This window comes from Flavobacterium sp. EDS (genome assembly GCF_020991525.1).
GTDB lineage: Bacteria > Bacteroidota > Bacteroidia > Flavobacteriales > Flavobacteriaceae > Flavobacterium.
Genome location: NZ_JAJMOZ010000014.1, coordinates 1 through 99,830, shown reverse-complemented (window position 1 = coordinate 99,830; position 99,830 = coordinate 1). Strand labels below are relative to the sequence as shown.

Below are 99,830 nucleotides of genomic sequence, written 5' to 3'. Positions count from 1 at the left end.
ATAGCCGACCCTTGTTATTATTGTCCTGATGAAGAAGAACCAACTGGTGGTAGTGGTGGTTATCCAATACCGCTTAGAGAGATTATAATAACTACACCTCCTAAATCAACACCACCATCGTTTCCTCCTATGACTTTTATCCCGCGTGGCCCCGCATACGGTGCGGTTGATCCACCTGAATATACAAATCCGCCTCGAGGAGGAGGGGGTGGTGGTTCAAGTTCAATAGGGAATACTGAAAACCCTTGCGATACAGCCAAATCTACAACAGCGAATGCCAAAAGCCCTGCTTATATATCTGCTAAAAGCAACATTATTAAAGCTAGTGCAGATGGACTTGAACATAGTATCACACTAGGTAAAGATGCTAATGGCAATATAACTCAGGCACCAATGAGTAATGGTTCATCGGAAAAAGTAAAAGTAAATACAACTTGGGCTGGTGCTTTTGGAGCTATGCATAACCATCCAAATCAGACCCCAGTATCTGGGGGAGATATATATGCTGCCGTAACATTGAACACAGGAAACAGTAATTTTACAACTTCTTTTATTCTAACAAAAGGAGAGACTTATGCAATTGTGGTTACAGATCTAGCAGCAGCACAAGTATTTACAGCAAGTTATCCTGCAGATATATCTCCTATTTATCCGCCTGAATTTCCAGAATTTATATTTGATCAAATATCATTTATTAGATCTAAATTAGGAGAATCAAATGAAGTCAGAACAATGGCAATAGCATCTGTTTTAGATAAATATAATGCTGGCATTACCTTAATGAGGCAAGACAGCGATGGTCAGTTTAACCCCATAAAAGTACAAGAAACAACCCAACCCGATGGTACTAAAACATATACCAAAATACCTTGCAACAAATAAATTTAAAAAAAATGAAAAATACAATAAAAACATTCGCTATTCTATTCTTGCTTCTAAGTTATGGTTGCAAAGCACAACAAATGGTACAGACACCTAACGAGGCATATAAATTAAAGGAAAATGAGCAACAGTTCCTTAACTACCCTTTAAAAAATCTGTTGAAAGAAATAAAGCCTGAAATAAAATTTGTCATAGGTACAGTCGATTACCCATCTTATTTTTCTTTTAGATTTATAACTCGTGAAGAATTGAGTCGCAAATCAATAGATGATAAAATATTAGGGTTATATGTATATGTAAAAGAACCTTTAGACTGGAATTTTGATAAAAGACCTAAAGGAGAAGAATATCAATGGACAAAAGAAGATGTGAAAAAATATGGTAATCTTACAGTAATTCGAATCAAAGTTATTGGTAAAAATTAAATAGAAAACCTTTTAATACTAAAATTTATATACTTTCAAAATTCTTTGTTTATAAATGAAAAACATATTAAAAACATTCGCAATTATATTTTTACTGGTAACCTATAGTTGTAAAGCACAGCAAATGGTACAGACACCTAATGACATATATAAATTAAAGACAAATGAACAGCTGTTTCTCAACAAACCTTTAAAAAACTTATTAAAAGAAATAAAACCAGAAATTAAAACGGCATACGGAACATTAGGTTATCCATCTTACTTTTCTTTTAGATTTATAAGCCCTGAAGAAATTAAGCATAAGCCTTCAGATTCAAGTATATTAGGTTTATATGTGTATGTAAAAGAAGATGTTGAAGAATGGAGTCATGGCGCAAGGCCAAAAGAAAAAGAATTCCTATGGACAAAAGAAGATATAGAAAAATATGGAAATTTTACTGTAATCCGAATTAGGGTTAGTGGTAAAGAGTAAATAACTAGCGCTTTAAACATTTGTTTATAAATGAAAAATACAATAAAAATATTTGCAATTCTATTCTTGCTTCTAAGTTATAGCTGTAAAGCCCAGCAATTAGTACAAGCACCCCAAGACCTTTATACAATAAAAGCAAAAGAACAGTTATTCCTTAATAAGCCGTTGAAAAATCTGCTTAAGGAGATAAAACCAGAGATAAAAACGGCTTTTGGAACGTTGAGTCCTCTAGGTACCCCATCATATTTTTCTTTTATGTTTTTAAGCCCACAAGAACTAAAACAACACGTAAAAGGAAGAAAACATATAAATTTATTTGTATATGTGAAAGAGCCTGTGGATGAATGGAATCTTGGTAAAAGATCAAAAGAAATAGAGTTTCAATGGAGAAAAGAAGACCTTGAAAAATATGGCAACTTTACTGTAGTTAGAATCAAAGTTATTGAAAGAATAGAAGACTAGATATATAAGATTCTCAAGATCGTAAAAATTTGGGGACTTTAATGGTTTTAAAAACTTTGTTTATAAATGAAAAATACAATAAAGACCTTTGCAATTCTATTCTTGCTTCTAAGTTATAGCTGCAAAGCGCAACAAATGGTTCAAACGACAAAAGATGTTTCTAAACTAAAAACAAATGAGCAACAATTTATTAATAAACCTTTAAAAAATCTTCTTAAGGAAATAAAACCAGAAATTAAAACTGCAGATGCTACTAATGATAATCCCTACTATTTTAGTTTTAAATTTAGAACATTGGAACAACGAAAAAAAAATGAGGGAAGTAAAGAAGATGCTGTATCTCTTTTTGTCTACGTAAAAACTCCAATTGATTGGAAATACGAAAATAGACCTCCTGGCAAAGAACTACTATGGACAAAAGATGATATTCAAAAATATGGTGATCTTACAGTAACTAGAATTAGAGTTATTGGAAAAGAGTAAATAAGTAACGTTTTTAAAAAACTTTATTTACAAATGAAAAATACAATAAAAATATTCGTACTGCTATTATCTATAGTACATTATAGCTGCAAAGCGCAACAAATGGTTCAAACTACAAAAGATGTTTCTAAACTAAAAACAAATGAGCAACAATTTATTAATAAACCTTTAAAAAATCTTCTTAAGGAAATAAAACCAGAAATTAAAACTGCAGATGCTACTAATGATAATCCCTACTATTTTAGTTTTAAATTTAGAACATTGGAACAACGAAAAAAAAAATGAGGGAAGTAAAGAAGATGCCGTATCTCTTTTTGTCTACGTAAAAACTCCAATTGATTGGAAATATGAAGAAAGACCTAAAGGTAAAGAGTTAATGTGGACAAAAGAAGACGTAGAGAAATATGGTAACCTTACTGTAGTTGCAATCAAAGTTATTGAGCATTGAACGAATAGAAGATTAAAAAAAAAACATTTAAGTCCCCGATTCATAAAGATTTATGGATTTGAAATATTCTTATAAATGGTTGTTTGCAAATGAAAAAAATACTGATTTTAACATTCTTCATAGGAATTACATTTTCCTGTCAAGCACAAATTTTACCCATAGAAAAGAGAATTGATTATATATCTTCTAGGGATGGTATTCCTGAAAGTGTTACTTATTTTAAAGATATCAATAATGTATTGGACAAATTTGTTGGCACTTGGAAAGGAATTTATGATGGTAAAAACTATGAATTTAGAGTTTCAAAAATTACAACCAAACCTAGGAGAGTTACAGAAGATAAGCTTGTAATGCGTTATCTTATAACAAATAGTAATGGGATTGTAATTGAAGATACTAGGGCGTTACCAGATTCTAGTCCCTATGTAATCAAAGGAAACTATATTGAAAAGAATACTTATTTTTTAACTTATATTGGTAAAAATGCAAAGTGTGGACAAAAAGGTACTCTCATGATTGATTTCTTAAAAGATAATAGTAATACAAAAATGAATTTGTTTTTCTCACCTTCAAGGGAAATAATTTATGAAAACGATTGTAGCGGATTTAAGCAAATTATGCCTTTAAAAGAAATCATTTTAACTAAGTAGAAACAAATTAAACATTCAATCCCCGAGTCATAAAGATTTGGGGATTTCTATTAAAAAGATCATAGAATGAAAAGAAAGATAATATACTCAATTTTGTTGCTACTGCTTATTTCTAACAATGCAAAATCACAAATTTTGAAGGATAGTTTATATGGGAATGTGAAAAGGTTAAGTGAAAAAGTAATTTTTTTAACTAAAAAAGAAAATCCGCAATTAATGTATTATGACGATTACGGGCATTACGGTTTTATGGGACCTCAATCAACTATTTATAATTTTCGTAACCTTTGGTTTTCTTCACCATTGTGCTATTATTTAAATTACAAACGAGATTTTGACAAAAAAAGAAGAGTAGTAAATGAGATATGGTTTGATAAAAAAAATGATTTTATAAATTCTTATCGATATGTTTATGATAAAAAAGAGAGATTGATAAGTGCAATTGATTCCTCTAAATATTCAACAGCAACAGAGAATTATTATTATACAGATAATGGGGATGAAAATATCATTAGAGAGAATTTAAGTTATAACTCGTTTTCTCATACCTATAAAAAAAATAAAGACGGGAAAATTATGCTTTTAAAAAAATATGATGAGAATGGTGTAATTGATGAATATAGGTATCACTATACAGAAAATGATGAATTAAAATATAGATTGTACAAAAATCCCAATAATTGGAAAAAAGAAAATGATAAATCTTTTTCTTATGGGGTGCAAGATTCAGTTGGAAGAACATACAGAGATTTAATCAACGAATATGATGATAAAAATAGACTCATTAAACGCCAAACATTCGGTTTGTATGAGGATGAAAAATATCAAAATCCAGTCTTAACAAATGAACGGATATATAAATATCAAAATGATAGTATTATTGGAATTACAGAGTATTCTCGAGGAGCCAGTTTTATCACTTATTTACACCTTAAAAGGGATAATTTTGATAGATTGATTGAAAGATATTGTTGTAATAAAGAAATCTCTCAAGCATCAATAATTGAAAAATACTTCTACAAAAACAATAAAATAGCAACTCTGGATTATGCTGTGAGATCGGATAACCATAAAAGAAAAATGGATAAATCTCATATTGTCTTCACCTACAAATTAGACGGTCAAAATAACTGGATTGAAATTATTAAAAATGTAAATGGAGTCGATTTGTACAAATGGACTAGAGAAATTGAGTATTATTAAACGATTGATAATGCTTTAAAATTCGTTTATATACGTATTCTTTCGTAAGTAATATTAGTTTAACCCGTTGCGTGTAATTATTTGCAGTAAAATAAATTGATTTATATATTTAATTGTCTTTTCAATAATATCATGTAAAGCACAAGTACTACCTGTTGAAAACGTGGTGGACTATGTAAAGCTTTTTAACCTAAATCTGCAAAATGAAAAATTATTACTTGTCTTGGTATTTATCTCTTTTTAAGCGCTTGCTCAAATGATGATGTAAACTAATACGTATTTATTATTCTATAAACGCAAAATATGATGCTCAGATTCTATAATTCCCAACATTATTTCGTCCAAAAAGAAAAGTATTTTGTCATATTTGTTTAAATCGGGTAAATCATCAATTAATATTTGAGGTAATATCTTGAATTTTTGTTTTGTTGTTTTGGTTTTAAGTCAATTTTTTTGTCAACTAAATCAATATCGCTTATTATTAGCCTACAATCCTCAACTGATTTTAGGGGATAATAGGTGTAAAATTTACAAATAAGAGCATTTAAGGGGCGTTATTCTGCATGTAATCGAAGATTGCATCTTCTTCTTTTGTGGAATAACTTTTATTATGCTCTGGCTTTGCTTTTAAAATATTGACATTAGTGATGAAGTAGGTTGCAATTATTTAATTGTCTTCAAAAACTTGGAATATTCCTTGGATATCTATTCTTGTATTATTGCTATGATTTATTCTCTCAAGTACTTCATATCAAATAAGCGATAACTGTTTTTTTTTTGTTACTGAAGTAATATTTCTTTTTTCAAATTCATTTGAGTTAAATCAAAGGTCGAATTTCAGGATTCTATTTTTAAAGTTTGGATATGCAACTCGTTTTAAAGATTGTTCTTCTATTTCCTATACAGCACGTCAAATTCCGACTTAGATAATTGAATAACAGAATCATTTTATGCTCGAATTTCTGTAGCGTTCACACTTCAATAGTTCAATTTTAAAGTTTCTGTAAAAGATTTTCGTAATTTAATCCCAATAAAAAACCCTTAAACAATTGTTGTTTAAGGGTTTGTTTTGGTAGCGAGACCGAGATTTGAACTCGGGACCTCAGGGTTATGAATCCTGCGCTCTAACCAACTGAGCTATCTCGCCATTTGGCAGTAAGAGTATGTCTCTCATTGCGGGTGCAAATATATGAATTAATTTAGATTTGACAAGCGTAAAGTGAAGAAAAAAAAATATTTTTAAAAAATTGTTTTTTACGGAGATATATTCTTATATTTCCGAAAAATTAAATCTGGCACATGGATCTAAAAGTACGTTACGAAATCGAGTTTCCTATAAATTCATCTCCGCAGTTGTTATATCAATATATATCTACACCATCAGGACTATCTGAATGGTTTGCAGATAATGTAAACTCGCGTGGAGAGTTTTTTACTTTCATCTGGAATGATTCTCAGGAAAAAGCACGTTTAGCATCCAAGAAAACGGGCGAAAAAGTTAAGTTCAAATGGGTTGACGAAAGCAGCAAAGACACAGAGTATTTCTTTGAATTGCATATTCTCGTAGACGAAATAACTAAAGATGTTTCGCTTATGGTAGTCGATTTTGCCGAAAAAGATGAGCTTGGAGAAGCAAAACAATTATGGGAAAATCAAATTTCCGATCTTAAACATCTTATTGGATCAGTTTAGTAAAAGTCTATTTTATAACTTATATTTGCCCTGAACAAAATTCAGGGTTTTTTTTATGATTAATTTTAACGGAAATATAGTAGCACAGGACGACAATTTACTAATTCAAAATCGCGCTTTTTTATATGGAGATGGTGTTTTTGAAACCTTTAAAGTAGTAAATAATAAAGTTCTTTTTATTGAAGATCATTATTTTAGACTAATGTCTTCAATGCGAGTAGTTCGAATGGAGATTCCAATGAACTTTACAATGGAATATCTAGAAGAACAAATACTTTCGTTGCTTAATTATAATTCAATTTCTGATTCGGCTAGAGCTAGAATTACAGTATATCGCAATGATGGTGGATATTATCTGCCACAAAATAATACAGTTTCGTTCTTAATTCATGCAATTGCCTTAGATAATAAAGAATATCAAGTAAGCGAGAATCAATATGAAGTTGATTTGTACAAAGATTTTTATGTTACCAAGCAATTATTGTCATCAATTAAGACAACTAACAAAATTATAAATGTTACAGGAAGTATTTTTGCAAACGAAAACGGACTGGATAATTGTATTTTACTAAACGATAGTAAGAATGTTGTTGAAGCATTACAAGGGAATTTGTTTATGCTGTTAGGTAATAAGTTAATTACGCCACCAGTATCTGAAGGATGTTTAAATGGAGTAATGCGTAAGCAAATACTAGCATTAGCCAAAAAACTAAGTGACATAGAAGTTGTAGAAGAACCAATATCGCCGTTTGATTTACAAAAAGCCGACGAATTGTTTCTTACTAATGTGATAAAAGGAATTCAGCCAATAACTAAATACCGTAAAAAAGAGTTTACAACTAAATTATCAGGGGTGTTAACGCAAAAACTTAATGAAAGTATTGCTTAAATATTAGTTGAGGTACGGATTCTCTGGTGCATTAGACCAAATGAGATAATCTCCTCCTAGTTCGATAATTTGTTGTTTCCAAAAATGTGTTGGTGATTTTCCGATAATTTTATTTTTATAATTATTATCAGCTATAATCCAGGAATTATTCTGCATTTCTGTTTCTAATTGATGTTCATCCCAGCCAGTGTAACCCAAAAAGAAACGTATGTTGTTCTTGTTGATTGCACCGCTGTTAATTAGGTCTTTTGTGGATTCAAAATCTCCTCCCCAATATATTCCGTTTGAAATCTCAATACTATTTGGGATTAAATCGGGTATATTATGGATGAAATAAAGATTATCCTGCTCTACTGGACCACCATTATAGATTCTGAATGTGGCCTGGATTTCTGGAATTAAGTCATTAATGGTGTATTTTAGTGGCTTATTTATGATGAAACCTATCGAGCCTTCTTCGTTGTGATCTGCTAATAAGATCACTGATCTATTAAATGATAAGTCTCCAATTATAGAAGGCTCAGCAATAAGTAGGTGTCCTTTTTTTAATTTTTCTGAAATCATATCGTTACAATTTTTATTAAATTTAAGAATAAATTTTTTAAAATCGTAAATAAAATCGTCAAAGAGCAAAAAAAAACCCTCCATATGGAAGGTTTTAATTATATTAAAAGCGTATGTAACTTGTTATTAGTTAACTGCACTTTCTAATTCAGCTCCTGCTTTAAATTTTACAACATTCTTAGCTGCAATTTGAATAGTTTTTCCAGTCTGAGGGTTTCTTCCGTCTCTAGCAGCTCTAGCTGATACTGACCATGATCCAAAACCTACCAATGATACTCTCCCACCTTTTTTCAAAGTTGCACCTACGTTTCCTAAAAATGATTCTAAAGCTAATTTTGCTGCAGCTTTTGTAATTCCTGCATCAGCAGCAATAGCATCGATTAATTCTGATTTGTTCATAATAATTAGTTATTAATTGTTGGTTAAAAAAAATTGTCAATACACAAATTTAGTAGGAAATACGTTCCTTGCAAGCGTTTTGTTTAATTTTAGTTTGAATTGTTAATAACTTGCTTTTTTTGTTCATAAAACCACCTAAAAACATCACTAAATTTAGTAAGTAGCCTTATTTTGTTGATGTTAGTACACTTTTGCCTTGTCAGAAAAAGTGATCCCATTTAGCAATTCTGCAACGGTCATTCGTTTTTTCCCTGGTAATTGCAAACTCAATAATTGAATATAACCATCAGCAACTGCAATTTTAATCTCCTTTTTGGTGCTAATTAGGCTACCAATTGGAAGATCATGCGTTTCGAAAATAGGCTTTGCTTCATATATTTTTATGCTTAATTCTTCACTTTGGTCTTTTAAGAAACACCAAGAAGCTGGATAAGGACTTAATCCTCTTATTAAATTATTGATTGTTGATGCTGGTTTTGTCCAGTCAATCTTGCAATTTTCCTTGTTTAGCTTGTAGGCAGTTTTAATTTCTGCAGATTCTTCCTGAATTATTGTAGTTACATTTCCAGCTTCAATTGCTTGTAATGTTTCAATAACAGTTTTGCTTCCTAAATGCATTAATCGGTCATGAAGTTGTCCTGCGTTTTCGGAAGGTTCAATTTCTATTTCAGAACTAAGTATCATAGCTCCAGTATCGATTTTATCATCTATAAAAAAGGTAGTAACACCAGTTTTTGTTTCTCCATTTATTATAGCCCAGTTAATAGGGGCTGCACCACGGTAATTAGGAAGTAGGGAAGCATGAAGATTAAAAGTTCCTAGTGAAGGCATCTCCCATACAACTTTTGGAAGCATTCTAAAAGCTACTACAATTTGTAAATTAGCATTCAGGGCTTTTAATTCAGATAAAAAGACTTCGTCTTTTAAATTAGTAGGTTGTAATAAATTAAGATTATTAGCTAATGCATATTCTTTTACAGCCGAATATTTTATTTTTTGACCACGACCAGCTGGTTTGTCTGCTGCAGTAATAACACCAACAACATTATAATTGTTCTTTATTATAGTGTCCAGAATTCCAACAGCAAATTCGGGAGTCCCCATAAATATGATTCTTAATTTTTCCATTATGATTTTAAAGTGTATTTATTATTCGGTTTTATTATAATGTGATTCTCTTCTAATAATTCTTGTAATGTATGAACAACGTCATCAGCGGTACTATTAGTTCGAGTCTGTATGTCTCTGGAGCTTAACTCTTCGTTTTTTAATAAATCTAGAATGTCTTGTGCAATAGAGTTTTTTGATTTTTTGGCTTTCTTGGTAATGCAATAGGAGCAAATACCACAATCAGTAGTTGTTTTTTCTCCAAAATACTCTAGAATCAGTTTGCTTTTACATGTTTTATGTTCATTAACGTAATCCAAAACCGATTTTAGTTGGTCTTTTTTCAGATTGTTTTGTTTTTCAAGATATTTTGCAATTCTATTAATTGTGAGTGCATCCTCGCGAATTTCATTAAATAATATAGTCGCATCGTTGTTCTTGCTATTATATTCTATAATTTCTTTTTCTTTTAGTTTTTGCAAAACGGTATGTACTTCAGCTTCTGAACTGCTGGATTTTTTGGCAATAAGTTGAAGGTTAAATGGAGTCTTCATTTCATAGATGCCAGGATAAGTTCGTAAAATGGCGAGAATAATTTCCTCGTCATTTGGATTCATACTTATATATCGAATAACTTCTTTAGACTCTATTAGAAATTGCATGGTTATTTTTTCAGAAAAACCTTGTGATAAAGTAATGATGCCTTGTCTGTCTAAAAACTGTAATGCATTGTAAGTTTTTAAAGTGGGAAAATCGTATTTATGACAAAAACGATTCAGATTAAAAGAAAACTCTTCATCGATTCCTTCACCGTAGGCAATTCGGAAATAATTACAAAGTTTAATATACATCGCAGTTAAAAACTTTTTGTCGGCCAAATTTTGAATAAACTGACTTTCGGCATTAGCAGTATCAGAAGCACTGGTAAGTAAAACTGAGAAAGATTTTTCTCCATTACGCCCAGCACGCCCAGATTCCTGATAATAGTTTTCTATATTTTCGGGTAATTGAGTGTGAATTACAGTTTTAACATTGGGTTTGTCAATTCCCATTCCAAATGCATTAGTGGCAACAATAACTTGCGCCTTTTCAGTCATCCACAATTGCATGTTTTTATCTTTTTCTTTAGTAGTAAGACCACCGTGATAGTAAGTAGCCTTAAATCCTAAAGATTCTAATTGAGCCGAAATAGTTAGACAAGATTTTCGATTGCGTACATATATAATAGAAGGTTGTGGATTTTTTTTTAAAATCTGTTCTGTTCTATATAGCTTGTCTTCAACTTCAAAAACCATGTAGGCAATGTTTTCTCTGGCAAATGATTGCTGGAAAAGTTTTGTATCTTTTAATCCCAATTCAGTTTTGATATCTTCTATAACTCTTGGAGTTGCTGTAGCAGTCAAAGCGAGAAAAGGAATCTTAGGAAAAAATTTTTTAAGTTCAGAAATTTTAAGATAAGCAGGTCGGAAGTCATGCCCCCATTGCGAAACACAATGTGCCTCGTCTATGGCAATAAAATTTATAGGTAAGTTCTTTACACGATCAAGAATCCAGTCCGATTGAAGTCGTTCAGGAGATAAGTAAAGGAATTTATAATTCCCAAACTGGCAATTGTCCAGAAGATTAATAATTTCTTCCGTATTAATTCCACCGGTAAGAGCAATTGCTTTAATGTCGCGTTTTTGCAAATTAGCAACCTGATCTTTCATTAAGGCAATCAAAGGCGAAATCACAAGGCAGATTCCTTCTTTCATCATTGATGGAACCTGAAAACAAATTGATTTTCCTCCACCTGTTGGTAATAAGGCAAAAGTATCTTGCCCTTCTAAAACGGAATCGATGATTTCGTTTTGTAAAGGACGGAAACGATCATGTTTCCAGTATTTTTGAAGAATTGCTAATGCTTCTTGCATTTGTCAGAATTAAAGTTAACAATTTAGAAAGCAGCTTCTAGTTTTACCAACCTTAAAAACTCCGACTAAATTTTATCTAAGATATAAAGAATTCGGTTAGTTACTGTGTCTTTAGGAACTTCAATTAGTTCGTAGCCATATTTTTTGTACGTTTCCACTAGATGATTGTAGATCGTTTTTGCTTGTTCGAAGTTTTCGTAACGTTCACCGTCACTCTTGTAGATTTCTTCCCAAGGCGGAAGTAGAAAAATTTTAGAATATTTGCAAACTTCGCATGCTTCTTTAAAGTGTTCAGGGTAATTATCGCCTATGTAGTCCATATAAGCCACAACATCAGGAATTCCTCTATCAATAAAAACTACTTCCGCTGGTTCTGCTTTAGCATTTTCGAATTGTTTTATCCTTCCCTCCAGTAGCTTTTCACTAAATAACAAGGGTTTTTCAAGAAACAGTTGTTCGATTCCTTCTTTTTGAGCCTCAAGGGTTACTTGTCTAGAAATTTCGGGATAACAGCAATATCCATCGGCTACTAAACCATCAATAATTGTAGACTTTCCCGTACCTGGGCCACCAATAATAACAATAATTTCTTTCTGCACTTTCTAAAAATAAAGTGCAAATTTACCTAAACTTATTGGTATAATACAAGATTTTTTTTTTGAAGCGAGCGATTTATTTATTTTTAGTAGGTAAAGTTCCTGCTGTTTGCTTCAATCTTTTCCTTTTTAAAGAAAAAAGAAAAAGGATTTTCACTTCCATCAGGGCTATGGAGGTTATATTTGGTTTTTTTTGGATTTATTAGATTTTTGGACTGTCAGATGAAATGTTTAAAGTTTAGCACATAACCCGTCTGAATCCACTTCTTCGCGATGACGAATCTGTCTAATCAGTGATGAGTTATGTGTTTGTTTGGTTATCCTTAGTGAGTTAGGTGTAAAAAAAAACTACAAGATTTAATAAGTCACGCTGAAAACAAAGCCCTAGATTATTAGGTTGTTTTTTAAATTGCCGTTGGTTTTAACCAATGGATTATTTGTTTTGTGTGGTTATTGATTTTAGCTAAATGTTTTTAAATCTTTTTCTCGGCAGGAATAATAATATGCGATTCGAATTTTCTTTTTGCAATAACATTATCTATAAAATCCAGAACATAATCAGGTTCTTCTCTAAATAAATAACCACAAAATTCATGTTCGGCTCCAGAAGAAGTAATTAGTTCGATATCTTTTTTTAATGAAATCATACGATTGTAAACCGAATAAGAACCAGAAAGTATCATGAAGCCCTTCGAGTCTGTAGGGCAGGAGCGATGTGATCCCGTAGCATAAGGAACAGTTGAGTCTTCGCTTCCATGCGAAAGTAACATCGGAATAGCATTTTCAGAAGTAATTAAATCTACATTTATAATCGCTCCAGAACCTCCGATAAGGCCTTTGTATTTAAATTTTTCTGGTAAATTATTAGAATACAAGTTCATTGATTTGTAGTCCCAAAAAGAAGCATGAAACGCAATTTCACCACCGGCACTAATTCCTGCAATAAATATTTTCGAATCATCAATATTGTAAGTGTTTTTGTTTTTAATCAAATAAGAAGTTGCTTGCCATGCATCACTAACGGCAATTTGTATGGTTTTAATTTTTTCAGGCAATGGTGAGGTGCATCCAAAATCTTTGTCCTTCATGTAAAGCGTGTAAGAGATACTCGCAACGGCAATTCCTTTTTTAGCAAGACTAGTGGCAAAGTTTCTTTCGCCAAAACGATCTCCACCTGAAAAACCGCCACCATGAGCAAAAATTACAAGAGGTGTTTTTTTGTTAGATTTTTTAGGTAAATATAAATCAAGATCTAGTTTAATTGAGTCATTCTGGAAATAGGTTAAGGTCTTGATTTCTTGTGCTGTAATAGAATTTGAAATAAAAGAAAAAATAAATAGTAAGTAGAAAAAAGGCATTCTCATTGTAGTGATTTTTTTATTATTTGGAATTTTGAATCAATCAAAGATAAAATAATAAAATAGGATAGGCCAAATTCTGTTATTTTAACAATTTTAACCAATAGCAATTAGTCTGATAGAAGGTGAAAATAAAGCTAATTTTAACTAATGTATCTCATTGAGAAAAAATCCCAAAAGCTAAATATAAAATCTCAAATCAAAACCGTATATTTGCGTCTATTTTAATGAGATAATGGACGAAGATAAAGAAAAAACCATCGCCGAATTTTACGAAAGATTAAAGGTTGAGTTAGATAATACTAACACTTGGCCAGCAGAGTATTTGTATAAATTTATTATGCCTTCAGTAGGGGATAATGTCGAGCGCGTAGAGAAAGCTTTTGATAGTATGGGAGCAGTAATTAAAACTACAAAATCTAAAACAGGTAAATTTACCAGTGTTTCGATAGATGTTACTATGAAAAGCTCAGATGATGTAATCAGTAAATACAAAGAAGTTTCTATAATTGAAGGTATAGTTTCACTATAATTATGAGCGAAAAATATAAAAAAGAAAATGCGAATGATGTTGTTTTTAATTTAGAATATAATTCTGAAAGACAACATTTAATCATTCCAGAATACGGTCGTCATTTGCAAAAATTGATAGATCAGGCTACTGCTATTGAAGACCCTGAACAGCGTAATAAAGCAGCGAAATATATTATTCAGGTAATGGGGAGCTTGAATCCGCATTTGCGTGATGTGCCCGATTTTCAGCATAAGCTTTGGGATCAGCTTTTTATTATGTCTGATTTTAAATTAGATGTAGAATCTCCATATCCAATACCATCTCGAGAAGTATTACAACTAAAACCAGATGTATTAAAATATCCGCAAAACTATCCAAAATACAGATATTACGGTAACAACATCAAGTACATGATTGATGTTGCAAACAAATGGGAAGATGGTGAGATGAAGAATGCATTAGTATTGGTAATTGCCAATCATATGAAAAAATCATACCTAAGCTGGAATAAAGATACAGTAAAGGACGATGTTATTTTTGAACATTTGTACGAACTGTCAGATGGGAAAATTAACCTGCTACAAAGTTCAGAAGAACTTTTAAATACAACAGATTTATTACGTACAAACAAACGTATATCAAATAAAATCACACCAGCTGGACAACCTAAAATTCAGAATAATAAGAATACAAAAGGGCAGGGAAAGCAAAAACCGTTTCAAAAGAATAATAATCAAAAATAAAAGTTGCTAAGTATCTAAGTGACTAAGTTGCTGAGCCTTTTATTTGTAAAGAAAAGCCTTAGTGTCTTAGAGCCTCAGTGACTCAGAACCTTAAAAAAGTAATATGGGAATTTTTAAAATTGAAGGTGGAATTCCTTTAAAAGGAGAAATCACTCCACAAGGAGCAAAAAACGAAGCATTACAAATTTTGTGTGCAGTACTTTTAACCTCAGAAAAAGTAAAGATTAATAATATTCCTGATATTATAGATATCAATAAATTGATTACGCTTCTAGGAAATTTAGGAGTGAAAATCCAAAAAAACGAACCAAGTTCAATTACATTTCAAGCTGATGAGGTTAATGTGAATTATCTTGAAACAGAAGCTTTCAAGAAAGAAGGAGGTGCACTTCGTGGTTCAATTATGATTGTAGGGCCTCTTTTAGCACGTTTTGGAAAAGGATATATTCCTAAACCAGGGGGAGATAAAATAGGTCGCCGTAGATTAGATACACACTTTGAAGGATTCATTAATTTAGGAGCTAAATTTAGATACAACAGAGAAGATCACTTTTATGGTGTAGAAGCTCCAGAAGGATTAACAGGTACAGATATGTTGCTTGATGAAGCATCTGTAACAGGAACTGCTAATATCGTTATGGCTGCAGTTTTGGCAAAAGGGAAAACTACTGTTTATAATGCGGCTTGTGAGCCTTACTTACAGCAGTTATGTAAGATGTTAAACTCAATGGGAGCTAAAATTTCAGGAGTAGGTTCAAATTTATTGACTATCGAAGGAGTTGAAAGCTTAGGTGGTTGTGAGCACAGAATTCTTCCAGATATGATCGAAATCGGATCTTGGATTGGATTAGCAGCAATGACTAAAAGTGAAATCACTATCAAAAATGTAAGCTGGGATAATTTAGGATTGATTCCAAATACATTTAGAAAATTAGGAATTACAATAGAAAAACGTGGCGATGATATTTATATTCCTGCTCACGTAAATGGATATGAAGTAAAAACAGATATTGATGGATCAATCTTAACCATTGCCGATGCACCATGGCCTGGATTTACACCAGATTTATTAAGTATTGTTTTGGTTGTAGCAACACAAGCAAAAGGAGACGTTTTAATTCACCAAAAAATGTTCGAAAGTCGTTTGTTTTTCGTTGATAAACTAATCGACATGGGAGCAAAAATTATGTTGTGCGATCCGCATAGAGCTGTTGTTATGGGACATAACTTCGAATCACAATTAAAAGCGACTACAATGTCATCACCAGATATTCGTGCTGGAATATCATTGTTAATTGCTGCTTTATCAGCAAAAGGAACAAGCACAATTCAAAATATAGAACAAATCGACCGTGGATACGAGCGTATCGACGAACGATTGAGAGCAATTGGAGCAAAAATCGTGAGAGCGTAATAAAATTCTCAAATGACGAATGACGAATGAAGAAAAAGCTATAAAAGCTACATACTTTAGTATAATCGGAAATACCTGCTTGGCCATTATAAAAGGCTTGGCAGGTTTTTTTGGCAATTCTTATGCCTTAATTGCTGATGCAATAGAATCAACAACAGATATATTTTCGTCTTTTTTGGTTCTATTTGGAATCAAATATTCAAGTAAACCCGCTGATGAAAATCATCCCTATGGACATGGACGTGCCGAACCATTAATTACCTTTTTAGTAGTTGGCTTTTTAATAACATCGGCAACGATTATTGGTTACGAAAGTATTGCTAACATCCGAAACCCACACGATTTACCAAAATCATGGACATTGTATGTTTTAGGAGCAATTATTATATGGAAAGAATATTCTTTTCGATTAGTAATGAAACGAAGCAAGCAAACCAATAGTTCATCATTAGCCGCAGATGCTTGGCATCATCGTAGTGATGCAATTACATCTGTAGCTGCATTTATCGGGATTTCGATAGCTCTGTTTATGGGTAAAGGATATGAAGCAGCAGATGATTGGGCTGCACTTTTTGCCGCATTTTTTATTTTATATAATAGTTATAAAATTTTTAGACCAGCACTTGGAGAAATAATGGACGAAAGTCTTAATGATGATTTGGTCGAAGAAATCCGAATAGAATCTTTGACTGTTGTAGGTATTCTAGGAACCGAAAAATGTTTTATTCGTAAAGCAGGAATGAAATATCATGTAGATCTCCATGCTATAGTATCTGCTAAAATTTCGGTAAAAGAAGGACATGAATTATCACATAAATTACAAGATACACTAAAAGAAAAAATACCTCAATTAGGGAACGTTCTGATTCATATTGAACCAGATGATTATCACTAGAAAGAGGTTCAAAGGTTCTGAGGTACTAAGGTTTCTTTGTTAAAGTTTTTTATTTTGCCAAAGAAAATAGCGAAGACAAAAAAAATGAAATCCGTTTATTCTTTTATAGAGTAAACGGATTTTTTTTGATTCAAAGGAACTATGATTCTGAGGCAACGAGATATCTTTTTCATAGTTTTTTTACTTTGACAAAAATTCATCCTCAAAACTTTATTTAAGCAATTTTATATAATAAACATGATATGGAATTCGGCTTGTTAAAATCTATCTGATCTGTTTTAATCTGTGAAATCTGCGTGAAATTGTCGCTAAATTACTCTAAAATATTAAGAAACTTTAAGCCAAAAACAACTCCATTTTGCTCTATTCCATTTTGATAAGAATGAACATAATCTATGCGTAGCATTCTGAATTTTCCAAAACCAAGATTGTCCAATCCTACTGTAAATTCTGAGTATGGTTTTGTATTAGGAATTTCAAGAGAATGAAAACCTATGTTTAAAGTTGATTTTAGTTTATTTAATAATGGAATTTTGTTCATGATATAACCATTGTCATTATGTTCCATATGAACTTCAAAATAGCTATCGTTTGTGCTGTTGCTATAATAAGGGAGCAAATTAAAAACATTTAAATAGCGACTGGCTTGACTAATATGAGTTTGATTTCCATTAAAGTGTTTGTAATCCATAAAAGCAATATTTTCTGCATTAAAAAAGGTGCCTGCTTTAATATTGATTCCTAAGAGCCCTTTGTTAGCAAGTCCCAAATCATATCTTACCGCAACGTTTATGTGATCAAATTCATATTTTTTGTCACTAGCGGCCAATCCTTTTTCGTAGCCTAAGTATATAGTAGGATATTTTTCATCTCTAATATTATATTTCCCATCTGGTCTTGATATGTATTTATTGCCAAAATTAATTCTAGTAGACAGATTGGTTTTTATCAAATGGTGTTTTTCAAATGGAGTGCTTTCAAAATCATTTGGTGAAAACGGATTGTTAGAAGAATATAAATCTCCTTTATTAAAGAAAGAATAATCAGTTGTGTTAAAAAGGGGAGTGCGTTGTTCGTAGGCAATTTTTCCATTTAAAGTAATGCCATTAGCAATGTTTTGATAATAGGCTATTTGAGCAAATTCGAGATTGTAAACTTTCATGTAATTGTCCTTAAAGAATAAAGAACTAACCGAATTGATGAAACTGCTAATAGGTTCATTGTTATTGAACTGTTTTACTTTAGTTCCTCCGGTAACGTTAAGTGTTGCATAATTTTGATGATTAAAAATGTGCTTGAATTCTCCAGTCATACGCAATCTTTCATCCGAAAAACCATAGTTAATTGCTGTACTTATTGTGGTTTCTTTACCTTTTTCTTCGTTCCATTTTTTATATAAAAAGCCAGTTCCAATATTAAAACCTTGTACGGTATTAAAACTAAACGCGCTCAAATCGAATAAACCATTGTATGTAAATGAATATTTCTCAAAAGTATTCTTGTATTGGTGACCGAGTAATATATCAGAAATAGTGAACTTGTTATTTTTAGCATCAATAGAATCGGTGTACTTTCTAGAAGTTCGAATAGTTTGTAAACTGTCTTTTTTAATGTAATCCGTACTTTCCTCGATTGTTAAAGGAATCGGACGAATTGTATTCCAATACGAATTGTCTTTTTTATTTGCATTAGCTTCAAAACTTACGATTTCATTAGTGAAAGTTTTCTTTTCAAATGATTCGGGAAACTCATAATTAGTATATACATAATTGAATTTACCTGTAAATACAACGCCAAAAGCTCCCGCGGTAAAGGACAGGCTTTGAGCATTTTTAGCCCACAATTTATTTTTGGAGTTATAGCTGAAACTTTGTTTGAGATTCATTATTTGAGTAACCTCATTTTTAATTCGGTACCCTTTGATATCAAGATCAATTGCGTAAATAGCAAAACTATCATCAATAATATAAATATAGCCTTCAAAAACAGGTTCTTTGTCACGTTTAGGAATTACTTTTATTTTATTAATTTCTTTATTATTTTCATCGAAGAACGTTCCTTCTAGTTTGTATTTATAATAATTAAAAGCATTATCTGCAATAGGTGAAATCATATTTACACCAAATTTTAGAGTGTTATTATAAAAATCATAAGTAGATAAACTGGCCGTATTATAGCTAAAACCTTTGTTATTTCCTGAAATTTTAGAAGCAATAATGTTTTCTTTCAGGTTGTTAGGTTTTTCAAAAGTAATTTTAGAAATAGTTTCAGACAGGTATAGAACTCCCGTTCCAGTAGAATCAAGATTGGAGGCCATTTCTTCTCCAATATCTACTTTTATTCCCATGATTTTTTTGGGTAAATCTTTTATTTTGAATAAGCCTTTTGAATAGAAATCTGCTGTATAGCGTTGTGTTTTTTTAGCGTTTTCTTTTTTGTTAGCTATGGCACTTTTTATAATGTCGTTTGCAGGATTATTTTTAGGATTTATGATTACTTCATTAAGAGTGACGTTTTCTTCCTGTAGTTTTACATCTAATATATAAGAAGCTGAAGATGTATTTTGAATAGTTAACTTTTGGGCCTTATACCCTAAAAATTGAAATATGATTTTATTCTTGCCTATTTCTTTTACGTTTAGTTGGTATTTACCTTGCTCGTTAGAAGTGGTGCTATTGTATGTGTTCTCTTCAAAGACAGAAACAAAAGGAAGAGGATTTCCATTCTCATCCGAAACGGTACCTTTTATCTGCGCGAAATTTGAAATAGAAAATAGTAAAAAAGTAAGTAACGTAAAGTTTTTCATAAATAGGTTCATTTCTTGTTTCAAAAATAGAAGAACTTAATAATGAACCTATTAAAAGTATGTTAAAACATTTGTAATACTATAACTATAAAAAAGAACGTATTGCAAGCTCGTAACTTTTTAAACCAAAACCAAGAATAACACCTTTAGCATTTCCTGATATATATGATTGATGACGGAAGCTTTCGCGCGCATAAGTGTTAGATATATGGACTTCTATAACAGGAGTAGTAACAGCTTTAATAGCATCTCCAATACCAATAGATGTATGAGTGTATGCACCGGCATTTAAAATAATACCATCATAATTAAAACCAAACTCTTGTATTTTTCCTATTAGCTCTCCTTCAATATTGCTTTGGTAATAACTTAGTTCAATATTTGGAAAAGAATTTTGCAACGTCACAAAGTAATCTTCAAAAGTTTGAGATCCGTAAACTTCAGGTTCTCTTTTTCCTAAAAGATTTAAATTTGGTCCGTTTATAATGATGATTTTCATTTAGAATAATTTAGTGTATTATGGAATTGTTTTCATTTTATATCTTAAAGAAAACATTTTACTAACTGTGTAAAAATAAAAAAACCGTCCCAATAAATAGAACGGTTTTCATAAAAGTATGTGATATTATTTTTTAGAACATAAATCCAGCAGAAAGTTGGAAAACAGAGTTCTTAGCTTTCGCTTCTTTTGATATTTCTGTTAATCCTAAGCCATAACGACCTTGGATGAAAATGTTTTCGGTTAACTTAAGGCCTAAACCTGCATTTACTCCGAACTCAAATGTTTTAGGGTCTTGTACATCAAATTCTTTTTTATTACTTAATAAAAATGATGCTTGAGGACCAACTTCTAGGCTAAAGGATTTATTTAAATAAATTTTTGCCATTACTGGAATTGTTAAATAACCTAATTCATTTTTAAAATCTTCAACGGCTGTTTTATAAGTTGCACCTTGTGTTGAGTACAAAAGTTCAGGTTGGATAGAGAATTTATCTAATAACTTAATTTCGGCTACTAAACCAGCATGATAACTAGTTATACCTTCTTTGTCTACTGAAATGCCTTCAAAACCAGCATCTCCATTTAGATTGGCAAAATTTACCCCAGCTTTTACTCCAAATTTTATAAATTGTGCTTGCATTGTTGCCGATGTTGCTACGAACAGTACAGCTACTAAAATTAATTTTTTCATAAGTTTTTTTTTAACGATTTGATTGATTTTTCTTTAGAGAAAACGGTTATAAATTGCAAATATTGCTTAAATAATTTGAAAGATTCTAATCTTTTGTATTAAATTATTTTAGCGAATTGCTTAGTTCGTTAGCAAAATTACATGCTGTTCATCGGTTTAGTTTATATTTAGGTGCTATTGTTTTACAGAATTTACATGTATTTATTTTTTAGTAGTATTATATTTCTAATTATTTAATATATTTGTAGTATTAATTTTATAATAAAAAAAAACATGAAAAAAATTATTTTAACTACGTTGGCAGTTTTAGGATTCACATTTGCAAATGCGCAAGAGCAAACAGCAAAAGGAAAATGGCTTATTGAAGCAAACACTGGTTTTGGTGGAGAAGGAACAGGAAATACTTCTTTTAGACTTACGTCTGAAGATGGAGATACTGCTTGGAATGTTGGGGCGGAAGGAGGTTATTTTGTAATGGATAATCTAGCTGTAAAAGCAGGATTAGGTTATGGAGATAATGGTGAAGATTTTGCAAATAGTGTATTCTCATACAAAGTAGGAGCAAAATATTATTTACTAAATAAATTTCCTTTAGAGATTTCTTACAACGGAGCTAGTATTAAAGATGCAGAGGAAAATCCTTCATATATTGGTTTTCAAGGTGGATATGCATGGTTTGTAGGAAATAATATTTCTGTAGAACCAGGTATTCGTTACAATGCTACTTTAAATGAAGATTATGGAAGTGGTAAAGGTGCTTTTCAATTTAATATTGGCTTCGCCTTACATTTCTAGACGTTTACATTCAGTTTTAAAAAAAACCTTTCATATTAATTATGGAAGGTTTTTTTTTGTTTTATAAGTTTTATTTGGTTAATTTTTAATATAAAAAAAATAAAATGGGCATCACTAAATTTAGTGAGAAAAGAAGTAATAATATGTTGTAATACAGTGTTTTGTAGATGCAAATTTGATAGGTTTTATTTTTTGTTTTTTATTTTTTTTAACATGTATTTTTGGAATTTAGATTTCACTTATCTACGTTTGCCGCATAAATTTTAACATAAACAAAAAATGAAAAAAATTACTTTATCAATTGTTGCGGTTTTAGCATTTGGATTTGCAAATGCACAAGAAGTTAAATTTGGAGTAAAAGGTGGAATCAACCTTTCTACTTTAACAGGAGATATTGAAGATACTTCTTCAAAAGTTGGTTTCCAAGTTGGTGGTTTTGCTGAAATCAAATTATCTGATAAATTCTCAGTTCAACCAGAGCTTTTGTACTCTACTCAAGGAGCTAAACGAGATTTTAATGGATTTGATATTGATGAAATGGAGGTTGTTTCTGCTGATTTGACTTATAAATTAGCTTACATCAATGTACCAGTTATGGCAAAATATTATGTTGCTGAAAAATTTAGTTTAGAAGCAGGACCGCAAATTGGTTTTCTTGTAAGTGCTAAAGGTAAAGTTTCTGGTGGAGGTGATTCTTCTGAAGAAGATATTAAAGATCTTTATAAATCAATTGATTTTGGTGTAAACTTTGGTGCTGGTTACGATTTTACAGAAAATGTTTCTGTTGGAGTTAGATATAATTTAGGTTTGTCTAATATTGCTAAAAATGAAGAAGGTGACAATGCTAAAATTAAAAATAGTGTATTCTCTTTATCAGTTGGATATAGATTCTAATAACTAATTATAGAACACTTTTAGGGGTGTTCTTGAATTTATTTTTACAATTTTAAAGCCCTTAAATAGTAGTATTTAAGGGCTTTTTTTATTTGAACTGTATAGGTATTTGTTATTAGAAAAATTTAGTTTATAAGTTTTTTAAGGTTAATTTTTATTGCTTCAAAAATAAATTTTTCCTCACTAAATTTAGTGAGAAAAGCAATAATAATGTAGTGTAAATCAATGTTCTGTGCTTAAAAGAATAACTAGGTTTATTTTTTTTTATTTTTATTTTTTAACAGTATTTTTGGAATTTAGATGGGACTTATTTACGTTTGTCGCATAAAATTTAACATAAACAAAAAATGAAAAAAATTACTTTATCTATTATTGCAGTTTTAGCATTTGGGTTTGCAAATGCACAAGATGGTCATTTCAAAGTAGGAGCACACGTTGGTTTACCTATGGGTGATATTAAAGATGCTTATTCAGTAAATTTAGGAGTTGACGTTGCTTATTTATGGGAAGTTGCTGATAAATTCAGTGCCGGAGTTACTACAGGTTATTCTACTTATTTGGCTAAATCACACACTTTTTCAGATGGTTTAAATACTGTTAAGATTAAAGGTGATGCTGCGGGTTACATTCCAGTTGCTGGTACAGCACAATATTCTATTTCAGATAACTTATTTGTAGGTGCAGATTTAGGATATGCTATTTATGCAGGTAGTGGAGATGGAGATGGTGGAGTTATCTATCAGCCTAAATTCGGATACCAAGCAGAGAAATATGAAGTTTATGCTGGTTATAAAGGAATTTCTGTAGATGGAGGAACATTTTCTTCAATCAATGTAGGATTCAATTATAAATTCTAATTATAGAATTTTAAAAATACAGTTTACAACCCTCTACTATTGTAGAGGGTTTTTTATGAAACTTAATAAAATAATTAATAGCTATTTATAGAAAATATAATTTACGAATGATAGCAAAATAATAAAACAATGAAAAAAATTACTTTATCTATTGTTGCAGTTTTCGCATTTGGATTCGCAAATGCACAAGAAGTTAAATTTGGAGTAAAAGCAGGGATGAATCTTTCGACTTGGACTGGAGATACAGAAGGAGTAAATTTAAAATCCAAAGTTGGATTTAACGGAGGTGGATTTGTAGCGATACAATTTTCAGAGAAGTTAACCTTACAGCCAGAGGTTTTGTTTTCAACTCAGGGAACAAAAATAGATAATCAGGCGGTAGACATAAATGAAGATGGAGTGGTGGATGTAGTAGGTGATGTTTGTTTTAATTTATCGTATATAAATGTTCCAGTAATGGTTAAATATTATCCTGTTAAAGGATTTAATGTTGAATTAGGGCCACAAATAGGGTTTTTAGTTGGGGCAAAAACCGTTACAAAATTGCAAGGTTATAGTGGTGAAAGCAAAATTGATGTTAAGGAGATTTTTGAATCTATTGATTTTGGAGTTAATTTTGGAGCAGGATATGATTTTACAGAAAATATCTCAGCAGGAATTAGATATAATTTAGGTTTAGCTAATATTGCGAAAACTGAAGCTGGAGATGATTCTAAAATTAAAAATAGTGTTTTTTCTCTATCAGTTGGATATAAGTTCTAGTTTTAAAATTTCAAAAATAATTTATGAACCTTCTACTGCGGTAGAAGGTTTTTTTTATGCAGAAAATGTTTTACTTTGTGAGTATGAATTGGAATAGGTATATAAAAGATTATCAATCCTATCTTAAGATTGAACGTGGTTTGTCTAAAAATACAATCGAGAATTATGTTTTTGATATAGAGCGATTATGTCTTTTTTTAGCCCAGAACCAAATTGAAGTTTCTCCATTAAAAATTAATGAAGAAACGATTCAGCAGTTTATTTATTCAGTATCCAAAGAAGTAAATGCACGTTCGCAGGCTCGCATTATTTCGGGATTGAAAAGTTTTTTTAATTACTTAATTTTCGAAGATTATCGTAATACTAATCCGTTGGAACTTATAGACTCTCCTAAAACAGGAAGGAAATTACCAGATACATTATCTGTTGATGATATTGATAAACTTATTGCAGCAATCGATTTAAGCTCTAATGAAGGAGAACGTAATCGTGCGATGCTGGAAACTTTGTATAGTTGTGGACTTCGGGTTTCTGAATTGGTAGCTCTGAGAATATCGGATTTGTTCTTTGAAGAAGGATTCATAAAAATTACTGGTAAAGGAAATAAAGAGCGGTTTGTTCCTATTGGAGAATCTACTCAAAAATATATTTTAATTTATGTTAATTCAGTTCGACTCCACTTAAATATTAAAAAAGGACATGAAGATACTTTATTCCTCAACAGAAGAGGGAGTCAGTTAACAAGAGCAATGATTTTTACTATTACAAAGGATTTGGCTTTTAAAATAGGTTTGAATAAAAATATAAGCCCGCATACGTTAAGACACTCTTTTGCAACACATTTACTGGAAAATGGCGCCGATTTAAGGTCCATACAATTGATGCTGGGTCATGAATCAATTACTACAACCGAAATATATGTTCATCTGGATAGAACATATTTAACGCAAGTAATAAACACTTTTCATCCCAGAAGGTAAGTTTTTTTGTTAAAATATGTTGTAAGATTGTGTTTTTGTCTTAAAAAAATAATATCTTGGAGGTGTATTGTTCATAATAAAGAGTATTTGCTTTTATGCTTATAGTAAGAAGTGAAAATGATTTTTTTGGTATTAAATAATGACATCAATTTTATTTGTTTTTTAGATGAACTAGTCAACTTACACAAACACAATTATGGTTTTTGATTTAAATGAAGATGAAAATTGTCAGAAGTTGAATAACTTTTACAAGAAATTATTTGCCGAAATTCCTGACTTAATCTTTCAGTTTGTTGTCGATGTCGATAACACTTATTCTTTTCCTTTGGTAAGTAAGTCCATGGAAGAGATATTTGAGTTGTCTATAGCTGAATTTACTAATCGTAGTAAATTTTTTATCTATGAAAGAGTGCATCCCGAAGATCAGCATCTGTTTATTTGTTCGCTATCCAAAGCTAGAAAAACTTTGACAGCGTGGGAAATTGAATTTCGAGTAGTATTACCCAAAAAAGGAATTCGTTGGTTAAAAGTTTGTTCAAAAACAGAGGGTTCTCTCGATGGTAGAGTTAGTTTTTATGGAAGAATGTCTGATGTTACCGATATAAAAGATCAAGAGCTTAAGCTTAAATTATCTGAAGAACGTTTTCAGTTTGCTCTAGACGCTTCGACTGTTGGTGTTTGGGATTGGGATATGGTAAGTAATAGAGTTTTTTACTCCTCTTTATCCTTAAAGATTTTAGAATTACAGTCTAATGATATTTTTGATGATCCTGAACGTTGGGATAAAATTGTGCATCCAGATGATTTGCCTCGATATTACTCAGATATTCAAGAACATTTTGACAATAAAGTGCCCTATTACGAAAATTATCATCGCGTATTAACGTCTAGTGGTAAATACAAATGGATATTAGATAGAGGAAAGGTTATTGAAAGAGATCTTAACGGTAAACCCTTGCGTGTATTGGGTACGCACACTGATATTTCTTATCAGAAAGAGAAAGAGTTAGAACTTATTAAAACAATGAAATTGTTTAGCGATCAAAATAACCGATTGCTTAATTTCTCTCATATTGTCTCTCATAATTTAAATACGCAAGCAGGAAATATTAAAAGTATTCTTGATTTTATAGATGATGATCATAGTAAAGATACGATTGACGAAATGTTAGTTCATTTGCGTACCGTTTCTAATGATTTAAATGAAACAATTTCAAATTTAACGCAGGTAGTCCAGATTCAAAGTAATCTTAATATAGTGATAAAACCACTTAAATTAAGTTATAATATAGATAAAACAGTTTCGGTAATCAAGGCTTTTAGTAGTAAAGCTAAAATTACAATACTTAATAATGTTCCTGATTATGTAACTATTAGTTTTAATCCGGCTTATCTAGAAAGTGTTTTGCTGAATTTTACTACCAATGCAATTAAATACGCACATCCTGATAGAGACCCTATAATCGAGTTTGTTTTTGTAATTGAACCTGATGGTCGCAAAGCTTTAAAAATTAAAGATAACGGCATTGGAATTGATTTAAAGCTATATGGTGATTTGATATTCGGAATGTATAAAACGTTTCATAAGCACAAAGAAGCGCGCGGAATAGGATTGTATATTACCAAGAATCAGATAGAATCAATGAAAGGGGAGGTTTCTGTAGAAAGTGTCGTTGGAGAAGGGACTACATTTAAAATTGTCTTTAATGATGATTTGTAGGTTTTAAGGTACTGAGTGGCTAAGTTTTTAAGGTTCAAAGCATGAAAGATGTGATTTGTAATACCTGCAAGCTTGTCTTTGTCAAACAAACTAATAGCTCAAGAACTGATTGCTGGCAAAAATAACACGCCATAAACATGACCAACGGTTTTAACCGTTGGTGCGCAATGAATTATCGCAATTTGCATCGCACGGTTGAAACCGTGAGCTATAGTTAAAATAGGATAGAATTTATAAATGAAAGAAATAATACTCTTTGCGAACTTAGCGTAAATCTTTGCTTCCTTTGTGGTTAATGCGATATGGATCTTGACATCTTAATGAAAAAAAGTATCATAAAAAAAACTCCTCGATTGAGGAGTTTTTTTTATGATATAAGTAAAGAGCTTATTTTGCAATATTTACTGCTCTTGTTTCTCGTATTACTGTTACTTTAACTTGACCTGGGTAAGTCATTTCGGTTTGTATTTTTTGTGAGATATCAAATGATAGGCTTGCAGCATTGTCATCAGATACTTTTTCGCTTTCTACAATAACACGAAGTTCTCTACCAGCTTGAATTGCATAGGCGTTTTTAACTCCATTAAATCCGTAAGCTACTTCTTCAAGGTCTTTCAAACGTTGGATGTAAGAATCTAATACTTGTCTTCTTGCACCTGGTCTTGCACCTGAAATAGCATCACAAACCTGTACGATTGGTGATAATAGTGACTTCATTTCGATTTCGTCGTGATGCGCACCAATTGCGTTGCAAACTTCTTCTTTCTCACCGTATTTCTCAGCCCATTGCATACCTAATAAAGCGTGAGGTAAATCACTTTCAGTATCTGGAACTTTACCAATATCGTGAAGTAAACCAGCTCTTTTAGCTAATTTAACGTTCAGTCCCAATTCGGCAGCCATAATACCACACAATTTAGATACTTCTCTAGAGTGTTGTAATAAGTTTTGACCGTAAGAAGAACGGTATTTCATACGTCCAACAACTTTAATTAATTCAGGGTGTAAACCGTGAATTCCTAAGTCTATAACAGTACGCTTTCCTACTTCAATGATTTCGTCATCAATTTGTTTAGCTGTCTTAGCCACAACTTCTTCAATACGTGCTGGATGAATACGCCCATCTGTAACTAATTTGTGTAAAGCCAAACGCGCAATTTCTCTACGAACAGGGTCGAAGCAAGAAAGGATAATTGCTTCAGGAGTATCATCTACAATGATTTCAACGCCAGTAGCAGCTTCAAGTGCACGGATATTTCTACCTTCACGTCCAATGATTCTTCCTTTTACATCATCTGATTCGATATTGAACACAGATACACAGTTTTCTACTGCTTCTTCAGTTCCAACTCTTTGGATAGTATTGATGATGATTTTTTTAGCTTCTTGTTGTGCTGTAAGTTTTGCCTCTTCAATAGTATCTTGTATATAAGACATCGAACTGCTTTTTGCTTCAGCTTTTAAACCTTCCATTAGTTGGTTTTTAGCTTCTTCGGCAGAAAGTCCTGAAATAACTTCTAATTGCTGTAATTGACTTTTGTGTAATTTGTCAACTTCAGCTTGTTTTTTGTCTAAAACCTCAATTTTAGTATTGTACTCTTGTGTTTTAGCTTCGTAATCATCATTAGTCTTTTTAGCTTTCGACAATTCATTAGAAACTTGAGATTCTTTGTCTCTAACTCTTTTTTCTACTTCAGCTACTTTTTTATCTCTTGCAAGAATTACTTGTTCGTGCTCTGATTTTAATTCAATAAACTTTTCTTTTGCTTGAAGAATTTTATCTTTCTTAATGTTTTCAGCTTCTAGATTAGCATCTTTTAAAATGGATGCTGCTTCTTTTTTTGAATTTTTGATTAAATTGGAAATATTGCTTTTCTCAATGATCTTGGCTATCCCAAAACCTGCTGCAATACCTATAATTCCTGAAATAATGATCGTTATTATACTGTCCATGTTTGTTAAAATTTATATATAAAAAAGCCTACATTAGGTTGCTTGTATAAACTCGAAAAGACAAGTTTTGAGCTAACTCACTGTTCAAGTTTCCTCGCCGAAGCGTGGCATGCTTTAGTAGTGATGATTTGCTCATTCTAATTTGTTAGTGTTGAGTTTACCAAATATGAACTAATGTAGGCAGTATCTTAGTTTCTGTAAAGAACGTTTAATTTTCGAGATATTGATCTAAAAGGGTATTTAATCTTTTAATTCGTTCGATAGTTTCGTCACTATCAATTACTTTATCAATTTGTTTTTGCTCTACTTGAGAGGCAAATTGTAATGCACACATGGCTAAAACGTCCTGTTTGTCGCGAACAGCATAGTTTTCTTCAAATTGCTTTATCATCACATCAATTTTTTTAGAAGCGCTCCTAAGGCCTTCTTCCTGAGAGAGATCTACCGTTAATGGGTAAACTCTGTCTGCGATTGATATTTTAATTTTAAGCTTTTCGTCCATGTTGTTACTAGTCTGATAGTTGTGCTATACAGTGATCAATTTCACGAATTAATGAATTTATTTTAAGCTTTGTATCTCTTTTATTATCGTTACTGCCAAGTAAAGAATTGGCGATTTTGAGTGTTTCGTACTGCTTTTTCAAGGCCTCAATCTCTCCGGACTGTCTTTGTATAGTCTGTTTAGCCTCTATTAATTCTGACTTTAGTTCTTGATTGTTCTTTTCTAAACCTTTTAGCTTCGCAAAAAGTTTTTCAACTTTATATTCAAGAGTATCAATTATTTCGGCAATTACACTCATTACAAATCCTATTCATTACTTAATCATACAAAGTTAGTATTCCTTTTTATTAATGCAATATTTTATCGATTTTTTTGCATTAAAAATAGCAAATTAATGGAATTCAAGGTATTGTATTTCGTAGTTTTCCTAATTATTTTACTAACTTTTTTTTATCTTAGCAAAAATGTAAATCATGAAATATTCTGTACTTTTTCTCCTGTTTTGTAATTTTATTTCTGCTCAGACAGATTATCCAAAAGACTATTTTAGACCTCCTTTGGATATTCCGATGCAGCTTTCGGGGAATTTTGGGGAACTAAGACCGAATCATTTTCACGCTGGTTTTGATTTGAAAACGAATCAAAGAGAAGGTTTAAATGTGTATGCTGTTGCTGATGGTTATATATCTAGGATTAAAATTTCGACTTTCGGGAATGGGAAAACTTTGTATGTAACCCATCCAAATGGATATACATCTGTATATGGGCATCTGCAAAGTATGGTAGGTTCAATCCAGGATTATGTAAAGAAGACACATTATAAAGAGAAGTCTTTTGAAATTGAAATGTTCTTAAAACCTGGTGAAATGACTGTTACTAAAGGTCAATTAATAGGCTTATCTGGGAATACTGGATCATCAGAAGGGCCGCATTTGCATTTTGAATTTCGTGATTCAAAAACAGAATTTGTTATAAATCCTATGTTTTTTGGTTTTGATAAATATATAAGAGACACCAAAAAGCCTGTTGTTTCTAATTTATATGTTTATCCGCTTGATGATAAAACGATAGTTAATCAGTCAAAAATACCTTTAATGCTTAATTTGTCATTGCAAAAAGACGGAACATATTTGTCTAGCAGTGTAGCTACAAATGGGAAAATTGGTTTTGGAGTTACTGCTGTAGATTACGATGATGTTTCTTTTAATAAAAATGGAGTTTATAAAGTAGAATCTTTTTACAACGGAAATTCAAACTATGGATATGAGTTCAACACGTATTCATTTGATGAAATGAGATATATAAATGCTTTGATCGATTATTCTAGATATAAAAAAACAGGTCAAAGAGTACAAAAGTTGTTTATGAAAACTCCTTTTGCTTTGAGTATTATTAAAAAAGATTCGCTTAATGGGGTGCTTCCAGTTGTTCCAAATCTAGCTTCGGCATATCGTATAGAAGTTTCGGATTTTTATGGAAATACCAATACAATTAATATTCCTGTTCAGTACAATTCATTGCCTGCAGTTGTAGATTCAAAGCCTGTGGAGTCTAAATATTTGATGAAATATAATAAAGATGCTAATTTTTCTAAAGATAATATGTCTGTATTTTTTCCTGCAGGAACATTTTATGATGATTTTAATTTGAATTTTGATGTAAAAAATGACCGTATTTATGTTCATGACGATACTGTTCCGGTTCATTCTAATTTTACAATAACTATTGAGGATGATAAATATCCTGAAAATCTTAGAGACAAAGTATATATTGGTAGAATGACTGGTAAGAGCAGTAGTTATAATGCGACATCACGAAAAGGGACAGAGTATAAAGCAAAGTCAAGAATTTTAGGTCAATTCGGATTGGTTGTTGATACAATTAAGCCAACAATAAGCATTGCAAAACCAATTGAAGGTAAATGGATAAGCGATGTAAAGAAAATCCAGTTTACAATTAGTGATAGTATGTCGGGGATTAAATCCTACAATGGTTATTTAAATGGAAATTGGATATTGTTTGAGTATGACAATAAAACCAGAAAAATAACTCATGATTTTAATGATGGAATTGTTGCTGAGGGAGCAAACGATTTAAAAATAGAAGTTGTTGATAATGTGGGGAATTCTGCTATCTTTGAGACACGTTTTTTTAGAAGTCAAATAAAATAAAAATATAACGCTTGAATAAGAACCTACTATTTGTTTCCCTTTTATTGTGTATTGGTTTTGCTTCGTTTGCTCAGAATGCCCGAGTAAAAGGAATAATCCTAAATGAAAATAATTTACCTGTTACTGATGTAAATGTTTCTCATTCAGGAAATGTTACACAGTCTAATTCGGATGGTTTTTTTGATATTTCAATACCATCTAATAAAAAAGTAATTATTATTTTTACTCACGTTTCTCAGAAAATGATGGCGGTAACAGTAACTTTAAAACCGAATGAAATATTCGTTTTGAATCCTGTTATGAATAGTTATGCTGAGCAAATGGGGGAGATTGTTGTTATGGCAAATAAAAAACGCATACAAGGAATTACAACTGTAGACCCAACTACTATCAAGAAAATTCCAGGCGCCAATGCGGGAATCGAAAACATATTAAAAACATTACCCGGAGTAAATTCGAACAATGAATTAAGTACACAATATGCCGTTCGAGGTGGGAATTATGATGAGAATCTTGTTTATGTAAATGAGATTGAAGTATATCGTCCTTTTTTAATTCGCTCAGGGCAACAAGAAGGCTTGAGCTTTACCAATACAGATTTGGTTCAGAATGTTGATTTTTCAGCAGGAGGATTTCAAGCAAAGTTTGGAGATAAGCTTTCGTCAGTATTGGATATTACATATCGAAAACCAACTCAGTTTGGTGCCTCTTTTGAAGCAAGCTTGCTTGGTGGAAGTATTGCTGTCGATGCAGTTTCTAAAAATAAAAAATGGTCAGCAATCACAGGAGTTCGTTATCGAAATAATAGTATGCTTGTAAATAGTCAGGATACACAGACTAATTATACGCCTTCTTATACCGACATCCAAACAAATATTAATTATGTTGCTTCTGCAAAATGGCAATGGAGTTTTCTTGGTGCTATTTCTCAAAATAAATATTTGTATGAGCCATTAACCCGAGAAACGAAATTTGGAACTATTGATAAACCAATGGCGCTTGCAGTATATTATGAAGGGCAGGAGAGAGATAAATACGATACTTATTTTGGAGCAATAAAATCAACATATGCTGTTTCTTCGGATTTTACGTTAAAATTCATAGGCTCGATATTTCACACACAAGAACAGGAACATTATGATATTTTAGCACAATATCGCTTAGGTGAGGTAGATAGTGATGGCTCGGTAGTTTTACAAGAGGTAAATTATACCAAAGGAATTGGAACGCAATTAAATCATGCACGAAATGATTTAGATGCTTTAATTGTTAATGCTGAATTAAAAGGGATTTATAATTGGAATGATAATCTTCTGGAATGGGGAGTGAAATATACTCGTGAATCTATACGTGATCGTGTGGCGGAATGGGAGGTAATTGATTCAGCTGGATTTTCTGTAAATCCACCAATTATAAATTTTCCTAAAAATAATCAGCCATACGAATCTTATGCAGGGCCACTTTTGCCGTATCAAAATGTGAGGGCAATAAATTTTAATACTATAAATCGATTTTCAGGTTATACGCAATGGAGCCGAAAAGGAGTTTTAGGTTCTAGTGAAGTTTGGTATAATGCTGGAGTCCGTTTTCAGGACTGGAAAGTGTCAGGAGGAATTGTTGAGGGTAAAAATCAGTTAGTGTTTAGTCCGCGTGCACAATTTGCAATAAAACCAGATTGGGATATGGATATGGTTTTTAGGGTTTCGGGTGGATTATACCATCAACCGCCATTTTATAGAGAATTGCGAAATGAAAATGGAGAAGTGCTATCAGATACCAAAGCGCAACAATCGGTACATGTAGTTTTAAGTAATGACTATAGTTTTAAAATGTGGAATCGACCTTTTAAACTTGTTTCGGAGTTGTATTATAAAACATTGTCAGATGTAAATGTTTATACTATAGACAACGTTAGAATTAGATATGTTGCTGATAATAATGCGAAGGCTTATGCCCAGGGTTTGGATTTCAGATTAAACGGTGAGTTTGTTCCAGGAACAGAATCATGGTTTAGTTTTGGGTATTTAAAAACCGAAGAGAATTATGAAAATAAAGGATATATAGCAAGACCAACGGATCAGCGATTAAAATTTGCACTCTTATTTCAGGATTATATGCCTAATATTCCGAGTGTAAAATTGTATTTAAATATGGTTTATAATACAGGGCTGCCTGGAGGATCTCCTTCGTATTCAGATCCGTATTTATACCAAAACCGACTCAAAGATTACCGTCGGGCAGATGTTGGATTTTCTAAAGTTTTTATTGATAATAATAGAGTCGCAAAAAGCAAACTATTTAAAGAATTTAAAGAATTGTCTTTAGGATTTGAGATCTTTAATCTTTTTGATAATAAAAACGCTATTACTAACACTTGGGTTCGGGATGTATATTCTAAAAATCAATATGCAATTCCTAATTATATGACTTCGAGAGTTTTTAATATAAAATTAACTGCTAGGTTATAATAACCAATGAAAAAGCTAGTTTAGAATGTATAAATTGACTGTAAAGGGGTGAACCATTTTTAAAATTCATTACATTTGAAATTATTTTTTAATAAAACAACATGAGAAAATTACATATATCTATTATAAGTCTTTCTGTTTTACTCTTAGTGAGTTGTAAAAAAGAAATCGAAAAACCAAAGGTTACTTATGATGCTTCAACAGCTTCAAAAGTAATTGCTAAGGTCGATTCCACGCAAGTTGCAATTGCTGATTTGCCAATTCAGATGGAAGGAACAGATTATTTAATTCACCCAGTTGGAGATGTAAGAGTTTATGAAAGAGGTGTTAAAGCACGTTATGGCTCATCGAGTGTAAATGATATAAGTTTTACAATTTCGAATATTGGGGAATATGAAATTACTGGATATTTGCAAAATTTAAAATTTCAGAAAATAGATTCAGATTCAATAAGACCATTGACGGATAAGGCAGTTTTGATACAAACGGCGACTTATTTAAAAACAATTGCCGATAAAACACATAACCATGTTATGGTATATACCATGGTGGATATGGATACTAATAAAGACGGAAAATTAGATACTAGCGATATAAAAGCATTGTATTTAAGTGATATTAGTGGAGAGCGATTCGTTAAGGTTTCTGAAGATTTTCAAGAGCTAATAGATTGGAGTGTTATAGATTCGAAAAATCGTTTGTATTTTAGAACTATTGAGGATACTAATAAAAATGGACAGTTTGATAAAAATGATGTTTTACATTATAATTATATTAACCTAGGAATTAAAGATTGGAAAGTGGTTAGTTATAAGCCAATTTGATATTTATAATTATATTAAAATATCACTTTCAAGATCTGATTTTTCTATATCAAAATCATGACCTAATTTGTGAACCAAATCGATTACGAGTTTCTTGTACCAGTTCTCTGATTTGGGGTGAATGTATATTTTTTCGATAAGATATTTAAGATTGACATTAATTCTTAATCCGTCATTGATTTTAATATCGCTTTTAGAGGTATCTGTAATAATGCGTACTTCGCGTTCATATTGAAAACTTTTTCTTTTAAATAAAAACGGAAAGAATAAATCGTCAAAAGGGATGTATTCTTTTTTGTAATCAATATAGTTTACTTCTCCTATATATTGATCAAAATTATTCTCTGGTTTTAAAGCCTTTTGTAATCTTCCAATGGTAGATTGAATTGCTAATCCTTCGCTATTTTGAGTGAATATCTGCCACATGGCAAATGATTCGTATTCATTGATGTGCCAACTGCTTATTGCTACTTTTTCGCGGTGTATTTTATAGTAATTTATAAAGTCAGGATTGTCTATTGCGAGTTTTTTAATCTCTTCGTAAGTAGGTTCGCTAAATGTCCCCTCATACTGATCTTCAAATTTGTCAGAACGAGACATAAAAAGTTTTTTAGACATCAATAGGTCCAAGAATTTAGATAAATCCAAGTATTTCCATACTATCGTATTAGGGTCTTCAGGTAAGTTTATGTTTGAATTGTGACGATACATAGGCGTTTATATATTGATTCGTTGCTGGTAAGCGTTTTTAATTCATTTAAAAAGGGATTTTGTAGAATCCAAAAAAAAAGGTGTTTCATTTTTTGATAAGTCGCTTCCGACTCTTCGAAAAATGAAACACCTTAAGATAAAATTTAGGATATCTATGTGTTAATTGTCTTTATTTTCAATGGGTTTACATCTTACGTATCCCTAAATTATGAAAAATTATTCAAACGATTGCATAGTAACTAATTTATTATAGGTTCCGTTTAAAGCTATTAGGTTCTCATGAGTTCCTTGTTCTACAATTTTACCTTTTTGCATAACAACAATTAAATCTGCTTTTTGAATAGTGGATAAACGGTGAGCAATAACAATTGAGGTACGGTTTTGCATCATGTTCTCAAGGGCAACCTGAACAAATTTTTCACTTTCGGTGTCTAGTGCAGATGTTGCTTCATCTAGAATCATAATCGGAGGATTCTTTAATACGGCACGAGCAATTGATAAACGTTGTTTTTGTCCGCCAGAAAGCTTGTTTCCGCTATCACCAATATTAGTGTAAATGCCTAGGGGTAGTTCGCTTACAAATTCAAAAGCATTGGCTATTTTTAGAGCTTCAATAATTTCTTCATCAGTAGCATCTAGTTTTCCTAATGAAATATTAGCTTTTATGGTGTCATTAAATAAGATACTGTCTTGAGTAACTAGTCCCATCAAACCACGAAGAGAATGTAAAGACATATCCTTGATATTGATGTTGTCAATCTTTATACTGCCTTCGTTTACATCGTAAAAACGAGTTAGGAGATTGGCAATTGTGCTTTTTCCACTACCAGATTGTCCAACAAGAGCAACAGTTTGTCCTTTTTTTATTTCAAGAGAAAAGTCTTTTAATACATTTTCTTTCTCATATTTAAAGTTGATGTTTTTTATTGTGATGTCTGAGTCAAAAGAAGATTTTTCGATAGCATCAACTTTGCTTGTAATAGGGTTTTCTTGGTCAAGAATTTCTAATACACGTTCTGCTGCAGCGTTCCCTCTTTTTACCCCGTAAGATGCTTTAGAGATTGCTTTTGCAGGAGTAAGGATATTGTAGGCTAAACCCATATAAGCGATAAATGAAGCTCCGTTTAATGTTTTTTCAATTAAAACCATTTGGCCACCATACCAAAGTAAAATCGCAATCACCATGATTCCCATAAATTCACTTGCAGGAGAAGCTAAGTTTTGACGATTACCAATGCTGTTTGATAGTTTAAAGAAACGTTGAGTAGAATTCTGGAAAACACTATTGAAATAATTCTCAGAATTGTATCCTTTTACCACTTTTAATCCGCCTAGAGTTTCTTCAATAGTAGATAAAAATGTTCCTTGTTCTTGCTGTGCTTTAGTTGATTGTTTTTTTAATTGTTTTCCTATCAATGATATTATATATCCAGAAACAGGAATGAAAATAAAAACAAAAAGAGTTAATTGCGGGCTTATGGCAAGCATAGCAATGATGGTGAATATAATAGTTAGTGGTTCTTTTACAATAAGTTCTAAAATTGCAAGAAATGAAGACTGAACTTCGCTAACGTCACCAGCAATACGAGAAATAACATCACCTTTTCTTTTTTCTGAGAAAAATGATAAAGGTAATTCAAGTGTTTTTTTGTACATCGCATTTCGCATATCTCTTAGAACACCATTTCTTAAAAAAGTAATGAAAAACATAGCGAGATAATCGCATAGATTTTTTAATAAAAATATCGAAATAATTACCGCCACCATTACCGATAGAGTGTATCCTACGCCATAATTATCAGTTGCTTGTGTGATAAAATAACTTAAGTAATTTTCGGCGTAATCTTTTATTTCCCAAATGCCCTTGTAAACGGGTATTGTGGTGTTTCTTTTTGTTTGGTCAAATAATACCTGAATCATAGGAATTAATGCCATAAACGAAAGTGTGCTAAATAATGCATAAAGAATATTAAATAAAATATTCATGTATGCGTATCTTTTATAAGGAAATATAAAAGGAAATATTCTTTTGAAATTGTTCATTCAAGATGTTTTTTATTTTTTAAATCAACTTTATAAGTCAGAAGTAAAAAAATTAATTCAATTGCATCGCAGCAATAATGTTTTTTATCTTTTTATCTAAAATAGCATCAGTTGTATCAAAATCTTCAACAGAATCTAATTGAGTGTTTACGCTAATGTAGAATTTAATTTTTGGCTCCGTTCCGCTTGGTCTTGCGCAAATTTTAGAGCCATCTTCAGTATAATAGATTAGTACATTCGATTTTGGAATAGTCATTTCAGACACTTCACCGCTCAATAAGTTTAACGCTGTTGATGATTGATAATCTTCTACCATTATTACTCTTTGTCCGTTTATTTCTTTTACAGGATTTTCACGTAAATTAATCATCATCTGATTAATTTCTTGTAAACCTTCGATTCCTTTTTTTGTTAATGCAACCAAATGTTCTTTATAGAATCCATGCTCAACATAAAGGTTTAAGAGTTCTTTGTAAACAGAGCTTCCGTTTGCTTTTGCTTGTGCAGCCATTTCGCATATTAATAAAGTTGCTGCAACAGCATCTTTATCGCGAACGGCATCTCCAACCATAAAACCAAAACTTTCTTCTCCGCCCCCTATAAATTCAAGTTCAGGAAAATCTTTAATCATTTTAGCAATCCATTTAAATCCTGTTAAGCCTATTTTGCATTCAACGTCATAACTTGTTGCAAGTTCCATCATCATAGGAGTCGAAACAATAGTAGATCCTATAAATTGTTTCCCATTAATTTTACCTGCTTTTTCCCATTCTTGTAATAAGAAAGCAGTCATCAAAATCATGGTTTGATTCCCATTTAGCAAAATCATTTTGCCTTCATTATTACGAACAGCAACTCCTAAGCGATCGCAGTCAGGATCAGTTCCAACAACAATATCCGAATTTGTTTTATCAGCTAACACTAGTGCCATTTCTAATGCCTCAGGCTCTTCTGGGTTAGGTGATTTTACCGTAGGGAAATCACCATTCGGAACAGCTTGCTCAGGTACAATATGTACATTAGTATAACCAGCTTGAGATAAAGTAGGAGGGATTGATTTTATAGAAGTTCCGTGTAAAGATGTAAAAACGATTTGTAGATCCTCTTTAGCTTTAGCTGGAGTGTTAAAACTAGCGTTTTCAATAGATGACTTGATGAAAGCGTTGTCGATTTCAGTATCTATATATTCAATTAATTTCTCGTTAGCATGAAATTTAATTTTTGCATAATCTAAGCTTTCGATCATGGCAATGATTTCAGCATCTTGTGGAGGAACGATTTGTCCACCATCTTCCCAGTACACTTTGTATCCGTTATATTCAGGTGGATTATGTGATGCGGTAAGTACAATACCACATTGACAACCTAAATGTTTAAGTGCAAAAGATAATTCTGGAGTCGGACGCATATCCGAAAACAAATAAACATGAATTCCATTTGCAGAAAAAACGTCGGCCACAATTTTAGCAAGCGTGTTGCTATTGTGGCGACAATCGTAAGCAATCGCTACTTTTAAAGTTTTGTCAGGGAAAACTTTGTGCATATAGTCAGAAAGTCCTTGTGTATTTCTTCCAAGCGTGTATTTATTGATTCGGTTGCTACCAACACCCATAATACCACGCATTCCGCCTGTTCCGAATTCTAAATTCTTGTAAAAACTTTCTTCAAGATCTTTAGGCGATGTCGTCATCATCTCTTTAATCGCCTCTTGTGTTTCATTGTCAAATGCTGGCGTTAGCCATTCGTTTACAGCAGTTAAAATGTTAGGTGCTATATTCATTTGTATATTATTTTAAATTGTAAGTCAAAAAAGCTATTTCAGGAGTTATTACAATCTCTTGAAGCAATCTCCTGCTATTCGCTATATCTTTATGTTTTTAAAGAAAAAACACAAAGGATGCCACTGCTATCAGGGCTAGTATTTTGTTATAAATTAACCTGATTGGCTATTTTATAACGCTCTTCGTTATTTTTGGTACGCAAAATAATTTCGCCCAAGAAACCAGCAAGAAATAATTGAGTTCCTAATATCATAGTTGTTAATGCGATAAAGAACCAAGGATTGCTTGTGACTAAATTATAACGCATTCCCATATACATATGGTATAATTTGGATATTCCTATATAACCAGCTAATAAAAATCCAATGATAAACATAAACGATCCAATGGCACCAAATAAGTGCATTGGTCTTTTTCCAAATCTAGAAAGAAACCAAATCGTAATTAGGTCAAGGAATCCGTTAACAAAACGTTCCATTCCGAATTTAGTTTCGCCATATTTACGAGCCTGGTGTTGTACTACTTTTTCTCCAATTTTGTTAAAACCAGCATTTTTTGCTAAAACAGGGATGTAACGGTGCATTTCACCCGAAACTTCAATATTCTTAACAACTGTATTTTTATAAGCTTTTAAGCCACAGTTAAAATCATTCAATTCAACTCCCGAAGTTTTTCTGGCAGCCCAATTGAATAATTTTGATGGTAAATTTTTTGCTACAACAGAGTCGTAGCGTTTCTTTTTCCAACCCGAAACCAAATCAAATTTCTGGTTAGTAATCATTTCGTATAATCCCGGAATTTCTTCTGGACTATCCTGTAAATCGGCATCCATAGTAATGATAACATCGCCATTTGCTTTAGCAAAACCAGCATGTAAAGCTTGCGATTTACCAAAGTTCTTCATGAAGCGAATACCTTTTACGTTTGGATTTTCATTAGAAAATCCTTCAATAATATTCCAAGAATTATCTGTACTACCATCATCTACAAAAATGATTTCATATGAGTAATTGTTAGATTTCATCACTTTAATGATCCATGTGTATAGTTCTGTAAGTGACTCCTCTTCGTTAAGAAGCGGTATAAGTATAGATAAATTCATTTATTTATTTTATTCTTGATGTGTAGTTTTGCTTTTAAAAATGGCAGCCATAATTAATCCTAATATAGAATAACCAACAATGCTGAAAACCAAAGCTTTTAATAGTTCAGCTGTAGCGTATGGGTTACTTTCTTTCATTTTTGCTAGAGTTTCGTTTATTACCGACGCAGGAGTTCCGAATTTTTGCAATGTTTCAGCCATATATTTTCTGATTAATTCACCTAGAGTTTCTTTTGCGCTAGGGTCAATAACGTTAAATAAGATAATGTTGAAAAAAGTTGAAATTAAAATCCCTACAAGGATAGCAACGAAATAAGTTGTAAAAGCATCTTTAAAAGAGAAAATACCCTTTAAATCTTTTTTAGTTTTTGATAATAAAGTAATAGTAATTATTAGAAAAATAACAAAAGTCATGCCTCCAATCCAACCTGAAACAAATAATTTAAGATCGATCGCGTACATAATTGCAGTGATAAGAGCTAAAACAGCACCTATAATTATACCATAGGTAATTCCATTCTTTTTTATAACTTCATTAATCATAATTTATATGTTTTAAAATTAATCCACAAATATAACAATTCCCAATATAATCATGGATAAAAAATGCTTTTCGATTTTGGATAAAAAAAAATAGGCAAATGTTTGTTTATTGAAAAAAATATGTAAATTTGCAGACTGAAATAATTAAAAGATTTTAAACAAAAAGAGTAGTTGCATTTACACCTTTTTCTAACCACGAAGAAGCTTCAAAATTAAAACGCTCCAAACAATAAATAAAAAGAAAAGATGAAAAAAGGAATTCACCCAGAAAATTACAGATTAGTTGCTTTCAAAGACATGTCAAATGAAGAAGTTTTTGTTACTAAATCTACTGCAGATACTAAAGAAACAATAACAGTTGATGGTGTTGAATACCCACTTGTAAAAATGGAGATCTCTAGAACATCTCACCCTTTTTACACAGGTAAATCTAAACTTATCGATACTGCAGGACGTATTGATAAATTCAAAACTAAATACGCTAAACACGCTAAATAATTTTAGTTTGTTTTTAAATAAATCAAAGCCTTCCTTTTTGGGAGGCTTTTTTGTTTATTATACAGTCTTAATGCTTGATTTAGAGTGTTTATGGTTTATTGAAACAAATAAAATATTTGTAACTTTGAAGTCGATAACCAAATCAAGATTTTAAAATATTGCCAAATTAAATTAATATATGAATTACATTCTATTCGATGGGCCCGTCCGGAATGCCTTGTTGCCTTTTACGTTTACCCGACCTGTTGCCGATATCTTGATCGGAATAATGACAATACGTCAAAAATGGGAGATGCATTTAGGATCAACTACAACAACAATAACCGAAGAGTATCTATCAGAGAAATATCCAATGGTAGAGCTTGAGGAAAACGTAATGATAAATGCTTCGTTTTTACCAAATTATGATTTAGCGGAACTAGTTTCAGATTTAAAAGCAAATCAGGCTATCTTTAAAGGAGAAGAAGTTATTGCTTTTTATACAAGTGAAAATCAAGAAGAGGTTGATTTTGATACTTATGAAATTATTCAATACAGCGGTAATTGTATAACTGTAGAAAATACTTGGGATATTTTCTCAAAAAATGACGCCGCAATACGTGAAGATTTTAACTTTTTAACTGAAGATAGAAAATCGCAACCAATCCCTAAAAGTGTAAATACAATTGCTCCTGAAAATATTTTTATAGAAGAGGGCGCAAAATTAGAGTTCGTTACTTTAAACGCATCTACTGGGCCTATATATATAGGTAAGAATGCCGAAATCATGGAAGGTTCTGTTATTCGTGGACCTTTTGCCTTATGTGAAAATGCACAAGTTAAAATGAATGCTAAAGTTTATGGAGCTACAACTGTAGGAGTAGGTTCTAGAATAGGAGGAGAGGTGAAGAATTCCGTTCTGTTTGCAAATTCGAATAAAGGACACGATGGATTTTTAGGAGATTCAGTTTTAGGAGAATGGTGTAATATAGGTGCGGATACTAATAATTCGAATCTAAAGAACAACTATGAAGAAGTAAAGCTTTGGAGCTATGAAACAGAAGGATTCGCTAAAACAGGACTTCAGTTTTGTGGTTTAATGATGGGAGATCATAGTAAGTGCGGAATCAATACAATGTTTAATACAGGAACAGTAATAGGAGTTAGTGCTAATATCTTTGGTACAGGATTTCCTCGCAACTTTATACCAAGTTTTTCTTGGGGAGGAGCAGCTGGTTTTACAACATACGTTACCAAAAAAGCTTTTGAGACTGCTCGATTGGTTATGGGGCGCAGAAATATTGATTTTGACGAAAAAGAAGCAGCAATTTTAGAGCACATTTTTGAAGAAACAAAAAAATGGAGAAAAGACTGATTTAATTAGATAATGAGTCAATTTTAAAATTGGATAATATATTAAACCCGACAAGTTTTTAAAATTTGTCGGGTTTTTATTTAGTTAAATACTATTTATCGATCTTGGTGAAATCGCCTTTTAGGTTGAATTTTAATTCTAAGCCATTAGTCAGTTTTGTTTCATAGCCAAAAGTTCCTATTTCTATTTTGGTTATTTTTTCTTTAGGAAAATTTACTTTTACGTAAGTAGCAATTTTTTTAGGAATAATAGAGTTTGGGATTTTAGCGCCTTTGCCATCAACTTCTTTCCAGTTTCCTTTTTTATCAAATTCTATTTCAATTTTATTATCAAATTGAACTTTGTATTCTGTAGAGAGGATCTCTTTGTCCTGCAATATATAGCTGGGTTTTTTAGATCCGAAGTGAGTCTTTAAGAAAGTTTGTGCATTTGCCGGTAAGGCTTCTTTTTTTATTACCGTTTTTTGTGCATTTGCAGAAAGTCCAAATATTAATCCTGCAATAAGGCAAACTACTAAGTTTAATTTTGTTCTCATGTTTTTTTCTGATTTTTAGATTCTTATACAAGGTAAGATAAAAAAAATAAAATATGTAAGAAAAATGATGAAACTTAAAAATTGGAGGAGTCAGGAGTTTAATTGTATTGTTGAATACTCTAATTAATATATCTTTGCACCACGAAAAAAAAAGGTTGTCAGTTATATGATTAACCGATTAAATAAATTCACACGAAGTAATGATTACAGTTAACGATATTTCAGTTCAATTTGGAGGAACTACATTATTTAGCGATGTTTCTTTTGCTATAAATGAAAATGATAAAATTGCCCTTATGGGTAAAAATGGTGCGGGAAAATCGACACTTTTAAAAATTATAGCAGGACAAAGCAAACCTTCTACTGGAAGTATTTCAGCTCCGAAAGAAGCTGTTATAGCTTATTTGCCTCAGCATTTATTGACTAAAGACGGTTCAACTGTAATGGAAGAAGCATCAAAAGCTTTTGGTGAAATTTTTAGAATGAAAGCTGAAATAGATGAAATCAATGAGCAGTTAACTGTTCGTACTGATTATGAAAGTGATGCTTATATGAAGTTAATCGAAAGAGTTTCGGACTTAAGCGAGAAATATTATGCAATCGAAGAGGTTAATTATGAGTCTGAAGTTGAGAAAATCTTAGTTGGTTTAGGTTTTGATCGTGAAGATTTCGGACGTCAAACTTCAGAATTTTCTGGAGGATGGAGAATGCGAATCGAATTGGCTAAAATCCTTTTGCAGAAGCCAGATTTAATTTTACTAGATGAGCCAACCAATCATATGGATATTGAAAGTATTCAATGGTTAGAAGATTTTTTAATAAATGCTGCAAAAGCAGTTGTAGTAATTTCGCATGATAGAGCGTTTGTAGATAATATTACCAATCGTACAATTGAAGTTACGATGGGAAGAATCTACGATTATAAAGCTAAATATTCTCATTATTTAGAACTAAGAAAAGATCGTCGTATTCATCAACAGAAAGCATACGATGAGCAACAAAAAATGATTGCTGATAACAGAACTTTTATTGATCGTTTTAAAGGAACTTTTTCAAAAACTGATGCGGTTCAGTCTCGTGTTAAAATGCTTGAAAAATTAGTGATTGTGCAAGTTGATGAAGTAGATAATTCGGCACTTAAATTAAAATTCCCACCAGCAGCACGTTCAGGACAATATCCTGTTGTGGTTAAAGAATTATCTAAATCATATGGAGATCATGTGGTTTTTAAAGATGCTAACATAGTTATCGAAAGAGGTGAAAAAGTTGCTTTCGTTGGTAAAAATGGAGAAGGTAAATCGACTATGATTAAAGCAATCATGAAAGAGATTGGTATCGACGAAGGAAGTGTAGAAATTGGTCATAATTCTCAAATTGGGTATTTTGCTCAAAATCAAGCTTCTTTGTTGGATGAAAATGCTACCATTTTTGAAACTATCGATGCTATTGCTGTTGGAGATGTTAGAACGCAAATTAAGAACATTCTTGGTGCTTTTATGTTTCAGGGAGATGATATTACAAAGAAAGTAAAAGTGCTTTCAGGAGGAGAGAAAACTCGTTTGGCAATGATAAAATTATTGTTAGAGCCAGTTAATTTATTGATTCTTGATGAGCCTTCGAATCACTTGGATATGAAAACAAAGGATATTATTAAAGATGCTTTACGTGATTTTGATGGTACTTTGATTTTAGTTTCTCACGATCGTGATTTTCTTGATGGATTAGCGACTAAAGTTTTTGAATTTGGTAATAAACGTGTTAAAGAACATTTTGAAGATGTTGCTGGTTTCTTAGCGCATAAAAAAATGGATTCAATGCGAGAGATAGAAAAATAGTTTTTTATTATAATGAAAAACGGCATAAGTTTAATTCTTATGCCGTTTTTTTATGTCTTATAGTTAGAAAGTTTATGCTTCTTTTAAGGCACTTTTTTTCTTGTAGTATAAAGCAATATAGGCAGCAATTGAGCAAACTAATCCAATAATAACCATATTCCAAATAGGTTGTGTTGTTTGTGAAAAAGTTCCATTTTCGATGATTAAAATTCTAAAAGCTTTTAAAAAATGTGTTAATGGGATCACATTTGCAATTGCTTGTACAGCTTGTGGCATTTGACTTAAAGGCCAAGTAAATCCACTTAGAATAAAACTAGGAGTTGCAATAACCATTAGAACTTCTGTAGCTTTTAATTGATTAGGAATTAAAATACTTACCAGAATACCAATAAATGAAACTGATAGTACAAAAATCCCAGCTATAAATGTGAGTGGGAGTAGATTCTCATAAAAAGGAAGTCTGAACCATAAAGTAAATAGCCAGTATATAAACCAAATACCAAAGCTCATTAACATATATGGAATGATTTTTACAGCCAAGAGGTTTAAAATAGAAGGACATCTTTTGACTAAGTCTTTAAAGGTTCCGTTTTCAAACTCAGAAGCAAAAGAAAGTGCCAGTCCCAGTAAGAGAACTTGTTGCAAGACGGTTGCTAAAACACCTGGCCAAAGAAAATACATGTAGTTGGTACTTCGATTATATTTCTTTATAAAAGTTGTTTTGAAAGGTTCGTATTGTGACATAAGTAAGTTTTCAGGGACGCCTTGTTTTCTTAAGGTTTCGATTTGAACACCCGCTTTTAATGTTCCAAGACAAACTTGTATTGCTGTCGATGCGTAATTGGCAGTTAAGACATTCGAAGTATTTACGATGGTTGTGATTTCTGGATACTTTTTTGTGAGTGTCATTTTTTCAAAACCCTTTGGGATGATAACAACACAAGTGGCCTCTTTTTGAATGGCAATCTCAGAAAGATTATTTTGATCATATAGAATTGAAGCTATATGCACAACTTCATTGTCTTCAAACATCTGAATTGCTTTTGAACTTAATTCGGTACGATCTTGATCGACTACAATTATAGGTAAATCGGTCACTTTACCTTTGCCGTAAACATAGCCTAATAAAACGCCATAAAGTATTGGTGCGCCAATAAAAAGCAATCGAAGCACTTTGTTTTTCCAGAATAATTTGAATTCCCGTTTAAGCAATGAAAAGAAATTTTGCATAGTTAAAGAGATAAGGTAACAGTTGTTTTTGTAATTAAATCTTTTGTTTCATTGCTGTTGGAAGGAGTTATTTTTATTTCGAATAAACTTTCCTGCATTTCGTAATCTGGATAAGCAGTTGCAATGTTACCGTATGCTCCCAGTTGTTTTATTGTGCTAATATTTCCTTTAATGTCAATTTTCTTGTAAGGAACATGTACGGTTATTTCTTGTCCTTTTTTAAATTTTTCTAGTTGATTTTCAGGTATCGTAAAGCGGAAGTAAGTACTGTTAGCAATATAACCATTAAATAAGGTGTAACCTGGCAATGCTAGTTCGCCAATAGTTAAAGTTATAGTTTCAATACTCATGTCTTGAGGGGCTACAATATAGCGTTCTTTGTCGGCCGTTTCTACTTCTTGTAATGCTCCAAGAGCTCTGTCTTGTTGACCTAAAGCCATTGTTTGTTGCTCAATACGAGCTCCCTTTTTTGCATCATCTAGTTCGGCAATAACAGCATTGTATTGGGCTTGTGCTCCTTGGTATTTGGCAAAAGTTTCGTCATAAGTCTGTTGTGAGATTAAAGAATCTTTAAGCATGTTTGTTAATCGTTTAATCGATTTTTGAGCAAATTCATATTGTTCTTTTAGGCCCATTTTTTTTGCTTCCAATTGCTTAATTTGGTTTTCTGTAGCTCCTTTTACAGCCATTTTGTATTGTGCTTTAGCAGATATAACAGCTCCTTCGGCCTGATTTTTTTTAGCATCTACTTCTGGAATATCGAGAATGGCAAGCGTGTCTCCTTTTTGGACAATATCTCCTTCTTTGACAAATATTTTTAAAATTTTGCCAGGAATTTTGCTAACAACAGCAATTTGTTCTTTTTCTATTTTTCCCTGAATCAGATTTTCTTTTTTCTCTTTTTCACAACTTGTAAAAATGAAAATTAAATGGATTATAATAATTGCTTTTTTCATAAAATAGAACTTTTATTTAGATAGTTTTTTTGATAAATCGCCAGTAGCAATTATTGTTTCGATAGCAGATAATCGTTGTTCGATTAAAGTAGTTGTTTTGTTTACAGATGCTTTATAAGAATCGTTCTCGGCTTCAAGGCGTTCCGATATATTGATAAGGCCTTCTTTGTATTGTTTTATTGCAAGATTTAAATTATTATCAGCTACTTTTTCTTGTTGTTGAGTAATGTCAATTTTTTGAGTTAGGACGCTATAGTCAACTAAGTTTTTTTCAAGTAGTAATTCTAATTTTTCTTTAGTATCATCAATTTGGTTTTGCATCTGTTCGATGTTGATTTTGGCTTCGTGTACTTTGTGTTTTCTTTCAAAACCTGAGAAAACTTCCCATTTCATTGCTGCGCCTACAACCCAGTTGTTGCTTATAGTTGCTTCGTTTAATCCCAGGTAGAGGGCTTGGTTTATTCCAGTAACTATTGGTGTTGTGGCATTGGCATTAAATAGACTTGAATACGAAACACCTCCAAATGCTCCTAAAGTTGGTAAATAAGTACCTTTCTCTTTTTTTAACAAATATTCATAAGCAGTTTTAAAAGATTCTAAAGCTTTTATTTCTTGCTTGTTTTGAGTATTTAATTTTTGATCTGTAATTAAATAAGGAACCAAGTCGTATTTCACATTCTCTATTTCGGGAATCGTATACCCTGTTAAGTATTGAATTTTTTTATAAATTAATTTTCGTTTGCCGTCTAGTTCAATTTTTTTAGACGCTAATTCAAGTGAAGCTAGCTTGATTTTGTCTCTATCGTAAGGAATTGCTAAACCTTGTTCTATTGCTTTTGTGACACGCTTAGTTTCAGTGTCTAATCGTTTTTCGCTTTCTTTTATAAGTTTGTCAATTTCTTTTAACAACTCTAATTGATCAAATGTGTTAATGACATCTTTTATGATTCCATCTTTCTCTGACTCTTTTAGAAATACAGTTCCTTTGGTTTTTTCGTGTATTGCCTTGGCTCCGTTTGGAATTTGCATACCACTAAACAAAACTGTTTTTGCCATTACACTTCCGTTAAAAATGTTTCCATAATTTTTAAAAGCTGTTTTCCCATCAAATAAAGGATAGTTTACAATAGGGATAGTAGCTGTTGGAAGATCTACAGTTAGTTTATTGTCGAAATAAGTGTATAACGCACTTGCTTCGACAGTAGGAATGTATTTGTTCCAAACTCCTTTCTCTTGAAGGTTTAATTTTTCAATATCTAAATCTTTGTTTTTTAAAGAAGTGCTTTTTTCTATAGCTTTATGAATAGCTCCTTCTAAAGTTGGTGAGACTTCAATTTGAGCATATCCGTAAGTTACGGAAAGAAAGAAGAAGAAAATAGGTGAAAGTTTTCTCATTGTATTTTTATTTCTATGATATGGTAAAACGTGACAGATTTTGTAAGGTGCTACGGAAAAAATGAGCGTGTTTAAAATGTGGATATAAGCAAAGTTAAGAATATTAGTCTTACAATCCTTTTTTATAAGAGGTAAATACAGGGCAGAGTTAATTTTTTTTTGATAGTTTTATTAAGAAAATAGAAAGTTTTACGATGGTGCCAAACTTTATTTGTTTTTTTATACCTTTAGTATGCATATTTATAAATTAACTACTTATTAACATGAAAAAAAATGTATTATTTTTAGCTATTATGTTGACTAGTTTGTTTAGTCTTCCTATATTTTCTCAAACAAATGATGAGCCAGTTGCTTTGGGTTTACCTGGGGATAATCTTAATTTATTTGCTGTATTAGATGTTTTTCAAAAATCAAAAACATTAGAAGATTTCGAAAGAGCATTAAATGATCCAGATAATAAAGTTAATAATTTAGACTTAAATAACGATGGAGAAATCGATTATATTGAGGTAGAAGGTCATAAGGAAGGTAATACCCATGTAATTGTACTTCAGGTTGCTGTAAATAGCAAAGAAACACAAGATGTTGCTGTTATCGAGGTTACTAAAGATAAAAAAAACAAGGTGCATGTTCAGGCCATAGGAGATGAAGATTTATATGGTAAAAATTATATTGTAGAGCCTTCAGATACAATTGCAGGAACACCTAATCCAGGATACAAAGGAGATGCTACTGTAATTGTAAATAATAATACAATCAATAATTACAATACAACAACTAATCCAAGTTATGTGAGTACTAGTGTAAGTGCATGGCCTGTGGTTTTATTTTTATTTTCCCCTGTGTATGTAGTATATAGATCTCCATGGCATTGGGGATATTATCCTCCGTACTGGCGTCCTTGGCGTCCAGTTTATTATCATGATTATTGGGGATATCATGGGCATTATTACAGAAGTCCTTATTACCGAAGAACAGCTGTTATAAGATATCCTAGATATTATAATAATTATGCTAGTAGAAGAAATACATCAGTAGTTGTTAGAACTAATAGAACTAATGGACGTTATAATTCGACTTATAATGGGAGAGATTATAGAAGACCAGAACCGGTTACTTCTACAAGGCCCTCTAGGCCAGGTAATACGACAAGACCTGGGACGCGTCCTACGACTCCTACGACTAGACCCGGAAATACAACTAGACCTGGAAATACAACTAGACCGGTTAATCCATCGACTAGGCCGGGAACTGGGACAACAAGGCCAACGACACGCCCAGTTGCTCCAACTAATCCATCAACACGCCCAGCTGTTAGACCAGTGCAGCCAGTAACGAGACCAGCGACACGTCCCGTTACTCCAACTAATCCATCAACACGACCTGCTGTCAGACCATTGCAACCAGTAACAAGCCCAGCAGTCAGACCTGTCACACCAAGACCAGCAACGCAAAGACCAGTAAATGGAGGAGCCAATAGAAGGTAAGAATACATACTGAGAATCATTTTTGATATCGACTAATTGCTAGTCTAAAAATTTATTTAATATACTTATGGGGAAACTTCCGCTAATTAAAATCGTATTCGCTATCTTAATGATGCCTTGTTTTATTAATGCTCAAATTGATGTGAATCAGGCTACAACAAATTCGGAGGAAGTTGCTAATTATCCGCAATTTAAGTTCAAAGGGCTCTTTCAGGCTCGATTTTTAGGAGCGCTTTCAGATAATGTAGATGTTCTAGGAGTTCATAATTCGGCTGGTGAAGCCACTCAAACTTCATTTGATGTGAAAAGAATGCGTGTTGGACTCAATACAAAATTGAGTGAGCAAACAGAAGTAGTGATTCTAGTAAACCTTGCTGATTTTAAATCTGATCCTAAAAATAAAGTTCTAGAGAACGCTTATGCCAAATATACTTTTAGTAAATACTTTGCAGTAACTGGAGGTCAATTTCGCCCTGCCTTTGGTATAGAAGAGCTTGTTCCTGTTGATGTTATTAAATCTTTTGACTTTTCAAATCAATATTATGAATTTGGAAAAAACGGATGGACTAGTTTTCAGATTGGAGCTTCTGCGACAGGTTCTTTCGATGTTGGTGTTTTTCCTGTGAGTTATGCTATTTCTATTTTAAACGGGACAGGACGGAATCAGGAAAAAGATAAAGATAGTGGAAAGCAATATTCTACAAGATGGGTTTTTGGACTTTCTAAACTGTATAAAATTAATTTGGGATTAAATGGTGGAATAGGAAAAGTATTCGATCAGGATGTTTTTGCTTTAGGTGTAGATATTACCAGTGATTTTAAAATTACTGATGCGCTTACTTTTGATATGCAAGTTGAGTATAAACAAGGAACGAATCATAATTTGTATTTTTCATTACCTGTAGATGGTAGGACATTAAATGCAGATGATTATCAGATGCGAGGCTATTATATTATGCCTAATTTGAGATATCGCATAGATTATAAAAAATTGAGTTCTTTAGAGTTTTCATGCCGTTATGAGTCTTTTGATACCAATTTCAGATTAAAATCAAATGTCCGTCAAACATATGTGCCAATGATGAGTCTTGAATTTGGAAAGGCATATACAGGAAGAATTGGGTTAGGATTTCAAATTGATAGATATGACAAGAATATACCTGATACATCGATGTATAATGAAAATTTATTTATTGTTCAATTTCAAACTAGACTTTAGTATAACTTAATTTCTGTATTATGAAAGAAGTAAAAATTCCGCAAACATTAATAACACTTGTAGTTGCTATTGGTCTTTGGGTTATTCCTGCTCCTGAGGGGGTGAAAGTAGAAGCTTGGCATTTGTTTGCAATTTTTGTGGCAACTATTCTTGGAATTATTTTAAAAGCAGCCCCTATGGGAACTATGTGTATGCTTGCAATAGCGGTAACTGCATTTTCACAGGTGTTGGCTCCTGATGATGCTGGGAAATCAATAACACTTGCCTTAAGAGGTTTTGGGGATAAAGTTATTTGGTTAATTGGGATATCGTTTTTTATAGCACGTGGTTTTATTAAGACAGGTTTAGGTAATAGGATTGCTTTTATTTTTATAAGGATATTTGGGAAAAGTTCTCTGGGATTAGCTTATGGATTAGGACTTGCTGATTTATGTCTAGCTCCTGCTGTTCCTAGTAATACGGCTAGGGGAGGAGGAATTATTTATCCTATTATGAAATCGATGGCGATAAGTTTTGGTTCAGAGCCAGATAAACCAGAAACACACAAAAAGTTAGGCTCGTTCTTAACATTGAATAGTTACAATATGAATCTTATTTCATCCTCAATGTTTTTAACTGGAACGGCAAGTAATCCGATGTGTCAAAAGTTTGCATTAAATTTAGGGATTAAAATAACTTGGATGTCTTGGGCGCTTGCTGCAATTGTACCGGGATTAGTCGCTTTTTTTGTAATTCCTTTAGTATTATATAAAATTTATCCGCCTGAATTAAAATCGACAGCAGATGCTCCGGCAATTGCGAAGCAAAAGCTAAAAGACATGGGGCCAATCTCTAGAAATGAATGGTTGATGTTGTTGACGTTTTTTATCTTGTTGTTTCTTTGGATGACAGGAGATTTGTTCTCTATCGATGCAACGACAACAGCTTTTATTGGGTTGGTAATTTTGTTATTAACTTCAGTGTTAACTTGGGAAGATGTGAAATCTGAGAAGGGAGCTTGGGATACTATTATATGGTTTTCAGTTTTGGTAATGATGGCGAGTTCGCTCAATGAATTAGGTTTCATTGGATGGTTTAGTGATTTGGTAAAAGTGCAAATAGGGGGATTAAGCTGGCAAATGGCTTTTCCTATTATAATTTTGGTGTACTTTTTTAGTCATTATCTTTTTGCAAGCGCAACAGCTCATGTAGCGGCAATGTATGCCGCGTTGCTAGGAGTTGGTGTTTCTTTAGGTGTTCCGGGATTACTTTTGGCTTTTATGCTTGGGTTTGTAGGTTCGCTTTATGGTACATTAACCCATTACGGTCATGGACCAGCTCCTGTATTTTTTGGTAGTGGTTATGTTGATTTAAAGAGCTGGTGGGTAAAAGGTCTTGTAACAGGTCTTGTCCTATTACTTATTTATATGGTAATAGGAGGACTATGGATGAATATAATTGGGTATTACTAAATTCGGATACCAGGTGGAAGTAGTTCTTTGTAAATTGGGTTTTTCTTAAAGAAAGTGGCAATTTTAGGATGAATAGGGACTACTTTTAATTTTCGTTCAATGGAGATTTCCATTATACTTTTAAGCATGTTGTAGAAAAGCTCTTGATCATCAAATGAGTCGGGAGTGTTGACTTTTGTTAGAAATATCTTTTTTTCTTGAAAAGAATATTCGATTGTTACTAATCCTGTAGGTGTTGAGATTTCAAATTGTCTTGCAAAGGCATTGTCTTTGATTTCCATTACTGAAATGGGTTCCATATTACTTGTTTTTTATGTGGTATTTAAAAAAAAATAGAAGAAATGAACTTTGTAAAAAGGTCGGACAGACTTCTTATAATATATTGTTAGAAACAAATCATTTCTACTACAAATATAATCATTTGATATTCAATAACAAAAGATTTTAAGGATGGGAAATATTTTACATTTTTAAAACTGTTGTGAACACGCGGGTTTGCTATGATTTTAAGGGATAATATTATTATAAAAACAGAGTTGAACTCGTTAAAAAACAATAATTTTATATCAATAATACTTTTTTTGATGTTATTAATATTTGAGATGTGATTATGAGTAAAGTTCCTGTTTATTTTATGCCTGGTCTTGCGGCAAGTACAACTATTTTCGAGAGGATTGCATTGCCTGAAGATGTTTTTGAAATTCATTTGTTAGAATGGGAAATACCACTTGATGGCGAATCCTTACCTGATTATGCTAAAAGGATAACTCAAAGTATAAAACATCAAAATCCAGTTTTGATAGGAGTGTCATTTGGAGGTATACTAGTTCAGGAAATGGCAAAGCATATAGTTGCTAGAAGAGTGATCATTATTTCTAGTGTAAAAAGTAACATAGAGTTTCCTAGAAGAATGAAAATTGCAAAAACGACCAAAGCATATAAGTTAATCCCCATGCGATTAATCTTGAATGTAGAAAGTCTGGCTAAGTTTTCTTTTGGTGAAAAGATAAATAAACGATTGAAGTTGTATGAGAAATTTTTGTCTGTGCGTGATATTCGCTATCTAGACTGGGCGGTTGAACAAGTAATTCTTTGGGATAGAACTAAAATTGATGAAAGTGTAATTCATATTCATGGAGATCAAGATGAGGTTTTCCCTATAAAATATATAACCAATTGTAAAGTGGTAAAAGGAGGAACGCATATTATGATTTTGAATAAGTATAAATGGCTAAACGAAAACTTACCGAAAATCATTTTAGAGTAGATTTTTTGGCTATAGTTGAGTTTTCTTATTGACTTATTTTAACATATAAAAAAAACCATCCGTTTTTGCGGATGGTTTTTTTGTAAAAGGTAAACATGAAAACTATATTTTTTTCATTTGATCTTTCATCATAGTAATTTGTTCTTTTAGCATTCCTTGTTTGTCAAGCTTCTTAGCTTCGTTCAATAAGTTTGTAGCTTCAAGCTTTCTTCGGCGTGACATGGCAACCCCAGCAAGGTTTAATTTGGCTACAGCTAAATCCATATCCATAGATAGACCGAGTTCAATTGCTTTTTTGAAATATTTTTCAGCTTGATTGATGTTAGTTTGAGAAACCATAATACCCTGTAGGTAGTTAAAGTATCCTTGTTGTTTTCTTACCAAAGCAGTTTCAGGGTTTTTGATGTGTGCTAGCCATTTTTTAGCACCTTCAAAATCTTGTTTTCTTAGTTTTAAGAAGGCTAATAAGATGAATTCATTTTTAAAATAAAGGAAAATAGGGATTCCAGCCAGTAATATGAGGAAGATTCCGTTTCCAATATTACTTTCTGTAAATTGCCAAATGCCAGCAACTACTAATAGTCCGGCTAAAATAAGTTTAATATTTCTGTGAAACATAATAGGTGTATTTTTGTGATTGCAAAGATAGTAAAATGAATTAAAAATATTTTTATAAAACTACTTGCCAGAAAAAAAAGTCTTTGTATATTTGCACTCGGTTTTACGGGAAGACAATTCCAAAACCAAAAAGAAGATATTAGACACCATATTTAAAGATACAAAGCAATGAGTAAAAGAACGTTTCAACCATCGAAAAGAAAAAGAAGAAATAAGCACGGATTTATGGACAGAATGGCTTCTGCGAATGGAAGAAAAGTTCTGGCACGTAGAAGAGCTAAAGGAAGACATAAATTAACTGTTTCTAGCGAACCTAGACACAAAAAATAATGTTTCTATAAACATAAATAAGGCGTTACTTTTTTTAGTATCGCCTTTTTTTATACCTTGTCATTAAAAAATAAGTAATGTTTTAATTTCTAAACAAGTAGAGTTAAACGTTAAGCCGAAATATAACTACACAATACAATTAAAATGCCTAAAGACACATCAATAAAATCAGTTTTAATAATAGGTTCGGGACCTATTGTTATTGGTCAAGCCTGCGAATTTGATTATGCAGGATCGCAATCAGCACGTTCTATCCGTGAAGAAGGAATTGAAGTTATCTTGATAAATTCAAATCCAGCGACTATTATGACCGACCCAAGTATGGCCGATCATATATATTTGAAGCCATTAACTACAAAATCGATTATTGAAATTTTAAAAGCACATCCACAAATTGATGCAGTTCTGCCTACAATGGGAGGACAAACTGCATTGAATTTATGTTTGGAGGCTGATGAAAAAGGAATTTGGGCTGATTTTGGAGTAAAATTAATCGGTGTTGATGTAAATGCGATCAATATTACCGAGGATAGAGAGCAGTTTAAACAACTTCTTGAAAAAATTAATGTACCAACAGCACCTGCAAAAACAGCTACTTCATATTTAGAAGGAAAAGAAATTGCTCAGGAATTTGGTTTTCCATTAGTTATTCGTCCTTCATTTACGCTTGGAGGAACTGGAGCAGCGGTAGTTTATAAAAAAGAAGATTTTGACGAACTCTTAACTAGAGGATTGGAAGCTTCTCCAATACATGAAGTTTTAATTGATAAAGCTTTAATGGGATGGAAAGAATATGAATTAGAACTTTTAAGAGATAAAAATGATAATGTAGTTATCATTTGTTCTATCGAAAATATGGATCCAATGGGAATCCATACTGGAGATTCGATTACAGTTGCACCAGCAATGACATTATCTGATACAACATTTCAAAGATTACGTGATTATGCAATCTTAATGATGCGTAGTATCGGAAATTTCGCTGGAGGTTGTAATGTGCAATTTGCAGTTTCACCAGATGAAAAAGAAGATATTGTTGCGATTGAAATTAACCCACGTGTATCTCGTTCGTCAGCATTAGCATCAAAAGCAACTGGATATCCAATTGCTAAAATAGCTTCTAAATTGGCATTAGGATATAATCTTGATGAATTACAAAATCAAATTACAAAATCGACTTCGGCTCTTTTTGAACCAACTCTTGACTATGTAATTGTGAAAATCCCACGTTGGAACTTTGATAAATTTGAAGGGGCTGACAGAACGCTTGGACTTCAGATGAAATCTGTAGGTGAGGTTATGGGTATCGGACGTTCATTTCAAGAAGCTTTACATAAAGCAACCCAATCATTAGAGATTAAAAGAAATGGTTTAGGTGCTGATGGAAAAGGATATAAAAATTACGAACAAATTATAGAGAAACTAACTTTTGCAAGTTGGGATCGTGTTTTTGTAATTTATGATGCAATTGCAATGGGGATTCCATTGAGCCGTATTCATGAAATTACAAAAATTGATATGTGGTTCTTGAAACAATATGAGGAACTTTATACACTTGAGAAAGAAATCTCTAATTATAAGGTAGCTACTTTGCCGAAAGACCTTTTGCTTGAAGCGAAACAAAAAGGTTTTGCCGACAGACAAATTGCTCATATGGTAAATTGCTTGGAGAGTGAAGTTCACGCTTTAAGAATGGCAATGGATATTAACCGTGTGTTTAAATTGGTAGATACTTGTGCAGCCGAATTTAAAGCAAAGACTCCTTATTACTATTCTACTTTTGAAGCACAAATTGAGAAAGCAAATGGTGAGCGTTACGTAGATAATGAAAGTATTGTTACTGATAAAAAGAAAATAATTGTTTTAGGTTCAGGACCAAACCGTATCGGACAGGGAATTGAATTTGATTATTCTTGTGTTCACGGTGTATTAGCCGCTAAAGAATGTGGTTATGAAACAATCATGATTAACTGTAATCCTGAAACGGTTTCAACAGATTTTGATACTGCTGATAAATTGTATTTTGAGCCAGTTTTCTGGGAACATATTTATGATATCATTCAACATGAAAAACCAGAAGGAGTAATTGTACAGCTTGGTGGGCAAACCGCTTTGAAGCTAGCTGAAAAATTATCTAAATACGGTGTAAAAATTATAGGGACAAGTTTTGATGCCTTAGATTTAGCTGAAGATAGAGGGCGTTTTTCAGAATTATTGACTGAATTACATATTCCTTTCCCGCAATTTGGAATCGCTGAAACGGCTGATGAAGCTTCAACTTTAGCAGATACGCTTGATTTTCCATTATTGATTCGTCCTTCTTATGTATTAGGAGGTCAGGGAATGAAAATTGTAATCAATAAAAAAGAGCTTGAAGAGCATGTTATCAATTTATTGAAAACAATTCCTGGAAACAAATTACTTTTGGATCATTACCTTGCTGGAGCAATCGAGGCTGAGGCTGATGCAATTTGTGATGCTGATGGTAATGTTTATATCATTGGAATAATGGAGCATATCGAGCCTTGCGGAGTTCACTCTGGAGATAGTAATGCGACATTGCCTCCTTTTAACTTAGGAGAGTTCGTGATGCAGCAAATAAAAGATCATACTGTAAAAATTGCCAGAGCTTTAAAAACGGTTGGTTTAATTAATATTCAGTTTGCTATAAAAGACGATACCGTTTATATTATTGAAGCGAATCCTAGAGCATCTAGAACAGTACCATTTATAGCAAAAGCATACGGAGAGCCTTATGTAAATTACGCTACAAAAGTGATGTTGGGTCATAATAAAGTAACTGATTTTAAATTTAATCCACAATTAAAAGGATTTGCAATTAAACAACCAGTATTCTCTTTTAGTAAATTCCATAATGTAAATAAAGCATTAGGGCCAGAGATGAAATCAACAGGAGAAAGTATCTTGTTCATCGATGACTTAAAAGATGATCAGTTTTACGAATTGTACTCAAGAAGAAAAATGTATTTGAGTAAATAATCTCAAATCATAAATATAAAAAAAGCCTCATGAAATGAGGCTTTTTTGTTTTAAAGTAAGAATATTATTTAATCAGTTGTTGTAACGGTTTAAGTTGTTCCATATCTATATTAGATTCTTTAAGAACGGTCATTAATGTCATGATATTGTTTGGGTTCATGTTTTTTCCTAAAACGCGAACTAAAGCAAACCCATTTTCGTTTCTGTTGGCGTAGATTACAAATTCTTCAATATTTTCGTCAGTTCCAACATAGCTTACTGAAGCACCATCTTTTCCAGAACCAAATTTCATTAATTGCTGGTATTTCGGATTCTTCAAAATAGTATTTACTTTGGTTCTTTCTGCTTCATATTCAGCCTGATTTTTATCATTTCGTTTAAAGGCTAGAATATTCATTTTGTCAAAAGATTTTAATGCTTCGTTTTGTTCTGTAGATAGTTTTGTTTTCTCTATATTAAGTATATTTGGAGAAACATCTAATGCGATGAAATTTTTATTTTCTGTGTTTTCTACAAAATATTTTTGCAATGATGGGTCAGAATTACAACTTGTTAAAAGTAATAATCCTAAAAAGGTGAAAATAGTGGCTATCTGTTTCATGTTATTTTTTTCCTTTAGATGCTTTTTTTAAATCAGATCCTCCAGGTAGTTTCATTTTATCAGTAAGTACTGAGATTTCATTTAAATCAAAGTTCCCTGTTAGTGATAGTAAAACGGTATCTTCATTTTTACCTGAATCGATAAACATGAACAACTCTTTTATTTGAGTAGCACTTGATCCAGATTTTACATAAATTTTTACATTTCTTCCACTATCATTTACTCGCATTAATTCTTCTAATCCTGCCGATTTTATGTATTTATCTGTAGTGAGTTTCATGTCGGCTTCAACTTTGGCGCTTTGTGTTGTAAAAACTTTTAGATTGTCTAATTTTTTTATAAGGCTTAAGTATTGCTGTGTTTCTTTATCAGAAGTATCAACTTTTACCTTGCTCATTAAATCAAACATTTTTTTGTTTACAATTACAGATGTTACATCGTCTTGGCCATCGTATTTGTCAAAAGCTCCTTGTGCGTAAAAAGCATGGCTAACTAATATGAATACTAATGTTAGTATGAAATTTTTACCAAAACTACTTCTGTTATTTTTTCTGTTTTCGTGAATTATTGATTTCATTTTATCGGATTTTATTTTGTTTAAAAATTAAGTTTTTTGATTGTTCGTATTCTTTAATGTACTGGACACTTTCTATACCAGTATTAACATTGTGAGAGACCATAGCGAGTGCTTTTTGCGTTGCAGCTAAAGCTTCTTCTGGAGAGTCATAAGTTCCTAAATCTGATTTTGCAACAACAGGGGTTGTGTTATTTGTGTTGTTGAGGTAAAAATAAGAACCTATTCCTAGTAAAAGGACAGCCGAAGCAGCAATTGATAACCACGCCACATTACGTTTCTTAGTTTGTAGTGGAATTTCTTGCGTTAAACGTTGTTCTTTTACTTGAGAGAAATAACCAAAAATTGGTTTGTATTGTTCCAAATGCTGCGCAACATCTGAAGAAGAAAAGTATTTTTTTAGTTCATTTTCTTCGGCAATAGTACTTTCTCCCTGAAAGTATTTTTCTAATATTATTTCTATTTTATCTGATTCCATATTGATGTGTATTAAGCATAGATTCTCTTATTTTTTTTCTAGCTCTTGAAAGTGCTACGCGTATAGCAGTTTCGTTCATATTAACTATTTTGGCAATTTCATCAAACTCATATTGTTCGACATCCCGCAACTGAATTAAAATTTGTTGCTGTTCTGGTAATTGATTCATTATTTTTTCTACCCATTCTAAACTATTGTTATCTTCAATTTTTTGATCTAATTCTGGCTCCTTGTCTTTGTAATTCGTATGTACAAGAGTGATATTGCTAGCCCGTTTTGATTTTAATTGATCCAAACAATAATTTTTGGTCATTGTCATTGCTAGAGCTTCAACATTATTGTAGGTATTTAAAGTCTCTTTTTTGTTCCATAGCTTTACTAATATTTCCTGCGAAGCATCTTCAGCCTCTTCAGTACTTGTTAGTAATCGTTTCGCCAGACGAAATACTTTGTCTTTAAAAGGATTTACCAACTGGATGAAAACGATTTGATTCATAAAAATGATAAATTTTAGGTTCGCTTATAGTATCAAGACGATGCAGAATTATTTTTGTTACAAATGTGTAAGAAATAAAACTAAAGATAGTATTTTTACGTTAGTATTATATTGATACCTACTATATGAAGACAATATTTAGAACCGTAATATTATTATTTTTAGCTGTATTCTGCTTTCAAGCTTGCCAGGATCAAGATGATGTGGCTGCTCCTAGAAATTTACAAGTACAAGATTTTATCTGGAAAGGATTGAATCAGTATTATTTGTGGCAAGGTGATGTTCCTAATTTAGCTGATGACCGTTTTAATAATAATCAAGAAGCATTAAATTCTTTTTTGAAGGGGTATCCAGATCCTGAAACATTATTTAATTCTTTGCGTGTAGATCCATCAATAGATAGGTTTAGCTGGATTGTTGATGATTATACGGTTTTAGAACAAGAACTTCAAGGAACATCAAAAAATAACGGAATAGATTTTAAATTAAGTCCAAAGTCCAAAGGTTCTAATGATTTGATTGGTTTTGTACGTTATATTTTGCCTAACTCTGATGCTGCAAACAAAGGAGTGAAACGTGGAGATTTATTTTATGGTATTAACGGAACTCAAATCACTTATGATAATTATAGAACGCTGCTTGCGCCAGATAGTTATACTATAAATCTAACGGATTATAATGGGACGGCATTTGTTCCAAATGGGAAATCGATTACGCTTACTAAATCAATTTTGGATGAAAATCCAATTTTCATCAATAAAGTGATAGAAAAAGATGGTCATAAAATAGGGTATTTGATGTATAATGGCTTTTATGGAAACTATGATGATCAATTAAACGCGGCATTTGGAGAATTAAAATCAAAAGGTGTTACTGATTTGGTTCTTGATTTGCGATATAATGGGGGAGGTTCTGTACAAACGGCAACCCGATTGGCAAGTATGATTACAGGACAGTTTACTGATGAAGTTTTTTCTAAGCAAAAATGGAATAATAAGCTCAATAAGTATTATGAAACTGAAGATCCGGAATTACTTAATAATAGGTTTGTAGATAGATTTAATGGAGTTGCTTTAAAAAGTTTGAAACTAGCTAAAGTATATATCTTAACTACTAAAAGTACTGCATCGGCAAGTGAATTGGTTATTAATGGGTTAAAACCATACATTGATGTAGTACAAATAGGTGATGTTACTATAGGTAAAAATGTGGGGTCGGTTACTCTTTATGATTCACCTACTTTTGGTAAAATGAATAGAAATCCGAGTCATAAATATGCTATGCAGCCCATTGTTTTAAAAATTGTTAATTCTGTAGGCTTTGGAGAATACACTAACGGATTAACACCTACATATAGTGTAATAGAATCTGTAAATGCGTTAGGCGTTTTAGGAGAGTATACTACTGAACCTTTATTAGGTACTGCAGTTTCAAAAATTATTGGAACAGGTAAAATGATTCTGCCTAAAGATGACAAAGTGTTTGAGTATTTTACCGATTCAAAATCAATAGATGGTATTCGAAATCAAATGTATTTGGATGAAGCTCCAGAAGGGCTCTTGAGAGCGTTACAAGATAGATAATACAAAAAAAGGCTTTCGTTAGAAAGCCTTTTTTGTTGAAAATAAGTAAGATATGAAATTAAGATTTTTAATTTATTATTTGTTAAAATAGAAGCCATTTGGTGATATTCCAACACTGAATTCATTAGATAAAACTCCTGTTAAAGAATAAATATAAACATCTCCAGGGTCTTGAAAATTTACTGCATCAGCAATATATATATTGTTGTTTTTTACTGCAAAGCCATAAAGAGCACTAACTTCTTTTGCTTTAAATATTTCTGTAGTTGGTAACGTTGTTGTGTTTGTTGATGCAGCATAGATATTATTTCCAACAGTATAATACAGTTTGTTGTTTTCAATAGCTAAGAAGCTAGGATGAGTGATGCCAGGAAAATCAATTGTAGATGAAACGGTATTGTTACTCATGTTAATTTTTACTAATTTACCAGTTGTTTCAGGTGAAACGTATGATGGTCGTCCATTACATAAAACATATAAAGTGCCATTATCTTTTACTAATGAACTAGGTACGTCTCCTACTGCAAAGTTTTTTGTAACAGTATTATTACTAGCGTCGATAATAGATAATGAGTTTCCTTGGCCCCAACCACCTTTGTGAGCTACATAAAGTTTGTTGTCATTTTCGATTATTTGCTCAGGACCTTCAACAACAGGAATTGTTGATGTAACTTTATTTGTTGTTAAATCAATGACAGCTACATAATCATCTGAAGGGTCTACTGGGTTACCCCAGTTTGTAATAAATCCTTTTCCATTTGCAAATGCAATATATCTTGGGCTATTTATCTTTGTGTTGATTGTAGCAATACTTTTAAATGTATTTCGGTTAACTACTTCAATTTTATTTCCTCTATTTACAATGATGTAAGCATAATCACCATTAAAACCAATGCTTTGAGGAGCATCTTTAATATTTTTACCTTCATTAACTAAAGAAAAAACATTTTTCCCGAGTTTTAAGTCGTCTGATAAATAGGAAATAGATCCATTTACTTTTTCAAAAACACCTTCTTCGATAATAAATAGTCCTCCTTCGTAATTTCCACGTGGTGCAGGTTCTGGTTCTGGAGTAATGGTATCGTCGTCATTACTACAAGATACAAAAAATGTAGCGCTTACAATGACAGCTAAAAATAGCTTATTAAGTTTTTTCATGGTATTAAAAGTTAAGGTTTATATATATGGTGTAATTTCTTCCAGGCATTTGTCTCCCAATAACTGGTTGGTAATCTTCGTTCCAGATATTCAGTATTTGTAATCCAATTTTGTAACTGTTCTTTTTTCCTAAGTCATAATCAATTCCTAGATTACCAACGTTATAAGGTTTCACTTTGGTAGCAGGATTATTAAAAGGAGTGCTAAATGCTTCTCCGTTGTATAAGTATTGAAAGTAAGAAGAAACTTTTTTCCAATTGTAAGAAACAGATCCAGTTAATTTATGATAAGGGACATATATAAGTTGTTTATAAAATAATTCGCCTTTAATTAATTGCTTGCTTTCTGAAACAGTATAGGCATAGGTTCCGTTAAGTGTGAAATTATGATTTTCTATTTTTGTTCTCCATTCTAAAAGTACTTCAGCACCATAAGCTCTTACTCTGCTTGTGTTTTCTGGAGACCAGTTATCACCACCACCTTGGGATGGTACCCAACGTAATAAATCTTTTATCGAATTGTAATACATAGTTACAGATAATGAGAATTTTTTTGTAAAAAACTCGTTGCCGATTTCTCCCTGATAAGAAGTTTCAGGTTTTAAATCAGGGTTACCACTTCCTTCCCAAAATAAATCGTTGTAAGTAGGCATTCTGAAATTCTTAGAAGCGTTTAATTTTATGCGATAAAAATCTGTAAATTGATACCTTGTTCCTAAAGAAAAAAGAAAAGGATTTCCATAATTATCTGTTAATTCCTGACGAATACTAGCTGTGTAATCCCATTTGTCAGTTACGAAATGCTGTAATAATAAACTAGCTGAACCAACTTGTCTTTTTACATTATTTATACTAGAGCCATATCCTTTATTACGATTATAATCAATGATAGAATTCAGTTTAATCTTGTCATTTACATCAAAAGCTAAATCATATTTTATAATAGAAGTTTCAACTTTTCCATAAGTATAAAAGTCGGAGGTAATACTTGGGAAATATTTATAAGATTCTCCAATATGTGCCACCCTTAATTTAGAAGTAAACCGATTAAATGTATTCTCCCATTCTAAAAGATTACGAGTGTTAAAGTCATTATATTTTGTTTTGGTAGCGTTTGGAGAAGTCAAAGAAAAATGACGTTCTGCATCATAAAACTGACTATATAATTTCAAGGAGTTTTTAGAGTCTATTTTATAACCAAATGTTGTATTCATACTCGTGTTATAGTATGCACCATTAATGTTTTTTTGATCAGTAGTTCCAGGGTATTTAAAATCATTGTCAGAACTATTTCTGGAAATATTAACTTGAATGCTGTATTTGTCGGACGAAACGTTAGCACGATAATTTGTGCTATAAGTATCATAACTGCCTCCACTGAGAAACAAATGGTTAGAAAAATCCTTTTTAAAACGTATGTCATTATTTAAGTGAATACTTCCGCCTATTGCGCCACTTCCATATAATACACTTCCTCCTCCGGCTTTTACAGCAATAGAGTTGAAATCTCTAGTTCCGATTGTATTAAAATCTGCTTGACCTAAAAATTGAGAATTGATGTTTATTCCGTTCCAAATAACTGCAGTTTGGGCGCCTGTCGTTCCTCTAAAAGAAGGTGCAGAAGTCATTCCTAGTCCATTTTCCTTAAAGTAAATAACAGTGTTATAATTTAAAAGAGATGTTAAGGATGCTTGGTTTTTATTAATAATAGAATCATTAAGTAATTGAACCGATTGTGAGTCTGAGTATTTCTTGAGGTTAGTATCTGAAACTATAACTTCTTTTAATTTTGTTATAGAATCATTTTGTGCCAAAATAAATTGGCAAGCTAAGAGTGAAAGACAGATGTATAACTTTTGTAATGTCATAATTTCTAAACTCTTTTTCCCGAGAGTTCGATATTTGTTAACAAAGGCAGGTCTCCTGGCTTACGTCTTGTTGTTTTCCTTCCCGTTTTAAAACAGTGGTTTTGTAGTTAACAACAAGCATTCCTTTCGGAACTAAGTTTACAGTTGCGGGTACAGCTCAAGATTTACGAATGTTGATTTTGATAATTTCAAACTTCAATTACTTGATTCCCTTTTAATGTGTCTAATAAATATGGCACAACCTTAATGTGGCTACAAATATAAAGTTAAAAATGCTTAAAAATCAATTTTGTTTAGACTTTAACCCAGAATGTAAATCGAAGGTTTCGTTTATAGTTTTATATTATAATTTTTATGACCTGTCCAAAATCGACTTTGTTTTGAAAAGCATCTTTTAAAGGAAGTGAATTCAAAAGACATAAAATGCTTCGAATAACTCCAGCATGTGTAATTATAATTGCCTTTGATGGTTTTTTGATAAGTATTTCGTTTTCTATAAAATGAGTTACCCTTTGATGTAAATCAATAAAAGATTCTCCGTTTGGAACTCGAATATTTACGAAATCTTCCATCCACGGATTTAAATCTTCTTGAGCAATTTCATTCCAATTTTTCATTTCCCAATCGCCAAAATTCATTTCCATCAAGCGTTTGTCTTCTTGGTAGTTTGAAATTTTGGTTTCTTTTTGGATATGTTTAGCAAGTAATGCACAACGTTTCAATGGACTAGAATATAAGATTGCATCATCAGGCAATTGCTTTGCGATGTTATCAAAAATCAAATCGTAAGGTTCAGCAATATCTACATCGGTTTGACCGTAACAAATTCCTTTTTCGCAAACAGTTTCGGTATGGCGAACTAAATAAATTTCCATATTGCTATAACACTTAAGTAAAAAATAACTTCGCAAACTTGTTGTGTGGCACCTAGACAATCTCCTGTATAACCATCAATCCATTTTTGGAAATAACGAGCTAAGAAATAACGAGCAAGAAAGACTGGGAGTATGACCAACAGTATTTGGTACTGAAAATAAGAAAGAACTAAAAGAGGTAATAAACCAAAAAAGAAAGAGCCTACAACTTCTTTCCAGCTAAAACTTTTTGCAATAGGTTTACTTTTGCTTGAAGCATCTTCACGAGAATATTCATGAGTAAATACAATGCTTATAGCCGCCAAACGACTAATAGAATGTCCTGCAATAAACAATAATAAAATAGTGAATGTTGATTTCTGGTTTGTAATTGTTTCTGTTGTTACTAGTTCTGAAAGTAATTGAAATTTCAATAAAAATAATAATACAACGCCAATAGCTCCATACGCTCCAATGGCACTATCTTTCATGATAAGTAAGATTTTTTCTTTGGTCCAACCGCCACCAAAACCGTCACAAACATCCGCAAAACCATCCTCATGAAATGCTCCTGTAGTCAAGATTCCAGCAATCATTCCTATAATTACTGCAGCAGATAATGATACTAAAAATGAAGCTCCATAAAAAGCCAGAAAAGAAATCCCTCCAACAATCCAACCTATCAAAGGGAAATAACGACTTGCTTTATTAAGATAATCAGGATTATGGTCGATGTTTTTAGGACAAGGAATCCTTGTGTAAAACATTAATGCAGTAAAAAATATATGGAGTTGTTTTTTCATTTAATGATTTTGTTTATTTGGCTAAAGCCAATATTATTAACCTATTATTAACGAACATCTAAAGATGTTGGCAATTCAATATTTAGATTGTCTATAAAATTTGTTTTTATGTATTGATGCTTTTGTTAGGTTACTTTGGAGTATATTTATTAAAATCATGCTGCTATTAAGTATTTGGCTAAAGCCAATTTGTTTGTCATTTAATAAAACAACATCTAAAGATGTTGGCAATTCAATTTCTAAGATTGTTATTTTATTTTATTGACAATCTTAGAAATTGAATTGCCTCCAGATTTATCTGGAGGATACGAAATTTGTTATGTTATTGGCTTTAGCCAAATCTTTATTTATTATTTGTTTTCTGAAATCCATACTTGAGAATAAACTCATTATATTCTTCCTGAAGTGTTTTTTTAGTATGATGTATTTCTTGATTTTTAATATAGTCTCTTACTCTATCAATAATAGATTCAGAAACAGAAACTGCAAAATACTCATCTTGCCATTCAAATTTTTCTTTAGTTAATTGGTTTTTATTAATCCAAAACGAAGACTCTCCTTTTAGTAATTGTATTGTTTTTTGGATGTTTTGGTCTACGCCTAATGAAATAAGACAGTGACAATGGTCTGAATATCCATTTATAAAATCAATATAAATTCCTTTTTCTTTTGCATTCTCTCTTATATGTTGCCAGACTTTTTGACGCAATTCTGCAGAATCTAAATAGGGAACTCTATTTTTAGTACTCCAAACTAAGTGTATATATACTTTTATGAATGGCATAATTTTTTAAACTCTTATTTATTACTAATCCCAGCATTCTCAAAAGTAGCCATTTCGTTAAGAAAAGCCACTGCCGATTGTAATATTGGTAAAGCAATTGCACAACCAGTTCCTTCGCCTAAGCGTAAATCAAGTTGTAAAACCGATTTGGCCTCAAGGTAATCTAATAATTTTTGATGTCCTTGTTCAGCCGAAGAATGACAGAAAATTGCATTCTTTTTAATGTCAGGATTTATTTTAAAGGCAATTAAAAAAGCTACAGTACAAATAAAACCATCTACAAGAGTGAGCATATTGTTTTTATAAGCGGCTAACATCCCGCCAGCCATCTGCATGATTTCAAAACCACCAAAATAAGCTAGTTGCTCTTTTAATTCGGCTTGACCAGAATAATTTTCGATAGCTTTTTTTAAGATTTCCTGTTTCTCATTTAGTTTAGCATCATCAACTCCAGTTCCTTTTCCCACACATTCCTTAATAGAGAAACCAGTTAAAACACTCATCAAGACAGAAGCTGTAGAGGTATTCCCAATACCCATTTCGCCAAACCCAATACAATTACTTCCTGTTTTTGCAATAGAATCAACAATTTCGGATCCTTTTAAGAAGCATAATTGTAGTTCAGTTTCGCTCATTGCGGGAACATGTAGAAAGGACTGAGTTCCTTTAGCAATTTTAGCATTAATTAAATTGGCATTGGTAGGGAAATCATAATTTACACCAGCATCTACGATAGAAAGTTCAATATTGTTTTGTTTACAAAACACATTAATTGCTGCTCCACCTTCAAGAAAATTACCGACCATTTGTCGGGTAACGTCTTGCGGATACGCGCTTACACCATGATTGGCAATTCCGTGATCTGCGGCAAAAACAACGATATTAGGTTTTATAATCTCAGGATTCAAAGTCTGAAAAACAGTCCCGATTTGGAATGCTAATTTTTCTAAAATACCCAAAGAACCAAGAGGTTTCGTTTTTGAGTCAATTTTATGTTGTAGTGATTCTTTGAAAGAAGCAGTAATTTCAATTTTCGATTGATTTTCTAAATCTAATTTCGGAGCAAAACTCTCATTTATAGTTTTAATTTCGATGCAATCAAAAGTTTCTGATTTCTGTTTCCAGTTCAATTGTTGCAACATCGGTTGATTGTCATAGTTCGTTGCGGGTTTTCCAATGCAAAAATAGCCTAGTGGCTCTATGTTTTCGGGTAAGTCAATTATTTTCTTGAACTGATAATAGTTTAATATAGAAACCCAACCCATGCCGTAACCTTGTTCCGTAAGTGATAACCATATATTTTGTGCAGCACAAACGGAGCTAAATTTTACAGCTTCATTACTACCAACAGTTCCTATAGTAAAGTTGTTCAGTACCGAGCGATCATAAGCAATAATCATCCCAATCGGAGCTTCCTCAATGGCCTCTAGTTTTAAGGATTTATAATGTTCTTTCTGATGCTCATCATCAGTTAATGATTCTGCTTTTTTATTATAATCCAAAAATAAATCTTTGATAGCTTTTTTAACCCCATCAGATTTTATGATGTAGTATTTAGTTGCATCAGTCAAACCTACCGAAGGCGCCCAATGTCCTGCCTGCAACGCTTTTTGGATAACCTCGTCAGGAACTTCATCATTTGTAAAATGGCGTGTATCGCGGCGTGATTTTAAAATATCATCTAAATAACTCATGTTTTTTCTTTTTAAGGTTCAAAGGCGCAAAGGTTCAGAGGGACAAAGCCAAATTATCCTTTTATTTTTACCGGAATTCCAGAAACCATTAATACAACAGTATCGGCATTTTTGGCAAGAAACTGATTCATCCAGCCTTGTAATTCCGTAAATTTTCTTCCTACATGTGTATCAGCATGAAGTCCCATTCCGATTTCGTTAGTTACAATTATCAAGGTTGCATCTGGCTGATTGGCTATTTTCAAAAATTCAGCTTTAGCTTCGTCAAGAGATAATGTAACATCGTTTTTAGTGTCAACAAAAAAGTTCGTTAACCAAAGCGTTACACAATCAATCAAAGCCACTTTACCCGAAAAATCAATTTCGCTCAAGTGTTTTTCTTTTTCAATATTTGTCCAGCGTTCGTCTCGTTCTTGTTGGTGTCTGTCAATTCTATTCTGGAAATCTTCATCCCATTTTCGAGCCGTCGCCACATAAATTGGCGTATTCGTAAGTTCTAAAGCCAGTTCTTGAGCATAACCACTTTTCCCCGAACGTTCCCCACCAGTAATCAAGTAAATCATTTTTATAATTGTTAATTATGAATTGTAAGTTTAAGAAGGACGTTCCCTTCGGTCGGGCTTCCCGATAGCTATCGGGATGCTATATCTTTTATTTTTTAAAGAAAAAAATAAAAGGATGCCGCTACTATTCCTAACGGAACCATTTAATTATTAGTTGTTAATTATTTATAGGGGCAATGTCTACATTTATTTCCGCAACAGCTTCCCCTTTTTAGGTGAAACCATTCCTTAAAAACATAATTTCCATTTTCCAGATAATAATCGATTCCTTCAATTAGCGTATTGTTTTTAGGTAAAACTGAAGCTTTATTATCAATCGCAATTTCGGGAGTAATTGTATTTACAAAATCATCTATTTTTACAGCACAAGCATTTTTAAAACAATTCGGGCAAAGACAATCTACAACTTCCGAAGGTACAAAAATAGGAGGGAAGTCGTTGCACCAACATTTGTTTCCATCGGGAGAATCTCCACAATTAAATGCAGTTCCGCAGCTAGAGCAATTTTTCACTTTAAGACCATTCATACAGCAAAGATACTATTTGTTCAATTTTTTACGTTTAAAAGTAAACAAGAAATTTGGAAATAGCGCTACCTTTGCTACTGTCTACAACCTTTATAAAACAAATAGTAACTACATATGAAGTCATCATTACATAAAGTCGTTTTTCTTTTCTCTTTTTTAGTAGTAATAGGATGCAAGAAAAATGAAAGTACGCCAGAAACAAAAACTGAAATAGGACAAAACAGTATCGAATATGCCTCGGGACTTTCTATTAATAAATTCACAGGTTATTCAGTTGTAAAAGTTTCAAATCCATGGCCAGATGCTGGAAAAGCTTATACTTATGTATTAAAAGAAAAAGACGGAGTTGTACCAGATAGCTTAAAAACTTATACAACTATTCAGGTTCCTTTACAGACAATTGTAGTAACATCAACAACTAATATTCCGTTTTTAGAAATGCTTGATGTCGAAAATAATTTGGTAGGTTTTCCACATACCGATTATGTTTCTTCGGAGAAAACCAGAAAATTAATAGATAAAGGTTCTGTTAAGAATGTAGGTCAAAATGAAAAATTAAATATCGAACAACTTATAGAATTAGCACCAAATTTAATTGTCACTTTTGGGGTAGATAACAACAACCCAATGTTAGATAATTTACAAAAAAGCGGTTTAAAAGTGCTTATTCAAGCCGATTGGATGGAACAATCACCACTAGGAAAAGCGGAATGGATTAAACTTTACGGAGCATTATTTGGAAAAGAAGCGCAAGCCAAAGAACTTTTTGATAAAATTGTAACTAGTTATAATGAGGCTAAAAAATTAGTGTCTTCAAAGAAAGCAACTTCAACAGTTTTATATGGTTCGATGTATATGGATCAATGGTATGTTGCTAAAGGAAATAGTTGGGTTGCCCAATTTATGGCCGATGCCAAAGCCGATTATTTATGGGTAAATCTAGAAGGAACAGGAAGTCAGGGCTTATCTTTTGAAAAAATATTAGATAAAGCCAAAACAGCTTCGGTTTGGATTGCGACAGGTTCTTTTAAATCATTATCAGAATTAGAAAAAAGTAATCCACATTACAGCCAGTTCGATGCTTTTAAAACGAAAAATGTATATACTTTCGAGAGTAAATTTGGAGCAACTGGAGGAACGGTTTATTATGAATTGGCACCAAGCCGTCCAGATTTAGTTCTTAAAGATTACATTAAGATATTTCATCCTGAGTTATTGCCAAGTTATGAATTTGCGTTTGCGTCTAAATTAAACTAACTTCCATTGGCGAATCAAAAGCGAAATACAATCTTGTTCTTTATACTCGGTTTAGCACTTTTGTTACTATTCTTTCTAGATATTAGTTTTGGGTCAATTACAATCCCGTTCAAAGAAGTTTATACCAGTTTAACAGGAGGGGAAGCAAGTAAATCAACATGGGAATATATCATAATTAATTACCGTTTGCCCAAAGCTATAACGGCAGTATTGGTAGGTGTAGGATTAGCGATAAGCGGTTTATTAATGCAAACATTATTTAGGAATCCATTGGCTGGTCCAGATGTCTTAGGATTAAGTTCGGGAGCAATATTAGCAGTAGCTATTGTAATTTTAGGAGCGGGTTTATTACCTTCATTTTTAAATACAATTTTGCTATCAAGCTACGGAATCGTATTCGCATCGACATTAGGAAGTATTTCTGTTTTATTTCTGGTCTTATTAGTATCGCAACGATTACGAAATACTATGGCTATTTTAATCGTAGGACTTATGTTTGGTAGTTTTACCAGTGCCATTGTTGGAGTTTTAACCTATTTTAGTTCGGCAGAACAATTACAGAAATTCACTTTTTGGTCATTAGGAAGTCTGGGGAATCTCTCTTGGTCTTCGATTATTGTTTTAGCAGTTAGTGTTAGTATTGGCTTGCTTTTAAGTGCTTTTAGTATTAAGCCATTAAATGCATTGCTTCTAGGAGAGAATTATGCCAAAAGCATGGGGCTTAATTTCAAGAGAACAAGGCTCATCATCATTTTGGCAACAAGTATTTTAGCCGGAAGTGTTACCGCTTTTGCAGGGCCAATAGCTTTTATCGGGCTAGCTGTTCCTCATATTGCCAAGCTTACATTCAGAACTAGTAATCATGCCGTTTTATATTGGAGTACTCTTTTTTATGGCGGAATAATTATGTTGTTTTGCGACATCGCATCACAATTACCAGGATTAGAAACCACATTGCCTATTAATGCAATAACATCAATAATTGGAGCACCAGTAGTAATTTGGCTATTAGTTCGAAAAAGAAATTTTGAGTAAATGTTTTTGTCACTGATTATAGTCTTAAATAGATTACAATTTGTGACTAGAATGAATTTTAAAACTTAGAACCTTAGTTACTTTGCATCTTAGTACCTTAAAGAAAATGGAAACTATCTTATCAACTTCGAACTTAAGTATTGGCTACAAGTCCAAGAAAGCAACTATAACTATTGCTCAAAACTTAAACCTGAACTTAGAACCAGGCAAACTTATAGCTTTAATTGGTGCTAACGGAATTGGGAAATCGACTTTGTTGCGTACAATAACAGGAATTCAACATCCGCTGTCAGGAACAGTTTTATTAAATGATAAAAATGTATTCGAATATAAACCACTAAATTTAGCTCAAAACTTAAGTATTGTTTTAACTGAAAAATTACCGTCAAGTAATTTATCCGTTTTTGAATTGGTAGCTTTAGGACGTCAGCCTTATACTAACTGGATTGGAACTTTAAGTAGATACGATATCAAAAAAGTAAATGAGGCATTGGAACTCACTCAAATAAGCCATTTATCGCATAAAAAACATTACGAAATAAGTGATGGACAATTGCAAAAAGTGTTAATTGCAAGAGCTTTGGCACAAGATACGCCACTTATTATTCTTGATGAGCCTACAACACATCTTGATTTATTACACAAAGTAGCTTTGTTTAAATTGCTCAAGAAGCTAACAAATGAAACAGGAAAATGCATCCTGTTTTCTACACATGATATTGATTTGGCAATTCAATTAAGTGATGAAATGATTATTATGACACCTGAAACAGTTATACAGGACGAGCCTTGCAACTTAATTGCGACAGGTAGTTTTGCAACTTTGTTTAAAGATGATCATATTACTTTTGATGCCGAAAAAGGAAAGTTTGTAATTACTTAAAAACTTAGATTTGTCTGATTGGATAAATGACCGTTTAAAGCTTTAATCCAATCTGTCTCTTAGCTTCACCAACAACAAAAGCAACCGAATTTGCGATATTAAAGCTTCTGATTAAAGATGACATCGGAATCGTAAGATGATTTTCGAACTGTTCTAAAACTTCCTTACTCAATCCTACACTTTCTTTACCAAAAACCAACCAATCTCCATCTTGGAAATCAGTTTCAAGATATGATTTTTCGGCATGAGAACTCATAAGGAATACGCGTGATAAATCTGGAATTTGAGCTTTCCATTCGGCCACATTTTGATATTCGGTTACATCAAGATGAACCCAATAATCGAGTCCGGAACGCTTTAGGTTTTTATCATTTATAACAAAACCAAATGGATGCACTAAATGCAATCGGCTTTGGGTACCAACGCACAATCGGCCAATATTTCCAGTATTATTAGGTATTTCGGGTTCTACGAGAACTATATTTAACATTGTCGTTAATTTGTTTATTCGGTTAATTGTTAATTTGAAAATTATCTAATTATTTAATTATCAGATTGATATATTATCTAATTTAAAATTGGGTACTTCAAGAACTTCCCCAGCTTTTAAGCCTTGCAAATATACATTTCCTATACGAACACGTACCAATCTTAAAGTAGGAAAACCAACGGCAGCAGTCATTTTTCGCACTTGGCGAAATTTACCTTCATTTACCGTTATCGAAGCCCATGAAGTGGGACCATGTCGTTCGTCTCGAATTTTTTTTGCTCTAGGACCAAAATCAGGAATTTCGGTAACGATAAAAGCAGAGCAAGGTTTGGTTTTATACTTTCCACCATCAAAACCTATTTCTACCCCTTTTTGTAATTCTTCAATTGCTTCAGGAGTAATAATTCCATCAACTTGAACGTAGTATTCCTTATCGACTTTTTTACTTCTTATTTGTTCACTTACTTTTCCATCAGTGGTAAGCAATAGCAAACCTTCTGAATCTTCATCAAGTCTGCCAATAGCCATTGTGCCTTCAGGGAAATTATATAATTCACCTAATAGTTTTTTCTTTCTTTTTAGCTCATATATAAACTGACTTAAATAACCGTATGGCTTAGAAAGAATAAAATGTTGATGTGGCATGCTAGAATTTTTGTGCAAAGATAGGTTTGTTTCACAAGAAATCCCATTTATCCTTAATCTGACTTATTGTTTTGATTTTATTCAGCGACAAATAAACAGCCCGAATTACTGTAATAGCAAATAAGCTAATCAAAGGAAGATTGAAGTTGTTAAAAAATCATGGAAATAGTTGCCAGTTATTATATATGCCGAAGCGATACAAAGTTTTAATACAATAAAGTCAGCATTAGACAACTAGTTTTGATTTTAAAAAAGCCCATGATGTGTAATTCTCATGATTAGAAAATTAGTAATAAAAATAAAATTCTTGTGAGTAAATCTAAAGAATTTCTAATTTAATGGATACAAAATTGCTCGGTTTTATTAAGAGATTAGAACGTGTATTTTTGCTAGAAAAGCCTTACTATTACTGGGATTGTTGAGGTTTTATAGTTTAAATTAATAAATGAAAAAAGTGCTGATTATTTGTTTAATTGATTTAAATCTTTAATATTTATTATATAAATAATAGATATTATGATGTTTTTTGTTGAATGTTTAATAAATTTATAAACACTAACTTTAAGGTTTTATAATATTGGCTTAACTTTAAAGACTATAAATTTGAACTCTAAAAACTCTATTTTTTAATCGTATGAAAAACATTTACTCTTTACGCCATTTAATGGCTTTTTTTAGTTTTTTTTATTGCTTTTCGGTGAATCTCTTTGCCCAGACAGCACCACCGGCCCAAGCATTGCCTTATTCCCAATTATTTGATCCATTTCCATCGACAGTAGTAGAATATCCAGCTGGATTTCAAGGATGGTTGGTTGCTACGACTACTGGAAAGACATTTAATACAAATGGTATTTTAATTAGTGATAAAGCATTAACTGCTGGGGGTTCAGCAAGTAGTGCTAGTGGAAATATATATAATTTTGAGAATAAAATAGGTTTTCTTAATACAGGATCTGCTGATTTTGCTATTGGATTTGCCTTTATTACTACTGGCCAAAAAGCGATTAAGGTCAAATATGATATAATGACTATTCGTAATCCTTATGGTACAGGTACAGGTACTACTCTACCAAGCCGTATAAATGAAATGGTTTTGCAATACCGAGTTGGGACTACTGGGGTTTTTACATCTTTATTACCAACAGCTTATAGAAATAATACCGTTGGACAAATTGACAAAGGTGTTGTAATTCCTCAAAATTTGAAAAGCATAGAAGTAATATTACCTGAAGAGTGTAATGATAAAAGTATAGTGCAGATTAGGTGGATTTCTAGAGAGGACTCAGGCTCAGGAACTCGTCCTTCGTTTGCAATTTCAAATATTAATATTCAACAAGATCTATTTCCTCCAGTAAATAGTGTTGATTATCCAAAAATAGATAATATTTTATCAGACGAGTTTGATTTTCATAATAAAATTGATGAGGTAGGTAAAACATATTATGTATTAGTAGCAGCTACTGATGCAGCGCCTACACCAGCACAAATAAAAGGAGGCTTGAACGCAAGTGGAACAGTAGCATTACAATATGGTGTATTGGATATTGCAGATGTAGCATTGGTTTATTCAAAAACCATTGTAGGTTTAGCACTAAATACAGCATATAGTGTTTACTCTATTTCTGAAGATCCATACGGTAACATACAAGCAACAGCGAATAAAATCGATGTTACTACTTCAGCTGTTGTGTCGCCAAAAATAACTACAACGATTACAACTATTGATTTGGGTACCGAAGAAGAAAATTTTAGTTCATCAGCTTTAGATTATCAAATTGAAGGGGCCAATCTTATTAATCCTGTAACAGTTACAGCAACAGCTAATTTTGCAGTATCTAAGGATAATATTACTTTCGGACCTTCTGTTGTATATGATTTAGGAGCTTTTGCTTCAAACGCGACTCCAACAGTTTATGTACGTTTTACACCAAATGCACTTGGTAGTTTTACAGGACAAATTACTCATCAATCAACCAATGCAGCTACTAAAATAGTGACTGTATCAGGTTTTGGAATTAATCCATACGTTCAGAATTTTAATGATGCCAATATATTTACTAATAGCGGTTGGACATCTTATAGTGTAGCTGGTGTTGCTAATCAATGGAAAAGTACAACTACAAATGCTAATTCAGCTCCCGGAGCAGTGGTAATGAATGGATTTTCAGATGGTGGAGTAAGTGAAGATTGGTTGATTTCACCAAAATTACGCTTAAATAGCTTTAATAATTATCCATTATTATCATTTTATTCTCGTAAATATTTTGCCGGACCAAGTTTAAAATTAATGGTTTCTACAAATTACGATGGAAAAAGTAGCCCTGATACTGCTAGTTGGACAGAAATAGATGGTAACTTTCCTGTAACAACGGGAACTTATGTTCAATCACAATACATTAATTTAGGAGCATACATAACGGATCATACTTATGTAGCTTGGGTTTACGAAACGTTATCAGGAGGTAGTGGTAATGCATCAGAGTGGACGATTGATGATGTAGCTATAACAAATGAGCTAGGATTCGTAGATTCAAATCCTAATTTAGATTTTGGAGATGTGAGTCCAAATGCAGTTTCTACTAGTAAGTCTTTTATTTTTAAAGCTGGTGGTTACGGTGATGTTACTATCGCTGCTCCATTAGATTATCAATTATCTCTTAATGATTCTAACTTTTTATCAAGTGTTACTGTAAGCGAAGCTGATGCATTGCTTGGGAAAACAATTTATGCAAGATTTACACCTTCTACAAAAGAATTGTCTATAACAGGTACATTGACATTAACAGGAACTTCATTGAATAAAAATATTGGTACATTAAAAGGTTCTTCTTTGCCTAAAGCAGATACATTTGATGTTGTAACATATAATCTTGAATTTTTTGGGACAGATATAAAAGATAAAAGTGGCAAAGAATTCGGGCCTACAGATAATGCATTACAAATAGCTAATGTTGCAAAAGCAATGATTAAGTTAGATGCCGATGTTTATGCTGTACAAGAAGTGTCTGATGATAAAGCAATGGAAGAATTAATTAAACAAATTAGTGTTGGTGGTAAAACATTTGATAAAGTTACTTCACCTAGTTGGTCTTATTCATTTAATGAAGCTGATCCAAATTTTCCTGCACAAAAATTAGTTGTGATTTATAATACTCAAATAGCAACGGTTACAAGTCAACGTGTAATGTTTAAGGAATTTTATGATGACCTTCGTGCTGGAACAGAAACTTTAGTAAATTACCCAGGTACCAATGCTAATTTTTTCTCGTCAGGACGTTTGCCGTATATGGTACAAATAAAAACAGATATTGGAGGAGTAAAAAGATTAATTAATTTGGTTAATCTCCATGCACGTGCCAATAGCGGAAGTGATATCAGTAAATACAACATGCGTAAATATGATGCACAAGTATTAAAAGACAGTTTAGATCGTTATTATGCAAATTCTGATTTAATCATTTTGGGAGATTATAATGATGACGTAAAAGCATCTGTTGTAACACCAAATCCTTCTTCATATAAAATGTTTGTAGATGATGTCGCAAATTATAATGCACTTACTTTAGATATTAGTAAAGCAGGAGCTTTTAGTTTCTTGAGTTCAGGTGGATTTTTGGATCATATTATGATATCAAATGAATTAAATAGTGAATATATCCCTAATTCGATTGCAGTATATGATCCTCGTTCGGATATAAATAATTATGTAAATACAACATCGGATCACGGGCCAGTAATTGCTCGTTTCGAATTAAAAAAATCTACATTAGGGACAATTGATTTTGAAACTAAGAATGGTTTTGCAGTAAAAACATATCCTAATCCAGCGACAGATATCGTGAATGTTCTTGTAAAAACGAATGATGACAAGAAATTAAAGTTAAGACTTTATGATATTACAGGGCGTATGATAGGAAAGCCAGTTGATGTAAATGGAGGGACAGAAAATAGCACTTCGGTAATCCAGATAAGTGATTTAAAATCGGGAATTTATATTTACACTTTATCAGAAAACAATAAAGTTGTTTTTAAAGATAAGATTATAAAAAAATAAAAGACAGTAAGCTTATAAATTAAAAATAAAGCTAGATTCTAATCATTAGAGTCTAGCTTTATTTATGTAATATAATTTTGTGTGTAATTGTTATTATAACAAAAGAGAGAATTAAAACCCAAAATTAACCCCAAAATTCAGACCCCACTGAAATTGGTTAAACGATTGGGTTTTTAGTGGATTGACATAATAATTTAGACCAGGTTCAACAAACAAACGAGTCTGCTTAAGCACTTCATATTGTAAAGTACTGCTTAATTTAGATCCATAGACGAAATTGTTGACATCTAGATTCTCACCAATTGAATTGCCATCTAAGAAAATTTCATTGGAGATTAATTTCCCTACGAAGCCACCCGTGTTAAGCATTATAGCTGTTTTTTTTGTACTTAAAATAGCATAAGAAACTTCTAAGGGCATTTCTAGATATTGTAATTGTTGACTAATATTACCAGTTAGGTTACTTGTACCACTGCTTTGAATTTTTTGATTACTGTTGTCAGAGGAAAAAACATAATCCCTATTTGTCGAAATGTATTCTACATTTGGACTTGAAATAAAAAAGTCATTGGTAATTCCAGTATTTAATGTGTTTTGTTGTTTGTTGTAATAAGATACGTTAGCTACTGATTGCCCTAGTTCATTGATTTTTAAACCAGAACTTACTGCCCATTTTTTGTTGAGTTTGTAATTTGTTTTTACACCGTATCCAGTATTTTGTTTTGATTCGATAGGATTGCCTAATGTCTTTTTATTACCTGAACTTTGAGAGTTTACAATACCTGCATAAAGCCCCACTGACCATTTTTCTTTTAAAAGATCTTTTTCAGTTTTCGGTTCGTCCTTGTCTTCTTTATTATTTAGTCTGTTTTCTAATTGTTGTAATTCAAGTGCAATTTGTGCTTTATTCAAAGAATCGTTAAAAGATGTAAGATTCTTTTCAGAGATACTATTTAGAGCTATTTCCTTTTTTTGATCTGATTTTAAATTACTATTAATTTCAGTTGTGTTTTGTTTGTATAGAGAATTATTGACATCATTTTGTGATGTAGATTGAATATTACTATTTAAAGCAATTTCTCTGCTTTTATCACTATTTAAATCGTTGCCAATTTTGGTGTTATTTTGTTTTATTAAAGATGTATTTACATCATCCTTAACTGATTTTTCAGAGTTGTTATTACTGTTTAAAGCAATTCTTTCGCTTTTAATTTTATTTAGAGTATTGCCAATTTTAATACTGTTTTGCCTTGATGAGGTAGTTTTATTGCTGTTTTCTGATGATGATTTGGCTAAAGAAATAGTTTCATGATTTAATTTTAATGGAGACTTTTCTTTTTTATTGGTTGAAGTTGTTACTGTTTTAGGCGATTGTTGACTGTTGTTTGACTTTTTATTAGTTGTTGAATTGTCTGATTCAGCAATAGTTATTGTAGTCGCACTGTCTAAAGGAGTATTATTAATAGTAGATGGAGTTGTATTTGATTTTGAGTTGTTTTCTTGATTATCTAGAACAACATTATTGCTCTTAATTAAAGTATCATCTTCATTTGAGTTAAAATATAGACCAGACGTGATGGCTAAACCTATTAAAAGACTAGCAGCTAACGACCACCAAATGGCTGTTGCTTTTTTCTTTTTAGGTTCGTCTAGTTTTTCTTCAATCATAGTCCATAATTCTGGTGGAGGTACACTAGAAAAATTTTCTATTGAAGAAAAAACATCTTCTATTTTTTTCTTTTTCATGCTATTTTAAAATTTAATACGGCCAAAATTTTTGTTTGTAATATTTTTTTCGCCCTATTTAAGTTTGATTTAGAAGTCCCTTCAGTGATTTGGAGCATTTCGGCAATCTCTTTGTGTTTCATTTTTTCAAATACAAATAGATTAAAAACCATCCGATATTGGTCGGGTAAATCCTGGATATATTCGATTAGTTTTTCTTGTGTTATCGGAATAGATTCTAGTTCTTCCTCTTCGATAATTTCTGTTTCTGAATCAAAAACATCCAAAAAAAGATAATCTCTTTTTCTCTTTTTTAGAGTTTCTATGAGTTTATTAATGAAAATTCGTTTCATCCATCCCTCAAAACTACCTTCAAATTTATATTGCTTTATTTTTTGAAAAACGATTATAAAAGCTTCTTGAAAGACATCTTTTGCATCATCTTCATTTTTCATATATTTTAGACAAATTCCATACAATACAGGAGAGAACAATTGATAAATTCTCAATTGCCCTCCTCTGTCATTGTCCATGCACTTTTTTATAAGTAAGTCTAAATTGTCTTCCAAAAAATAATTTTAAAGTAAATTAGATTGCAATAGGTGTTTGGATATTGATATTCTACCTTTTATAAGTAGAAATGTATCCGTTAGGGAAATTGTTTGCAATAATTAGATTTTTAGAATCTAATTTATTGATTACATAAGTCATTCCTTCAAATGTGATTAAGTCATGCTCTAGATTATCAAATACGCTAATTCCTTTAGTAATAAGATATTTGCTATTTCTTATTTCGACATTGTTTTTATATGTAATTACTTTTCCCTCAGGTGTAAAAACTAGTTTTTTAGTGCTTCCAATACTCTTTGGAGTTGAGGTGTAGCTACTGTTTTGACTACCTGTAGATTTTTGCCAAGTCCAACTTCCATGAAGTTTAGTCATTTTATTAGACTTGAAAATTACATTTGCAGAATAAGTTGAAACAGAAATAATAACTAGAAGAGCTAAGATTGTTTTTTTCATTTTAAGAAATTAATAAATTTGTGTTAATTATTTAACCTACAAAGTTAAGTTAGTTTCTTAAAACTGCAATTTTATCTTTGATTGCTTTTTTGAATGTAATTATTTCAGGGCTTTGATCCGATGTGTTGTTGTTGTCTATTAGTACTTTAGTTACTTTGTTTCCTTGGTTTAATTCAAAATAGATTCCTCCTTGATTGTCAGAATCTGGATTTCCATACGTCTTATTTCCACCATCTAAGTTCAAAATTTCTGTAGGAATTAGTTTTAAAAAGTCAGAATAGTCTCCTTTTTTGGTTAATGATTGATAGTTGTATTTACTAAAATCATATTGACCAACAACTACGTTTAAATATTGAACAACATTTAAATTGTTGATATTATAAAATAATTGGCAATCAGCTCCATTACATTGACTGCTGTAACTTCCTAAAACTACAAAGTTTTTATTTTCACTTACTTTGTTTAAGTAAATAGGTTTGTCTGTTTTTGGAATTAAAACAAAATCGTAAGGGTTTGTTGCAGGAGTAGTAACTGGATCATTGTTAAGTGGTTCTTTTTCATAGAATTGTACTATTATTTCACAAGAGTTCTCTACAATAGAACTAATTTTTATTTCATAACCACCAGTTGGCTTTGGGCCAGAAAAAACACCAATTAAGTAATTTTTGGTAAAATCGATATTAGGATTTACTGCTTTAGGGCAAGGGTTCGTGTTTTTGGTAAAAAAAGAATCCATTTTTTCTTGCGTTTTTATTGCTACAGCCATAGGAGTAGCCGGCATGTCTTTTATGGTATAGTTGCATTCTAAAGGAAAACCAGAAAAAGCAACATTACTAAAATCACCACAGCTTTGATAATCATTGTCTGAGTTCATTGAGCAAGAACTGATTCCAAAGGCAACAAATAGGACAAAAATAATTTTCTTCATTTTTTAATGTTTTAAAAGATTATACCTTATAAGATGATGTAAAGTCAAAAAGGTTGCGTCAAGAAAAATTTTTTTTTGAAAAAAAATATTTGCGTTTAAGAAGGTTGTAGAAAGGGAGTATTCTTAAACTCAAAAAAATAATCTCTTCTTTGAAACTAGCTATTATTACGTACTTTTACTCTTTAAAAAATCTCCTTATGTTGAATCTATTTTCTTTCCTATTAGTTTTTATTATTGCTTTAATTATTGGGGTTTTTATAGGTAAACTTATTTTTTCTGCACGATTTCAATCAGAGAAGGTAAGTTTAAACGAAAAATTAATTGCGCTAACGAATCAGTTTCAACAGCAAAGAGAGCATTTTCAGTCAGAAAAAAATAATTTCGAGAAATTACTTCAAGCATCAAATTCTGATAAAGAAATTATTCGAACTGAAAAAGATAGTCTTGCAATTCAGCTTTCGAAAAAAGAAGTCGATTTTGAAAATTTATGGGAACGCCATAAAGAACAAAAAAATGAAGTAGAACAACTTCAGGAAAAATTCACCAAAGAGTTTGAAAATCTTGCAAATAAAATACTCGAAGAAAAATCGACAAAATTCACTGCACAGAATAATGAAAATATGAAAAATATCTTGTTGCCTTTGCAAGATAAAATATTAGGATTTGAAAAGAAAGTAGAAGATACGCATAAAGAAAGTATTGATTATCATGCGGCTTTACGTCAGCAAATAATTGGATTAAGTGAGATGAATGCTCAAATGAGTAAAGAGACACTTAATTTGACCAAAGCCTTAAAAGGAGATAGTAAAATGCAAGGGAATTGGGGGGAATTAGTTTTGGAACGAGTTCTCGAAAAATCTGGTTTAGAGAAAGGAAGAGAGTACGAAGTACAACAAAGTTTTACTAATGAGGCTGGTCTTCGTGTTCTGCCAGATGTCGTAATTCATTTACCAGATGGTAAAAAAATGATTGTAGATTCTAAAGTTTCTTTGACAGCATATGAAAAATGGATTAACGAAGAGAGTGATAGTTTAAAAGCAGCTTATTTAAAGGAGCATGTAAATTCTATAAAACGTCATGTTGAGCAACTTGGAAATAAAAACTACCATGATTTGTATCAAATAGAAAGTCCCGATTTTGTATTACTTTTTATACCAATAGAACCCGCTTTTGCAATCGCATTAAATGAAGAAGCTACCTTATATAATAGAGCATTTGAAAAAAATATTGTAATTGTCACACCAACTACATTATTAGCGACTTTACGAACTATTGACAGTATGTGGGCAAATCAGAAACAACAAGAAAATGCTTTTGAGATAGCTAGACAAGCCGGAGCGTTATATGATAAATTTGAAGGGTTTATAGCCGATTTAATTAAAATTGGAAATAAAATAAATGATTCAAAAACCGAATATGAAAACGCGATGAGTAAACTAGTCGAAGGACGAGGAAATTTAATTACAAGCGTAGAAAAGTTAAAGAAAATGGGAGCAAAGGCGAAAAAATCCCTTCCTGAGAATATCTTAACAAGAGCAAATAACAGCGAAAACTAAATTAATATTGGGATGAAACGAATTCTGGGAATTGTCATTGGTATTGTAGCGCTTGCTTTAATTGGGTATTTTGCTTTTATTTATTATGTACCTTATAGTACAGGAATACGTTCGGGCGAATTAATAAGACTGAGCCATAAAGGAGTTGTAATGAAGACATGGGAGGGAGAATTGAGTCAGGGAATTTCGGGAGCACAAATATTCTCTTTCTCCGTTTTAGATAGTGATAAAAAAGTGATAGAAGACTTAAAAGTGCTTCAAGGCAGTTATGTGCGATTAAATTATATAGAAAAATATAAAACATTTCCTTGGTGGGGAGACACGCGCTATTTTGTAATAGCAGTAGAAAAGGAAGACTCTCCATTTAATGTAAAATAATATAGAATATGGATACAAATACAAATTTTAAAACAGTAGCCTGCTCAAGAATAAGCATTTCAGAATTGATGCTTCCATCACATACTAATTTTAGTGGAAAAATACATGGAGGTTACATATTATCATTGTTAGATCAGATTGCTTTTGCTTGTGCATCTAAGTTCTCTGGTAATTATTGCGTAACAGCTTCGGTAGATACAGTCAATTTCTTAAAGCCTATTGAGGTAGGAGAATTAGTAACTATGAAGGCCTCAGTTAATTATGTAGGTAAAAGCTCGATGATTGTGGGTATTCGTGTTGAAGCTGAAAATATTCAAACAGGAGCTATAAAACATTGTAATTCTTCTTACTTTACAATGGTTGCCAAAGATAAAGATGGAAAGAGTGTTCTTGTTCCAGGACTTATTTTATCAAATCTTGAAGAAGTAAGACGTTTTTGTAAAGCTCTGAAACATATAGAGGTCAAAAAAGAAGTCGAAAATCATGCCGAGGAATATAATTATAGTTCTATTGAAACATTGGCAAGTTTAAGCAAATACAATGTTTTATTAGAGCTAAATTAAAATAGATTTTTGTGTAAGTTTTAGCTTTGTTTTAAGAACCAAAGTAGATTAAAATTCGTAACTTTAAGAAAGAGCATTTAACTATCGTTAATGACTTAATCTCTTTTCAGAATAGTTCTATTTTTGATTTATGTCTGTTGTTGGTTTACTTTTGTCAATAGGCTTTTTTCAAAAAATGTCATGCAATGTGTTTAATTTTAATTGCTGAAGATTATGAAAAAAAGTACTTTTTTAATTTTATTACTTACCGCTAATTTTATTACAGCACAAGATAGAATAAGAACTTCAATAGGTGTTATTAATTTTGAAGCTTCTGTACCTTTTTTTGAAGAGGTAAATGCAGTCAATAAAACGGTAACTATGGTTATGGAGCCAGAAACAAGTAGTTTTGTTTGTGTGGCTGTTATGAAAGATTTTCGGTTTAAAATGGATTTAATGGAAACTCATTTTAATGAAAATTATATCGAAAGTGATCGGTATCCGAAAGCCATATTTAAAGGCAAAATTGGAAAATTCGACATGAAAGATATTAGTGAAATACCAAAACAATATACCATTAAAGGGAAACTTCAAATTCATGGTAAAACAAAAGATATAGAAGTAAATGCAATCCTTAAAAAAGTGCCTGAGGGCATAGAAATCACTTCAGATTTCCCGCTTAATACCGAGGATTTTAATATTAAGATTCCATCTATGATAGAAAGTAAAGTGTCAAAAAGGGTGAATACAAGTGTGATGGGGGTTATGAAATAATTATTTGATGCAACTTATAAGTGCAGGTTCTAAATTTGAATATTTGAATTTAAAACCTGCATTTTCTATTTTTTGAGAAGAAACTCGTTGTCCCGTTAATACAATATTACTCATTTCGCCCATTATCAATTTAATTACAAAAGAAGGAACTTTAGGTAACCATAAAGAATGATTATATACTTTTGCTAGAGCTTTAGAGAAAACAGCATTAGTAGTGTTATCAGTAACAGCAGCATTAAAAGGACCATTCATATTAGTATTTGTAATTGCAAGGAGATAAATGCTACATAAGTCATCAATATGAATCCAAGGCATATATTGTTTACCAGTTCCTATAATTGAGCCAAAACTATATTTGAATAGCGGAGTTAATTTTTTCAAAAAACCATCACCCTTACCTAATACTAAACCAGTTCGTATTATAACAGTACGAATTCCTAATGATTTAATTGATTCGGTGGCAGTTTCCCATTTTTGGCAAGTTTCTCCAAGAAAATCATTTGCAGCAGGTGTTTCTTCATTGCAAATGTTCTCACTCGTAAATGCTCCATAAATTCCAACTGCCGATGCAGATATAAAAGCATCTAAGGATTTATTATTCTTATTTAAAACTGAATAAATGAGTTCAATAGGTTTTTCTCTACTATCGATAATTTCTTTTTTTCTTTTACGAGACCATTTTTTTGTAGCAATACCTTCACCAGCGAGATGAATAATATAATCTGCTTTTAAAACCGATGTTTCATCTATATAATTGTTTTCTATATCCCATTTATAATAGGTGATATTTTTGCTAGGTTTCCTTTCGTTGCGACTTAGTATAGAGACAGAATATCCGTGGTTAATTAATAACGTAGTAAGTTTTTTACCTATAAAACCAGAGCCACCAGTTAATAAAATATTTTTACTCATAATAGTTTATAATATATTTAACACCTTGTTTTGTTTAACATTACGTAAATATAATTAAACGTTGCTTATCTTTATACTCAATTAAAAAAAGTAAGTGCTATGGGAACTAAAAAAGAGATATTGACAAAAGATAAAATTGTTTCTTTATATATGAATTACGTTTTGGAACATGGACAAAATCCTAAATCGGTTTTTCATTTTGCCAAAGCAAATGATTTCGAAGAGGCTGAATTTTATACTTTTTTTGGAACATTTGAAGGATTAGAAAAAGAAATTTTTAATCTGTTTTTCGAGAACACACTTGAATTACTAGATAAAAACCCAGAGTACCAAGAGTATGATATGAAGAATAAAATGCTCAGTTTTTATTTTACTTTTTTCGAATTGCTAACTGCAAATCGTAGTTATGTTGTTCAAGCTTTGAAAAGCAATTCCAACCCAATAAAAAACTTAGTAAAATTAACTACACTTCGCGATAGTTTCAAAAAATATATCAGTTCAATTATAACCGATGATTATCGAGTTCAGCAAGAGAAGCTTCAAAATTTTCAGGAAAAAGCAATTCAGGAAACTGCGTGGATGCAACTTTTGCTTACGCTTAAATTTTGGGTAGATGATGCATCTCCAGCTTTTGAAAAAACGGATCTTTTTATTGAGAAATCTGTAAATGTATCTTTTGAATTGATGAATGTAGCGCCAATGAATCATTTACTGGATTTTGGCAAATTTATTTTTAAAGAAAAAATATATAGCAAACAATGAAAACCATCGACTATATCCCAACTTCCAAGATAGAAAGGGCGAGCAAACTTGTTCAAACAGGAGCAAAAATTGGAGTGAATTATTTAAAGTACTACGGAGAAAAAATTGTAAACCCAGAAATAACCCGCGATAAATTAAATGAAAATAATGCCGAAGATATTTATGACGGGCTCAAAAGCCTAAAAGGAAGTGCACTAAAAGTAGCACAGATGTTAAGCATGGACAAGAATTTCTTACCACAAGCCTATGTAGAAAAATTTTCTTTATCGCAATTTTCAGTTCCGCCATTATCTGCACCATTAGTATTAAAAACGTTTAAAACTAATTTTGGTAAAACGCCTTACGAAATTTTTGATGAATTTAATCCCAATTCTGTAAATGCAGCAAGTATCGGTCAGGTGCATTTAGCTGTAAAAGATGGAAAGAAACTAGCCGTAAAAATTCAATATCCAGGAGTTGCCAATAGTATTTCTTCCGATTTGGCTTTGGTAAAGCCCATGGCAATACGAATGTTTAATCTGCAGGGTAAAGATTCTGATAAATACTTTAAAGAAGTAGAAGATAAGTTGATAGAAGAAACTAACTATTTATTAGAATTAAAGCAAAGCCAAGAAGTAGTCGAAGCTTGTAAAAAGATAGAAAATCTAGTTTTTCCTAACTATTATCCAGACTTTTCTTCAGAGAAAATTATTACTATGGATTGGATGACAGGGATTCATCTTTCAGAATATACAGCAAAGCCCCACAGCCAAGATGAATTAAATACAATTGGACAGGCACTTTGGGATTTTTATATGTATCAAATTCATATATTACGTAAAGTTCACGCTGATCCTCATCCTGGTAATTTCCTGGTAAATGATAAAAACCAGTTGGTAGCTTTAGATTTTGGATGTATGAAACAAATTCCAAATGACTTTTATGTACCTTATTTTGAGTTAATCAATAAAGAAGTGATAACTGACGAGAAGCTTTTTAATGAGAAATTATTCGAATTAGAAATTCTAAGAACAGATGATACCAAAGAAGAAATTGAATATTTCACAGGAATGTTCCATGATTTATTATCGTTATTCACAAAACCATTCCAATCAGATACATTCGATTTTTCTGATGAAGAATTTTTTGATAATATAGCCAAGTTGGGAGAACGATTCTCAAAAGACACAAACCTTAAAAAGATGAACGGAAATCGTGGTTCAAAACATTTTATATATATGAATAGAACATTCTTCGGATTATATAATTTAATGTTCGATTTAAAAGCCAAGATTGAAGTAAATAATTATCAGATATATTAATTAGGCTTCCCGATAGCTATCGGGACACTATATCTCTTGTGTTGAACACCAACACAAGAGCATGCCGTTTCCATCTGGGCTAGAAACAACGAAAAAATAAAGCCTCTGCCAAAGTTTAAACTCTGGCAGAGGCTTTTAAAATTTAGATTTTAGCTTAAAAAATTATCTCAGAATTCCTTTTTTATAAGTTGAAATAGCACGATCTCTAGCAAAAGCATGTTCAATCATAGGTTCATTATATCCCAAATCAAATTCAGGAATCCATTTTCGGATATAAATTCCTTTCTCATCAAACTTCTTAAGTTGAATTTCTGGGTTAAAAACTCTAAAATACGGAGCAGCATCACAACCCGTTCCAGCAGCCCATTGCCAATTACCAACATTAGAGGCCAATTCATAATCAAGTAATTTTTCGGCAAAGTAAGCTTCGCCCCATTGCCAGCTAATTAATAAGTGCTTGCATAAAAAACTGGCAACAACCATTCGAACCCGATTGTGCATATATCCCGTTTCATTAAGTTGGCGCATTCCAGCATCGACCATAGGATATCCAGTAGTTCCAGTACACCAGCGTTTAAAGTCGTTTTCGTTATTTAACCATTGAATACCATCATATGCGGATTTAAAATTATGGTTAACGACATTCGGAAAACTAAATAAAATTTGAATAAAAAACTCCCTCCATATTAATTCACTCAAGAAAACCTGATTTGTATGAGCAGCCCAGTTTACTAATTTTCGAATACTAACAGTGCCAAAACGTAAATGAGGTGAAAGATAAGAGGTTGAATCTAACGCAGGAAAATCTCTTGTTTCTTGATAATTCGAAATGTTTTTTAGATTATGAGGAAGTACTTTAATCGTACTTTTTTCAAACCCAATTTGGTTTATTGTTGGGAATACAAATTGACTTTTATAAAAATTAGAAAAAAGACTTGCAGTATTATATTCTTCGGCTTGACCTAAAATTTTATATTTTTCTAACCATTTATTTTTATAAGGAGTATATATAGTATAAGGTAAGCCATCAGATTTTGTGATTTCTTTTTCCTCAAATATCACATGATCTTTATATAAATGTACCGAAGTGTTATTTTTTTTTAATAAATCAGAGATTGTTAAATCTCTTTTTATAGCATAAGGCTCATAATCTTTATTGAGAAAAACTTCCTGAATATCGAATTCTTCGATGAGAGATTGCCAGATATTATTAGTTTCTCCTTTTTTAATTAAAAGTGAGCTTCCAATAGTATTCAATTCAGTATTAATTTTTTCTAGAGAATCGTAAATAAAACTCACTCTTGAATCGTCTTTAGGCAAGCTCTCAAGAATTGCCTCATCAAAAATAAACAAAGGAATAACTGGAAAATCAGATTCAAGGGCATGAAACAATCCGCGATTATCATCTAAACGCAAATCGCGTCGAAACCAGAATAGACTAACTTTTTGTTTGTTCATTATTTAGTATTAAAAATTTCTTCAACCTTTTTGTGGCGATATTCGAATATTGTTTTCAGTTCATTTCTCACAACAAGAGCATTCATGATGCGTCCGATAAAACCTAGCGGAAGAGCATAATGTACAATATCTGTCATTTGAGTTCCATTAGCTGTAGCTTCAAAAAAATGTTTGTGATGCCATAAAGTATAGGGGCCAAAACGTTGTTCGTCTATGAAATAACTGTTTTCCTTTACTACAGTAATTTCAGTCATCCAGTTTAATTTAATCCCTAAAAGCGGAGTGATTTTATATTGAATGATTTGTCCAGCATACATTAATTTGTCATCATAATCGGTAACTTCAAATCCCATTGACTTAGGAGTAATTATCTGTAGGTTTTTAGGATTAGAAAAAAAAGACCAGCATTCTTCTAGACTCGCATTGATATGCTGAACAGATTCTTTTTTATATACTTTCATGATTCATGATTAGATTTTGTAGTATTTAAATGGAACGAATAGCATTCCAAAACATTCACCATGTTCCTTGCCTAAGTGTTTATGATGTGCTTTATGCGCTTTTCTTAATCCAATGAGGTATTTGTTTTTGGTGTTTTTAAACCATTTAAAGCGTTGATGAATCAATACATCATGTACCATAAAGTAGCAAAATCCATAAAAAGTTAATCCCAGACCGATAAAAAATAAGTAATTGATACCGTCTATGGTTCCAAAATAGAATAGTAAAATACTCGGGATTGCAAAAATTACAAAGAAAATATCATTTCGTTCAAATACATTTGTGTATTTAGGTTGATGATGATCAGAATGAAAATACCACATAAAACCATGCATAACAAATTTGTGAGTACACCAAGTGACACATTCCATGAAGAGAAATACACCTATAAAAATTAAAAAGGAAACCATTGTTGTGTTTTTTTGTTAGAAGTTATACCATTCTTAGTTTATATGAAACAAAAGACTTGGCTAGTAATCCAGCTTTAGAGTAATTAGAAACTCGAATTCTTTCATTGCCTATCTCGTGGTAAGGAGTGTTTTCTAGTTTCTTTAAAAGCTTTTTGTAATAGATATAAGCAGTATATACTCCAAACTTAGCTTCAACAGGAAGTTTTACAATTCCCTGATAGGCTATTCTAAAATCTTCTTCAATTTCTTCTATGATTTTATTTTTTGAATTTTCGTCAAATGAGTTTAAATCGATTCCTGGAAAATAGTTTCTGTTTAAAATTAGATTATCATCTTTTAAGTCTCTTAAAAAATTAACTTTTTGGAAAGCGGTGCCCAATCTCATTGCTTCCATTTTTAATGTTTCATATTTTGAATCGCTACCAGAAACAAAAACTTTAAGACACATTAAGCCTACAACATCTGCAGAACCATAAATATAATCTTCAATTTCTTCTTTATTATAGTCCGTTTTGATTAAATCTTGTCGCATACTTTTTAAAAAAGACTGAATTAAATCATCAGTAATATTATACTTTTTTACAGTTTGTTGAAAAGAATTTAAAATAGGATTAAGACTTATGTCAGTTGCTATTGCTTTATAGTATTCTTTTTCGAAATCATCGATTAGAAACTTTTTATCAAATCCATGAAAAGAATCTACAATTTCATCAGCAAAACGTACAAAGCCATAAATACTGTAAATTGCATCTCTTATACTCGGAGCTAACATATATACGGCTAAAGAAAAAGAAGTACTGTAGCTTTGGGTTACCAGTTTGCTACATTTAAACGAGACATTATCAAATAACTGTTTCATATTTTTATGATGAAAAGGATTTGTTTATTAATTCGGATACTAGTTTTCCCGATATCAAAGCAGGAGGTACGCCAGGTCCTGGAACAGTTAATTGCCCAGTAAAGTATAAATTTTTTACTTTCTTACTTTTTAGTTTAGGTCTTAAAAATGCAGTTTGTAATAGGGTATTTGCCATTCCGTATGCATTTCCTTTATAAGCATTGTAATCTTCAATAAAGTCATTTTTGCAAAAAGACTTCTTAAATATAATATTATTTTTAATAGATTGTTGAGTGATAGTTTCAAAACGAGTAATTATTTTCTCAAAATATTCTTCACGAAGTGCTTCAGTGTCTTCTATTCCAGGTGCTAGTGGAACTAGAAAAAAACCACTTTCCATTCCTTCAGGAGCAGCTGTTGTATCTGTCACTGATGGGAAGTTAGCATAGAATAAAGGAGCTTCAGGCCACTTAGGTTCGTCATAAATATCCATGGCATGTTGGTTGAAATCTACATCGAAGAATAAAGCATGATGCGAAATGTTTTGAATTTTTTTATCAAATCCAATATAAAACAGAAGAGAAGAAGGAGCAAAAACACGGCTTTCCCAATAAGAGTCCGAATAGGCTCGATGTTCTTTGTCTAATAAAGTTTCAGTATGTTGGTAATCGGCACCACTTAATATTATATCTGCAGTAATAATTTCATCATTAATAATTAATCCAGTTGCGATATTATTTTTGACTATGATTTTATCAATGTTAGAATTGGTTTGAATAGTAACTCCAAGTCCTTTGGCTAGACTTTCGATACCGCGTACAACATCATACATCCCCGTTTTAGGATGCCAGGTTCCTAATCCGAAATCAGCATAGTTCATGAAATTGTAGAAAGAAGGAGTCTTAGATGGTTTAGCACCAAGAAATAAAACTGGAAATTCAAGAATTTGAATCAGCCTTTGGTCTTTAAATTTCTTGCGAATGTCTTTACTTACTGTTCCAAAAAACTGACTTAATTTTTGTGTAGTTTCAAGAGTGATCAATTCTAAAGCAGAAACACCTGGACGATACACTAATTTTTTTATGGCAATGTCATAGTTGCTTTTAGCTTTCGATATGTAATCAACTAATTTTTTACCACTCCCTTTCTCTATAGATTCAAAAGTTGCTGCAATTTCGTTTAAATTATCAGTGATAGTCATAAATTCATTAACTCCAAAATATATACGATATGCTGGATTGAGCTTTATTAATTGATAATAGTCACTTGTTTTTTTATCAAAATCACTAAAGAAATTTTCAAATACATCGGGCATCCAATACCAGCTTGGACCCATGTCAAAAGTAAAACCATTACTTTTTAGTTGTCTAGCTCTACCACCTATAGATGCATTTTTTTCATAAATAGTTACGTCATAACCTTGCTTAGCTAGATAGCATGAGGCGGCTAAAGACGAAAAACCGGAACCAATAATTGAGATTGTTTTCTTCATTTGTTTAACAAAAATACAAAATAATTAAACAAAATAATTATATCTGCATCACTAATTTTTCTATAGAGTTAAAAATGTGTACTCTTTGGTCTAGGTTTTCTGACTCAATGTGCTCAACCACTTTGCCAATCAACCATATCTCGTTGGATTTATTTAGTAACTCAGAACTCATATTTTTTACATATTGATTGACTATTGTGCGATCTGGTTGGGTTGTGAGGTAGGAAACAAAAGTGATGTTGTTGAAATGATTGTTAAGTTCTTTTAGATTTTCTATAGGCATGCTTTCACCTAAGTAAATTGTTTTATAGCCTTGAAGAAGTATCTCGTATTGTATATACATTAATCCTAGTTCATGAATTTCATTCATTGGTAATGAAAGAACGTATATTCTATCATTTTTTGTTGGCTTTTGAACTTGAAGTTTCTCGGTATTTATATGTAGCTTTTGTTTTATCAAGTTAGATATAAAATGTTCATGAGCAGGAGTTATAGTATCGGATTGCCATAATAAGCCCAACTCATTTAATAAAGGGATGAATACTTGTTGAAAGATTTCCTTAAAAGATTTCTCAGTAGTCAGCCAATTAAAAGTATTGAAAAATGATTCTTGATCAAAATTCATCATTGCCATTTTGAATGAACTGATTGCATGATTTTTTGCATTCTTATTAGAAATGATTTCTCTAACTAATTGTGGAATCTTGTCTTGTGGATAGGTTGCTATTTTTGAGATCTTATAACCATATTCATGTAGTAATGTAATGTTTAGTAGTTTTTGTAAACTGGCTAAATTATACAGGCGAATATTGGTGTCAGTACGCATAGGTTCAAGAATGTTGTATCTCTTTTCCCAAATGCGAATGGTGTGTGCCTTAATTCCAGAAAGGTTTTCAAGGTCTTTTATGCTAAAAACACTTTTTATATTGTTTATCATTAATTGATATTTAATAAACAAATTTAGTTTAATTTCTATAAATATGCTTAAAATTAGAAATTTATCATTTTTAGTCTATTCAAGATTAACAGCCTGATGAGAGTTGAGTTTGTCTAAATGTAATATAGTTTTGGTGTTATCTCTATTTCGATTGTACATTGGGATAAATTTAGCTCCGTATATAACCTCTTTGAAGGTGTAAGAAGTTCTTGCTGCTACAGTATTGCTATACGTGTCATCAAATGTTTTAATGAATACCAATATTTCTCCATGAATAGAGGAGAAGTCATCTTTTGTGAATTTATATAAAGGGCTTTTTTCTGTTATAGGATGGACTAATGTCCAGCTTAGTGTAAGGGCATTTATTTGTTTTAATTCTAATTCTAGAGAATAAAATTTATTAGTCTTTATGGTGTTTTCTTCAACGGTTATTCCTAAAGTGATTTTTGCTTCTGCATCAGTAAAGTTTGTATTTTTAAAAGGAACAAGGCGAATCATCAAAGCTTTGTGATCTCCGTAAGGGCTAATTAAAGCATTATGAGAGAATTTAAGAAATGCAGTTGGTCTGCTAAATCTACCAAAAAATAGTCCCGTTGCAATAGCAAAGCTCAATAATCCTATTAATGCTTCAGCTGCAGATAGAGAGCTTGTTAGGAATCCTGTAGGGCTGATATGTCCGTAGCCTACGGTTGTGAAGGTTTGTGCGCTAAAAAAATAAGCTTGTCCGAATTTAGACCATCCGCTTTGAGATGTAACAATTCCGTCTAGGTGTTCAATGCCAATTGCATAATAGGCAATCGCAAAAATAAAATTGATAGCGATATAAAAGGAAAATAAAATAAGCATAAACTTCCATGTGGGCATATCGATCATAGTGTGGTACCAGCTAATACGACGTAGTAAATGCATTCCTCGTTTTTCAATATTTGGAGAACCATCCTTATTTACAAAACGGCCTCCGTAATTGTTAGAGTTAGTTCCAAAACCTGAGTTCTTATCGGTTTCGGCTTTAGTATTTATCTTTTTTAATATTGACATATTTTTTATATCGAATAAGTTTGAACTAAATTAAATTGACCGCCGAATATCCTATCAAATATAAGGATAAGTTAGGATACAAAAAAAAACACCCAACTCTTGCTTTGTGAAAAGAAAAGTTGGGTGCTTCTTAGTGATTTTTTATTTGCAGAAAGTAGCTTTGTTTTTGCTAGCGCTTCTGCTACCTAATTCTATTGCTTTGGTAAAATCTTTACAGGCATTTTTCTTGTCTTGGATTTGGGTGTAACAAGTGCCTCTTAAGTTATAGGCTATGTAGTCTTTAGGATTTAAAGCAATCGAAGAAGTGCAGTCTTTAATGGCTGCTTGAAAGTCTTTTAATTTGTAATTTACATTAGCTCTTCCAGTAAAAGCATCTGCATTCATAGGGTCTAATTCAATAGTTTTGTTAAAGTCGGAAAGAGCTCCCTTGGTGTCGTTTAGTTTTAGTTTGGCAACACCTCTGTTCTGATATGCTTCAGTAAAGTTTGCTTTTAGTTTAATAGCTTTATTATAATCAGCTATTGCGCCTTTTGTATTTCCGTTTTCGGCTTTTCTTATGGCTTGGTCAAAATAATCAGATCCAGATTGGCTCCAGCATATGCTAGTTGCTAAAAATAATAAAATAAGTAATGATTGTTTCATGAAAAATAATTAGTAGGTTTAGATTGTTTAACGTGATTTTGGGTTGTTTATTATGGGAAAAAAGAAAGTATTATTTGGTATTCTCTCTTTTTTTTGTTTTTAGCTAATTTTGATTTTTGATTGAGATTTATCTCTTTAAGATTTCTATAAAGCTAAAAAAGGGTCAAGTAAAAATTACTTGACCCTTTGTGACCCGACTGGGGCTCGAACCCAGGACCCCATCATTAAAAGTGATGTGCTCTACCAACTGAGCTATCGAGTCGTTATTGACATTGCTATATTCTGTTTAATCACAAAATTTGTGACCCGACTGGGGCTCGAACCCAGGACCCCATCATTAAAAGTGATGTGCTCTACCAACTGAGCTATCGAGTCATTACTATCAATGCAATAGTAGTATGTATGTATAAAAATTTGTGACCCGACTGGGGCTCGAACCCAGGACCCCATCATTAAAAGTGATGTGCTCTACCAACTGAGCTATCGAGTCATTATTTCAATAAATTATTATATTTGATCACAAATTTTGTGACCACGGTGGGATTTGAACCCACACGCCCTTTCGAGCACCACCCCCTCAAGATGGCAAGTCTACCGTTTCTCCACGTGGCCAAAAAAAAAAGGCCAAGTAAGAGTTTACTCAACCTTCTGTGACCCGACTGGGGCTCGAACCCAGGACCCCATCATTAAAAGTGATGTGCTCTACCAACTGAGCTATCGAGTCTTGCTATCAAGGAAAGTTTTATATTTGATCATGAATCTTGTGACCCGACTGGGGCTCGAACCCAGGACCCCATCATTAAAAGTGATGTGCTCTACCAACTGAGCTATCGAGTCATATTCTTTCCTTGAATGCGGGTGCAAATATAAGGAGTTATTTTCGAAGTTTCCAAGCATTTTTATTATAAATTTGTCTTTTTTTTGGAAAAAATTCCAATGGCTTAGTTTATAAGGTTTTATTAGTATGAAAAAAATTGTATTGTTAGGGTATATGGGTTGCGGTAAGTCAACAATTGCTCAGAAATTATCGAAAATCACAGAAATTCCTTTTTTGGATTTAGACAAATGCATCGAAAATAAGGTTAATTTAGCCATAAATGAGATTTTTGATAAGCATGGAGAGATTTATTTTAGGAAATTAGAGCATGAAACATTCGTAGAATTGCTCCAATCTCCCGAAGAAATTATTATAGGCTTAGGAGGAGGGACTCCATGTTATGCTAATAATCATGAATTATTGAATAAAGAAGGGGTGATTTCTATTTATTTAAAAGCGTCTATCGATACATTATATGGACGTTTACTTCATAATAAGAGTAAACGCCCACTTATTGCTGATAAAAATGAGGAGGAGATGAGAGAGTTTATAGCTACACATCTTTTTGAAAGAAGTTTTTATTACAATCAAGCCAAGTATAAGGTGAGTGTAGATGAGAAGACTATAGATGAAACGATTTCTGATATTCTTGAGCTTTTAGCTTAAGAAGGCATAATTGTTATTGTTGTCGTCAAATACAACTTGTACGTGTTCTAATAAAGATGTTGAAAGAGATATTCCTTTAAAGTCAGCTTTTACAGGGTATTTCTTGTGATTTCTGTCAACTAGTACGGCAGTTTTGAATTTTTTTAGTGGAACATCTAGGAAATGACGAACAGCATATATTAATGTGGTTCCTGAGTTTAATACGTCATCTACAAGAACTAATCCTTTGTTGGCGTATTGCTCTTTAGTTAGAGATGTGTTTATAGGGGATTCGGGTTTTTGTTTGTTTATCTGTACTTCGCAAAGAGATACTTTAATAGAAGAAATAGATTCTAGTGCTATTGCTAGTTTCTTAGCGAATATAAAGCCGTTAGATGCGATGCCAGCAATTACAATTTCATCATCCTCTACAAAAGTTTCATATATTTGGTAGGCAATCCGTTTAATTTTATGTTCGATTTCTTGATTCGTTAAGATGATGTTTTTGCTCATTGTAGTTTTTTTTTAAAAATAATAAAATTAAGTGTGTCTGGTTAAGGTGTTATTCAGTTTCGTCTTCGTCGTTAGTGATGTCGTTTCCAAATTCATCAATATCCCTACGATCCTTTTTGGTTGGTCTTCCTGTTCCGTTTTTTCGGTAATGTTCTTTGGATAGTTTTAGTAATTCCAAATGAGCATATGCTTCTGCAGGAGTTTCGTTCTTTCTGTATATGTCAACAAGTTTTGCGCCAACCCTATTTTCAGGGATGTCTAGTACAGTTATAATTTGAGTAATTTGATCTTTTCGAAATGTAATTTTGTCAGTCGGAAAAACCTCCTTTGAAGGTTTCGCTACTTGTCCATTTACTGTGACATGGTTCTTTTTACATGCCTCGGTGACCAGATTTCGAGTCTTATAATAACGCACGCACCATAGGTATTTATCTATTCTCATAAATTTTCAAAAATCGGAGTTAAATTGTTTACAAAAATAAATCAATATTGTATCTTGCGCACCTAAAAAATCAATAATAATGAACAAAATTAAATATTATTTTATATTAACAGTTGTGTCACTCTCTTTGTTTTCTTGTTCTAAAAGTGATAATAATAGTGAAGTTGTGCCTTTAAGAGATTATGCAGTCCAATATGCTACTGAACTTGCTGATATTGAAGATTATTTAAAAGCTAATTATATTACAGTTGTAGATCATGCGGGTTTTCCAGATGATCAGGATGTTACTATTACTGCGATTCCTCCAGGTGGTGTTCAAAAATCTATTTGGGAACAGAAGACTTATGAGCTTAAATATAGAGAAGTTAGTCTTAGTGGTGTTCTTCATAAAACTTACTTTTTAGTTTTAAGAAAAGGTGTGGGTGATTCTCCAGCAAATACAGATGCTGTTTTTACATCTTACACGGGTAAATACTTGGAGAGAGTCGCTAATGAAGGGGGTGTTGGTACTTTTGTTAAGTCAACTGATTTTCCAGGTGAGAAATTTCCTCAAGACTTTTTTGAATTATATGGTACAGGAATAATAGCGGGATGGGGTGAGATTTTTCCTCAATTCAAAGAAGGGACGTCTTCGTTAAATAATGATGGTTCGGTGAGATATGAGAATTTTGGGGCTGGAGTAATGTTTTTACCTTCTAGGTTAGCTTATTATGCTACGGGTAAAGATGTGATTCCTTCATATGCTCCATTGGTTTTTAGTTTTAAATTGTATGGGATTAAAAGATTAGATCATGATGGGGATGGTATTCCTGATTGGAAAGAAGATCATGATAATGATGGTTATATGTATGATTTTAGAAATGCATTTAATTATCCAGTGCCTCCACTTGTTAATATAGATGATACAGATAAAGATGGAATCCCTGACTTCTTGGATGTCGATGATGATGGGGATTATATCGCAACGAAAGTTGAAATTAAAGACCCGAGTACAGGTAAGCCTTATCCGTTTGATTCTATTCCAGTCTGTACTCCTTCAGGAAAGAAAAATTATTTAGATCCTTCTTGTTATCCTGGTAGTAAGTAATCAGGATGCGAAAAATATTTAAGCGGCTACTATATATAGTAGTCGCTTTTTTTTGTATCCTATATATAGGAGTAATATTCTATTATTAATACATAAGAGAAGTTTTTTTGGGAGCACTTTCCTGCTATCCGCTCCAATCTTACCTTTTTTAAAGGAAAAAGGCTAAGGATTTCCTCTTTTATCAGGGTTAGGGAGTTCTAAATCTGCTGAATCAGCCAAATCTGCGAGAAACAAGAACCCGAAATCCCAGCAAAACCGAGCAAAAACAAGAGAAGAAGAGTTTAGTAAGTAGAAAAATCTTAGAAAACCCAAAAACACCGAAGCAGTAAGATGTGAGTTATCAATGTATTAAGAAATAAACGCAAAATAAACAT

Annotated in this window: 97 protein-coding genes, 7 tRNA genes and 1 riboswitch; of the genes, 45 read left to right on the top strand and 59 right to left on the bottom strand. The window is 32.0% G+C overall.

Features of this window, described 5'->3' with window-relative positions; translation table 11 throughout:
- The 8 genes from LPB87_RS17445 to LPB87_RS17410 all read left to right on the top strand — a co-directional run.
- Positions 1 to 882, top strand: an 882-nt coding sequence (locus tag LPB87_RS17445) for a hypothetical protein (RefSeq protein WP_230728700.1), incomplete at its 5' end; no start/stop codon positions are given.
- Positions 883 to 893: 11 nt separating this feature from the next.
- A complete protein-coding gene (locus tag LPB87_RS17440; protein WP_230728699.1) occupies positions 894 to 1,307 on the top strand; it encodes a hypothetical protein in 414 nt (137 codons plus the stop codon).
- A 55-nt stretch (positions 1,308 to 1,362) separates the two neighbouring features.
- Positions 1,363 to 1,779 (top strand): hypothetical protein, encoded by a 417-nt coding sequence (locus tag LPB87_RS17435; protein ID WP_230728698.1) that lies wholly within the window; start codon positions 1,363 to 1,365, stop codon positions 1,777 to 1,779.
- A 30-nt stretch (positions 1,780 to 1,809) separates the two neighbouring features.
- The gene (locus LPB87_RS17430; RefSeq protein ID WP_230728697.1) at positions 1,810 to 2,241 is read left to right on the top strand and encodes a hypothetical protein; all 432 of its coding nucleotides are present in this window, start codon (positions 1,810 to 1,812) and stop codon (positions 2,239 to 2,241) included.
- A 66-nt stretch (positions 2,242 to 2,307) separates the two neighbouring features.
- Positions 2,308 to 2,724, top strand: a complete 417-nt coding sequence (locus tag LPB87_RS17425) for a hypothetical protein (RefSeq protein ID WP_230728696.1) — start codon at positions 2,308 to 2,310, stop codon at positions 2,722 to 2,724.
- A gap of 214 nt (positions 2,725 to 2,938) precedes the next feature.
- Positions 2,939 to 3,172 (top strand): hypothetical protein, encoded by a 234-nt coding sequence (locus LPB87_RS17420; RefSeq protein WP_230728695.1) that lies wholly within the window; start codon positions 2,939 to 2,941, stop codon positions 3,170 to 3,172.
- Between the two features lie 89 nt (positions 3,173 to 3,261).
- A complete protein-coding gene (locus LPB87_RS17415; RefSeq protein WP_230728694.1) occupies positions 3,262 to 3,822 on the top strand; it encodes a DUF6705 family protein in 561 nt (186 codons plus the stop codon).
- 66 nt (positions 3,823 to 3,888) lie between these two features.
- Positions 3,889 to 5,025 carry a hypothetical protein gene (locus tag LPB87_RS17410; RefSeq protein ID WP_230728693.1) on the top strand — a complete coding sequence of 379 codons (1,137 nt, stop codon included), beginning with the start codon at positions 3,889 to 3,891 and terminating at the stop codon, positions 5,023 to 5,025.
- A 1,070-nt stretch (positions 5,026 to 6,095) separates the two neighbouring features.
- Here LPB87_RS17410 and LPB87_RS17405 read toward each other — a convergent pair.
- Positions 6,096 to 6,172, bottom strand: a tRNA-Met gene (locus tag LPB87_RS17405).
- A 152-nt stretch (positions 6,173 to 6,324) separates the two neighbouring features.
- Here LPB87_RS17405 and LPB87_RS17400 point away from each other — a divergent pair.
- On the top strand, positions 6,325 to 6,717 hold the full coding sequence (locus LPB87_RS17400; protein ID WP_035620801.1) for an START-like domain-containing protein: 393 nt from the start codon (positions 6,325 to 6,327) through the stop codon (positions 6,715 to 6,717).
- Between the two features lie 55 nt (positions 6,718 to 6,772).
- Positions 6,773 to 7,606, top strand: coding sequence for an aminotransferase class IV (locus LPB87_RS17395; RefSeq protein ID WP_230728692.1), 834 nt, complete (start codon positions 6,773 to 6,775; stop codon positions 7,604 to 7,606).
- A gap of 3 nt (positions 7,607 to 7,609) precedes the next feature.
- On the opposite strand, the gene LPB87_RS17390 is transcribed toward LPB87_RS17395, so the two are convergent.
- The 6 genes from LPB87_RS17390 to LPB87_RS17365 all read right to left on the bottom strand — a co-directional run bounded on the left by LPB87_RS17390 (position 7,610) and on the right by LPB87_RS17365 (position 13,549).
- Entirely contained in the window at positions 7,610 to 8,170 is a 561-nt protein-coding gene (locus tag LPB87_RS17390) for a YqgE/AlgH family protein (RefSeq protein WP_129539610.1), read from the bottom strand.
- A 126-nt stretch (positions 8,171 to 8,296) separates the two neighbouring features.
- Positions 8,297 to 8,569: an HU family DNA-binding protein gene (locus LPB87_RS17385; protein ID WP_129539609.1), complete on the bottom strand. Its 273-nt coding sequence runs from the start codon at positions 8,567 to 8,569 to the stop codon at positions 8,297 to 8,299.
- 180 nt (positions 8,570 to 8,749) lie between these two features.
- A complete protein-coding gene (gene fmt / locus LPB87_RS17380) occupies positions 8,750 to 9,697 on the bottom strand; it encodes a methionyl-tRNA formyltransferase (RefSeq protein ID WP_129539608.1) in 948 nt (315 codons plus the stop codon).
- The gene (locus tag LPB87_RS17375) at positions 9,697 to 11,589 is read right to left on the bottom strand and encodes an ATP-dependent DNA helicase RecQ (RefSeq protein WP_230728691.1); all 1,893 of its coding nucleotides are present in this window, start codon (positions 11,587 to 11,589) and stop codon (positions 9,697 to 9,699) included. The genes fmt and LPB87_RS17375 overlap by 1 nt, the downstream gene beginning before the upstream one ends.
- Before the next feature lie 65 nt (positions 11,590 to 11,654).
- Positions 11,655 to 12,188, bottom strand: coding sequence for an ATP-binding protein (locus LPB87_RS17370; protein WP_129539606.1), 534 nt, complete (start codon positions 12,186 to 12,188; stop codon positions 11,655 to 11,657).
- Positions 12,189 to 12,658: 470 nt separating this feature from the next.
- Positions 12,659 to 13,549: an alpha/beta family hydrolase gene (locus LPB87_RS17365; RefSeq protein WP_230728690.1), complete on the bottom strand. Its 891-nt coding sequence runs from the start codon at positions 13,547 to 13,549 to the stop codon at positions 12,659 to 12,661.
- A 229-nt stretch (positions 13,550 to 13,778) separates the two neighbouring features.
- Here LPB87_RS17365 and LPB87_RS17360 point away from each other — a divergent pair, with 229 nt between their 5' ends.
- The 4 genes from LPB87_RS17360 (at position 13,779) to LPB87_RS17345 (ending at position 17,109) form a co-directional block, all read left to right on the top strand.
- Positions 13,779 to 14,075 (top strand): DUF493 family protein, encoded by a 297-nt coding sequence (locus LPB87_RS17360; RefSeq protein WP_129539605.1) that lies wholly within the window; start codon positions 13,779 to 13,781, stop codon positions 14,073 to 14,075.
- A 2-nt stretch (positions 14,076 to 14,077) separates the two neighbouring features.
- Positions 14,078 to 14,800: a DUF4290 domain-containing protein gene (locus tag LPB87_RS17355; protein ID WP_129539604.1), complete on the top strand. Its 723-nt coding sequence runs from the start codon at positions 14,078 to 14,080 to the stop codon at positions 14,798 to 14,800.
- Between the two features lie 103 nt (positions 14,801 to 14,903).
- Positions 14,904 to 16,214 (top strand): UDP-N-acetylglucosamine 1-carboxyvinyltransferase, encoded by a 1,311-nt coding sequence (murA, locus tag LPB87_RS17350; RefSeq protein ID WP_129539603.1) that lies wholly within the window; start codon positions 14,904 to 14,906, stop codon positions 16,212 to 16,214.
- A 19-nt stretch (positions 16,215 to 16,233) separates the two neighbouring features.
- Positions 16,234 to 17,109, top strand: coding sequence for a cation diffusion facilitator family transporter (locus tag LPB87_RS17345; RefSeq protein ID WP_129539602.1), 876 nt, complete (start codon positions 16,234 to 16,236; stop codon positions 17,107 to 17,109).
- A 313-nt stretch (positions 17,110 to 17,422) separates the two neighbouring features.
- Here the strand turns inward: LPB87_RS17345 and LPB87_RS17340 are convergent, their stop codons facing one another.
- The 3 genes from LPB87_RS17340 to LPB87_RS17330 form a co-directional block, all read right to left on the bottom strand.
- Positions 17,423 to 19,915, bottom strand: a complete 2,493-nt coding sequence (locus LPB87_RS17340; RefSeq protein ID WP_230728689.1) for a DUF5686 and carboxypeptidase regulatory-like domain-containing protein — start codon at positions 19,913 to 19,915, stop codon at positions 17,423 to 17,425.
- A gap of 85 nt (positions 19,916 to 20,000) precedes the next feature.
- Positions 20,001 to 20,414 (bottom strand): type II 3-dehydroquinate dehydratase, encoded by a 414-nt coding sequence (gene aroQ / locus LPB87_RS17335; protein WP_129539600.1) that lies wholly within the window; start codon positions 20,412 to 20,414, stop codon positions 20,001 to 20,003.
- A 133-nt stretch (positions 20,415 to 20,547) separates the two neighbouring features.
- A complete protein-coding gene (locus tag LPB87_RS17330; protein WP_129539599.1) occupies positions 20,548 to 21,108 on the bottom strand; it encodes a porin family protein in 561 nt (186 codons plus the stop codon).
- Between the two features lie 273 nt (positions 21,109 to 21,381).
- Here LPB87_RS17330 and LPB87_RS17325 point away from each other — a divergent pair, with 273 nt between their 5' ends.
- The 6 genes from LPB87_RS17325 (at position 21,382) to LPB87_RS17300 (ending at position 27,116) form a co-directional block, all read left to right on the top strand.
- A complete protein-coding gene (locus LPB87_RS17325) occupies positions 21,382 to 21,903 on the top strand; it encodes a hypothetical protein (protein WP_129539598.1) in 522 nt (173 codons plus the stop codon).
- Between the two features lie 279 nt (positions 21,904 to 22,182).
- On the top strand, positions 22,183 to 22,797 hold the full coding sequence (locus LPB87_RS17320; RefSeq protein ID WP_230728688.1) for a porin family protein: 615 nt from the start codon (positions 22,183 to 22,185) through the stop codon (positions 22,795 to 22,797).
- Between the two features lie 347 nt (positions 22,798 to 23,144).
- Positions 23,145 to 23,654: a hypothetical protein gene (locus LPB87_RS17315; RefSeq protein WP_129539596.1), complete on the top strand. Its 510-nt coding sequence runs from the start codon at positions 23,145 to 23,147 to the stop codon at positions 23,652 to 23,654.
- A gap of 129 nt (positions 23,655 to 23,783) precedes the next feature.
- A complete protein-coding gene (locus LPB87_RS17310) occupies positions 23,784 to 24,416 on the top strand; it encodes a porin family protein (RefSeq protein WP_129539595.1) in 633 nt (210 codons plus the stop codon).
- A gap of 83 nt (positions 24,417 to 24,499) precedes the next feature.
- On the top strand, positions 24,500 to 25,396 hold the full coding sequence (gene xerD / locus LPB87_RS17305) for a site-specific tyrosine recombinase XerD (protein ID WP_129539594.1): 897 nt from the start codon (positions 24,500 to 24,502) through the stop codon (positions 25,394 to 25,396).
- A 196-nt stretch (positions 25,397 to 25,592) separates the two neighbouring features.
- Positions 25,593 to 27,116, top strand: coding sequence for a PAS domain-containing protein (locus tag LPB87_RS17300; RefSeq protein ID WP_129539593.1), 1,524 nt, complete (start codon positions 25,593 to 25,595; stop codon positions 27,114 to 27,116).
- A gap of 387 nt (positions 27,117 to 27,503) precedes the next feature.
- On the opposite strand, the gene rny is transcribed toward LPB87_RS17300, so the two are convergent.
- The 3 genes from rny to LPB87_RS17285 form a co-directional block, all read right to left on the bottom strand.
- Positions 27,504 to 29,069: a ribonuclease Y gene (gene rny, locus LPB87_RS17295; RefSeq protein WP_129539592.1), complete on the bottom strand. Its 1,566-nt coding sequence runs from the start codon at positions 29,067 to 29,069 to the stop codon at positions 27,504 to 27,506.
- 208 nt (positions 29,070 to 29,277) lie between these two features.
- Positions 29,278 to 29,571 carry a cell division protein ZapA gene (locus LPB87_RS17290; protein WP_129539591.1) on the bottom strand — a complete coding sequence of 98 codons (294 nt, stop codon included), beginning with the start codon at positions 29,569 to 29,571 and terminating at the stop codon, positions 29,278 to 29,280.
- Between the two features lie 7 nt (positions 29,572 to 29,578).
- Positions 29,579 to 29,869 carry a hypothetical protein gene (locus LPB87_RS17285; RefSeq protein ID WP_129539590.1) on the bottom strand — a complete coding sequence of 97 codons (291 nt, stop codon included), beginning with the start codon at positions 29,867 to 29,869 and terminating at the stop codon, positions 29,579 to 29,581.
- Positions 29,870 to 30,044: 175 nt separating this feature from the next.
- Here LPB87_RS17285 and LPB87_RS17280 point away from each other — a divergent pair, with 175 nt between their 5' ends.
- The 3 genes from LPB87_RS17280 to LPB87_RS17270 all read left to right on the top strand — a co-directional run bounded on the left by LPB87_RS17280 (position 30,045) and on the right by LPB87_RS17270 (position 35,034).
- On the top strand, positions 30,045 to 31,742 hold the full coding sequence (locus tag LPB87_RS17280; protein ID WP_230728687.1) for a M23 family metallopeptidase: 1,698 nt from the start codon (positions 30,045 to 30,047) through the stop codon (positions 31,740 to 31,742).
- A gap of 11 nt (positions 31,743 to 31,753) precedes the next feature.
- Positions 31,754 to 34,210: a TonB-dependent receptor gene (locus LPB87_RS17275; RefSeq protein WP_230728686.1), complete on the top strand. Its 2,457-nt coding sequence runs from the start codon at positions 31,754 to 31,756 to the stop codon at positions 34,208 to 34,210.
- A gap of 101 nt (positions 34,211 to 34,311) precedes the next feature.
- Entirely contained in the window at positions 34,312 to 35,034 is a 723-nt protein-coding gene (locus LPB87_RS17270) for a hypothetical protein (protein ID WP_129539588.1), read from the top strand.
- A gap of 9 nt (positions 35,035 to 35,043) precedes the next feature.
- On the opposite strand, the gene LPB87_RS17265 is transcribed toward LPB87_RS17270, so the two are convergent.
- The 5 genes from LPB87_RS17265 to LPB87_RS17245 all read right to left on the bottom strand — a co-directional run bounded on the left by LPB87_RS17265 (position 35,044) and on the right by LPB87_RS17245 (position 41,214).
- Positions 35,044 to 35,745 carry a hypothetical protein gene (locus LPB87_RS17265; RefSeq protein WP_129539587.1) on the bottom strand — a complete coding sequence of 234 codons (702 nt, stop codon included), beginning with the start codon at positions 35,743 to 35,745 and terminating at the stop codon, positions 35,044 to 35,046.
- A gap of 216 nt (positions 35,746 to 35,961) precedes the next feature.
- Positions 35,962 to 37,788 (bottom strand): ABC transporter ATP-binding protein, encoded by a 1,827-nt coding sequence (locus tag LPB87_RS17260; protein WP_129539586.1) that lies wholly within the window; start codon positions 37,786 to 37,788, stop codon positions 35,962 to 35,964.
- Positions 37,789 to 37,840: 52 nt separating this feature from the next.
- Positions 37,841 to 39,568, bottom strand: a complete 1,728-nt coding sequence (locus LPB87_RS17255) for a phospho-sugar mutase (RefSeq protein ID WP_230728685.1) — start codon at positions 39,566 to 39,568, stop codon at positions 37,841 to 37,843.
- Positions 39,569 to 39,714: 146 nt separating this feature from the next.
- Positions 39,715 to 40,671, bottom strand: coding sequence for a glycosyltransferase family 2 protein (locus LPB87_RS17250; protein WP_129539584.1), 957 nt, complete (start codon positions 40,669 to 40,671; stop codon positions 39,715 to 39,717).
- Between the two features lie 9 nt (positions 40,672 to 40,680).
- Positions 40,681 to 41,214: a DUF4199 domain-containing protein gene (locus tag LPB87_RS17245; RefSeq protein WP_129539583.1), complete on the bottom strand. Its 534-nt coding sequence runs from the start codon at positions 41,212 to 41,214 to the stop codon at positions 40,681 to 40,683.
- Between the two features lie 246 nt (positions 41,215 to 41,460).
- On the opposite strand from LPB87_RS17245, the gene LPB87_RS17240 reads away from it, so the two are divergent.
- Together LPB87_RS17240 and LPB87_RS17235 are read left to right on the top strand one after the other, a co-directional pair.
- Positions 41,461 to 41,712 carry a type B 50S ribosomal protein L31 gene (locus LPB87_RS17240; protein WP_129539582.1) on the top strand — a complete coding sequence of 84 codons (252 nt, stop codon included), beginning with the start codon at positions 41,461 to 41,463 and terminating at the stop codon, positions 41,710 to 41,712.
- A gap of 178 nt (positions 41,713 to 41,890) precedes the next feature.
- Positions 41,891 to 43,066 carry a GlmU family protein gene (locus LPB87_RS17235; RefSeq protein ID WP_129539581.1) on the top strand — a complete coding sequence of 392 codons (1,176 nt, stop codon included), beginning with the start codon at positions 41,891 to 41,893 and terminating at the stop codon, positions 43,064 to 43,066.
- A 91-nt stretch (positions 43,067 to 43,157) separates the two neighbouring features.
- Here LPB87_RS17235 and LPB87_RS17230 read toward each other — a convergent pair whose 3' ends face one another.
- Positions 43,158 to 43,601, bottom strand: coding sequence for a PepSY-like domain-containing protein (locus LPB87_RS17230; protein WP_230728684.1), 444 nt, complete (start codon positions 43,599 to 43,601; stop codon positions 43,158 to 43,160).
- A gap of 200 nt (positions 43,602 to 43,801) precedes the next feature.
- On the opposite strand from LPB87_RS17230, the gene LPB87_RS17225 reads away from it, so the two are divergent.
- On the top strand, positions 43,802 to 45,436 hold the full coding sequence (locus LPB87_RS17225) for an ABC-F family ATP-binding cassette domain-containing protein (protein WP_129539579.1): 1,635 nt from the start codon (positions 43,802 to 43,804) through the stop codon (positions 45,434 to 45,436).
- A 72-nt stretch (positions 45,437 to 45,508) separates the two neighbouring features.
- On the opposite strand, the gene LPB87_RS17220 is transcribed toward LPB87_RS17225, so the two are convergent.
- From LPB87_RS17220 to LPB87_RS17210, 3 genes are read right to left on the bottom strand one after another with little or no spacing between them, the layout of a single operon-like run.
- Positions 45,509 to 46,666 (bottom strand): ABC transporter permease, encoded by a 1,158-nt coding sequence (locus LPB87_RS17220; protein ID WP_230728683.1) that lies wholly within the window; start codon positions 46,664 to 46,666, stop codon positions 45,509 to 45,511.
- Positions 46,667 to 46,668: 2 nt separating this feature from the next.
- Positions 46,669 to 47,622, bottom strand: a complete 954-nt coding sequence (locus LPB87_RS17215; protein ID WP_230728682.1) for a biotin/lipoyl-binding protein — start codon at positions 47,620 to 47,622, stop codon at positions 46,669 to 46,671.
- A 12-nt stretch (positions 47,623 to 47,634) separates the two neighbouring features.
- Complete coding sequence (locus tag LPB87_RS17210; RefSeq protein ID WP_230728681.1) at positions 47,635 to 49,017, bottom strand: TolC family protein; 1,383 nt, start codon at positions 49,015 to 49,017, stop codon at positions 47,635 to 47,637.
- A gap of 263 nt (positions 49,018 to 49,280) precedes the next feature.
- On the opposite strand from LPB87_RS17210, the gene LPB87_RS17205 reads away from it, so the two are divergent.
- The 3 genes from LPB87_RS17205 to LPB87_RS17195 all read left to right on the top strand — a co-directional run bounded on the left by LPB87_RS17205 (position 49,281) and on the right by LPB87_RS17195 (position 53,174).
- Positions 49,281 to 50,504 (top strand): hypothetical protein, encoded by a 1,224-nt coding sequence (locus LPB87_RS17205; RefSeq protein WP_230728680.1) that lies wholly within the window; start codon positions 49,281 to 49,283, stop codon positions 50,502 to 50,504.
- Positions 50,505 to 50,571: 67 nt separating this feature from the next.
- Entirely contained in the window at positions 50,572 to 51,723 is a 1,152-nt protein-coding gene (locus LPB87_RS17200) for a porin (protein WP_230728679.1), read from the top strand.
- A gap of 20 nt (positions 51,724 to 51,743) precedes the next feature.
- A complete protein-coding gene (locus LPB87_RS17195; protein WP_230728678.1) occupies positions 51,744 to 53,174 on the top strand; it encodes an anion permease in 1,431 nt (476 codons plus the stop codon).
- Here LPB87_RS17195 and LPB87_RS17190 read toward each other — a convergent pair.
- Positions 53,171 to 53,473: an N-acetyltransferase gene (locus LPB87_RS17190; protein ID WP_230728677.1), complete on the bottom strand. Its 303-nt coding sequence runs from the start codon at positions 53,471 to 53,473 to the stop codon at positions 53,171 to 53,173. The two genes, LPB87_RS17195 and LPB87_RS17190, sit on opposite strands and share 4 nt — an antisense overlap.
- Before the next feature lie 311 nt (positions 53,474 to 53,784).
- Here LPB87_RS17190 and LPB87_RS17185 point away from each other — a divergent pair, with 311 nt between their 5' ends.
- Positions 53,785 to 54,441, top strand: a complete 657-nt coding sequence (locus LPB87_RS17185) for an alpha/beta hydrolase (protein WP_230728676.1) — start codon at positions 53,785 to 53,787, stop codon at positions 54,439 to 54,441.
- A 102-nt stretch (positions 54,442 to 54,543) separates the two neighbouring features.
- On the opposite strand, the gene LPB87_RS17180 is transcribed toward LPB87_RS17185, so the two are convergent.
- Positions 54,544 to 55,059 carry a DUF2892 domain-containing protein gene (locus tag LPB87_RS17180; protein WP_129539571.1) on the bottom strand — a complete coding sequence of 172 codons (516 nt, stop codon included), beginning with the start codon at positions 55,057 to 55,059 and terminating at the stop codon, positions 54,544 to 54,546.
- Positions 55,060 to 55,227: 168 nt separating this feature from the next.
- On the opposite strand from LPB87_RS17180, the gene rpmH reads away from it, so the two are divergent.
- A complete protein-coding gene (gene rpmH / locus LPB87_RS17175; RefSeq protein ID WP_008464848.1) occupies positions 55,228 to 55,389 on the top strand; it encodes a 50S ribosomal protein L34 in 162 nt (53 codons plus the stop codon).
- Between the two features lie 144 nt (positions 55,390 to 55,533).
- Positions 55,534 to 58,389, top strand: a complete 2,856-nt coding sequence (gene carB / locus LPB87_RS17170) for a carbamoyl-phosphate synthase large subunit (protein WP_230728675.1) — start codon at positions 55,534 to 55,536, stop codon at positions 58,387 to 58,389.
- A gap of 64 nt (positions 58,390 to 58,453) precedes the next feature.
- Here the strand turns inward: carB and LPB87_RS17165 are convergent, their stop codons facing one another.
- From LPB87_RS17165 to LPB87_RS17150, 4 genes are read right to left on the bottom strand one after another with little or no spacing between them, the layout of a single operon-like run.
- Positions 58,454 to 58,990, bottom strand: a complete 537-nt coding sequence (locus LPB87_RS17165; RefSeq protein ID WP_230728674.1) for a DUF4252 domain-containing protein — start codon at positions 58,988 to 58,990, stop codon at positions 58,454 to 58,456.
- Between the two features lies 1 nt (position 58,991).
- A complete protein-coding gene (locus tag LPB87_RS17160) occupies positions 58,992 to 59,567 on the bottom strand; it encodes a DUF4252 domain-containing protein (RefSeq protein WP_230728673.1) in 576 nt (191 codons plus the stop codon).
- Position 59,568: 1 nt separating this feature from the next.
- The gene (locus LPB87_RS17155) at positions 59,569 to 60,042 is read right to left on the bottom strand and encodes a hypothetical protein (RefSeq protein WP_230728672.1); all 474 of its coding nucleotides are present in this window, start codon (positions 60,040 to 60,042) and stop codon (positions 59,569 to 59,571) included.
- Positions 60,029 to 60,538 carry a sigma-70 family RNA polymerase sigma factor gene (locus LPB87_RS17150; RefSeq protein WP_230728671.1) on the bottom strand — a complete coding sequence of 170 codons (510 nt, stop codon included), beginning with the start codon at positions 60,536 to 60,538 and terminating at the stop codon, positions 60,029 to 60,031. Before LPB87_RS17150 ends, LPB87_RS17155 begins: the two co-directional genes overlap by 14 nt.
- Positions 60,539 to 60,663: 125 nt before the next feature.
- On the opposite strand from LPB87_RS17150, the gene LPB87_RS17145 reads away from it, so the two are divergent.
- Positions 60,664 to 62,121 (top strand): S41 family peptidase, encoded by a 1,458-nt coding sequence (locus LPB87_RS17145; RefSeq protein ID WP_230728670.1) that lies wholly within the window; start codon positions 60,664 to 60,666, stop codon positions 62,119 to 62,121.
- Positions 62,122 to 62,196: 75 nt separating this feature from the next.
- Here the strand turns inward: LPB87_RS17145 and LPB87_RS17140 are convergent, their stop codons facing one another.
- The 8 genes from LPB87_RS17140 to LPB87_RS17105 form a co-directional block, all read right to left on the bottom strand.
- Positions 62,197 to 63,279: a DUF5074 domain-containing protein gene (locus tag LPB87_RS17140; RefSeq protein WP_230728669.1), complete on the bottom strand. Its 1,083-nt coding sequence runs from the start codon at positions 63,277 to 63,279 to the stop codon at positions 62,197 to 62,199.
- Between the two features lie 4 nt (positions 63,280 to 63,283).
- The gene (locus LPB87_RS17135; protein WP_230728668.1) at positions 63,284 to 65,146 is read right to left on the bottom strand and encodes a TonB-dependent receptor; all 1,863 of its coding nucleotides are present in this window, start codon (positions 65,144 to 65,146) and stop codon (positions 63,284 to 63,286) included.
- Positions 65,147 to 65,173: 27 nt separating this feature from the next.
- Positions 65,174 to 65,407, bottom strand: a riboswitch (cobalamin riboswitch).
- A gap of 77 nt (positions 65,408 to 65,484) precedes the next feature.
- Positions 65,485 to 66,021 (bottom strand): alpha-ribazole phosphatase, encoded by a 537-nt coding sequence (gene cobC, locus LPB87_RS17130; protein WP_230728667.1) that lies wholly within the window; start codon positions 66,019 to 66,021, stop codon positions 65,485 to 65,487.
- Positions 66,006 to 66,803 carry an adenosylcobinamide-GDP ribazoletransferase gene (locus LPB87_RS17125; protein ID WP_230728666.1) on the bottom strand — a complete coding sequence of 266 codons (798 nt, stop codon included), beginning with the start codon at positions 66,801 to 66,803 and terminating at the stop codon, positions 66,006 to 66,008. The genes cobC and LPB87_RS17125 overlap by 16 nt, the downstream gene beginning before the upstream one ends.
- 343 nt (positions 66,804 to 67,146) lie before the next feature.
- Positions 67,147 to 67,587, bottom strand: a complete 441-nt coding sequence (gene tnpA / locus LPB87_RS17120) for an IS200/IS605 family transposase (RefSeq protein WP_129539563.1) — start codon at positions 67,585 to 67,587, stop codon at positions 67,147 to 67,149.
- A gap of 14 nt (positions 67,588 to 67,601) precedes the next feature.
- Positions 67,602 to 69,281 (bottom strand): nicotinate-nucleotide--dimethylbenzimidazole phosphoribosyltransferase, encoded by a 1,680-nt coding sequence (cobT, locus tag LPB87_RS17115; protein ID WP_230728665.1) that lies wholly within the window; start codon positions 69,279 to 69,281, stop codon positions 67,602 to 67,604.
- 53 nt (positions 69,282 to 69,334) lie between these two features.
- A complete protein-coding gene (gene cobU, locus LPB87_RS17110; RefSeq protein WP_129539561.1) occupies positions 69,335 to 69,844 on the bottom strand; it encodes a bifunctional adenosylcobinamide kinase/adenosylcobinamide-phosphate guanylyltransferase in 510 nt (169 codons plus the stop codon).
- A 161-nt stretch (positions 69,845 to 70,005) separates the two neighbouring features.
- A complete protein-coding gene (locus LPB87_RS17105; protein ID WP_230728664.1) occupies positions 70,006 to 70,371 on the bottom strand; it encodes a DUF5522 domain-containing protein in 366 nt (121 codons plus the stop codon).
- A 114-nt stretch (positions 70,372 to 70,485) separates the two neighbouring features.
- On the opposite strand from LPB87_RS17105, the gene LPB87_RS17100 reads away from it, so the two are divergent.
- From LPB87_RS17100 to LPB87_RS17090, 3 genes are all read left to right on the top strand, one after another.
- Entirely contained in the window at positions 70,486 to 71,628 is a 1,143-nt protein-coding gene (locus tag LPB87_RS17100; protein WP_230728663.1) for an ABC transporter substrate-binding protein, read from the top strand.
- A 6-nt stretch (positions 71,629 to 71,634) separates the two neighbouring features.
- Positions 71,635 to 72,663 (top strand): iron ABC transporter permease, encoded by a 1,029-nt coding sequence (locus LPB87_RS17095; protein WP_129539557.1) that lies wholly within the window; start codon positions 71,635 to 71,637, stop codon positions 72,661 to 72,663.
- Positions 72,664 to 72,769: 106 nt separating this feature from the next.
- The gene (locus tag LPB87_RS17090) at positions 72,770 to 73,546 is read left to right on the top strand and encodes an ABC transporter ATP-binding protein (RefSeq protein WP_129539556.1); all 777 of its coding nucleotides are present in this window, start codon (positions 72,770 to 72,772) and stop codon (positions 73,544 to 73,546) included.
- Between the two features lie 34 nt (positions 73,547 to 73,580).
- Here LPB87_RS17090 and LPB87_RS17085 read toward each other — a convergent pair whose 3' ends face one another.
- Together LPB87_RS17085 and LPB87_RS17080 are read right to left on the bottom strand one after the other, a co-directional pair.
- Positions 73,581 to 74,036 carry a tRNA (cytidine(34)-2'-O)-methyltransferase gene (locus LPB87_RS17085; RefSeq protein WP_129539555.1) on the bottom strand — a complete coding sequence of 152 codons (456 nt, stop codon included), beginning with the start codon at positions 74,034 to 74,036 and terminating at the stop codon, positions 73,581 to 73,583.
- A gap of 60 nt (positions 74,037 to 74,096) precedes the next feature.
- The gene (locus tag LPB87_RS17080; protein ID WP_129539554.1) at positions 74,097 to 74,681 is read right to left on the bottom strand and encodes a pseudouridine synthase; all 585 of its coding nucleotides are present in this window, start codon (positions 74,679 to 74,681) and stop codon (positions 74,097 to 74,099) included.
- A 634-nt stretch (positions 74,682 to 75,315) separates the two neighbouring features.
- On the opposite strand from LPB87_RS17080, the gene LPB87_RS17075 reads away from it, so the two are divergent.
- Entirely contained in the window at positions 75,316 to 78,735 is a 3,420-nt protein-coding gene (locus tag LPB87_RS17075) for a choice-of-anchor J domain-containing protein (protein WP_230728662.1), read from the top strand.
- Between the two features lie 111 nt (positions 78,736 to 78,846).
- Here the strand turns inward: LPB87_RS17075 and LPB87_RS17070 are convergent, their stop codons facing one another.
- The 4 genes from LPB87_RS17070 to LPB87_RS17055 all read right to left on the bottom strand — a co-directional run bounded on the left by LPB87_RS17070 (position 78,847) and on the right by LPB87_RS17055 (position 82,411).
- Positions 78,847 to 80,481, bottom strand: a complete 1,635-nt coding sequence (locus LPB87_RS17070; protein ID WP_230728661.1) for a hypothetical protein — start codon at positions 80,479 to 80,481, stop codon at positions 78,847 to 78,849.
- Positions 80,478 to 80,993 (bottom strand): sigma-70 family RNA polymerase sigma factor, encoded by a 516-nt coding sequence (locus tag LPB87_RS17065; protein ID WP_230728660.1) that lies wholly within the window; start codon positions 80,991 to 80,993, stop codon positions 80,478 to 80,480. The genes LPB87_RS17070 and LPB87_RS17065 overlap by 4 nt, the downstream gene beginning before the upstream one ends.
- A gap of 88 nt (positions 80,994 to 81,081) precedes the next feature.
- Complete coding sequence (locus tag LPB87_RS17060; protein WP_230728659.1) at positions 81,082 to 81,483, bottom strand: hypothetical protein; 402 nt, start codon at positions 81,481 to 81,483, stop codon at positions 81,082 to 81,084.
- 49 nt (positions 81,484 to 81,532) lie between these two features.
- Positions 81,533 to 82,411 carry a protease complex subunit PrcB family protein gene (locus LPB87_RS17055; RefSeq protein ID WP_230728658.1) on the bottom strand — a complete coding sequence of 293 codons (879 nt, stop codon included), beginning with the start codon at positions 82,409 to 82,411 and terminating at the stop codon, positions 81,533 to 81,535.
- A 197-nt stretch (positions 82,412 to 82,608) separates the two neighbouring features.
- On the opposite strand from LPB87_RS17055, the gene rmuC reads away from it, so the two are divergent.
- The 4 genes from rmuC to LPB87_RS17035 all read left to right on the top strand — a co-directional run bounded on the left by rmuC (position 82,609) and on the right by LPB87_RS17035 (position 85,661).
- Entirely contained in the window at positions 82,609 to 83,967 is a 1,359-nt protein-coding gene (rmuC, locus tag LPB87_RS17050; protein ID WP_230728657.1) for a DNA recombination protein RmuC, read from the top strand.
- Positions 83,968 to 83,979: 12 nt separating this feature from the next.
- Positions 83,980 to 84,345: a 6-phosphogluconate dehydrogenase gene (locus LPB87_RS17045; RefSeq protein WP_129539547.1), complete on the top strand. Its 366-nt coding sequence runs from the start codon at positions 83,980 to 83,982 to the stop codon at positions 84,343 to 84,345.
- Positions 84,346 to 84,353: 8 nt separating this feature from the next.
- Positions 84,354 to 84,908: an acyl-CoA thioesterase gene (locus tag LPB87_RS17040; RefSeq protein ID WP_230728656.1), complete on the top strand. Its 555-nt coding sequence runs from the start codon at positions 84,354 to 84,356 to the stop codon at positions 84,906 to 84,908.
- A gap of 213 nt (positions 84,909 to 85,121) precedes the next feature.
- Positions 85,122 to 85,661: a YceI family protein gene (locus tag LPB87_RS17035; RefSeq protein ID WP_129539546.1), complete on the top strand. Its 540-nt coding sequence runs from the start codon at positions 85,122 to 85,124 to the stop codon at positions 85,659 to 85,661.
- On the opposite strand, the gene LPB87_RS17030 is transcribed toward LPB87_RS17035, so the two are convergent.
- On the bottom strand, positions 85,662 to 86,573 hold the full coding sequence (locus LPB87_RS17030; protein WP_230728655.1) for a TIGR01777 family oxidoreductase: 912 nt from the start codon (positions 86,571 to 86,573) through the stop codon (positions 85,662 to 85,664).
- Positions 86,574 to 86,672: 99 nt separating this feature from the next.
- On the opposite strand from LPB87_RS17030, the gene LPB87_RS17025 reads away from it, so the two are divergent.
- Positions 86,673 to 87,335 carry a TetR family transcriptional regulator C-terminal domain-containing protein gene (locus LPB87_RS17025; RefSeq protein ID WP_230728654.1) on the top strand — a complete coding sequence of 221 codons (663 nt, stop codon included), beginning with the start codon at positions 86,673 to 86,675 and terminating at the stop codon, positions 87,333 to 87,335.
- Positions 87,332 to 88,636 carry an AarF/ABC1/UbiB kinase family protein gene (locus tag LPB87_RS17020; RefSeq protein WP_230728653.1) on the top strand — a complete coding sequence of 435 codons (1,305 nt, stop codon included), beginning with the start codon at positions 87,332 to 87,334 and terminating at the stop codon, positions 88,634 to 88,636. Before LPB87_RS17025 ends, LPB87_RS17020 begins: the two co-directional genes overlap by 4 nt.
- Before the next feature lie 162 nt (positions 88,637 to 88,798).
- Here LPB87_RS17020 and LPB87_RS17015 read toward each other — a convergent pair whose 3' ends face one another.
- The 14 genes from LPB87_RS17015 to LPB87_RS16950 all read right to left on the bottom strand — a co-directional run bounded on the left by LPB87_RS17015 (position 88,799) and on the right by LPB87_RS16950 (position 96,789).
- A complete protein-coding gene (locus LPB87_RS17015) occupies positions 88,799 to 90,094 on the bottom strand; it encodes a deoxyribodipyrimidine photo-lyase (protein ID WP_230728652.1) in 1,296 nt (431 codons plus the stop codon).
- Positions 90,094 to 90,555, bottom strand: a complete 462-nt coding sequence (locus tag LPB87_RS17010) for an SRPBCC family protein (RefSeq protein ID WP_230728651.1) — start codon at positions 90,553 to 90,555, stop codon at positions 90,094 to 90,096. Before LPB87_RS17010 ends, LPB87_RS17015 begins: the two co-directional genes overlap by 1 nt.
- A 9-nt stretch (positions 90,556 to 90,564) precedes the next feature.
- Entirely contained in the window at positions 90,565 to 91,005 is a 441-nt protein-coding gene (locus tag LPB87_RS17005) for a sterol desaturase family protein (protein ID WP_230728650.1), read from the bottom strand.
- 22 nt (positions 91,006 to 91,027) lie between these two features.
- Positions 91,028 to 91,864, bottom strand: coding sequence for a phytoene/squalene synthase family protein (locus LPB87_RS17000; RefSeq protein WP_129539540.1), 837 nt, complete (start codon positions 91,862 to 91,864; stop codon positions 91,028 to 91,030).
- A 4-nt stretch (positions 91,865 to 91,868) separates the two neighbouring features.
- Positions 91,869 to 93,335 (bottom strand): phytoene desaturase family protein, encoded by a 1,467-nt coding sequence (crtI, locus tag LPB87_RS16995; RefSeq protein ID WP_230728649.1) that lies wholly within the window; start codon positions 93,333 to 93,335, stop codon positions 91,869 to 91,871.
- A gap of 37 nt (positions 93,336 to 93,372) precedes the next feature.
- Positions 93,373 to 94,272, bottom strand: a complete 900-nt coding sequence (locus LPB87_RS16990) for a MerR family transcriptional regulator (protein WP_129539538.1) — start codon at positions 94,270 to 94,272, stop codon at positions 93,373 to 93,375.
- 75 nt (positions 94,273 to 94,347) lie between these two features.
- Entirely contained in the window at positions 94,348 to 95,310 is a 963-nt protein-coding gene (locus tag LPB87_RS16985) for an ion channel (protein ID WP_129539537.1), read from the bottom strand.
- A gap of 141 nt (positions 95,311 to 95,451) precedes the next feature.
- Positions 95,452 to 95,952: a tetratricopeptide repeat protein gene (locus LPB87_RS16980; RefSeq protein ID WP_129539536.1), complete on the bottom strand. Its 501-nt coding sequence runs from the start codon at positions 95,950 to 95,952 to the stop codon at positions 95,452 to 95,454.
- Positions 95,953 to 96,141: 189 nt separating this feature from the next.
- Positions 96,142 to 96,214: transfer RNA gene (locus LPB87_RS16975), tRNA-Lys, on the bottom strand.
- A gap of 40 nt (positions 96,215 to 96,254) precedes the next feature.
- Positions 96,255 to 96,327 (bottom strand) — tRNA-Lys (locus tag LPB87_RS16970).
- 42 nt (positions 96,328 to 96,369) lie between these two features.
- Positions 96,370 to 96,442, bottom strand: a tRNA-Lys gene (locus tag LPB87_RS16965).
- A 39-nt stretch (positions 96,443 to 96,481) separates the two neighbouring features.
- Positions 96,482 to 96,564 (bottom strand) — tRNA-Leu (locus LPB87_RS16960).
- 39 nt (positions 96,565 to 96,603) lie between these two features.
- A tRNA-Lys gene (locus LPB87_RS16955) sits at positions 96,604 to 96,676 on the bottom strand.
- 40 nt (positions 96,677 to 96,716) lie between these two features.
- Positions 96,717 to 96,789 (bottom strand) — tRNA-Lys (locus tag LPB87_RS16950).
- Positions 96,790 to 96,916: 127 nt separating this feature from the next.
- On the opposite strand from LPB87_RS16950, the gene LPB87_RS16945 reads away from it, so the two are divergent.
- Positions 96,917 to 97,435, top strand: coding sequence for a shikimate kinase (locus LPB87_RS16945; RefSeq protein ID WP_230728648.1), 519 nt, complete (start codon positions 96,917 to 96,919; stop codon positions 97,433 to 97,435).
- Here LPB87_RS16945 and LPB87_RS16940 read toward each other — a convergent pair.
- Both LPB87_RS16940 and LPB87_RS16935 read right to left on the bottom strand, forming a co-directional pair.
- A complete protein-coding gene (locus LPB87_RS16940; RefSeq protein ID WP_129539534.1) occupies positions 97,427 to 97,927 on the bottom strand; it encodes a phosphoribosyltransferase family protein in 501 nt (166 codons plus the stop codon). The genes LPB87_RS16945 and LPB87_RS16940 overlap by 9 nt on opposite strands.
- Positions 97,928 to 97,976: 49 nt before the next feature.
- Entirely contained in the window at positions 97,977 to 98,369 is a 393-nt protein-coding gene (locus LPB87_RS16935) for an RNA-binding S4 domain-containing protein (RefSeq protein ID WP_129539533.1), read from the bottom strand.
- 79 nt (positions 98,370 to 98,448) lie between these two features.
- Here LPB87_RS16935 and LPB87_RS16930 point away from each other — a divergent pair, with 79 nt between their 5' ends.
- On the top strand, positions 98,449 to 99,456 hold the full coding sequence (locus LPB87_RS16930; RefSeq protein ID WP_129539532.1) for an FKBP-type peptidylprolyl isomerase: 1,008 nt from the start codon (positions 98,449 to 98,451) through the stop codon (positions 99,454 to 99,456).
- Positions 99,457 to 99,830 lie beyond the last annotated feature (374 nt).

Bases quoted from the DNA above. Each gene is read 5' to 3' on its own strand.
- LPB87_RS17415 (WP_230728694.1), top strand. From the start codon at position 3,262: ATGAAAAAAATACTGATTTTAACATTCTTCATAGGAATTACATTTTCC.
- LPB87_RS16985 (WP_129539537.1), bottom strand. From the start codon at position 95,310: ATGTCAATATTAAAAAAGATAAATACTAAAGCCGAAACCGATAAGAAC.
- LPB87_RS17210 (WP_230728681.1), bottom strand. From the start codon at position 49,017: ATGAGAAAACTTTCACCTATTTTCTTCTTCTTTCTTTCCGTAACTTAC.
- LPB87_RS17300 (WP_129539593.1), top strand. From the start codon at position 25,593: ATGGTTTTTGATTTAAATGAAGATGAAAATTGTCAGAAGTTGAATAAC.
- LPB87_RS17185 (WP_230728676.1), top strand. From the start codon at position 53,785: ATGAGTAAAGTTCCTGTTTATTTTATGCCTGGTCTTGCGGCAAGTACA.
- xerD (WP_129539594.1), top strand. From the start codon at position 24,500: ATGAATTGGAATAGGTATATAAAAGATTATCAATCCTATCTTAAGATT.
- LPB87_RS17220 (WP_230728683.1), bottom strand. From the start codon at position 46,666: ATGCAAAATTTCTTTTCATTGCTTAAACGGGAATTCAAATTATTCTGG.
- LPB87_RS17125 (WP_230728666.1), bottom strand. From the start codon at position 66,803: ATGAAAAAACAACTCCATATATTTTTTACTGCATTAATGTTTTACACA.
- cobC (WP_230728667.1), bottom strand. From the start codon at position 66,021: ATGGAAATTTATTTAGTTCGCCATACCGAAACTGTTTGCGAAAAAGGA.
- LPB87_RS17205 (WP_230728680.1), top strand. From the start codon at position 49,281: ATGAAAAAAAATGTATTATTTTTAGCTATTATGTTGACTAGTTTGTTT.
- LPB87_RS17195 (WP_230728678.1), top strand. From the start codon at position 51,744: ATGAAAGAAGTAAAAATTCCGCAAACATTAATAACACTTGTAGTTGCT.
- LPB87_RS17440 (WP_230728699.1), top strand. From the start codon at position 894: ATGAAAAATACAATAAAAACATTCGCTATTCTATTCTTGCTTCTAAGT.
- LPB87_RS17330 (WP_129539599.1), bottom strand. From the start codon at position 21,108: ATGAAAAAATTAATTTTAGTAGCTGTACTGTTCGTAGCAACATCGGCA.
- LPB87_RS17060 (WP_230728659.1), bottom strand. From the start codon at position 81,483: ATGAAAAAAACAATCTTAGCTCTTCTAGTTATTATTTCTGTTTCAACT.
- LPB87_RS17230 (WP_230728684.1), bottom strand. From the start codon at position 43,601: ATGAGAACAAAATTAAACTTAGTAGTTTGCCTTATTGCAGGATTAATA.
- LPB87_RS17200 (WP_230728679.1), top strand. From the start codon at position 50,572: ATGGGGAAACTTCCGCTAATTAAAATCGTATTCGCTATCTTAATGATG.
- LPB87_RS16945 (WP_230728648.1), top strand. From the start codon at position 96,917: ATGAAAAAAATTGTATTGTTAGGGTATATGGGTTGCGGTAAGTCAACA.
- LPB87_RS17040 (WP_230728656.1), top strand. From the start codon at position 84,354: ATGGATACAAATACAAATTTTAAAACAGTAGCCTGCTCAAGAATAAGC.
- LPB87_RS17420 (WP_230728695.1), top strand. From the start codon at position 2,939: ATGCTACTAATGATAATCCCTACTATTTTAGTTTTAAATTTAGAACAT.
- LPB87_RS17385 (WP_129539609.1), bottom strand. From the start codon at position 8,569: ATGAACAAATCAGAATTAATCGATGCTATTGCTGCTGATGCAGGAATT.
- LPB87_RS17280 (WP_230728687.1), top strand. From the start codon at position 30,045: ATGAAATATTCTGTACTTTTTCTCCTGTTTTGTAATTTTATTTCTGCT.
- LPB87_RS17410 (WP_230728693.1), top strand. From the start codon at position 3,889: ATGAAAAGAAAGATAATATACTCAATTTTGTTGCTACTGCTTATTTCT.
- LPB87_RS17180 (WP_129539571.1), bottom strand. From the start codon at position 55,059: ATGTTTCACAGAAATATTAAACTTATTTTAGCCGGACTATTAGTAGTT.
- LPB87_RS17140 (WP_230728669.1), bottom strand. From the start codon at position 63,279: ATGAAAAAACTTAATAAGCTATTTTTAGCTGTCATTGTAAGCGCTACA.
- LPB87_RS17025 (WP_230728654.1), top strand. From the start codon at position 86,673: ATGGGAACTAAAAAAGAGATATTGACAAAAGATAAAATTGTTTCTTTA.
- rmuC (WP_230728657.1), top strand. From the start codon at position 82,609: ATGTTGAATCTATTTTCTTTCCTATTAGTTTTTATTATTGCTTTAATT.
- LPB87_RS16940 (WP_129539534.1), bottom strand. From the start codon at position 97,927: ATGAGCAAAAACATCATCTTAACGAATCAAGAAATCGAACATAAAATT.
- tnpA (WP_129539563.1), bottom strand. From the start codon at position 67,587: ATGCCATTCATAAAAGTATATATACACTTAGTTTGGAGTACTAAAAAT.
- LPB87_RS17315 (WP_129539596.1), top strand. From the start codon at position 23,145: ATGAAAAAAATTACTTTATCTATTATTGCAGTTTTAGCATTTGGGTTT.
- LPB87_RS17430 (WP_230728697.1), top strand. From the start codon at position 1,810: ATGAAAAATACAATAAAAATATTTGCAATTCTATTCTTGCTTCTAAGT.
- LPB87_RS17100 (WP_230728663.1), top strand. From the start codon at position 70,486: ATGAAGTCATCATTACATAAAGTCGTTTTTCTTTTCTCTTTTTTAGTA.
- LPB87_RS17360 (WP_129539605.1), top strand. From the start codon at position 13,779: ATGGACGAAGATAAAGAAAAAACCATCGCCGAATTTTACGAAAGATTA.
- LPB87_RS17260 (WP_129539586.1), bottom strand. From the start codon at position 37,788: ATGAACAATTTCAAAAGAATATTTCCTTTTATATTTCCTTATAAAAGA.
- LPB87_RS17435 (WP_230728698.1), top strand. From the start codon at position 1,363: ATGAAAAACATATTAAAAACATTCGCAATTATATTTTTACTGGTAACC.
- LPB87_RS17395 (WP_230728692.1), top strand. From the start codon at position 6,773: ATGATTAATTTTAACGGAAATATAGTAGCACAGGACGACAATTTACTA.
- LPB87_RS17160 (WP_230728673.1), bottom strand. From the start codon at position 59,567: ATGAAATCAATAATTCACGAAAACAGAAAAAATAACAGAAGTAGTTTT.
- LPB87_RS17085 (WP_129539555.1), bottom strand. From the start codon at position 74,036: ATGTTAAATATAGTTCTCGTAGAACCCGAAATACCTAATAATACTGGA.
- LPB87_RS17265 (WP_129539587.1), bottom strand. From the start codon at position 35,745: ATGTATCGTCACAATTCAAACATAAACTTACCTGAAGACCCTAATACG.
- LPB87_RS17345 (WP_129539602.1), top strand. From the start codon at position 16,234: ATGACGAATGAAGAAAAAGCTATAAAAGCTACATACTTTAGTATAATC.
- cobU (WP_129539561.1), bottom strand. From the start codon at position 69,844: ATGATTTACTTGATTACTGGTGGGGAACGTTCGGGGAAAAGTGGTTAT.
- LPB87_RS17065 (WP_230728660.1), bottom strand. From the start codon at position 80,993: ATGGACAATGACAGAGGAGGGCAATTGAGAATTTATCAATTGTTCTCT.
- murA (WP_129539603.1), top strand. From the start codon at position 14,904: ATGGGAATTTTTAAAATTGAAGGTGGAATTCCTTTAAAAGGAGAAATC.
- LPB87_RS16930 (WP_129539532.1), top strand. From the start codon at position 98,449: ATGAACAAAATTAAATATTATTTTATATTAACAGTTGTGTCACTCTCT.
- LPB87_RS17285 (WP_129539590.1), bottom strand. From the start codon at position 29,869: ATGAGTGTAATTGCCGAAATAATTGATACTCTTGAATATAAAGTTGAA.
- LPB87_RS17010 (WP_230728651.1), bottom strand. From the start codon at position 90,555: ATGAAAGTATATAAAAAAGAATCTGTTCAGCATATCAATGCGAGTCTA.
- LPB87_RS17390 (WP_129539610.1), bottom strand. From the start codon at position 8,170: ATGATTTCAGAAAAATTAAAAAAAGGACACCTACTTATTGCTGAGCCT.
- LPB87_RS17055 (WP_230728658.1), bottom strand. From the start codon at position 82,411: ATGAAGAAAATTATTTTTGTCCTATTTGTTGCCTTTGGAATCAGTTCT.
- LPB87_RS17105 (WP_230728664.1), bottom strand. From the start codon at position 70,371: ATGAATGGTCTTAAAGTGAAAAATTGCTCTAGCTGCGGAACTGCATTT.
- LPB87_RS17425 (WP_230728696.1), top strand. From the start codon at position 2,308: ATGAAAAATACAATAAAGACCTTTGCAATTCTATTCTTGCTTCTAAGT.
- LPB87_RS17000 (WP_129539540.1), bottom strand. From the start codon at position 91,864: ATGAAACAGTTATTTGATAATGTCTCGTTTAAATGTAGCAAACTGGTA.
- LPB87_RS17375 (WP_230728691.1), bottom strand. From the start codon at position 11,589: ATGCAAGAAGCATTAGCAATTCTTCAAAAATACTGGAAACATGATCGT.
- crtI (WP_230728649.1), bottom strand. From the start codon at position 93,335: ATGAAGAAAACAATCTCAATTATTGGTTCCGGTTTTTCGTCTTTAGCC.
- LPB87_RS17135 (WP_230728668.1), bottom strand. From the start codon at position 65,146: ATGACATTACAAAAGTTATACATCTGTCTTTCACTCTTAGCTTGCCAA.
- LPB87_RS17340 (WP_230728689.1), bottom strand. From the start codon at position 19,915: ATGAAAAACTTTACGTTACTTACTTTTTTACTATTTTCTATTTCAAAT.
- rny (WP_129539592.1), bottom strand. From the start codon at position 29,069: ATGGACAGTATAATAACGATCATTATTTCAGGAATTATAGGTATTGCA.
- LPB87_RS17325 (WP_129539598.1), top strand. From the start codon at position 21,382: ATGAAAAAAATTATTTTAACTACGTTGGCAGTTTTAGGATTCACATTT.
- LPB87_RS16935 (WP_129539533.1), bottom strand. From the start codon at position 98,369: ATGAGAATAGATAAATACCTATGGTGCGTGCGTTATTATAAGACTCGA.
- fmt (WP_129539608.1), bottom strand. From the start codon at position 9,697: ATGGAAAAATTAAGAATCATATTTATGGGGACTCCCGAATTTGCTGTT.
- LPB87_RS17310 (WP_129539595.1), top strand. From the start codon at position 23,784: ATGAAAAAAATTACTTTATCTATTGTTGCAGTTTTCGCATTTGGATTC.
- rpmH (WP_008464848.1), top strand. From the start codon at position 55,228: ATGAGTAAAAGAACGTTTCAACCATCGAAAAGAAAAAGAAGAAATAAG.
- LPB87_RS17400 (WP_035620801.1), top strand. From the start codon at position 6,325: ATGGATCTAAAAGTACGTTACGAAATCGAGTTTCCTATAAATTCATCT.
- LPB87_RS17225 (WP_129539579.1), top strand. From the start codon at position 43,802: ATGATTACAGTTAACGATATTTCAGTTCAATTTGGAGGAACTACATTA.
- LPB87_RS17290 (WP_129539591.1), bottom strand. From the start codon at position 29,571: ATGGACGAAAAGCTTAAAATTAAAATATCAATCGCAGACAGAGTTTAC.
- aroQ (WP_129539600.1), bottom strand. From the start codon at position 20,414: ATGAAAATCATCATTATAAACGGACCAAATTTAAATCTTTTAGGAAAA.
- LPB87_RS17215 (WP_230728682.1), bottom strand. From the start codon at position 47,622: ATGAAAAAAGCAATTATTATAATCCATTTAATTTTCATTTTTACAAGT.
- LPB87_RS17075 (WP_230728662.1), top strand. From the start codon at position 75,316: ATGAAAAACATTTACTCTTTACGCCATTTAATGGCTTTTTTTAGTTTT.
- LPB87_RS16990 (WP_129539538.1), bottom strand. From the start codon at position 94,272: ATGATAAACAATATAAAAAGTGTTTTTAGCATAAAAGACCTTGAAAAC.
- LPB87_RS17235 (WP_129539581.1), top strand. From the start codon at position 41,891: ATGAATTACATTCTATTCGATGGGCCCGTCCGGAATGCCTTGTTGCCT.
- LPB87_RS17365 (WP_230728690.1), bottom strand. From the start codon at position 13,549: ATGAGAATGCCTTTTTTCTACTTACTATTTATTTTTTCTTTTATTTCA.
- LPB87_RS17165 (WP_230728674.1), bottom strand. From the start codon at position 58,990: ATGAAACAGATAGCCACTATTTTCACCTTTTTAGGATTATTACTTTTA.
- LPB87_RS17035 (WP_129539546.1), top strand. From the start codon at position 85,122: ATGAAAAAAAGTACTTTTTTAATTTTATTACTTACCGCTAATTTTATT.
- LPB87_RS17070 (WP_230728661.1), bottom strand. From the start codon at position 80,481: ATGAAAAAGAAAAAAATAGAAGATGTTTTTTCTTCAATAGAAAATTTT.
- LPB87_RS17020 (WP_230728653.1), top strand. From the start codon at position 87,332: ATGAAAACCATCGACTATATCCCAACTTCCAAGATAGAAAGGGCGAGC.
- LPB87_RS17080 (WP_129539554.1), bottom strand. From the start codon at position 74,681: ATGCCACATCAACATTTTATTCTTTCTAAGCCATACGGTTATTTAAGT.
- LPB87_RS17250 (WP_129539584.1), bottom strand. From the start codon at position 40,671: ATGAATTTATCTATACTTATACCGCTTCTTAACGAAGAGGAGTCACTT.
- LPB87_RS17320 (WP_230728688.1), top strand. From the start codon at position 22,183: ATGAAAAAAATTACTTTATCAATTGTTGCGGTTTTAGCATTTGGATTT.
- LPB87_RS17355 (WP_129539604.1), top strand. From the start codon at position 14,078: ATGAGCGAAAAATATAAAAAAGAAAATGCGAATGATGTTGTTTTTAAT.
- LPB87_RS17190 (WP_230728677.1), bottom strand. From the start codon at position 53,473: ATGGAACCCATTTCAGTAATGGAAATCAAAGACAATGCCTTTGCAAGA.
- LPB87_RS17090 (WP_129539556.1), top strand. From the start codon at position 72,770: ATGGAAACTATCTTATCAACTTCGAACTTAAGTATTGGCTACAAGTCC.
- LPB87_RS17015 (WP_230728652.1), bottom strand. From the start codon at position 90,094: ATGAACAAACAAAAAGTTAGTCTATTCTGGTTTCGACGCGATTTGCGT.
- LPB87_RS17145 (WP_230728670.1), top strand. From the start codon at position 60,664: ATGAAGACAATATTTAGAACCGTAATATTATTATTTTTAGCTGTATTC.
- LPB87_RS17005 (WP_230728650.1), bottom strand. From the start codon at position 91,005: ATGGTTTCCTTTTTAATTTTTATAGGTGTATTTCTCTTCATGGAATGT.
- LPB87_RS17270 (WP_129539588.1), top strand. From the start codon at position 34,312: ATGAGAAAATTACATATATCTATTATAAGTCTTTCTGTTTTACTCTTA.
- LPB87_RS17030 (WP_230728655.1), bottom strand. From the start codon at position 86,573: ATGAGTAAAAATATTTTATTAACTGGTGGCTCTGGTTTTATAGGTAAA.
- LPB87_RS17255 (WP_230728685.1), bottom strand. From the start codon at position 39,568: ATGAATATAGCACCTAACATTTTAACTGCTGTAAACGAATGGCTAACG.
- cobT (WP_230728665.1), bottom strand. From the start codon at position 69,281: ATGAGTTATTTAGATGATATTTTAAAATCACGCCGCGATACACGCCAT.
- LPB87_RS16980 (WP_129539536.1), bottom strand. From the start codon at position 95,952: ATGAAACAATCATTACTTATTTTATTATTTTTAGCAACTAGCATATGC.
- LPB87_RS17240 (WP_129539582.1), top strand. From the start codon at position 41,461: ATGAAAAAAGGAATTCACCCAGAAAATTACAGATTAGTTGCTTTCAAA.
- LPB87_RS17245 (WP_129539583.1), bottom strand. From the start codon at position 41,214: ATGATTAATGAAGTTATAAAAAAGAATGGAATTACCTATGGTATAATT.
- carB (WP_230728675.1), top strand. From the start codon at position 55,534: ATGCCTAAAGACACATCAATAAAATCAGTTTTAATAATAGGTTCGGGA.
- LPB87_RS17155 (WP_230728672.1), bottom strand. From the start codon at position 60,042: ATGGAATCAGATAAAATAGAAATAATATTAGAAAAATACTTTCAGGGA.
- LPB87_RS17045 (WP_129539547.1), top strand. From the start codon at position 83,980: ATGAAACGAATTCTGGGAATTGTCATTGGTATTGTAGCGCTTGCTTTA.
- LPB87_RS17150 (WP_230728671.1), bottom strand. From the start codon at position 60,538: ATGAATCAAATCGTTTTCATCCAGTTGGTAAATCCTTTTAAAGACAAA.